This window comes from uncultured Megasphaera sp., from assembly GCF_900539295.1.
GTDB lineage: Bacteria > Bacillota > Negativicutes > Veillonellales > Megasphaeraceae > Megasphaera.
The window spans coordinates 1-115,343 of record NZ_UQBH01000002.1 but is presented as its reverse complement, the minus strand read 5'-3'; the positions used below and the strand labels follow the sequence as shown (position 1 = coordinate 115,343).

Sequence of the window (115,343 nt, the reverse complement as noted above, 5' to 3'; positions counted from 1 at the left end):
GCCTCTAAGTGAGGAGACGTATAGCGGCCGGTCTTAAAGCCCGCTTCCGTAAGGGCCGAAGCGATCATGGCCGTTACCGATCCCTTGCCGTTGGTACCGGTAACATGGACGGTCTTATATTTGTTTTGAGGATTCCCCAGGCGTTCCAAGAGATTTTGGATGCGCCCGAGTCCCAATTGGATGCCAAAGACGTTGGCAGCTTCCAAATATTTTATTGCTTCTTCGTATGTCATGAGAGCCTCTTAGAGTTTTGCCAAATCTTCCATGCGTTTCGTAAGGGCAGCCATTTTTTCCTGATAATCGGCCAGTTTTCCCTTTTCCTTTTCAACGACAGCTGCCGGAGCCTTAGCCAGGAAGCCCTGGTTAGACAGTTTCTTATCCAGGCGTTCGATTTCCTTCCGGAGTTTTTCCTGTTCTTTTTGGACGCGGGCCGTTTCTTTTTCGACGTCGATCAAATCTTTAAGCTGTAAATAGACTTCGACGCCGGGAACGACGGCGACGACGGCATTTTCCGGTTTGGCATCACTGGCCGACAGAATGGCAACTTTATCGGCAAAGGCCAGGGTATGGAAGTAGTCTTCATAATCCTTCAAGGTCTTGGCCAGCTCTTCCGTTGCCGGTGCCAAGATGACCGGAGCCTTCTTGCCCATGGGAACGTTCGATTCGGCCCGGAGGTTGCGGATGCCTTTGATGGCTTCCATGAGGGTGTTCATCATAGCTGCGTCATCGGCAAAATTCCACTTAGCCTGAGCCTTCGGCCAGGGAGCGACGATGATGCTTTCCCCTTCATGAGGCAGGTGCTGCCAGAGGTGTTCCGTAACGAAGGGCATGAAGGGATGGAGCATTTCCAAGGTGTGGGTCAGGACGTAGACCAGGACGTACTGAACGGTGTGCTTGTCGCGGTCGCTGTCAGCCTGGTAGAGGCGCTTCTTGGCCAGTTCGATGTACCAGTCGCAGTAGGAGCTCCAAACGAAGTTATAGACGGCATCGGCAGCGTCGCCGAGTTCAAATTTATCGAGGTCTTCCGTGACTCTGGCCGCCGTTTCATTGAAGGACGACAGAATCCAGCGGTCGGCCAAGGTCAAATCACGGTCTTCGGGAACGAAGGATTCGTCAAAGTCGGTAAGGTTCATGATGACGAACTTCGAGGCGTTCCAAATCTTATTGGCAAAGTTGCGGTTGGCTTCGACTCGTTCCATGTAGAAACGCATGTCGTTGCCCGGCGTATTGCCCGTAACCAAGGTAAAGCGCAGGGCATCAGCGCCGTATTCTTCGCAGACGCCGAGGGGATCGATACCGTTGCCCAGGGACTTACTCATCTTGCGGCCCTGGCTGTCGCGGACGAGGCCGTGGATGAATACGTTTTCAAAAGGAATATCCTTCATGAATTCGCAGGTCATGAACATCATGCGGGCAACCCAGAAGAAGATGATGTCGTAGCCCGTAACCAGGACGCTGGTCGGGAAGAACTGGTCGAGATCGGCCGTCTTGTCAGGCCAGCCCATGGTCGAGAAAGGCCAAAGGGCCGAACTGAACCACGTGTCGAGGACGTCGGGATCGCGGTGGATGTGCGTGCTGTGGCAGTGCGGGCATTCTGTAATGTCTTCGCGGCTGGCCGAAGCCTTGCCGCAGTCGTCGCAGTACCATACAGGAATCTGATGGCCCCACCAGAGCTGACGGCTGATGCACCAGTCATGGACGTCTTCCAGCCAATGATTGTAGGTCTTGACGAAGCGTTCGGGAATGAAACGGGTCTTGCCGTCTTCCACGGCTTTGAGGGCCGCTTCCGTAAGGGGCTTCATCTTGACGAACCACTGCTTGGTGACGAAGGGTTCGACCGTCGTCTTGCAGCGCGAGCAGTGGCCGACGGCATGGGTCAGTTCTTCGATGTGGTCGAGGAGGCCCAGTTCTTCGAGGTCGGCGACGACGGCTTTACGGCAGTCTTCGCGCGTCATGCCGTCGTATTTGGCGCCGGCTTTTTCGTTCATCGTACCGTCGAGGTTCATGATCATGATCGATTCCAGGTTGTGGCGCTGACCCATTTCAAAGTCGTTCGGGTCATGGGCCGGCGTGATCTTAACGGCGCCGGTACCAAAGCCGATATCGACGTAGTCGTCGGCAATGACTTCGACTTCACGGTCGACGAGAGGCACGACGACCTTCTTGCCGATATACTTCTTCATGCGGTCGTCGTTAGGGTTGACGGCAACGGCCGTATCGCCCATGATCGTTTCCGGACGGGTCGTAGCGATCATGATGTAGTCGTCTTCACCGACGACGGGGTATTTTACGAACCACAGATGACCAGCGACGTCGGAGTGGTCGACTTCGATGTCCGACAAAGCCGTATGGCAGTGAGGGCACCAGTTGGTGATGCGCTGGCCCTGATAGATAAGGCCTTTTTCATACAGAGAAATAAAGACTTCCCGGACGGCACGGGCGCAGGTATCATCCATGGTGAAGCGCTTGCGGCTCCAGTCGCAGGATGAGCCGAGACGGCGAATCTGTTTTTCAATGCGGCTGCCGTACTGTTCCTTCCAGGCCCAGACCCGTTTGAGGAATTCTTCGCGGCCGATTTCGTAGCGGTTCTTGCCTTCTTCAGCCAGCTGCTGTTCGACCTTGACCTGGGTGGCAATGCCGGCATGGTCCGTGCCGGGAATCCAGGCGACGTTGTAGCCTTCCATGCGCTTAAAGCGGACCAGGATATCCTGCAGGGTATTGTCCAGGGCATGGCCCATGTGGAGCTGGCCGGTTACGTTCGGCGGCGGCATGACAATGCTGAAGGGTTTCTTGCTCTTATCCGGTTCTTGATGGAAGTAGCCCTTCTTTTCCCAAAAATCGTACCACGTCATTTCCATTTCATTCGGTGCATACGTGCCCAGTTGTTCTTTATTCCATTTCATGCTTATTCCCTCCAAAACAAAAAAGAGCATTCCCTCGCCTAAGGGTTCATTCCTTAGGACGAAAGAATGCTGTATCTTCCGCGGTACCACCTAAATTGCCGCTTTTGCGACCGCTTCATGGCACAGGTAACGTCTGCTTGACGGACAGGCCTTTCCTCCTGTCAGCTCACGGGTGACGCGCCCTACTCTCTTTGAATGCCCTCGCACCGAACCGGCATTTCGCTGACAAAAAGAAGTAAAGCTTCTTCCGCTCATCGCTTTTGTTGTGATAAATATTGTAGCAAGTTTACCTAAGCCTGTCAAGATGCCGCCATCGGTCAGACCTTCAAATCAGCGATGGAATAGAGGGCCCCATAGCCGGCTAAGGATACGGTCGATCCCTCAAGGCGGCATTGGAGTTCGCCGCCCCGCCTCGATGCCTGATAGGCCAGGAGGTCCTTCTTGCCGAGTTTTTCCGCCATGATGGGGATGATGTGGCAGTGACCGGAACCGCAGACAGGGTCTTCCGGAACGGACAGTTTAGGCGCAAAGCTGCGGCTGACGCAGTCGTAGTCCCGGCCCGGAGCCGTAATGTGGCAGAGCATACCGTCGAGGCCTTTTATTTTCTCTAAGTCAGGCTGAAAATTCCTTACGGTATCTTCGTCAGGCAGGACGCAGACCAGGTCCCGAGCCATATAGGCTTCCAAAGGCCTTACGCCAAGGGCGTCGGTCATGGCGTCAGTAACGGCCGTCGGCACCATGTCGTAGGCCGGAAAATCCATGGAAAAGAGGTCTCCTTTACGGGTAACGACCAAGTCACCGCTCAGGGTATGGAAGACGAAGCGGTCGGCCTTTGGTTCGACGAAGTTGGCCAGGACGAAGCTCGTTCCCAAGGTCGCATGGCCGCAGAGGTCGATTTCACCGCCCGGCGTGAACCAGCGAAGGCGATAGGCGTCCCCTTCTTTTACGGTGAAGGCTGTTTCCGACAGGTTGTTTTCCATGGCAATGGCCTGCATCAACTCATCAGGAAGCCAAGCATTTAAGACGCAGACGGCAGCCGGATTGCCTTTGAAAATTTCTTTGGTAAAAGCATCGACGACGTAACATTTCATAAAAATCCCTCCTCGAAAAAAATCGCTTTTCATGCCTTCATGATAGCATACGAAAAAGGGGCATACAATAAGAAAATTGTATGCCCCACGATTATGTCCGATGGGAATCTAAGACGTTTTTAATGATATAAAGGCCCTTTTCTAAGGCCGCCATATCGCCCGGCGCTCCCATGGCAAGCCGGGCGCCATGGACGGGAAGGTCCGTACCGACGGCAAAGTGTTCGGCACCTAAGAGGCGGACGCCGCGGTTACGGCAAAGGCCTTCAAAGGCCTGACCGCTCAGGGACTGGGGAAGGGTCAGCCAGCGGCAGAGACCGGCTTCCCCGCCGGCTAAAGACCAGCCTTTTAAGATGACGTCGGCCAGTTTATTCCGCTCCCTCAGGCTTTGACGGCGAAGATGCAAAAGAGCGCCGCACTTCCCGGACACGATGAGCCTTGATGCCAATTCCATGAGGAAGGCCGACTGGGAGAGGTTCAAGGTATACAGGGCCGACGCCAAGGCATCCTGAAGGCGTTTCGGCGGCACGACGTAGGCCAGCCGCAGGGCCGGCAGAATCGTCTTCGATAAACTGAAGAGATAGACCGTCTGCTCCGGAGCCAAGGCCTTGATCGGCGGCGCCGGATTTTCCGTGAGTAAGGCGGCAATGGCGTCTTCAATGATGAGAAGGTCGTGTCTTTGGGCAAAGGACGCCAGCCCCTTTCGTCCCGCTTCAGACATAGTGTGCGTCGTCGGATTCTGAAAGTCCGGCGTCACGTAAATGCCCTTGATATGATGATTCTTTAAGGCATAGGAAAGGCCGTCTTCACTCATTTCCCCATCCTGCTGCTCAATGGGAACGAGGCGGATGCCCAGGAGCTTGGCGGCACTTTTGAGGCCCGGATATACCAGGGGATCGACGCCGAGTCGCTCGCCGGGTCGAAAAAAAGCCGACAAGATGGCCGTCAAACCATTCTGACCGCCGCTGGCAAATAAGACAGGCCCTGCCGACACGACACCGGCCTGTTGGAGAAGCTGCCGAGCCCCTTCCTGATAAAAGTCGTCAGCTCCATAGGCATATTGGAAAAACCGTTCCCGGCCGGCATCAGCCATCATTTCCGACACCAAAGAGGCTACCGTGTCGCCTGTCAGTCCCTCGGGCATCATGGAGCCCATCTCGATGAGGGTCGTCCGATCCGGTGCGACCGATACGTTCAAACCGGCGTCATAGGCAACGAAGGTGCCCCGGCCAACGACGCTGGTAAGAAACCCACGATTCGAACAGTAACGGAAAGCTTTAGAAACGGTACTGACATTGACATCGAGAAAATCAGCCAGCTCCCGCTGGGGTGGAAGCTTGGTCCCCGGAAGGACGCTGCCGGCTTCAATGGCTTCGATGAGCTGAGCGGCCAAGGCCTTGTAGAGTGGCATAGGCTGCTGTTCCAGATCACGGCGAGACGGCCGCCAGGACATGGGATACGTTTCAAAAGAATTGACCGGCACTACAGGCCCTCCTCTCTTTTCTTGCAAAAAAATTATCCTTATGAAGACAGACGCTTCATAAGGATAATGATACACGACAGTAAGATTTTTGAAAAGCCGCTTATAAGGTACCTACCAAATCGATACCCGGTTTTAAGGTCTTGGCACCGGGCGTCCAGCGAGCCGGGCACACTTCATCGCCGTGTTCACGGACGAACTGGCAGGCCTGTACTTTGCGCAGCAGTTCTTCGGCGTTTCGGCCTACATTGCCGGCATTGACTTCATAAGAAACGATTTGGCCTTCCGGATTGATGATGAAGGTCCCCCGTTCGGCAACGCCGGCATCTTCGATAAGGACTTCGAAATCACGGGCCAGGGCATGGGTCGGGTCAGCCAGCATGGGATAGGTAATGTCTTTGATAAGGGGCGAATGGTCGTGCCAAGCTTTGTGGACAAATTCCGTATCGCAGGAAACAGAATAGATTTCGCAGCCTATCTTTTTGAACTCTTCATAAAAGCTTTCGAGGTCGGCTAATTCTGTCGGGCATACAAAGGTGAAATCAGCGGGATAGAAAAAGAATACGTTCCACTTTCCCAAGATGTCTTCCTTGGTAACGGTAATGAACCCGTTATCATGGTAAGCCTTGGCTGTAAAATCACTGACTTCCTTGTTGATTAATGACATAAGATGAACCTCCTTTTTCGCGAAAACCACAAAATGAAAATTACTATCATTATAGATAAAAGATATCATGAATTGCCAGAAAAATCAAGGCAAACATAAAAACTTTTTGTAATAGTTCGGCTCTTCAAATGACAAAAAAGGACGTGAGCAGCTGTACTCACGTCCATCCGAGGCAGCTGCTTTAAAAGACATCGCCACTATATAAGGAACTTTCTATCGATATGCTGTTTTACTGTCGTCCGTCCCGTTTCAGGAAAAAGGGCAGGGCCACTTCCGGGAACAGGGTATAGCTCAGGACGTCTTCCATGCTGGCATTGGGGAAGCCTTCGTTAGCCAGAGCCTTTTTGGCTTCTTCTAATTCCGGTGCCAAATCGTCGGCCGGACGATGGGTAATGACCGGTTCATCGCCAATGCACATCTTTCTGAATTTTTCGTCGATCGTACCGGGTACCCGGCCGTATTTGCCGCGAACGATGTCGCGGACTTCGTTGGTAACGATCTTATAACGGCCATAGAGGACGTTTAAAGCCGCAGCCGAGCCGGTAATCTGGCTGGTCGGCGTAACCAGGGGCGGATAGCCGAGGTCACGGCGGACGTTCGGCATCTCTGCCAGGACTTCGTCGAAGCGGTCTTCGGCACCCTGGGCTTTGAGCTGATTATAGAGGTTGGTCAGCATGCCGCCGGGAATCTGATATTTGCGGACAGCCGGGTTGATCTGGCTGGGCATGGTCAACTTAAATTCGTCGGCCAGTTCCTTACGGACGTTCTTAAAGTGATCGACAATGGGCCACAGGCGGTCGACGTCGATACCCGTGTCGTAAATACTGTCTTTTAAGGCCATGACCATCGATTCCGTCGCCGGCTGGCTGGTGATTTCCCCAAAGGGCGACAAGGCCGTATCGATGATGTCGACGCCGGCTTCGATAGCCTTCATATAGGTCATTTCACCGAGGCCGCAGGTGCAGTGCGTATGCAGCTCAATAGGCACGGTCAGGTGTTTTTTAAGCATGCGGATGAGGTTGTAAGCGTCATAAGGCGACAAGAGGCCCGACATGTCTTTGATACAGACAGAGTCGACACCCATATCCTGCAGTTCTTTGGCGACCTTGGTAAAGGATTCCATGGTGTGAATCGGACTGATGGTGTAGACCATGGCGCCCTGAACGTGGACCGATTTCGTATCTTTGGCCGCCTTAATAGCCGCTTCCATATTGCGCGGGTCGTTCAGAGCGTCGAAGACGCGGATGATGTCGATGCCGTTATCGACGGCACGGTTGACAAATTCATAGACGACGTCGTCGGCGTAGTGCCGATAGCCCAATATATTTTGACCGCGAAGCAGCATCTGCAGCGGCGTCTTTTTGACGTGCTGCTTAATAGTCCGCAGCCGTTCCCACGGATCTTCATCGAGAAAGCGCATGCACGTATCAAAGGTAGCACCGCCCCAGCATTCGAGGGCATTGTAGCCCACTTCATCTATAGCCTCCAGAACCGGAAGCATCTGGCGAAGGCGCATGCGAGTTGCCGCAATGGACTGATGGCCGTCGCGCAGAACCGTTTCCGTTATTTTTACTCTTGCCATTCTCTTTCCTCCAATATCATATCTATTGCAAAGTGTTTATTGTTAAAATCATACGTACTATTTTATTATATCATAGTAGGACCGGCATGGCTATTCATATCAAGGTCATAACCGATCTGCCCTTGAAAAACCCGGACGTGCCCCAAGGGTACATCCCCTTCCCGCCACGATAAGGACAAGGGGATACTCCAGGCAGCCGTCTTAAAGGTGACATTTCGATAGCCCCGAACACGAGACGTATCGCGGCGATGATAACGAATTTCTGCGGGCTCCCCTTCACTCAGGGTCTTTAAAAAGGCTAGGAGCTTTCTGCCGTAACGGCGGGTATCGACGAGTTCCCCCATGGCCGGCGTATAGGCGCCGGCTATGACCTGGGAAGCATCGTCGAGGTCTTCCGTCGCCTGAAGGCCCGTCCGTATGCACGGTATCCCTTGTTCCAGGAAACGCTGCTTCATGTAAGCCGCCCGCCGCACGCCTTCATGAATGGTAAGGGGCCTGTACTGCCCGGCTTGATACATGGCGGCCAGCTCCGTCCCCTTGAGGACAGCCACAGGATAAATGCGGGCCATATGGGGAGCCAGGTTACAGATGGCTTCTGTCGTCTGCCGCAGGCTGCCCCAGTCTTCACCGGGAAGGCCCGGCATGAGCTGATGGCCGACGGTAAAATCATACTGCCGCAATAAGGCCGTCGCCGTAACGACATCCCCTGCCGTATGGCCCCGCTGGGAGAGCTGCAGGACCCGATCGTCCATGGACTGGACGCCGAGCTCTACACAGGTCAGGCCGTAGTCTTTCAGATTCTTTAAAATATCCTCAGTAATGCAGTCAGGCCGCGTCGAGCAGCGAATCCTTTGAATGACGCCCCTTTGCAGGGCTTCATAAGCCGGTCGGAGCAAGTCTGTTTGCAGGGCCATGGGAATGGCCGTAAAGCTGCCGCCATAAAAGGCCACTTCCCAGTGCCGATCGGTTCCGCCTGATGTCGTATAAGCGGCGATGAGTTTTGCTATGGCTTCGGCTGAGGGCAGGCCGTGGTGACCGGTAATCTGCCACTGATTGCAGAAAACACAGCGATGGGGGCAGCCGATATGAGGGATAAAGATAGGAATGATGGAAGTTTTCATAGTCATAAATAGAATTGCCCTAAACTGCGAAAGAGGAGCCGCCTAGGCAGCTCCTCGTCTACTTGCCTTTTAACCGCATGAGCGCTTCATGCGCCGCGTGTTGTTCGGCATATTTTTTTGATTTTCCCGATCCTTCGCCAAGGACTTTGCCGTTGACCAAGATTTCCATATAGAAGGTCTTATCATGATCCGGCCCTTCTGTCCGGCAGAGGCGGTACTCGATACGCTGAGGACCGTCTTGCTGTACGTACTCTTGGAAAATCGTCTTGTAGTCTTTTTCGTAATGACCGCTGTCGACGAGATCCAAGTAGTCCTTTAATTGGTGAAGGATGAATTTCCGCGCCTCTTCATAAGAGCTGTCGATGTAGATGGCACCGACAACGGCTTCAAAGGCATCGGCCAGTATGCTGGGACGCATGCGGCCGCCGGTTGCGATTTCCCCCTTCCCCAGAAGGAGGTAGTCGCCCATATGAAACTTCATGCATACCGAAGCCAAGGGCGTCTCACTGACGACACTGGCTCTGGCCTTTGACAGCTGCCCTTCGGGCATATGCGGATAGTGGAGAAATAAATATTCCCCTACGACCAAATCTAAGATGGCATCGCCTAAAAACTCAAGGCGTTCATTGTAATAGCCGTGATTGGCCTTATTTTCATTGGCATAGGAAGAATGGGTCAGGGCCTGATCCAAAATAAGAAAATTGTGAAATTCCTGCAGACCCAAGACCTGTATGAACTGTTCTAACTGTTCTTTTCGAGTCGTATCCATCAGGTCAGTCTTCTTCTTTATTCAGCGTATTTTTTGAACAGCAGCGTCGCGTTGTGACCGCCAAATCCAAAGGAGTTGGAAATAGCGACTTTGACGTCGGAATCGACAGCCTGGTTGGGTACATAGTTGATGCCCAGGGCTTTCAATTCTTCTTCCGGTTCAACGAGGTTGATTGTCGGATGGACTTTCCCCGTTTCAATCGTCATGGCGCAGGCAATGGCTTCGACGGCACCGGCAGCACCGAGGAGATGGCCGGTCATGGATTTCGTCGAACTCATGAGCAGATTTTTGGTATGGTCGCCAAAGACGCGGGCAACGGCGACGGATTCGTTAAAGTCATTGAGGTGAGTGGATGTACCGTGAGCATTGACGTAGTCGACATCTTCCGGTTTGAGACCGGCATCTTTGACAGCCAAAGCCATGCACTTGGACTGCTGGAGACCTTCCGGAGCCGGTGCCGTAATGTGGTAGGCGTCGGCATTGCTGCCATAGCCGCCGATTTCACAGTAAATGTGAGCACCGCGCTTTTTAGCGTGTTCCAATTCTTCGAGAACGACGATGCCGGCGCCTTCGCCCATAACAAAGCCGTCACGGTCTTTATCGAAGGGACGAGATGCATGGGCCGGGTCGTCATTACGCGTACTGAGGGCCTTCATAGCCGCAAAACCGGCTACGGCACCGGGAGATACGGCAGCTTCCGTACCGCCGGCCAGGGCTGCATCGAGTTCGCCGCGCTGAATCATGCGGTAAGCGTCACCGATGGAGTTGGTCCCTGTTGCGCAGGCTGTAACGACGCTGGCGCAGTGTCCCTGAAGGCCGAAGAAAATGGATACCTGGCCGGAGGCCATATTGGCAATCATCTTCGGTACGACAAAGGGATTGACCCGGGACGGACCCTTCGAGAAGAGGCCCTTATATAAGTTATGCAGCGTTTCCATACCGCCGATACCGGTCCCGATAATGGTACCGATACGATCGCGGTCTTCGTCGTCTAAGTTGATTTTTGAATCATCTAAGGCCAATTTTGCAGCGGCAACCGAATACTGCGTGGACGGGTCCATGTGACGGGCTTCTTTACGGTCGATGCCGAAATCAGCCGGGTCAAAATCCTTGACTTCGCCGGCAATGCGAGTCGTATATTCCGCTGCGTCAAAATGGGTAATGGGGCCGATGCCGCTTTCGCCGTTGAGCAGGGCTTTCCAAAAAGCATCTTTGCCGATGCCGACAGGAGAAATGACCCCTAACCCTGTAATTACTACGCGTTTTTCCAAAGTTTTCACCTCATTATAAAATGTAACGCATTTATCAATCGGGAATCTCTTCCACTTCCCGCTTAATATTTGCAAATATATCCTTGACCGGCAGGATGTCATGAATTTCCATCATACGTTTGCCGGAAAATACCAGGCCAGTTTCAACGTCCCCTTGCTGGGCCCGCGTCAATGCCCGGATAATACAGTACTTATGACTGCATTTTTTCAGACAGAAATCACACGTTTCCGGCTTCGGTGCCGTACCCAAGAGAATCCGTTCAGAAAACGGCGTACGAATAGCCTGGCCGGGAAGACCGACAGGGCTGTGTACGAGAATAAAATCTTCCGGTTTATTGGCCCGGAGATAGACTTCTTTTAATGCGTCAGCGCCGTTCGATTCGACACTGGCAGCAAAGCGGCTGCCCATCTGGACGCCGTTGGCTCCGAGACGGAGCATTTCTACGATATCGCTTCCATGCAGGACGCCGCCGGCGCCGATGACGGGAATGTCAACAGCGGCTCGTACTTCCGGTACGATGACGCGGCTTGAGCGATTCGTTCCCAAATGCCCGCCTGCTTCTGCACCTTCGACAACGACGGCCGAAGCACCCAGGGATTGGGATATTTTAGCTAGTTTGGCAGAAGACACAATAGGGACAATAGGCGTGCCCGAATCCTTCCCCCAGGCAAACATATCCCGGGAAAAACCTGCGCCTGCCACAACCAGATCGATTCCTTCTTCAATTGCCGTAGTTACCAAGCCCTTGAATTCACGGGCTGCAACCATGACATTTATACCTATAATTCCACGAGGAGATAACTTTCTGGCTAACTTAATTTCATGTCGCAATTCGTCAAAAGGCATGCCAGATGCCGCAATAAGGCCGATACCGCCTTCATTGGCTACTGCTGCCGCCAAACGGGCTGTGGACAAACGGATTGCCATACCACCTTGAATAATTGGCACCTTTGCTACAAGCTTACCTATTCTTAATTCTGGCAGCTTCACTCTGTTTTCCTCCATTCAAGATACCAGGAGGGGAAGACACATATGCCTCCCCCTTCAGGCTCTTATTGCAAACTTATGCTTTCTTTTCCTTTTCAATGTAATCAACTGTATCTTTGACAGTTTTGATTTTTTCAGCAACATCGTCAGGGATTTCGATATTGAATTCTTCTTCGAAAGCCATGATCAGTTCTACGATGTCCAAGGAATCAGCGCCTAAATCATCGATGTAAGCAGCGTCCATTTTGACTTCTTTTTCGTCAACGCCTAACTGTTCAACAACAATGCTCTTTACTTTTTCAAAAGTATTTTCTTCGCTCATGTCCATTCACCCCCTTTCAGTGGAGTATGATTGTTTACATTACCATGCCGCCATCTACATTGAGCGTCTGGCCGGTAATATAACTGGCATCATCCGATGCAAGGAATAACACGGCTTTTGCCACTTCTTCCGGCTGAGCCACGCGGCCCATGGGAATCGTTTTAATCATGGCATCGACAGTGTCCTCGCCGAGGACAGCCGTCATGTCCGTTTCGATGCATCCCGGAGCAATGGCATTGCAGCGGATGTTTCGCGAAGCCAGTTCTTTCGCAACGGATTTGGTAAAGCCAATGAGGCCTGCTTTAGCAGCGGCGTAATTAGCCTGACCGGCGTTGCCTGTTTCACCGACGACAGACGTGATGTTGATAATCGAACCGCTGCGCTGCTTCATCATCAGCCGGGTAACGGCTTTGGTGCAGTGGAACGCGCCGGTAAGATTGGTATCAAGGACAGACTGCCAATCATCTTCCTTCATGATCATGAGCAGGCCGTCACGGGTGATGCCTGCATTGTTGACTAAAATGTCGATGCGTCCCAATTCTTTCTTGACGTCTTTGACCATAGCAGCGACGGCAGCTTCATCAGCTACATCGCACTGGATGGCCAAGGCCTTGCGCCCTTTTTCTTCGATAAGGCGGACCGTTTCTTCAGCAGCGGCGGTATTGCCGGCATAGATAACAGCGACGTCGGCACCGGCCTCAGCTAAGGTCAGGGCTGCCGCACGGCCGATGCCGCGGGAGCCGCCGGTAACGATGGCTGTTTTTCCTGTTAACTGCATTTTATCGAACCTCCTGGAAAAATTCAAGCGTTTTCTGTAAGGAAGGAATATCTTCTACATTTTCGCTGTGGATTTTGCGGTCGATTTTCCGATTAAACCCGCAAAGTGTTTTACCCGGGCCGACTTCTACGAAGTTTTCAGCCCCAAAGTCGAGCATGGTCTTGGTGCAGTCGATCCAAAGGACGGGACTGGCAGCCTGTTTGATGAGAGAGGCCTTAATATCGGCTGCTGCCGTTTCAATCTGGCCGTTGACATTGGCCACGACGGGGATTTTAGCATCGGAAATGGTAATATCGTCGAGGACTTCGGCTAAGCGTTTGGCTGCCGGTTCCATGAGCGTGCTGTGGAAAGGAGCGCTGACGTGGAGGAGAACCGCCCGTTTAGCACCGGCATCCTTCATGCGCGCTGCCGCTTCTTCAACGGCTTTGGTGCTGCCGGCGATGACGATCTGACCGGGGCAGTTGAAATTGACTGCCTGGACGACGCCGCCTTCTTTAGAAATGTCAGCGCAGATGGCCTTGATCTTATCTTCATCTAAGCCGAGAATGGCTGCCATACCGCCTTCTCCAAGGGGAACGGCTTCCTGCATGAACTGACCGCGGAGGCGGACCGTCCGTACGGCATCGGCAAAGGTTAACGAACCGGCGGCAACGAGGGCCGAATATTCACCGAGGCTGTGGCCGGCTGCGATGTCAGGCAGAAGGCCTTCCTGAGCCAGGACGCGGCAGCATGCCGTGCTGGACGTAAGGATAGCCGGCTGCGTATTATAGGTCTTCATCAGTTCTTCATCAGGACCTTCAAAGCAAAGTTTGGTCAGAGAAAAACCCAAGGCGTCGTCAGCTTCTTCAAAGAGCTGTTTTACGACCGGATAGGCATCGTATAAATCTTTGACCATCCCCACTTTTTGGGCACCCTGGCCGGGAAAAACAAAGGCTTTTTTCATCATCAGTCACACCTCTCGAAAAAAATTAATACCACTTCATAACTAAGCCGGCCCAAGTCAATCCGGCACCGAATCCGGCCAGTACGACGATATCGTCGCGCTTCATGCGGCCTTGACGGAGGGCTTCGTCGAGGGCAATGGGAATGGAAGCTCCCGACGTATTGGCGTATTTATCAATGTTTACAAAGACTTTTTCCATAGGCAGGTGGAGCCGTTTGGCTGCCGATTGGATGATGCGGGTATTGGCCTGGTGAGGAACCAAAAGGTCGATGTCTTCATAATTAAGACCGGCCCGTTCCAAGGCTTTTTCCGCCGTCCGTCCCATGACTTTAACGGCAAATTTATAAACTTCCTTGCCGTCCATCTTAACGTAGGTCAGGTGTTTTGCCCGCGCTTCGTCAGTCGGCAAAATAGCGACGCCGCTCGACGGGATGCTCAGGTATTTACCGCCGCTTCCGTCGGCACCCATATCGGCACCGAGGATGCCGTAGCCCTGCGGAACCGGACCGAAGACAGCCGCTCCAGCTCCATCGCCGAAGAGGACGCAGGTATTGCGGTCGGTCATATCAAGGAAACGGCTGAGGATTTCAGCACCGATGACCATGACGTGACGGTACATGCCCGTTTCGATGTACTGTGCCGCCGTAATGGCACCATAGGCAAAGCCCGAGCAGGCTGCATACAAATCAAAGACCGCTGCATTCTTGGCCCCGATATTATCCTGTACGATACAAGCCGTCGACGGGATAGTCATATCCGGCGTCAAGGTGCAGACGATGATCATATCCAGGTCTTCAGCTGACAGGTTGGCCATTTCCAGGGCCTGCTTGGCCGCAATGGTGCACATATCCGACGTATTCAGCCCGTCTTCTGCAAAGTGACGAGTCTTGATGCCCGTACGGCTCTGAATCCATTCGTCCGATGTATCGACATACTTTTCCAACTCGGTATTGGTAACGACTCTATCGGGTACATAATGGCCCGTACCCAGCACGCCGGCGGCGTTAGCTTTCACTATCATACTGTTCTACCTCTTCTTCCTCTATACTTTTGCGAATATGGCCGATGACGTCTTGCTCTGCAATTTCGCCGGCCACGCGGACGGCATTCTTGATGGCCTTAGCCTTCGAACTGCCGTGACAGATGATAAAGCTGCCATTGACACCTAACAGCGGTGCTCCGCCGTATTCGGTAAAGTCCAGTCTTTTCTTGAGCGATTTCAGCGCCGGATAGATGGCCAGGGCCCCTAATTTAGCGATGAACCCGCTCTGTTTGATCGTGTCGCGAACGAGACGGATGATAAACATGGCCATGCCTTCCCCAAATTTCAGGATGACATTGCCGACGAATCCGTCGCAGACGACGACGTCGACCGTTCCTTTCGGTATATCTCTGCCTTCTACGTTACCATAGAAAGTAATTGTTTTCAAATTTTCCAACATGGGATGTGTCTTTTGACACAACTCATTGCCCTTCGACGCTTCTTCACCGATGTTCAAGAGGCCGACAGCCGGCTTTTCGATGCCGAGGATGTATTTGGCATAGTGGCAGCCCATGATGGCGCCTTCGACCAAATGCTTCGGCTTGCTGCTGGCATTGGCCCCGGAATCGAGGAGGACCGTAATCCCCTTCTTCGAAGGAATCGGCGTAGCAATGCAGGGCCTTTCAATTCCTTTGATGCGGCCCAGTTCAAAAAGGGCAGCCGTTACAGCGGCCCCGGTGCTGCCGGCGGCAACGACAGCATCACATGCGCCGTCCTTTACCAAGCGGGCAGCTACGACGATGGATGCGTCTTTCTTGCGGCGAATGGCCTGAGCCGGATGCTCGCCCATTTCGATGACTTCACTGGCATGGACGATGGACAGGCGTTCTGTTTCTTTCGCCCCATACGTCGTCAGTACCTTGCGTATTTTTGTTTCATCACCGACCAGGACGACATCGTAATCATATGCTTTGACGGCTTCAATGGCACCGAGAACAATTTCTTCCGGTGCATAATCGCCGCCCATCGCATCTACTGCTATTTTCATTATACTACCGCTCCATTATTCCAAAGATTCTATAATAAATTTCGCCCGGAACACTTCTTTTCTCATCTTCCGAATCGTAACCCATACGTAGTATTTCTGGTCGCGCTGACGGATGACGTCGGCTTTGGCAATCAGTTTATCGCCTACGGTAACGGGTTGTTTATATTTTACATTGGCAACTGCCGTGATACAGACAGGAAGGTTTAATACGGTCCGTGCCAGGGAGCTGGCCTGAGCATAGAGGCATTGGGAGCGCACGATATGGGCTTCGTCGACCATATCATCCGTAGCCGTCATAATCGAAATGGCATTCTTTCCGATGATGCAGTCTACGAGTTCGCCGACGACAGTCGCATTTCGCAGTTTAGGTTGAGCCGCTTCCGCCTTTTGACGGATGCGGATGCGCATTTCAGGTATCCCCAAGGCCATGCGGTCCAAGCGGATTGTAGCTACACTGACGGAAAGTTCTTCAGCTAATTCTTCATCATTTATAAAAGGATTATCTTCAATTCGCTTCTGTAACAAAGCATGTCGCTTATCTCTTGCTATACGAACCATGTCATTCACCCTTGAAATTATTACCAAGTACTATTAGCACATACAACTAGAGATTATATAATGTTTTGACGATTTTGGCAAGGAAAATAAAAAAGTATGCTTTCATCCCATTCATTCTCGTCGAATTGCCGAAAGCATACTCATCACTCCTTAGTATTTATCGAAATCCATTTCGTTCAATACATCACGCAGTTTTTCTAACTCTTCCTTGGTCATGGTAATCCCCTTGGTCATGGCCTGGTAATCAGGGTCCCACGAACGCAGGTCAAACTTAGGAGCTCGATTGTTCCAGCTGATGTAGGTCAATTCTTTGCGCCAGCCGTCTTTATTTTCAGACAAAGTGCCGCAAATGTCTTCGATGTTGAAATTTAACTGTGCCATTGTATACCTCCCGATAGCGTTTATGATTGCATCATGTCAGGTTACGTCGATAACCCAATTATTTTATATAATAGCAAATATGCAAATTATGTCAATACAGCAGATTCGCCGATAATGTCAAGCTTTTTTCACCCTTATCCGTGGCTTTTCCGCCGCTTGAAGAGACCGCCGTGGGCCTCGCTGATATCGAAGACGGAGACGAAAGCAGCCGGATCAATGGTCGTAATAGCGTCGCGGATCTTGGTGATTTCAAGCCGCGATACGACGCAGTAGAGGATCATCGTTTTTTCCCGCTTGTAAGCGCCTTCCCCATTGATGAGGGTCACGGCACGGCCCATGTCCTGCGTGAGGCACTGGGCGACGGCATCGTGTTTTCCCGTAACGATGAGCATGCCCTTCATTTCGTCGAGACCGGTCGTAACGACGTCGATCATTTTATAAGCGATGAAGTAAGCCACCAGGGAATACATGGCGCTGTCCCAGGAAAAGACGAAGCCCGAGCTGCCTAAGATAAAGAGATTAAAGAACATGATCGTCTCGCCGACAGAAAAGGGCGTCTGACGATCGGCAATGATGGCCAGTACTTCCGTACCGTCGAGGGATCCGCCCCAGCGAATGATGAGGCCGACGCCGAGGCCAATGATGATACCGCCGTAAATCGTCGACAGGAAAGGATCTGACGTAACCGGCGGATAGTGAAGGAAATCACTCCATACGGACAGACAGAGAATGGAAAAAAGCGACGATACGGTAAAAAAAGCACCGATCTTTTTATACCCGAAAATGAAAAAGGGAATATTCAAGACGATGATAAATATACTGAAACTGATGCCCGTCACCTCGGCTGCCATGAGGGCGATGCCGACGACACCGCCGTCAATGACGTGGTTCGGGACCAGGAATACGTCGAGTCCAATCGTGTAGATAAAGGCCCCAAAAGCCAGGCCCAGTGCGCGTAAAAAATATTTCATAGATTACCTCCTTTGGTTGTCTAAATAGCGGCGGCCGATAATCCAGGCGACGAAATCGTCGACCGGTTCCGGCGGATATTGAAGCGATAAGGGGATGAAACGCCGCCATCCCCTGCGGGGCGTACACTGAAAATAGAGATTACGCCCTTCGACAGTCGTAAATTTTTCATCAATGAGTGAAAAGGTAATGGCCCTGCGGCCGTCGGCAATCCACTGCTCCACAGCCGGCTGCAGATGTTTATGGTTCGTCCCGTCACCCATGACGATATGGGAAAAAGGATAGTTTCCATAAAGCTCTTCGATGTAAGAAATGAGGTCCGGCGTCGGAACGATGGCCTTCACGACCAAGCTGCCGTCGTCATTGACGACGGCCGTGCCGGTCTTTTCGGAGCCGGGATCAATAGCAAATATCATCAGGCGCCTCCCTACTTATCGGCTTCGACACGGATGTCGATCTGCAAAGGACCGGCCGTATAGGTATCGGCTTCTGCCACGGCTCGGAGTACGATATTTTCACCGCTGTGGTTCTTGATGCGGTTGATGGTATCAAACATTTCCGCTGCCGTCAAGGCGCCGACATTACCCGTCAGGGGGTCCGGCAGAAGTCCCTTGGCCTGAGCCTGTTGGTTGACATTATGTAAGAAGCGCATGACCTGCAGTTCTGTATTGCCGGACCAGTCATAGGCTTTCAGCCGTTCTTCGTAGACGACGTCGCCGCGATGATAAATCAATTGGTTATCATACATTTCGACGTGGACCAGGGCCGGTTCGCCGAGGATGATGTTGCCGGCAGCAATGATACGCAGGAGTTTCTGCGATTTCCCGGCTTTTTGCAGGGCGTCGACAGTCGCGTTGAATTCTTCCGGCGAAATGTACAGCAAGACTGTATTTTCATCAGAAACGCCGAGATGGCGGCCGATCATGGTATTGGTCTGGCTCATGGCTCGGCTGAGTTCTTCCCGCGTCTGCTCGACAGAAAGACCACCGCGGAGTACGTTGCTGGAGAGGACTTCGCCGACACGGAAGATGACCGTTCCTTCACGGATGTTGGTCATAGTCGCGTTGAGGACCTTGATGCGCTTATCGAGGCCATCGATGGTATCCATCATTTTATTCTTTGTTTCTTCCAGCATGGCCACGTCCTGACGCGCCTTTTCACTGTCGGCCAGGGCCGAGTCACGCTGCTTTTTGGCCTCATCCATGGCGACTTGGATAACAGTCAGCTGACGGGCCTTGTCGTCGCGGGCCAACTGAGCCTGCTGCAGGTCCATTTGGGTAGCACGGATTTCTTCGTTCTTCCCGTCGAGCTGTTCCTGCTGCTGCTTTAAGAGCTCTTCATTGGCTGCAATTAATTGATTCTTATCATCCAGTTCCTTCCCGAGCTCAACGGCCTGCTGCAGGAGCTGGCTGCGCTGTGCTTCGAGCTGAGCTTTCTGCATCTGAAGCTGATGCATGCCGAATAAGGCGATGCGGACATTTTCGGAAAGGATGGACATGACGCCTAAGGTAATGGCCGCGATGCTGATGCCGGTCAGGATAGTGACTAAGATAGACGTGTACTTCGGTCTGAGTCCGAATAATTTAATTTTTTGTTTGCCTACACGAGAGCCGATTTTATCGCCAAGATAGGCAATAATGCCGCCCATAACGGCCAAAACGACCAGCATGATCCATCCGTATTCCATAAGCCACCACCTTTTCTCATCATTTAATTTCATTATATTATAGACTATAAAGGAGCCTTCCTGCAAGCGTGAAGCGTCAGAAAGACTCCAATTATCCCAACGCGGACGACGTATCATCCATCTTTGGTCACAACAGACAATCGGTTTGCCCGTCTCTATTTTATATTCAATCTCAAAAAGGAACTGCCTTAAAGGACAGTCCCTTTTCTCACTTCGATTTCTTATAGACTAAGATGACGCCGGCGATACCGCAGACGATATCCGGTAAAAAGGCGGCGATATAAGGCGGTATCTTACCACCGTTCCCCAGGGCATTGCCAAGAGTCATGATCGAGTAATAAATAAAGATGACGACGACGCTGATGCCAAAGCCGATGGAAGAGCTTCCGCGCTGCTTCTGCATCCCCAAGGGAGCACCGACAACGGCACAGACGAGGCTTGCCAGAGGCAGGGCAAAGCGGTTGTACATTTCGACTTTCATCTTATTGGTGTCGACAGAATTTTGGTCGAGGAGGCTGATCTGCTCCTTCAATTCACGAATGGTCAATTCTTCAGGCTTCTTCTGAGAAGACGCGATTTTATCCGGCTTCTGCGTAACCGGAAGGGCCTGATTTTGGAACTTCATGGACCGCGTCGTCTTTTCGTCGGTCGATACGTCAAAAATCGTCCCTTCGTGCATGATCCATTTCTGACCGTTCCAGTCGGCTCGGTCTGCTTGTTCGACTCGCATGAGCTGGTCATTTTCAAATTCCTGGACGGTAATATCCTTCAATTCCCGCGACTCTGCATCATACTGTCGGGCGTACATCAGGCTGGAAATATCGGAACCGTCGGTATTCTTGATGATGATATGATCCTGAGTCTTGGGCGCCACGTTGTGCTTTATTTCATCATTGATGATGCGGTTGTAGGCATTATTAGCCTTCGGTACGACGTATTCGTTGAAAGCCGTCGCTCCCAGAGAAATACACAAGGCGGCGACGAAGACCGGCATGGCCAGGCGGATGAAATTTTGCCCGCTGGCCCGCATGACAATCAGTTCACTGGAACTGGAAAGGCGGCCAAAAGCCATGAGCGAACCTAAGAGGACCGACATGGGAAAGGTGATGACAATGATAGAGGGTATGGCCAGTACAAAGACGCGAAAGGCCGCCCAAGGAGAGGCCCCGTACTGATTGATGAGATTGGCGATTCGATAGAGGGTACCCGTCCCGATGAAGACGGCTGTAAAGGCACAGACGCCAAACAGAAAGGGGCCGATAAATTCTTTTAATATATACTTGTCTAATATACGCATTCCATACTCCCTGTTACATCCTGAATTCTTCGCCTAAGTAGAATTTCTTGGCGACCGGATCGTTGGCGATGACTTCCGGAGTACCTTCGAGAAGGATTTTCCCATCGCTCAAAATATAGGCTTTATCGACGATGCTGAGCGTTTCCCGAACATTGTGGTCGGTGATGAGAACGCCCATGCCGCGCCGCTTTAAATGGCTGATAATCCCTTGGATATCGTTGACAGCCAAGGGATCGATGCCGGCAAAGGGTTCGTCGAGGAGAATGAAGGACGGATCCGTAACCAGGCAGCGGGCAATTTCGACGCGGCGCCGTTCGCCGCCGGAAAGCTGGATGCCCAGCCGGTCCCGCAGATGGGTAATGGAGAACTCTTCCATCAAGTCCTCCGCTTTTTTACGCTGTTCTTTCTTATTGAGCTTGGTCGTCTCCAATACGGCCAGGAGGTTATCCTCTACGGTCAATTTGCGGAATATCGATGCTTCCTGAGGCAAATAGCCGATACCGTGGGCTGACCGCTTGTGGATGGGCAGCTGGGTAATATCGTTGCCGTCAATGGTGATTTCACCGGCCGTCGGTCGTTCGATACCGACGATCATGTAGAAGGTCGTCGTCTTCCCCGCCCCATTCGGGCCCAAGAGGCCGACGATTTCCCCCTGGTCGACGCGGATGCTGACGCCGTCGACGGCGTTTCGTTCTTTATACGATTTTACGAGATCTTTGGTCTGAATAAACATAGATTCCCCTTACTCATTGGCCCGGTACGATGACGATGGTCGAGCGGCTGCGGGTCTGAACAGAATTATCGGCAAGCTGAATATCGACATTATCCCCATTTAAGGAGTTGCCGTTCTGGGTCGCATGGACGTTCCCCTGAAGGTGGATGACGCCGTCATTTTGGCCCGGCGTCTGTGTATAGACGGCCTGATTGGCATAGGCGACGAGGTTGTCTGCCGGCGATTCGATATGGACGCTGCCCGTGCCGACGGCCTTTATCTGCTTGAACCAGGCATCGATATGGTCGGCCCACATCTGAGAACCCTGGGCTTCGAGATAGCCGTTGCCGGTGACAATGCTGTAATCTTTATCGAGGTAGTATTCGACCTTATCGCCGCGGACTTTTTTATCTTCATAAACGCCGTGGACGTTGCCCGTTGCTACGATATAGTTGCGGTTCGTCGAGTGCATTTTATCCGAATTGAGCTGCATATTCGGCTGCTGAACGGCGACGTTGCCTTCCATATCGGCTTCAGACGTCTTTAAATTGTAGACGCCTTTATTCCCGGTCATCGTCGCCTGGTCGCGGACGATGACGACGTTGCCCGTTGCCGTTGCGACTTGGGTCTTGCCGTTGTATTCGAGCTTGTCTGCCGTAACCGATACGGCAGGATTACCGTTGTTGTCGGCAGCGATGACCCCGACAGACGGAAGTATCAAGGACCCCATGAGGGCGGCAGCTGCTAATTTTCTTCCAAGTAATTCCATCATAATTATTCTCCCCTTGTCACTTGCGCATGGCCGGTCAGCAAGACCTTGGTCAGGCTGCTGTCTGTTTCAAAAGCATCTGCTTTCAGCGTCGTATTGTCATGGCGCTCCATCACGACTTTGCCGCCTTTAATCATACGCGTATCCATATTATAATACACACTGCCTTCGGTCTGCAACGTATCGCCTTTATCGGTTTCGGCCTTTACGGGCTGCTTGATTTCAATGGTCTTCTTTTCACGGTCGACGATGCCCTTTTCAGAGGTAATGGTCATCTGTGTCCCGTCTTCGGCGACGATCAGCGCTTTCGGATTGGTAAAGTACATGATCTGCGTATCCGGATCGATTTGAATCTTATCGGCAGTCAGCCGCCAAACCAGTTTTCCCTCATTCTTTTCTTCCAGTTCCGACCCTTCAAATTCGACGAGTTTATCGGGACTGACCATCGTATCTTCCGACGTATTGGGATTCATGAAGACATAGAGCATGACAGCAAAACCGATGACGGCGATGACGGCAATCAGGGAAATTTTATTCTTTTTCAGCTTTTCGGCTATCATCGATATGCGCCTCCGGTTTCTGTTGTAATGCAATGATTTCTTCCGGCTCCGTACTCCAGCGATGCTGGAACCACAGCCATTCATTCGGATGTTCCTTGATGAAGTTTTCCGTAATGACCGCCATCTTGCGGGTCATGCGGGCAATGTCGGCTTCCTTATCGCCCGTGTCTTCATAATGCATGATTTCCCCGATAGCCAAGTGGGTGCGGTGGTTTTCATCGTGAATGGTAAAGACCGGAATGATGGGCGAATGAAATTTTTGGGCAAACATGGCAGGTCCTTTAGGCGTCGAGCTCATCTTGCCCAAAAAGGGCTGGGGCACGCCGTAAAAGCCGCCGTCCTGGTCGGCCAAAAAGCCGAGGAGCTTCTTGCGCTTCAGGGCGCGGGCAGCGATGATCATCTCATTGCCGCCGCGGGCAAAGACCTCGAGGCCCATGCCTTCCCGGTTTTCATTGAGCAGCCTCGTAACGGCGCTGTTGGCCTGGTTTTTGACAATCGTCGATGCCGGATAGCCGTACATGGCCAAGGCGCCGAGCCATTCCCAGTTGCCCATGTGCGCCGTGAGGACGATGACCCCCTTGTCCTCTTTCATCGCTTCGTCGAGCCGTTCCGGGTGGTCGAGCGTGACGTATTCTCGGATATTGCCGGGATTCAGCCGCGGTGTATAAAGAATTTCCATCAGCGACTGTCCCAGATTGCGAAAGACTTCAGTCATGATGACTTCCGCTTCGGGCCGGCTGCATTCCAGGCCGCGCTGAATTTGGAAAATACCGCGTTCGCGCTGCTTTTTCATAAGTTTCCCTACGAAAGGACCGAGTGTACGGCCCAAAGAAATAATGACCGGATATGGAAGACAACAGAGGAACTTTCCAAATCCGCGAGCAACGTGGTACTGCCATTCCTTCCCCACAGTACAGACTCTCCTTTCTTATTGGCGCAAGTTAAATGCCGAATCCCCCAAATAACGACGCAAAACGTCATCCCAAACATGTTGGCTTTTTAAAATATATTCGGCAAACTCCCTGAGGGCTCCGTGGCCTCCGGGATAGGCAGAAACAAAAGCGGCCGAGTTTCGTGCTTCTTCGCAGGCATCGAGGGGTGCTGCACCAAATCCGGCATTGGCAATGAGTTCGACGTCGTTCAGGTCGTCTCCCATGTAAGCGACTTCATCGAGGGAGAGACCGATTTCACTGCATAATTGCTGCATAGACCGAAGTTTATGCGAGCAGTCCTGCAGTACGTAATCAATGTGTAAATCCTTGGCCCGCTGTTCAACCATGGGCGAACGGCGGCCCGTAACCAGAGCCGTCTTGAGCCCTGCCGCCCGGACCAGGGAAATCCCCATGCCGTCGCGGGCAGAAAAACCTTTCATGGCATCGCCCGACGGGCTGTAGTAGATGATGCCGTCGGTCAGGACGCCGTCGACATCGAGGGCCAGCATTTTAACGTGTGTCAAAAAGCCCATCAGACCACTCCCTGTCGCAGTAAATCCGTAATGTGGACCATGCCGACGACTTTTTGGTCTTCATCGACGACGGGCAGGACCGTAATCGGACGAGGCTGATTCTTTTCCATGATGTGCAGGGCTTCTGTCGCCAGTTTATGATTGACGATGACTCGCGGATTCTTGGTCATCATGGCGTCGACGGGCCACTGCAGGAAATTAGAGCCCGTTTCCAGGCCGCGGCGAACGTCGCCGTCGGTAACGAGGCCGATAAGGATGCCGTCTTCATTGACGACGGAAACGGCGCCGAGGCCCTTCTCCGTCATCAGGAACAACGCGTCCTGAACGCTGCTGTCTTCGGTGACGACCGGGTTGTCGGCTCCTTTATGCATGACATCGTCGACAGTGAGCAGGAGTTTCTTGCCCAAGGCTCCGCCGGGATGGAAGATTCCGAATTGTTCTTTCGTAAAGTGGTGCTGCGTAAGGAGTACCACGGCCAGAGCATCGCCGAGGGCCAAAGAGACGGTCGTGCTCGTCGTCGGAGCCAGTCCTAAGGGGCAGGCTTCCTTTTCAACGGAGGCATCGAGGATGATATCGGCATGTTTGGCCAGGGTCGAATTGTGATTGCCGACGACGGCGATGAGTTTGGCCCCGATTCGCTTCAGGGACGGCAAGGTGTTGAGGATTTCAACAGTTTCGCCGCTGTTTGAAAAGGCGAGAACGATATCGTCGGCCGTAACCATGCCCAAATCACCGTGAATCCCTTCAGCAGGATGGAGGAAAATCGACGGCGTCCCCGTACTCGACAAGGTAGCTGCCACTTTGCGGGCAATGTGGCCCGATTTTCCCATGCCGGTAACGATGACCCGGCCGTTCGACTGCATGATAAGGTTTACGGCATTGACGAAATTCTGATCCAATGTCGGAATTAAATTTTCAATTCCCTGTGCTTCCTGATGAAGCACGTCTCTTGCTTCTTCTAAAATATCCATCATATCGATTCCCCTCACATTTCCGTGCTTACGCTGTTTTTGGCAATGTCGCGAATAGCAGCCATATCGCGGAGGACGCCTTCGACCTGCGATAAGTACAGCATATTCGGTCCGTCGCTGAGGGCTTCGGCCGGGTTATCATGAACTTCCATGAAAACGCCGTCGATGCCGGAACCGGCAGCGGCACGCGCTAAGTTGCCGATGAATTGGCGCTGGCCCGACGACTTGGTGCCGGCACCGCCCGGCAGCTGGACGCTGTGGGTGGCATCGAAGACGACGGGATAGCCAAAGCTTCTCATAATCGGGAAGGAGCGCATGTCGACGACCAGGTTGTGGTAGCCCAGACTGACGCCCCGTTCGGTAAGCATGATATTTTCATTGCCCGAGTGAACGATTTTATCGACGACATTTTTCATGTCTTCCGGAGCCAGGAACTGGCCTTTTTTTACGTTGACGCATTTTCCCGTTGCCGCAGCGGCTTCGACGAGGTCGGTCTGACGGCAGAGGAAAGCCGGAATCTGGATGACATCGAGGACTTCGGCGGCGGCTTCTACCTGGTGGACTTCGTGGACGTCACTGACAACGGGAACTTGAAGTTCCTTCTTAATATCGCCTAAAATGCGCAGCCCTTCTTTGAGTCCCGGCCCGCGGTAAGATGAAAAGGACGAGCGGTTCGCCTTATCAAAGGAGGCCTTAAAGATATAGGGCAGGCCCAGGCGTTCGCAAATTTCTTTCATCGTCTGACCGATTTTGAGGGTTCTTTCCGGATCTTCGATGACACACGGACCGGCCATGACGAACAGGCTGCCATTGCCGCCGACAAGCGTATTGCCAACATGAATTTGTTTCACTGTTTCCATAGTCTTATTCCCCTTTATGAGCAGATTCGACAAAATAACGGCGGATGCGTTCGAGATCATCCGGCGTATCGATGCCAATGAATTGATGGTGCGTTTTTATCACTTTTATCTTATAACCATTTTCGAGAACTCGCAACTGTTCGAGGGACTCGACTTTTTCTGCCGGCGTCGGGTCCATGGCAGCATAGCTTAAGAGAAAGTCCCGGCGGTAGGCATAAATTCCGATATGTTTATAGGGCTGAATCCCGGCATCTTCAAAAGAATGGCGCGGATACGGGATGAGAGACCGTGAAAAATACATGGCTTCATCGCGCCGATTGAGGACGACCTTTACGGCACTCGGTTCATCGTATTCTTCTTCTTGGAGCGGTGCCGCCACGGTCGCCATGGTCAAGGAAGGATCTTCTTCAAAGACCCGGCACAAATCATCGATGACATCCGGCGCAATGAGCGGTTCGTCGCCTTGAACGTTGACGATGACATCGGCATCGGGAAAGTGGCCGACGGCTTCTGCCAGGCGGTCCGTCCCGTTAGCATGATCTTCCCGGGTCATGACGGCATGACCGCCAAAGGAGACGACCCTGTCATAGACCTTAGGATTGTCGACGGCGACGACGACAGCCGTCAGCTTAGAAGCTTTTGAAGCCTGTTCATACACGCGCTGTACCATGGGCTTGCCGGCAATATCACATAAGGGTTTCCCCGGCAGGCGCGTCGAGGCGTAGCGCGAGGGAATGATGCATACAAAATTCATAGTTTATCCTCCAATACAGATTGCAAGACGGCATCTATTTTTTCTTTCCCTTCTACGATGTCAAGGGTAATGGCCAAGACGTATAAGGGAAGGTCGTATTCTTTCACGAGGTCCGCCGGAAGCTTGACGGCATCTTTTTCCGTCGTCACTAAAAAGCACTTCTTTTCAGCGGCAATTTCAGCCATCCGCCGGATATCGGACGGTCCGTAATGATGGTGGTCTTCATAGCGCAGGACGTCGGCTACGGTAAAGCCGGCACTGCGCAGGGTCTCTTCAAAAGAGGCGGGATTGCCGAGAGCCGATACGGCGACGACCGGATGGTCCGAAAAGACGGCCGGCATGGCTTCTTCCGGATGAAGGCCCCGATTCCAATTCAAAAAGGGAACGACGGCGGAAGGCTTGTGGACCGATAAGGCCACCGGCGCCGTCCGGTTATACCGCCGAAGGTCGGCCGTAATAGCGTCTATATCATCCCGGCTTATCTGATCGACTTTGGTAATGACGAACAGGTCTGCCCTATCCAGATGTTCCAAGGGTTCGCGCAGGATGCCCCGCGGCAGAACGTGGCCGTTGCCAAAGGGATTGGTCCCGTCGACGAGGACGATATCGACATCGCGATAGAGCTGCCAGTGCTGGAATCCGTCATCGAGGATGAGAACTTGGGAGTCAAATTTTTCAACAGCCATGCGGCCGCTGACAGCCCGATTCCGGCCGACGAGGACGGGAATGCCCATCAGGCTCCGAGCCATGAGGCTCGCTTCGTCGCCCCCTTCTTCAGCGGAAAGGAGGACCATGCGGCCGTCGGACATAATCGAGGCTCCGCCTTTCTCGCTGTCAGACCGATAGCCCCGATTGAGGAGAGCCACGCGAAGTCCCCTGGCAGCGAGTTCTTTAGCCAGCATACAAGCCATGGGCGTCTTCCCCGTCCCGCCGACGGTGATATTGCCTAAGCTGATGACGACAGCCGGCAGCCGTTCCTGGCGCTCACGGTGATTAGCAAAGGAACGGTATTTCATGACCACAGCCTTTCGATAAATCCAGGCCGCACCGCGGAGAAGGAGCAGTGCCGGCCAGTCCCACCAGTGATGCCGCTGCTTTCCCGTCAAGTAGTGAAAGTATGCGGCTCCGGTCGTTCTCAAGGACATAGACTCACCTCCCGGCCTGAATCGATTCAAGCATTTCCTGCAGTTTATCCAAATTCTTACGGGTTGCCCCCTGATTTTCTTTAACGACGGCAATACAATTTCGCTTCATCGCTTCGGCCCGGTCGGGATTGACCAGGATATCCAAGCAAGTTTCGATGAATTCCTCTTCATTTTTTACCATGACGCAGGCACCGTGCCGGCTGAGGAGTTCAAAGATTTCGACGAAGTTGAACATATTCGGGCCGACAACAATCGGTTTCCCGTGGGCAGCCGGTTCGAGGATGTTGTGGCCGCCGATATGGGCCAGGCTGCCGCCGACGAAGATTAAATCGCCTAAGCTGTACACCCGTCCAAGCTCACCGATGGTATCGAGGACGACGCCGTCATATTCGGCCCGAACAGATTTTCCGGCCATCATGTCGCTGCGCTTAACCATGGTCACGTCATGCTTGATGCCTTCATCGACGATGAGATCGGCCTGATAAATATAGCGCGGTGCAATAATCAATTTGGCATCGGGGAAGTGGTCGCGAATCTTCACAAAGGCTTTGTATACCGAGCTGTTTTCTCCCCGATGGGTACTGCCGGCAATCATGAGAGGACTGCCTTCGTCAAATCCGAGTTCATGAAGGAAGCGCTTCTTTTCCTCTTCCGTTACGATACCGTAGGTCTGGTCATACTTGGTATTGCCCGTGACGATGACCTTGTTGGGATCGGCACCGATGTCGATGATGTACTGGGCATCGATATAGCTTTGCATGCAGAACATGCGAATCGTCGACAAGACGCGGCGCGTAAAGAAGGTGATCAAACGGTAGCGAACGGCACTGCGCTGGCTGATGCGGCCGTTCATCATCATGACCGGAATGTGCTTGTCAGCGGCGATGCGCAGAAAATTCGGCCAGATTTCCGTTTCGACCAAGACGATGGCCCGAGGGTTGATAATAGTCAAGATGCGGTTGGTCAGATAGGGCAGATCCAAGGGGAAATAGAGGATCCCGTCGGCGCCTTTGATGATCTGGTGGGCCATGCGGAATCCCGTCGCCGTAACGACCGATACGATGATGACTTCGTCGGGATGGCTCTTTCGCATTTCACGCACAATGGGGCTGGCCGCTACGATTTCACCGACCGAGGCGGCGTGGACCCAAATGGCGTGGCGATTCGATATTTTTTCTTTTAATTCATCCGGTAAGAATCCGATGCTCTGTTTGATGCGCTGATAGAACCCTTCTTCGTGAATCAGGCGGTAAATCAACATGGGAATGAGGGTTGCCCAGTAAATGAGAAGGATAATATTATACAGCCAGTACATCGGATGGGATTTTAGATTCTTCATCATGATCAATCCTCTGAAGCTTCTTTCTTATCGTTAAATTGAACGGCGTAGAGGTGTGCATACAGGCCTTCTTTGGCCAATAATTCCGCATGGGTCCCCGTTTCGACGATGTGTCCGTGGTCGATGACGACGATGTTGTCAGCGTTGCGGACCGTGCTCAGGCGATGGGCAATGACGACAGCCGTCCGGCCTTCCATGAGCCGGTCCAGGGCAGCCTGAACGATTTTTTCACTTTCCGTATCGAGAGCTGACGTCGCTTCATCGAGGATAAGGATGCGGGGATTTTTAAGAATAGCCCTGGCAATAGCAATGCGCTGACGCTGACCGCCGGACAGGGAGTTGCCCCGATCGCCGACGAGGGCGTCGTAGCCGCCGGGCAGGCGCTGAATAAATTCGTGGGCGTTGGCAGCCTTAGCCGCGGCGACAATTTCTTCTTCCGTCGCGTCGAGGCGGCCATAGAGGATGTTTTCCCGAACCGTCGCATTGAACAGCATCGTTTCCTGGGGAACCAGGCCGATTTGCTGGCGCAGGGACGAAAAGGTGACGTCGCGGACGTCGATGCCGTCGATGCGAAGACTCCCGGAGGTGACGTCATAAAAGCGGGGCAGCAAGTTGGCTACCGTCGATTTTCCGGCGCCGCTGGGGCCGACCAGGGCGACGACTTCGCCCGGACGGACTTCGAGATTAAAATCGGTCAAAGCCGGATGGTTCTCATCGTAGGCAAAGGAAACCTTATCAAAGGTAACTTCCCCTTTGACCTGCGGCAAAACCATGGCCCCTTCTTTTTCCTTGACGTCAGGCACGGTGTCGATCGTTTCAAAGACGCGGTCTGCAGCGGCCAGGGATTTTTGGATATCGCCGTAAATTTCGCTGATGCGGCGAACGGGATTGGCCAGGTTAATGGCATAGATGAGGAAGGCGATCAAGGCGCCGGCCGTCATTTCACCGTTGATGACGCTCATGCCGCCGTACCAGATGATGCCGGTCACGGCGATGGCTGCAAAGAATTGGATGAACGGCGTCAATAAGGACGTCAGCCGGGTCGTATTCATGAGAGCCCAGAAATTGCGGTCGTTTTGCAGCATGAAGCGCCGGATTTCAAAATCTTCGCGGTTAAAGGAACGAATGATGCGGATGCCGGAAATGGCCTCTTCGAGAAGGGACGTGATGTCTGCCATCTTGCCCTGTACGTCGTGACCGGCCTTGCGCAGGCGGGACCCGAAGAAGTTGATCGTAAAGACGACGAGGGGCACGATGACCAAGGTCAGGAGGGTCAGCTTCCAGTAGAGGAAAATCATGGACACTAAGGAGCCGACGAGGATGACCGCTTCCTGGACGAAGGAGATGAGATTGCCGGCAATAGCCGTCTGGAGCGCCGTGACGTCGTTGGTCAGGTTGCTCATGATATTGCCCGTCTTATGCTTGTCAAAATAAGACAGGGACAGGGTCTGTAAATGGCGGTACAGTTTTTCGCGGATATCGTTGACGATTTTCTGGCCGACGAAACTCATGAGGTAGCGTTCGCCGAAATAGAAGAACCCGCGCAGTAAAAACAGGACCAAGATGCCGATGACGATGAGGTTCAGGGTATAAATATCTTTATTGGCCAATACCTTATCGATGACATCCTTTATCAGCCAGGGAACGACGACGTTGCTCGCCCCGGACAGGGCCATACAGATGACGGCAAAAGTGAGCCGCACCTTATAGGGCTTTATGAAAGCTAATAATCTTTTATAACCTTGCCAACTATTGTACTGCTTCATGAATACCTCTTTCTCTTGCAAAAGTTAAGACAGCCTGGGCTGTACGCATTACAGCCCCCGATTCCCCCATCGTGCGGCGCACGGCGGAAAGGTCCTCACAGAGCTCACGGCGGCGCGGCCCGTCGTCCAGCATGGGAAGGACGGCGTCGGCAATGTGATCAGGTGTCACCTCATCCTGCCACAGTTCAGGAATAACCCTGCGGCCCATGATGATGTTGGGCAGGCCGATGCTCTCGATATGCACCAATATCTTTGAAAGCCAATAAGTCAGGCGGTTGACGCGGTACACCAGGAGGGTCGGAAGGCCCATGAGGGCCGTCTCAAGGGTTGCCGTACCCGAGGCCGCGACGGCTGCCGTACTGATATTCATCATATCGTAGACAGCGCCTTCCCCGACGGTAACGGTCACGCCGGAGGCTTCGATGATCTCATCGAGCATGGCCTTGTCTATCGTCGTAGCCCGCGGGATGAGAAACTGCACGTCCCCGTGGCTGCGGGCAATCTGTTTCGCCCCTTCCAGCATGCACGGAAGGAGGCTCTGTACTTCTTGAACGCGGCTTCCCGGCATGAGGAGGACCGTCTTTTTAGCTTCATCGAGGCCAAAGCGGACGAAGGCGTCGTGACGGCTCAGGCTCGGATGGACGCTGTCCAGGAGCGGGTGCCCCGTATAGAGGACATTTGTCCCTATCTCTTCATAGAGCTTGGCTTCAAAGGGAAAGAGGGAAATGGCCAAATCGGTGTATTTTGCAATCGTCTTTCCCCGACTCTTATGCCAGGCCCAAATGGTCGGCAAGATGTAGTAAATGACAGGGATGCCGGCTGCCTTGGCGGCCTTGATGAGGCGCATATTAAAGCCCGGATAGTCGATGCAGACCAAGACGTCGGGCTTTTCCCGACGCATGGTGTCGACCAGAAAATCGCGGAGGCGAAAGAAAAAGGGGATCTTGCGGATGATCTCGCCGATACCGATGACGCCCAGATTGGCGATATCATAGACGATATCGACGCCGGCGTCTTTCATCTTTTCGCCGCCCATGCCGAGCAGCTCGATATCCGGTGCCAGTTGTTTCAAGGCCCGTGCCAGGTTGGCACCGTGGAGATCGCCCGAAGCCTCGCCGGCCGAAAACATAATTTTCATAGGAACTCCCGTCAAAAGTTTTTATCAACAGCACAGATAACGATGCCGTGGCTGTCCGCCAGGCGAAGGACTTCGTCCTGTTCGACAAAGAGGGTGCGGCCGGCTTCCATGGCCAGGACATTGCAGTTGCTTTCAATCATGGATAACACGGTCTGCCGGCCTACAGCCGGCACGTCAAAGCGCGGATCCTGATTGGGCTTTGCCACTTTGACGACGACCGATTTTTCACGGCCGAGAGCCCCGCCGCGGCGAATGCATGCGTCGGTGCCTTCGATGGCTTCGACAGCCATGACGGCCTTATGCTTGACGACAACGGTCTGGCCGATATCCATACCGCCCATAGCCTTAGCTGTTACGAAGCCGAAGCGGATATCGTCTTCTTCCTCTTCCGTCGGTTTTCGGCGCGACAAGACGCCCATGTCCGGCATGAGGTCTTTCAGGTACAGGGTCTGGTCAACGACTTCAAGGCCGTCTTTGGCCAATTCATCGACGATGGCCAGCATGATCGTATCGTCTTTACGGTTATGCAGCTTGGCTAAGAGCTTAATGGCCCTCCAATCAGGAAATTTCAGGCCCTTAAAGAGGATTTCCTTGGTGACCTTGCCGATCATCGTAACCTTCGAGACGTCATTTTTTTTGAGGGTCTTAATGATTTTATCCAACTTAGCAACGTTGATCTCGTAATATGTATCGGCTTCAGCCGCCAATTCCGGTTCAACATCGCTGACGACGGCGATGACGACGACTTCATATCCCAAATGCTTAGCAGCACGCATAAATTCGACAGGAAGCTTACCGATACCGGCCAAGAGTCCAACTTTTTCCATAGCAATCATCCTTATTCATAAAGAGAAATGTTTATCTCTATCATTATACAAAAAAACAGGTCTCTTGTCAGTAAAAAAAGGGCTATCGCAGGTGCGACACCCCTTTTACTCACTGGCTGTTGCCTAGTCTTTGGTTCCCCGGCAAATACCGCGGTCGGCATTGCGGAGAAAACGGAGAAAATGTTCTACTTCTTCGGAACTGTCCAATTCCTGTTCCATTTCAAAAATAGCCTGGCGCAAATTGAGACCCGAACGGTACAAGATGCGGAATGCTTTTTTCAATTCCCGACGGACGTCTTCGGGAACACCGGCCCGCGAGAGGCCGACACTGTTCAGGCCGATGCAGCGCGCCGGCTGACCGTCGGCGATGACGAAGGGCGGAATGTCCTGTACGACCTTAGCCAGGCCGCCGATCATGCTGTTGCGGCCGATTTTGACGAACTGATGGACACCGGCAATACCGCCGATGACGACCCGGTCTTCAACGGTAACGTGACCGGCAAGACCGGCGCAGTTGCTCATGATGACGTGGTTGCCGACGACGCAGTTGTGGGCTACATGGGTACAGGCCTGGAACAGACAGTCGTTGCCGATTCTCGTTTCTTCCCCTTCGCCCGTCGCCGTGCTGACCGTGACGAATTCCCGGAATACCGAGCGGTCGCCGATGATCAGAAAGCTCTTTTCACCGTGATATTTTAAATCCTGCGGTTCCGAACCGATGGAACAGCTCGGGAAAAACCGGCAGTCCTTACCAATCGTCGTCCAACCGTCGATCGTAACGTGGGCCATGATTTCTGTTCCGTCACCAATGGTGACGTGAGGCCCGATAACGGCATACGGTCCGATTTTAACACCGGCGCCGATTTTTGCCTGCGGGTCTATAACAGCCGTCGGATGTATCATGCTCTGGCGCATGTTATTCATTTCCTCGGTCATTAAAGTCACTCCTCGCTTCCCTGCCCAAGGCGGGCAGTCGCTTAAATTCATAAACATCTATCTATACAGTCGCAGGAAGGGCGCTTTATTTCGCCCGGCAAAATCAAGCCATTTCCCGCAATATTCCCCTTTATGCTGATGAATTCACCCATTTTAGGTGTCTTTTCAACATAAAGCTTTCTTTTATCGATTATTTCTTCGGATTCTGTCCCGGCATGAGGGCAAAGAGGTATTCCCCTTCGGCGCAGAGAGTATCGCCGACGTGACACTGAGCCTTGACCTTGCCCATACGGCCCTTTACCTTTTCGATATCAGCCCGCATGACCAACTGGTCGCCGGGGATGACGGGATGGCGGAAGCGGATTTTATCGATTCCCGTAAAGAAGGGAATGAGGCCGCGGTTTTCTTCGGGGTATAAGAGGGCAATGCCGCCGACCTGGGCCATGGCTTCGGCAATGAGGACACCCGGCATAACCGGCTTGCCCGGAAAGTGGCCTTGGAAAAATTGCTCATTAAAGGTCGCATTCTTGATGCCGACGGCATATTTCATCGGTTCCAATTCAATGATCCGGTCAATAAGCAGCATGGGATAGCGATGCGGCAAAATTTCCATAATATCAGTTACTTCCAAAGTCATGAGAATTCCTCCTTAGCTCACTGTAGTTCTTCAAAAATCTGATGTGTCAGCTGGTTATTTAAGTTATGGCTCGATTTGACGGCAATGACATGTCCTTGTATCGGTCTTCCGAGCAGCGACAAATCACCGACGATGTCGAGCACCTTATGGCGGACCAATTCGTCATCGGAGCGCGGAACGGACAGGCACGACGTCTTGTCGTAGACGACGACGTTTTCAATAGTACCCCCCTTGCCAAGGCCGAGTTTCTTCAGCATTTCCAGTTCTTCCGTAAAGGCGATGGTCCGGGCAAAGGAAATCTGCTCAATGTACGAAGCCTTGGTGACAATCTCGTCAAAAAACTGGACGCCCAGCATGGGATGCGGATTGATGGACGTGAAGGTAATGCGGAATCCGTCATAGGGCACGAGGGCGATGAACTTATCCCCGTCCTGGATGAGATGCTGCTTTTGTATGACCAGCGGCCGGCGCGGCGCATCGAGTTCGCGGACTCCTGCTTCTTCAATAAGTTTGACAAAGGTCAGACTGCTGCCATCGGCAACGGGCGGTTCGACGGAATCCATTTCGACGAAGCAGTTGTCTATTTCCATCCCATAAAGGGCCGACAGCAGATGTTCTACCGTAAAGACCTTGGCGCTTCCCTTTTCCAGGGTCGTCGCCCGCATCGTATTGGTTACATTCGTCAGATGGGCTTGTACAGACGGTTTTTCCGGCAAATCGGTCCGAATAAAAACAATACCTGTATCAGCCGGAGCCGGGCGCAGTACCATATGAACTTCATTTGCAGCGTGCAGGCCGATACCGTTGAATGAAACGTCATGAGCCAGTGTCGTTTGTGCGGTCTGTGACATAGGCAGGCCCCTCCTTTCCTGTTACGAGTAAGATAAATAAATTTTTCGTAATTTTTTTTATAATTTTTTTCATGCTTTTTTATTATACCTTATTGAAAGGCCATATGACAAGTAATTGTTCCCCGGCGGCCTTTGCTCCAAACAAAAAGGAGCTGCCTTTAGAGACAACTCCTTTTTGCTTCAATCGTTGTTACTTCAGTAGTTCATAGACAGAGGAGACGACATCGTCCCACGTGCCGATTTGAGTCTGTTCACCGGCAATCGTATCGAAGCCGGCCTGACACTGACGCGCTACGGACGCTGGCGACGTGCCGTTATATGTGTTACGCTGTTTGACGCACGTTTCGATATCCAAGTAATGATGGATATCTTCGGCGAAGAGCGGGCTCATGGCCTGGAGCTCTGACAGCGATAACTGCTGTAATACCTTGCCCTGTTCGATGCAGTAGTGGACGGCCTTTCCGACGACGGCGTGAGCTTCGCGGAAAGGAAGGCCTTTCTTGGCCAAGTAGTCGGCCATGTCGGTAGCATTGGAAAAATCGCTTTCCAGCACTTCCCGCATATGCTCGCCGTTGACGGTCATTTTGTCAATCATGGCGGCATAGATGGTCAGGGCAAATTTCAAATTATCGATGGCATCAAAGACGCCTTCTTTATCTTCCTGCATGTCCTTATCATAGGCCATGGGAATCCCTTTCATCATGGTCAGGACGCCCATGAGGTGGCCGTAAAAACGGCCGGTCTTGCCGCGGACGAGTTCGCAGATATCGGGATTCTTCTTCTGCGGCATGATGGATGAACCCGTGCAGTGAGAGTCATCGAGTTCGATAAACTTAAATTCAGAGCTCGACCAGAGGATGAATTCTTCCGACAACCGGCTGAGGTGCATCATGAGGACGGCAGCAAATTCCAAAAAGGCGATGATGTAGTCCCGGTCGCTGACGGCATCGAGGCTGTTGTCGTAGATTTTGCCAAACTTGAGCACATCGGCTACGAAGGGCTGGTCGAGCGGATAAGTCGTGCCAGCCAGGGCGCCGGCGCCGAGGGGCATCATGTCTGCCATGTCCCAGGCATATTTCAAGTGAATGAAGTCACGGGACAGCATGGAGAAATAGGCCATGAGGTGGTGGCTGAAGAGGATCGGCTGAGCCCGCTGCAAATGAGTATAACCGGGCATGATGACGTCGCTGTACTTTTCGGCAGCCTTGACGAGAGACTCCTGGAGTTTAACCAAGAGGTCGGCAACGGCAGCGATTTCCCGACGGATGTACAAGTGGGTGTCGAGGGCTACCTGGTCGTTGCGGCTGCGGCCCGTATGAAGGCGTTTACCCGCCTCGCCGATGGCATCGGTCAAGCGCTTTTCAATATTCATGTGAATATCTTCGAGCTCAACGGAAAAGTCGAATTTCCCCTCTTCGATCTGCTGGAAAATAGCCTTCAAGCCCTTGACGATGGCATCCTTGTCTTCTTCCGAAATGATGCCTTCTTTAGCCAGCATCGTCGCGTGGGCGATGCTGCCGCAAATATCTTCAGCGTACATGCGGCAGTCGAACTGGATCGACGCATTGAACGCTTCTACACTTTTATCTGTGGCCTTGGTAAACCGGCCGCCCCATAACTTCATATCATTCGCTCCTTACTGTTTGCCCTGTTTTTCCGCATGCTGCTTCATGAGGGCACGCATCTTGAGGGGCAGTCCGAAGAGGTTGATGAACCCTTCAGCATCGGTCTGGTCGTATACGTCGTCTTCGCCAAAGGTGACGAATTCTTCATTGTATAAGGAATACGGCGACGTCGAACCGGCACTGATGATATTGCCCTTGTAGAGTTTCAAAATAACCTGACCGGTAACGGTCTGCTGCGTTTCATCGACGAAAGCCGAAAGGGCTTCGCGAAGCGGCGAGAACCATTTGCCGTCATAGACGAGTTCGGCAAACTTGTTGGCTGCCGTTTCTTTATAATGGAAGGTATCCCGGTCGAGGCAGAGATATTCAAGTTCTCTGTGGGCATACATGAGGATGGCGCCGCCCGGGTTTTCATAAATGCCGCGGCTCTTCATGCCGACCAACCGGTTTTCAACGATATCGACGATGCCGACGCCGTTGCGGGCACCGATTTCATTGAGGACCGTGATCAAGGTAACGGCATCGTGTTTTGCACCATTGACAGCGACGGGAATGCCCTGTTCAAAGTCGATGGTAACGTATTCCGGAGCGTCGGGAGCCTGTTCCGGCGTCTTGGTGACCATGTAGACCATGTCTTTCGGAGCATTGGCCGGATCTTCGAGGTCATCGCCTTCATGGCTCAGATGCCAGATATTCCAGTCCATGCTGTAGGGATAAGGATTTTCTTCTGATTTATAGTCGATGGGAACGTTGTGAGCTTCGGCATAAGCCAATTCGTCTTCACGAGATTTGAGGTCCCACATCCGCCACGGTGCGATAAGGATCATTTCCGGAGCTAAGGCTTTGACCGTCAATTCAAAGCGAACCTGGTCGTTCCCCTTACCCGTAGCGCCGTGGGCGATGGCTTCTGCCCCTTCTTTTTTAGCGACTTCAACGAGTTTCTTAGAAATGAGCGGGCGGGCAAAGGACGTGCCGAGCAGGTATTTTCCTTCATAGACGGCGCCGGCTTTTACCGTCGGCCATACGTATTCTTCCATGAATTCCTTCTTGATATCCATGACGTACACTTTGGAAGCACCGGAAGCATAGGCTTTCTTTTCAATGGCTTCAAAGTCGTCCGGCTGGCCGACATCAGCACAGGCAGCGATGACTTCAGCACCGGGGTAGTTTTCTTTTAACCAGGGAATGATGACCGATGTATCGAGTCCGCCGGAATAGGCAAGGACAATTTTTTTAATCTCTTTTTTCGTATTGCTCATGATATTTTCCTCCTCTATCGAATGAACGACTGCAATAGTTGATAAGTTTATTCTGTCTACGTTTGATAGTATACATCAGGCAGAAAAATTATGCAAGTATTTTGCATAAAAATTTTCCATGTTTTTTAACGGCCGGCCAAAGTTCCATCAGTCCCAAAACTATAGTATAATAGGGATGTTTAATAGGAGGAATTTGATGAAACGAAAATACATCGCCATCTTCATCCTGGCCTTTGTCCTCTGCGCCGGCTGGAATCTGCTCTTTGATGCGCCAAAGACGACCAAGCCGCCTGCGGGTACGACGACCCGGATAAAAGAAACAACCGAGCCTCAGGGAACCTGGCCGGCACCGCTTCAGCCCCTGGAAGCCAGTCTGTATCCCTATTTGCACTTTCATCAGGCCATGGACGCCAAGATTAAGAAAATCCCGGTCTACGTCGCTATCGGAGCCATCTCCAAACCGATGCAGCACGCCGTCGTCGCCACGGAAGACCGCCGCTTCTATTCCCACGGAGCCATCGACCCCATCGGCATCGGCCGGGCCATTTTGACCAATATCCAATCCGGTGAAACCGTCGAAGGCGGCAGTACCCTGAGCCAGCAAGTCGTAAAAAACGTCTTTCTCTCTCAAGATCGGACCTTCGCCCGTAAAGCTCAGGAATTCGTCATGGCCTTCTTATTGGAGCAGAATTACAGTAAAGATGAAATCCTCGAAATCTACCTGAATACGGCCTACTTCGGCGCCAATGCCACGGGCATCGACGATGCGGCCCGGACATATTTTACGACGTCTCCGGAAAAACTGGACCTGGCCCAGTCTTCCATGCTGGCCGGCCTCGTTCAGGCTCCGACCTATTACAATCCCTTACAGAACTATCCGGCTGCCAAAGCTCGGCAAAAAATCGTCCTGACCCTCATGACGGAACAAGGCTATATCAGCCCGGAACAAAGCAATGCCGCTTACAAAAAAGACCTCGGATTACAACGGTAATCTGAGGTCTTTTCATCGCCTTCGGGCTCCTTATTTAATGCGGCTGATCGTATCCTGCGCAAAGGCGCGGGCCTGATCCAAACTTAAATCTTCGCCTTCAACAGGAGCCTGCATGTAATTATCTTTATCCGTCCAAGTCACATAGGTGCCGATGACGCCGCTGCCGGGCCGCAAGAGTTCGACGGCACCGCGCAGGTGTTTAGAGGCCTGGTCGGAATAGGGATCATCATGAAGAGTGGCAAAAACGGCTACGTTGTCGTTTTTGATCTTTTTCAATGCTTCCTGGCCCTTGGGATCGGCCTGGTCTTTATCGCTCCAAAAGCCGACAAAAACGCAGTCATAACCGGAAAAATCTTCGGGCATTTCATCGACGCTGACGCAGGGCGTCCCTTCGGGAAGACCAGATACAACAGCTTGGGCAATCTGTTTGGTGCGGCCAGTCTGCGAAGAATATACTACAATGGCGTTCATCTCAACATCTCCTTTTGACTATTTTAATATTTTTAATATTTGTTGATATTTATTATCGTTTTTTTGTAGTATATCATGAAATAGTTCCCGTTGTCCAATAGTTTTTTTATTAGCAATAAGTTTATTTTTTATAATATTAAGTACAAACTTTAAACAATAAAGTCTTAATTTATTATACCTATTTTATGAAAATAAATTCTCAATAATTAGAGGGTTGTTCAATGACCTTGCCAGGATTCAGGATCCACTTAGGATCTACGGCACTTTTCAGGGTCTTCATCAGATCGAGTTCAGCCGGGTCCGTATATTCTTCCATATACTTGAGTCGTTTCAAACCGATGCCGTGTTCGCCGGACAGGCGGCCGCCTAAATTATATACATAAGTATACGCCGTCGCGCGGAAATCCTTGAGCTGCTGATTCCAATCTTCGTCACTCATGTCGCATTTTAAGATTTGGAAGTGCAGGTTGCCGTCACCGGCATGAGCCAGGCAGAAAATGCGAAAGTCGTATTTTTTGCTTTCTTCGACCAAATGCTGAATGCAGTCGGCAATCTTAGGGACCGGGACGACTAAATCTTCCGACGTGGCGATCTTGGAAAAGGCCCGCGTACTTTCCAGGCAGTTGCGGCGCACCTTCCATACCCGGTCGTCGGCTTCAACGATATCCGTAGCCCCGCATTCTTCACAGACGGCGGCCAATTTTTCCATCTTGTCATCCAATTCATCTTCATTGAAGGTTTCGATGGAAATGATGTCATAACAGCCGTCTTCATAATGAGGCAGCTTCAAGTCGCTGTAATCACTGGCGCTGCGGACGAAATTGTTGTCCATGAATTCGACTGACGTCGGGTTGAGGCCGGCTTTAATGAGTTTCGGAACTAAGGCCGTTGCCTTGGCAAGATCGGTGAAGACGGCCAGGACGTCGAGTTTATACGGCGGCAGGGGGACGAGTTTCAACGTCGCCTTGGTGATGATGCCCAGTGTACCTTCAGAGCCGATGATGAGTTGATCGAGGCAAAAACCGGTAGAACACTTCTGCAGGGTCGCACCGAGGTTTACGATCTTGCCGGTCGGCAGGACGGCTTCAATGGCATAGACCTGATGGCGCGTCGTACCATAGCGGACGGCCTTGTTGCCGCCGGCGTTGGTTGCCAAGTTGCCGCCAATGAGGCAGCTGTCAGAGCTGCAGGGATCACCGGCATAGAGCAGCCCTTTTTCGCGGGCCGCATTTTGGATGTCAATGGTGCGAACGCCGGCTTCGACGATCATATACATGCCGTCTTCATTCAGTTCAAGGATGCGGTTCATCCGTTCCATAAGGAGGACGATGCCTTCATAAGCCGGAACGGCACCGCAGCTGACGCTGGTACCGGCACTGCGCGGCGTAACCGGCACATCGAAGCGGTTGGCAATTTTAAGGACTTCGGAAACTTCTTCCGTATTGGCCGGCAGGACGACGACTTCCGGCGTCTTCCAAAAAGACGGGGCCAGGCTTTCATCGGATTTATACACGTCGAGGACCTCCGGATCGGTCTTGACATATTTATCCCCAACGACGGCTTTTAAGGCCGCCAACACTTCTTCAGTAACCGGATTGTATTTTTTCATCATAAGCTCCCCTTTGTATTCAGCAGAAATGGAACTGGAATTTCACCCAGCGCAACTGCCTTGGAATTTATGACTATTATAGTACAGGCACCCCCTATTTGTCTTGAAAATTTCAAAAAAACATATATCCCTTTATCATTTTATCTATATCTTCTATCTATCTTAAAGAAAAGGCGAAGGTCTCCGAAATTTATATAAAAAAAGAAGCTGTCTTAAATGACAGCTTTCTTTATGATCGGTATGCTTCATCCCACAGCCAAGAGGGCCTTACAGGACGGGAAAGGTCGCCGCCGCGTGGCTCATGACGGTAACGGTATAATCAGCAGGAAGGTTTGCCTGTGCTTCTTTCCAGGCTTCTTCTAAGGAGGCTGCCGGAATGAGGCCGCTCTGGCGGATGATATCAAAATTTTCAGGTCGGGTTACGACATAGACGGCCTGCATGGAGCGGAAAATGCAGTGCGACTTGAAGGCGACAAAGGCAGGAATGGAGAAATCGGCCCGCAGGTCCCGTTCAAAAGCCGTCATATCGCTGCGGAAGAACCAGTCCGTAAAGACGGCCGGTTCTTTGATGTCCGGGCAGTCGAGGGTCAGGATCATCGTGCCGCCGGGCTTTGTCGCAAAGACGGCATTCATAGGCGCCTTCATGCTCTGATAGAGATTCATGTCCTTAGGATAGCCGCCGGCCGAGGCCAAGGTAATATCGGCTTTCGCAGCAATGGGCACGCTGGCAAAGGCCAAGAGGTCATCGCAGCCTTTCTTCCAGGCTTCATACCAATGACCGCCGACAACTTCAGCCAGTTCGCCGTCAGCCGAAAAGACGGTGTTGACCAAAAAGCAAGGGTTCAGCAACTGTGCAGCCTGCTTCATATCGTCGTGAAGCGGATTATCTTCTAAAAGGCTCGTTTCGCAGCGTTCATTGCAGCCGCCGCCAACATCTTCAGTCAAAGCCAGGGCATGGTTGCGCATGATCGTTTCATAACCGGCAATACCGGGCAAAACGGCCTTGCGGCCGCCGCCAAAACCGGCCATGGGGTGGAAAGAAACGGCGCCGGTCACGATGACCTTATCGGCCCGAACGGCTTCGGCATTGAGACAAACTTCATTGCCGTGTGTCGTCGTACCGACGCTTATGAGTTTTTCTTTGTCGCGGCAGTCATGGTTGATGATGGTAAGGCGCTGTACCATCTCTTTGCCGCAGACGAATTCATCTTCTTCCGGCGTATGGGCCCGGTGGGTCCCCTGAGCCGTAATGACCTTAATCTGCGCGTCAGGAACACCGACCCGATTCAATTCATCGACGATGACCGGCAGCATCTGCGCCGTATGGACGGGACGGGTAATGTCGCTGACGATGATGGCCACCGTATCGGAGGGCTGTACGACGTCTGCTAAAGGAAGGCTGCCGATGGGTTGGCGCAGGGCCTGTAAGACAGCGGCTGCCTCGTCGGTTACGGCCGGGATCGGCGTCCCATGTAAATCATATAATACGTGTGTTTCATCGAGAGAAATGAGCTGTTCCCCTTTTCCAAAGGGAAGTGAATATGTTTTCATAAAAAAAGTACCCTTCTATCAAAATAGATTCCAATGTCCCATATACAAGGCGACAAGGGAGCGTATAAACAGACAGACAAACAAAATATACGTCAAAACATAGAGAAAGTTTTCGAAATCTTCCATGTGCTCTGACCGCTCATGGAAATCACGAAAATGATTGAGTAAAAAATGTCCCATTTGAAAGTCCCTTCCTTATATATTTTGATGTGGGAACAACTCATGGACGCGTCGAGCCGATTCCTCATCTTGACGAATGCCTTTCAGCAGGGTGCGTTCTGAATTTTCCATATGTTTTTTAGCTACTTTTCGCGCCATGGCGCTGTTATGATCGGCAATGTTTTCTACCATCTGCCGGTGTTCCTCCCAAGTTGCAGCCAAACGGCCGGGGTAATGCATGGAAATGGAACGAAAGCGCAGCATCTGTTCACGCAAATTGTTCAAAATATCGACTAAGCGCTGATTTCGGCTGGCGTGGTACAAGACGTCGTGGAAACGGATATCGGCATCGACGATCTTATCGAACTGATCATTGTCGATATACTCATTGATTTCGACGAGAATCCGTTCCAAATCTTCCAATTCATCGGGTGTAATTCGTTCGGCAGCAAGACCGGCCGCCAGTTCTTCCAAGGCGCTGCGGATTTCAAAAACCTGAGCGATATCCTTCAAAGAAATATCGGCGACATAGGTTCCGCGCCGCGGCACCATGACGACGAAGCCTTCGAGTTCCAGTTTGCGGATGGCCTCACGAATGGGCGTCCGGCTGACGCCGAGTTCTTCAGCCAACTGAATTTCCATCAGCCGTTCACCGGGCTTCAGGACTCCGTCTTTAATAGCCTGCCGCAAAGCCTCGCTGACGACTTCACGCAGCGGTCTGTAAGCATCTAATTTAATCGGCTCTAAAGCATGCTGCCTTTTGGTCTGCTTTTGCATCGGGTATCATTCACCGTCCCATCATTTCACTACAGTGGTCATATACGTATCGACATCGGTCCAAGTCATCACTTGGCGACGTACTTCTTCTTCCCGTTCCGGCGGAACTAAGGCAAACACCGTCGGTCCGCTGCCGGCCATGAGCGGCGTCAGGCCAAGAGAAGCAAGGCGCTTCCGACACTGAGCCACTTGAGGCACATCGGGCATCACTAATTCTTCAAAGGTATTTCCCATGGCGGCCGTCAAGGAGTCGAAATTCCCCTTTTCGACAGCCTCTTCGACGGCATCGACATCGATGGCAGCCGTCGCTTTTTTACCGTCAAAAAGAGCATAGGCTCGTTTCGTCTCTACGGCGACCCGAGGATGAACCAAAGCCACCGGCCACGCCGGAAGGGGCGTCAATGGGCGAAGCTGTTCGCCGATTCCGGTGCCGCGCATGGTACCGCCGCAAATACAAAAGGGCACATCGGCACCGAGCTTGGCCCCGATGCGGCACAATTCCTGCTGTGATAAAGAGAGATTCCACAGGCGATTCAACCCGCGCAGGACAGCGGCACAATCTGTACTGCCGCCGGCAAGGCCGGCTGCAATGGGAATCTGTTTTTCAATATGGATGGCCACGCCGTGATTGTCCTTTTTATACGGACACAGTGCCTTCCAGGCTCGGTAGGCCAAGTTGGTCTCATCACAAGGCAGCGATGCAGCCGAACAGGTTAACTGAAATTCCTCCGCTTCCTTCAGCGTTACCCTATCACAGAGGCCGATGGATTGGAAGATCGTATCGATATTGTGATAACCATCCTCTCGAACGCCTGTAATGGCCAACGCCAAGTTAATTTTTCCATATCCGGTTTCTACTATTTCAGTCATACTGTCACTCCATGTATAAAATGTGCACTGCCTTATTGATTAAAAATTTTCCTATGTTATAATGAGACAAAAGCAGGGATTTACTGCCTTCACAGCATCCTGTACGAATGCACAGAATCTTCATTATGCTATCATGATTATACCGTTTTTTCCTTTGCTTTACAATTCTTCATTCGAACTGGGGGAAAAATTATGAAAAACTTATTACCGGCTCAGAACTTATTACCAGCCCAGACCCTTTGGGAATTAGCGGTTCCTTACATTGCCTCCTTTGTCGGAAGCCTGGTCGTCGTCATCGGGATGAACGCCTTCTTCATTCCCTTCCACTTATTGAGCAGCGGCATCAGCGGCGCAGCCATCATGGTTTATTTCGCCACAGGCCTTCCCGTCGGGACCGGGATCTTCATCCTCAACATCCCGATCATGATTGCCTGCTATAAATTCATGGGACGGCGGTACACCTTACTAAGCATCGTCGGCACCATCATGCTTTCGGTGTTGGCTGACGCCACGGCCTTCCTATCGACGTGGAAGATCATGGATGATCCCATGCTCTCATCCATTACCGGCGGCATCCTGTCGGGTATCGGCTTTGGCATCATCTATAAATACAACGGCAACAGCGGCGGCCTCGACGTCATCGGCGCCATCGTCAAGAAATACTATTCCCTGGAAATGGGCACGGTCACGATGATCCTCAACTTAGTAATCCTGTCGGCAGCGGCTTACATGTTCTCCCTGGAACGGGCAGTCCTGACCTTCGTCGCCATTTATATCGCCGCCTTCATTACCAATAAGGTCGTCCTCGGCCTCAAACAGAGAAAGAGCGTCCTCATCATCTCCAACCGTTCGACGCCTATCGCCCAGGTTCTCATGCGCTACATCGGCCATGGCGCCACCTATATCCACGGCCAGGGGGCCTACACCATGCAGGACAAGCGAGTCATCTACGCCGTCATCAAACTGACGGAAGTGGCAAAAGTCAAAGAAATCGTCAACAAACTCGATCCTCAAGCCTTCATGATCATCAGCGACGCCTCGGAAGTCGTCGGCCGGGGTTTCACATCATCGCCGGTCAAATATCATCAATATCCGGGCGATGCTCTCTCCATGCCCCATACCCAAAAGAATATGCCTCCGGAATATTAATTTCGAGACATCAAAACGCAGCTCCCATTCGGGGCTGCGTTTTTTTCGTTCTAAACAGCCCTAAAAGCCTCTCAGCAAAAGTTTACAGCCCCTTAACCACCCCAACATTGCCCCCCTGTATCAGGCGGCAGGCAGCCTGATACACACAAGTCATCAAAGCCGTACCTGGAGAAAGAGGGCTCCTGAATTGCTTCGCCCTTTCAAAGCCTCCTCGAAACACGAAAATCTTGGGAATATGCCTGCAGGCTTTCGCCCGACACCGTCTCCCCTTTACGGTGTCGATTCCTCTCCATCTCGGAAGAGTCCCGTAATTCCCCTTGCCGCTGCCCAAGACTCGTACGTTTTTTTACAGAAACAAAGCCCTATAAGTTACGCCGAGCATAACTTATAGGGCTTTGTACTTATCAGAATTCCTATCACTTAGATCCGAATTTCATTCGTATCGCGATAGATGAGCCATTCAGCAATGTTGTTTGCATGGTCAGCCATTCGTTCGATGTACTTGATAACCAGGACCAAATCGATGTAGTCCTTGGAGTTTTCCGGATGTTTGGTCATTTCAGCCGACAAATCAACCATGAGATTGTTGAAAGCCTGGTCGACGATATCGTCTTTGTCGCGCATGAATTCGGCCTGTGACGACGTGCCCCGTTCTTTATAGAAGTCGATGACGTCACTGACCATAGAGGACATGACACCGTACATTTCCTTTACGCCTGCCGGCAAGGGTACGTCATGGTTAGTCTGTTTCAAGTGGATGACGTAGTGGCTGATATCAGCGCAATGATCGGCAATACGTTCTAAGTCGGAGAGGATTTTCAGCGTCGCCATCAAGCTCCGATAATCAGCCGCCACGGGACCTTGCATCAAACTAATCGTCAAGTCTTTTTTCATGCACGATTTGACCAGTTCATCGATGGCATCGTCGCCATCGAAGATACGCTGAGCCAATTCGACATCTTTGCGTTCCAAGGCCTTCCATGTGCTTTCTACGGCCTGTTCTACTTTCATGCCCAAGCCGATCATATCCTGCTTCAGCTCGGCCAATTCTTTTTCATAAATTTCCAGCATTAGTCCCTTTCCTCCTCTTAGCCGAAACGGCCGGTAATATATTCTTCAGTCTTGGGATTCGACGGATTGGTGAACATATCCAGTGTATTATCGTACTCAATAAGTTCCCCTAAGAGGAAGAATGCCGTTTTATCCGAAATACGACGGGCTTGCTGCATGCTGTGGGTAACGATGACAATGGTATATTTTTCTTTTAATTCCAAGGCCAAATCTTCGATTTTCTGCGTCGAAATCGGGTCCAGAGCCGACGTCGGTTCGTCCATGAGAATGACCGACGGATCTGCCGCCAAAGTACGGGCGATGCACAGACGCTGCTGCTGACCGCCGGACAGACCGAGAGCACTCTTACTGAGGCGATCCTTCATTTCATCCCAGCAGGCAGCCTGGCGCAGGCTTCGTTCAACGATTTCGTCGAGTTTCTTCTTATCGTTGATACCCTGGACGCGGGGACCGTAGGCAATGTTTTCATAAACGCTCTTCGGGAACGGCGTCGGCTGCTGGAAAACCATGCCGACACGGTAGCGAAGGGCCAAGGGATCGACTTCTTTGAAGATATCCTGTCCTTCAAAGCGGATGTCGCCGGTGACACGGCAGCCTTCAACCCAGTCATTCATACGATTCAAGGTCTTGAGGAAGGTCGATTTCCCGCAGCCCGAGGGGCCGATGAGAGCCGTGATTTCATTTTTGCGAATTTTCATGTTGATGTCTTTCAATGCCTGGTACTCATCGTAAAAGAGGTCCATGTTGCTGACATCGAAGGTGTATTCTGCTGCACCGGCTGCACTGTGTGCGCCGTCCTGTACAGCGTCAGCAGCCCGTTTCTTTTCAATGTCGGCTGCCGCAAAACCCGTCAGGGTTGTAGTAATTTCTGCCATTAGTTATTTCCTCCCATTTTCTTATCGATTCGATAGCTTAAATAGCGTGCCAGTAAGCTGAAGACCAAGACCATGATCATCAGGATTGCCGAAGATGCCGCTGCCTGTTGAGCTGCATCAGGATGAAGGGCTTCCGTACGCAGAGCCCAGATGTGCAGGGCCAAGGTTTCGCCGGGACGGAAGGGGTTAAGGGGACTCGACTTGGTCGTAATATCCCAGTTGCTCCAGTCGATATCCGTCGACATACCGGCGGTGAACATCAAGGCAGCTGCTTCACCAAAGCCGCGGCCGGCAGCCATGATGAGGCCGGTCATGATGCGCGGGAAGCAAGCCGGCAAGAGAACGTGCCAAATGGTCTGCCAATGGGAGGCGCCGAGTCCCAAACTGCCGTTGCGGTAGCTCGGCGGCAAGTTGCGAAGGGCATCTTCTGTAACCGACGTAACCAGGGGCAAGGTCAGGATGGATACGGCCAAAGCACCGGCCATGAGGTTCCACTGGGAACCGGTCATGACGATGAAGACCAAGTAGCCGAACAAGCCGACAACGATAGACGGCAGGGATGCCAAGGTTTCAACAGCCATGCGGACCCAATGGGTAATGCGGCCTTTTTTCGCGTATTCAGCAAGGAAAATCCCGGCAGGAATACCGATAATCGCACTGGCAACCAAGGCTAATACGACTAAATAAATCGTATTAAAGAACATGTTTCCTAAGCCGGCACCGGTAAAGGATAAGAGTTGCGGTGTCATGCCGCTTACGCCGCTGACGACGACGTAAAGAACGAAGGCAATCAGCAATACGACAGCAAAGGCTGCGCCGCACGTAAAAAGTGCGGTCATCATTTTATCTTTACTTTTTTTGTTTTCAATACTTGTCATATTAACTCCGTCCTCCTTTTAATTCGGAAGCGGCATTGATCTGGTGGATAATAAAAATGAACAGGAACGACAGCAAGAACAAGAGCAAAGCCATCGTCCACAGTGCGGCATTGTATTCGCCGCCTTCCATTGCGCCCCCCATATCCGCTGAGATAGCCGTCGTAAGCGTGCTGGCCGGCAGGAACAAGGACGTCGGGAAGACTTTCATCTGACCGATAACCATGGCAACGGCCAGGGCTTCGCCCAAAGCACGGGCCAGGCCCAAGATAATGCCGGTGAAAATACCGCTTTTAGCAGCTGGTAAAACGACGTGAGCAATCGTTTCCCAACGAGTCGCGCCGAGGCCGTAAGAAGCTTCGCGCCACGATTTGGGAACGGCTGCCATAGCATCGGCGGACATCGTCGTAATCGTCGGGAAAATCATGACGGCCAAGACGATACCTGCAGCTAATACGGAAAAGCCGAACGGCATGGGAAACAGCTGACGCAGTGCCGGAATGAGGACTGTCATGCCGACAAAGCCGTAAACAACAGAGGGGATGCCCGTAAATAATTCGATAGCCGGCTGAATCAGGCGGCGCCGCTGGGGCGTCGCGATTTCAGTCATATAGATTGACGAGGCCAGGCTGAAGGGCAAGGAAATAAGTAACGCCAGCAGACACGTAACCAGTGAACCTGCCAAGAACATAGCAGCCCCAACTTGACCGCCGCCTTCGGCCGTGTCACTAGGTTTCCATTGACCGGAAAAGAGAAATTCCGTCACGCTGTGGCCGAAAGTGAAAAACGTATCTGTACCTTTAACAAAGAGAAAAGCGCCAATGAGAAGCGGCACCAGTGCCATACCGATGCCGCAAATGGTGATGAACGTTTTGGCTGCTTTCTCGTTACGATGGGCTCTCTGGACCACCGTTTCGATTGCATTCATACCCGTTCCTCCAATAATTAATGAACTTCTTTCGTCTGCATCTTCGAGCTTACACCGTAGCCGAGTTCTTCGATACGTTTACCGTATTCGTCACCCATGATGTATTCGATGAAGGCTTTAACAGCAGCTTTCGGTTCTTTGCTCGTGTAGATATGTTCGTAGCCCCATACGCTGTATTTACCGTTGTAAGTATTTTCCAAAGTAGGTTCTACGCCATCGATGGAAACGACGCCGACGGAATCATTGTTCAGCAAGTACGGCAAAGCGACATAGCCGATAGCACCGGGGTTCTGAGAAACGCTCTGAATCAGAATGCCGGAGTTATCCGTTTCAAGGGATTTGTTGTCGGCTTCTTCAGCACCGTTGATAGCATATTTCTGGAAGAGTGCACGTGTACCGGAGGTCTTCGGACGCGTTACCAAAACGATCGGCATGTCCTGACCGCCAACGTCTTTCCAGTTCGTAACTTTAGCCGTGAAGATGTCCTGCAGCTGCTGACGCGTCAAGTTTTTAACGCCTACATCTTTGTTGATGATCGTAGCAACGGTCATAACAGCAACTTTATGGTCTTCGAGTTTGTCGGCTTTTTCTTTATCGAGTTTCGTTTCAGCCGGTACGTCGGAGTTACCCATATCAACAGAACCATCAGAAACCTGTTTCAGACCCGTACCGGAACCGCCGGCATTGAGGGTAATGGTAACATCTTTGTTCGCTGCCTTGAATTTTTCAGCTGCGTCTTTAACTAAAGGCAGCAAGGCCGAAGAACCAGAGCCAGTAATACTTCCGGAAACGCTCGCTTGTTTTGACGAATCACTGCTCTGCTGCTGACTTCCACAACCAGCAACGCCAATAGCCATAGTAGCTGCCAAAGCGATGAGAACTAATTTTTTCAACTTCATAACAAAATCCTCTCCTTTAAATAAAAGAATCTGAAAGATGTTCCTGATTCTGAATACAGTCTTATCCTATCAACAGGATGTAAGGTTTGGATGTATGCAATGTAAAATATTGTAAAAAAATCACCACTACCTGCCAGACCTGATCAGGCCTGGAAAGTAATGGTGATTTCTGTTCCTTCATTTTCTTTACTTTTCAATGCAATCGTGCCGTGATGCTGTTCGACAATGTGTTTGACGATAGCAAGGCCGAGGCCGGTGCCCTTGATTTTCTGGGAACGGCTGGAGTCGGCACGGTAAAAGCGTTCGAAAACGCGTTTCTGCTTGTCTTCCGGAATGCCGATACCCGTATCGCGGACGACCAAAAAGGCTCGGTGTCCTTCATGACGGACATCGACGTAGACATGACCGCCGGGACGGTTGTACTTTACGGCATTGTCGAGGAGGTTCATGATGAGCTCCCGACACAGGCCGCGGTCGGCAAGGACCGTCGTATCATCCATCGTACAGTGGATGGTAACCTTCTTTTCCATCAGGACCGGTTCCATGAATTCTACAATTTCCTGGATGAGGTCACGAAGATTTACGTCTTCCATATTAAGCTGACGTTTCCCGTCTTCGATGCGGGCCAGGTGCATGATTTCTTCGATCATCTGCAGGAGGCGCAGGGCTTCTTTACGAATGAGGGTCCCAAAATGGACGATATCATCTTTATTATTACAGATACCTGTCGATAAGACTTCGGCAAAACCACTGATCGACGTGAGGGGCGTCTTTAACTCATGGGATACGTTCGACGTAAATTCCCGCCGCAGCTGTTCCCGCCGTTCCTGTTCCGTCACGTCATCGACGATAAACAGCATCCCATAAAAATCTTCATCTTTATAGACCGGCTGTATGGTCATCAGATAGAGGCGGTCCGCCCGAGTCAGTTTTTCTTCACAGACCCTTTCTAAGTGCTGCAAATGACTCCACGGCGCATCGGGAACGAGTTCTTTCAGACTGCGCTGCAGCAGGGCCTGGGTATTATCAGCTCCCAGAAAATGAGCCGCCCTGAGATTGAGACCGACGATGCCGTAAGTCTTATCGGTCAGGATAACGCCTTCTTGAAGGTTTTCCATGATGAGGCGCATCATATTGCGCTGCTGCTCCAAACTTCGCAGGTTGTCGGTAATGGTCTGACTTTGAAAGAAAATCTTATCGACCAAGGGCTGCAGCTCATGATCGACAGGCGGCGGCTCGGTCATCTTGACATTGACGTCATTGATTTGCCGAATGAAGAGCGCCGTCTGGCGCAGAGGGCTGAGGAGACTCGCCGTCAGAATCCGCGACGCTCTAACGCAGGCCAGGGCCGACAGACCCAAGAGGAGCAGCGTCCAGGGAAGGAGGTTCAGGAAATGGGCGTAAAAGGTATCCCGTTCCAGACTGACCCTCAAAATAGTCCCGTCAGGCAATCGCTTGGCATAGTAATACAGGGCTTTGGAAACGGTTTGTGAATCGCGGACAGCCATGCCTTCCCCATTGGCAATAGCCGCTCTTACTTCAGGACGTTCTAAATGATTTTCCATAACGCCCTTATCATAATCTGATTCAAAGAGGACGACGCCGTACGTACTGATCCAAGTGATACGCAGGCCGTCATTATTATGAAAGCCCATTTTCTGCAAGTACAGCGTCGTATCATTACCTTCTTCAATCGTCGTCTCGACGACGTTCATCGTCATTTCTAATTCCTGCTGAATCTGGCGTTGTGTAGAGTTCCAAAAAAACCAAGTCGATATAAGCAGCGTGACGGCCATACAGGCCAGCCCCATGACCAGCAGGCTGACATAGACCTTACGCTTCATAGGCCGCCTCCGATGACATAGCCTACGCCGCGGACGGTATGGATGATCTTGCCGCCGTCACCGAGCTTCTGACGCAGACTCTTGATATGCATATCGATGGTCCGGCTTTCACCTTCATAGGTAAAGCCCCAAACGGCTTCCATGATCTGTTCACGCTTGAGGACGATGTCCGTATTGACTAATAAGTAGCGCAGGAGTTCAAATTCCTTGACCGTCAGATGACAGGGCTTGCCGTCGACGGAGACAGTGTGCTTTTCTTGGTCCAAGGTCACCAAACCGTAGGTGTAAACATTGGTTTCCGTACTCTGCCGCGTCGACCGGCGCAGGACGGCGCGGATACGTGAAATGAGTTCGACGATTCCAAAAGGTTTGCAGACGTAATCATCGGCACCGCTGTCAAGGCCCTTAACGATATCGTATTCGCTGGTCTTGGCCGTCAGCATGATGACCGGCAGCGACTTGTACTGCGGTGATTTATGCAGCTTGTCGAGAATATCGTTGCCGCTTTCACCGGGCATCATGATATCCAGCAAGAGGAGCGCAGGCATCCTATTTTCTAAGGCCGGCCAAAACTCCCGACTGTCAGCAAAGGTCTCTACTTCGAAATCCTGACTGCGCAGGGCATAACCGACGAGCTCACGGATATTTTCATCATCTTCCACACAGTAAATCAAAGGCATAGGAACACATTCCTTTCATAAATACTATAAGGCTATTTTATATTTATTATAACCTAATCGCGAGAAAATCGGCTGTAAAATTACCGTAAAACTACAAATAAAGGGACTGCCTTCATCGGACAGTCCCCCTCTATAGCTTTTTACTTCAATATCTTACAAGTCAAAGTCCTTAGCCTGCACCTTAACTTGCCACTCTTTTTCGACCTGCTTGTAGGTAATGATGGCGATAAAAGAGTGAAGGTCGCGGACCCACGTATAATTGCGGGTTGCAATATCATTGTTATCGAGATTCTGAGCCAAGGAGAAGATGACCGTATCCCGCGGGGTCAAGACATATCCGACGGAAAACCCTTTCTGCCGCGGTTTGTCCAGTGTATCGAAACGATACGGCGTATAGCCGCTGACATTGTGCTTCTTATACCAGAAACTGGTCCACAGGTGGTCGTTGATGCCCTGGTTGAGGATGACCCCCGAATAAGGATCGCGGCGCTGGGCATCGTTGGTCGAGTACCAGTCCTTGCGATAGCCTGCAAAGAACCTGAGGTTTGCCTTTGACCACAGCGGAATGGGCACATGGGTGATTTCCGTCCGGAACCCCTTATGAGTGCCGGTCTTGACGCCGTCTTCGGCCCAGCGGCCCCAGCTGGCTCTGGAGTCGATGTATATTCCCGTCGAGCCGAGGTTGATGCGAGGTGCAAAGTACTCGAGTTCCGGCCACTTCGTAGCCCAGATGTTGTCATCATTATCGGTACTTTCTTCTTTGCTGTAACCGAAGCGGAAGGTCCCGTACTTGGTATTCTTTTGAATCCGGGCTGCCGGTTTGAATCCAATCTTGCTGCCTAAGGAATAGCTGGCATAGAAGCTCAGATCACCCGATTCATTGAGGGGTATATCGGCATAGCCTCTGACGCCGAAACCGTCGTCGCTGTTATAGGTCGGACGGGGCAGCAGGGTAAACAAGTAAGGTCTTGAATTCCGCTTGCCGTCGAGGCGGCCTTCGTAGTGGCCGTAGGTAAACAAGCGAACGTGTTTAAACCACAAGGCCGTATTTTCAGCAGTAAACTTTTCACCCGGATAGATGCGGATATCGTCACCGGTAATATAGTAGTCCGGCGTTTCCGCTACTGCGTGAGGCGTCGTAATGAGGCCGTGCTTTACATAGCCGATATTGTCGTACATTTCGGCATCGGTGCCGCGGATATAGGTCATGGGCCCGATAAAGCCTTCGATCTTATCCATGTTCATGCTGCTGTTTTTACTGTTGTAGGTAACGTCGCGGCCCGTCAAGGCATTGGTCTCGTTGACATAGACAACGGGGCCTGTCGTATGATAGATGCCGGTATTGGTGTTTCCTTCGACATAGTTGGCATGGACTTCATCCATCCCCTGTTGAATATCGACGTTGCCCCGGCTCTTTACATAGCCGTCGGAATTGCGGACCAACAGAGAATCAGCGGTCATATGGGTAGGCTGCTGAGGCAGGACGACATCCTGTGCAGCCGAGGCCTGATCCAAGTCGATGGGGATGACCGTCTTTTCCGTTACGGGAACGGTCATGGTCTTATCCGTATAAAGTTGATCCGTACCGGCTGCCCTGATGGAAAGGGTCAGCGGGAGCAAGGCAGCGACCATTGCCGCTGTCCATGTTTTATTCATTCGCGTCACCTGCTGTATTCGATTGAATCTTGACGACCGTTTCCGTTTCGTCATCGTGACCGGTATTTTCCAAATCGACAGGCGTTACCGTCCCGGCTTTCAGGCCGGCCTGCAAATCGCCTTCGCTGCTCTGACTTTCCTGTTCCGCATCACCGGTATCGTCAGCGACATCGCTGTCACTGACGGGATTAAAAGATGGAACAGTTACGCCGCTGGCAGCCATATCGGCCGTTTCCATGTCGTCCATGACGCCATTTTCTTTAAAGCCGACGACTTCCGTATTTTCCTTCGTTTCGGCGTACATCGTCGTTCCTGCCGGGATATCGACTTCGTTACCGTGAACGAAGAGGCCGCCGACTAAGCCGACAGGGCCTAAAATGACGGCCCCGGCTGCGGAAGCACCGACGGCACCGGCCGTCCGTTTGTATTGATCCTTGGTCCGATCGCCTACGGTCAAGGTAACGGGGGAACCGTCAGCGGCGCGGACGTGGTCATACTGGATTTCGATTTTACCGTCTTTACCAAAGCGTCCTGATTTACGCGCCTTGGTAACAGTCCCGTTTACTTCCATGCCGCGGGGAATGGCAATGACGTCGCCGACGAGGACGTCATCGGCAATAGTAAAGCGAACGACGTCGCCCTCCTGAATCGTCTTCGAGTTCAGTTCGTCGAGGTTGGTCATGGTGACCAGGGTATTGGCCGGAATGATGACCCGCTGAGACACATACTTGGTTTTGCCCAAGAGGGACCGGCGAAGGGCCATGACGCGCCCTTCTAAGGAGCCGCTCATAACCTTGCCGTCAATATCCTGTTCCATCGCTTCGACACGGACTAAAATCGGTTCATCCGTAATCTGGCCGGAATACTGCCACTGCAAGAGGTTTACCGCCGTCAAGAGGGATAAATCGGAACCGGAATTGCCATATACATCTTTATATAACGAATTAGTCTTATCCTGTAAACTGCCGGAAACGGTAGACTGCCCGTTGAGCAGTTTATCAACCGCTGCAATTCGTTCGTTCAAGGAGCCCGTCTGAGTCGTCCCGTAAATCGTCGTTTCCACTTTATCGGCCTTTTCCAAAACCGTGTAATCTGCTGCACCGACCGTCATAGTACCGAAGAGGGCCATGACTGCTAAGATGCAGGAAGCCTTTTTATTCCACATAGGCGTACCTCCATATCGAAATTTACATCTATATACGAACGGCATCGTTCTCTGTTTTATGGATACTATCCTTATTATATAAGACTGATGTATAAAATGCAATAAAAGGCTTTTTCTCTATGGCCCGGCCTTCATAATTTTAATCAATAATCCTTATCAATTAAAATTATTTACAAATTATTCTTGCTTTCACCCTGTCCCTTTGTTATAATAATTCCGTAACAAATAAGTTCTATTCGTTACGATTGCATAAATCAAAAAAATACACGAATCAATATCAGGAGGAATGAATGATGAAAAAATTTGTATGCGGCATCTGCGGTTTTGTTTATGAAGGTACGGAAGCTCCGGAAAAGTGTCCTCAGTGCGGCGCTCCGAAAGAAAAATTCACGGAACTCGTCGCCGGCGTTAAAGAATATGCTGATGAACATCGCGTAGGCGTTGCTGAAGGCGTTGACGAACGCATTATCGAAGGCCTCCACCTCAACTTCACCGGTGAATGCACCGAAGTCGGCATGTACCTCGCTATGAGCCGCGTCGCTGACCGCGAAGGTTATCCGGAAGTTGCTGAAGCTTACAAACGCATCGCCTTTGAAGAAGCTGAACACGCAGCTAAGTTTGCTGAACTCCTCGGCGAAGTCGTTACGCCGGATACCAAGAAAAACCTCGAAATGCGCGCTGCTGCTGAACAGGGTGCCTGCGCTGGTAAAAAAGAATTGGCTACTCTTGCTAAACAGCTCAACCTCGACGCTATCCACGATACGGTCCATGAAATGGCTAAAGACGAAGCTCGCCACGGCCGCGTATTCGATGGCCTCCTGGCTCGTTATTTCGCAAAATAATCCCTTTGACCGGATTCTAAAAGGAACTGTCGCTATGCGGCAGTTCCTTTTTTATCGCCCTCTCAAAAAAATGAGGAAAACCTGCTCATCCCCTGCCAAAAAGGCGCTGTCTCCATAAGACAGCGCCTTTTTTACGATAGGATACAATTTACAAGCTGACCGAGCGAATCAGCTACTCTTTACTGCAGTAAGGGCGCTTGTTTTTCATATATCGCTTACGCCACCAGATGATGCCGTAAATGAAAGCGACGATAGCGACCAAAATGATGAGGCGGCCCCAATGCTCCTGAATGCGAAGCAAATCATGGCCGAGCCAGACTTCAACTAGAACAGCGGGAAACTTCCCCAGCACGTTGGCAATAAAGTGATCCCGGTAAGAGATATGGCTGAGAGCACTGAAAGCCGTAACGACGACGTTTGGCGCATAAGGAATAGCCCTCCCCATCATAACCGTCTTGATACAGCTGTATGAATCGAGTTTCTCGAGCATCTTACTCCGCGAAATAACCTTCTGAGCCTGTTTGCGGAGCAGGGTCCTCGTCAGACGAAAACTGATTTCAATCCCGATAACTTCGCCGACCCAGGAAATGAGAATCCCCGGAACCAGGCCGAAGATAATGCCGTTTACCGTCAGGAAGGGAATGGACGGCAGTCCGATGGCATTGACGAAGGCGATCAGGAAGATGCTGAGTCCGACGGCATAAAACCCGAAAGAAGCAATATAGTCGGCTAAGCCATCCAAATCACCGCTGGCAGTCAACCGATACATGGTCGAGTAAAAATCAGGCGCCATGAGCTGAATCGATAACAACATTAAAATGACTAATAAGCCCCCACCGATATGAAGGAGCCAGCCTAAATATTTATCATTCATAGAAATGCGATCCTCACGTAATAATCAAATTTTCATTACCCTTCATTATACCATATCATCAGGGTCTCTGTCTGCTATGAGCTCCATTTTTTCAGCCTCTCCCAAGTGGTGGCTCATGACGATGAAATCATCCAATTTCTGGCGTGCCATTCCGCTGTCGATGAGACGGGCCGCTTTGCGGACACCGGAGGCAAAATCGGGAGCCCGGCCGCCGATATAAAGGCCGGCACCGGCATTTAAGAGCACCGCCGTCCGGGCACCGCCCTTTTCCCCGTCAAAAACACGCCGCGTAATGAGGGCATTGGTTTTCGGAAGGCCGCCGGCCAGTTCCTGCCGCGAAGCGACGGGCAGAGTAAAGTCTTCGGGCCGCACTTCATAGGTTGAAAAAGAGCCCGGTGTAAATTCACAAATCGTCGTCGGCGCCGCAGCCGAAATTTCATCGCTGCCGTCCTTTCCGTAGACGACCATGCCGTGACGGACGCCGAGGGCTGCTAAGACATGGGCCATGGGTTTGACCAAATGGGCTTCGCTGACGCCGAGGATTTCGTAGGCGGCATGAGCCGGATTGGTCAGCGGGCGGAGGACGTCAAAGACCGTGCCGATTCCCATCTGTTCACGGACGACATCGATGCGCTTCATCATATAGTAATAGTAACGCGTATAGAAATAACACAGGCCCAGGCGCTTCAGCATCGTAAGGCAGCTTTCAGGGCTGAGGAATATATTAGCCCCCAAAGCCTCGAGGAGATCCGCCGACCCGCTGCGCGACGTCTTAGCCCGATTGCCGTGCTTTGCCACGCAGACACCACCGGCAGCGATGACGAAAGCGGCCGTCGTTGAAATGTTGAAGGTTTTCATACGACCGCCGCCAGTGCCGACGATGTCGAATACATCGTCCCGGCAAGGTACATTCATGCTGTATTCCCGCATCGTCCGCGCCAGAGCGATGACTTCCCGTTCAGAGGCTCCCTTCGTCGTCAACGCTGCGAGGAATGCTGCCAGCTGAATGTCTGACATGGCACCCTCCATGATCTGTTCCATCACAAAAGAAGTTTCCCTATCGCTAAGGTCCTGTCCCCTAGTGATAGCAGCTAATAAACTCGTCAACATGGGCCTCACCTCCGGCAAAAGAAACACGGAATTGTTCTATTCGCATTTATTATACCATATTATTTCATTTTTTTGTTTTTTCTCGGCAGGAAATGCCGCAAAATCGCCGTAAATGATTAGCCTTTCAAAGATTCGATGCACAATTTCAATTCTTTTTCATCATAAAAGACCTTTTCTAAGCAGAGCCCCTGGGCCGGTGCCGTCGCCCCCAGCTTCGTCCGGTCGCCGCCTGCAAGGATTTCGCCGAGGCGTTCCGGCGTCATGCGGTGAAGGCCGATATCGACGAGACCGCCGGCAATGTTGCGCACCATGTGGTACAGAAAACCGTCGCCGACGACGTCGATATCGAGGAGATGCCCTCTTTCATTCAAGTTGATGGCATATAAGGTCTTCACGGGATTCATAGGCGTCGTATTCTGGCCCTCAAAGGCCGAAAAATCATGGGTCCCCAAGAGGACGGCTGCCCCCTCTTCCATGGCCTTGCGGTCAAGGGGCTTGCGGATAAACCAAGCATAGCGAAGGGCAAAGGGATCATGCATCCGGTTGTTGTCGATGGTATACCGATAATGTTTACCTACGTTGTCATGACGGACGCTGAAGTGCTCCGCCATTTCCCGAGCCGACAAGACGGCAATTTCCGGCGGTAAATATCCTTTCATGGCATAGGGAATCTTCTCCGTCGGAATCGAGCCTTCGCCATAGAAGTTGACGACTTGGCCTCGGGCGTGGACGCCGGCATCGGTACGGGCGGCACCGTAAATCGTAATCGGCGCCCGAAAAATGGCCGACAAGCCCTCCTCGATGCAGGCCTGAATCGAAGCCGCATTGGTCTGACGCTGAAAACCGTGAAAGTCTGTGCCGTCATAGGCGACGACGAGACAAATATTTTTCTTCGCCATCAGAGCCACCGCATAGCCGCCAAGACGGCCGTCACGATGAGGACCGCCGCCATAGCGATGACGTCTCGATAAGTGCAGGCCAATTCATTCATCCGCGTCCGCCCTTCGCCGCCGCGGTAGCAGCGGGCTTCCATAGCTGTCGCCAAGTCGTCGGCCCTGCGGAAGGCGCTGACAAAAAGGGGCACCAAGAGAGGGATCATGCTCTTGCCGCGCTGGATGAGGCTGCCGCTGGTAAAGTTCGCCCCTCTCGCCGTCTGGGCCTTCATGATGCGGTCCGTTTCTTCCAATAAGGTCGGAATAAAGCGCAGGGCAATGGTCATCATCATGGCCAGCTCATGAGCGGGAACGCCGATGCGCTTAAAGGGGTTCAAGAGATGCTCAATGCCGTCGGTCAAGACGATAGGCGACGTCGTATACGTCAAGAGGGACGAAAAGACGATGAGGAAGACTAAGCGGGCCGTCATCAAAGCCCCTTGATACAACCCTTCTTTGGTAATGTGCAGCACGCTGTACTGCCAAAGGACTTCACCGGGCGTGGCAAAGACGTGGACGGCCATGGTAAAGAGAATGATGACCCACAAGGGCTTCAGGGATTTAAAAATAAAGCGGACCGGCAGCCGGGAAATGGCAAAATTCAAGGCTACGAAGGCCGTGACGATGCCGTAAGACTCCAGGGAATTGGCCAAAAAGATGGCGACGATGAAAATCATAACGGCGATGATCTTAACCCGCGGGTCGAGGCGGTGCAAGAAAGACGTCCCCGGGAAATACTGGCCCAGCGTAATATCAGTGAGCATGGCCCTTCCCTCCTTTCAGGCAGTTATAAACAGCCTCAGCACCTTGTTCCACCGTTCTCACCCGGTCGTCGAGATCAAGGCCTCGTCCCTTCAGATATTGAAGGACACCGGTTACCGGCGGGACATCCACACCGGCTTGGCGAAGTTCATCGCGATGATCGGCAAAAATAGATAGGGGCTCGCCGTCGAGGACGATGCGGCCCTGAGACAGGACCAGGAGGCGATCGGCCATTTGCGAAATATCTTCCATGTTATGGGAAACTAAGATGACCGTAACGCCCTTCTCCCTATGCCAGCGCTGGATTTCAGCAAAGATTTCCCGCCGGCCCACGGGATCGAGACCGGCTGACGGTTCATCGAGAATGAGGTACGACGGATGGATGGCAATGACGCCGGCAATGGCGACGCGGCGCATCTGGCCGCCGCTCAGGCGAAAGGGCGAGCGGTTGGCATAGGTGTCGTAATCAAGGCCGACAAAGTCCATAGCTTCTTTGACCCGATCCTCAACTTCGATTTCACTGAGTCCGAAATTACGGGGCCCAAAGGCGATGTCGCGGGCAATCGTTTCTTCAAAGAGTTGGTATTCGGGATACTGGAAGACCATGCCGACTCTATGGCGAACCGCCATGGCTTCCTTCGTGTTCTTCCCGATATCCGTCCCATCGACCGTAACCGATCCGCTCATAGGCTTTATGAGGCCGTTTAAGATCTGGACCAGGGTCGACTTGCCCGATCCCGTATGGCCGATGATGCCGATAAATTCGCCTTCATGAATCTCCACATTGGTATCACTGAGGGCGGTCTTTTCAAAAGGCGTCCCCAGGCCATAGGTATGAGTCACGTTCGTTAACTTAATTGACATAATGCGTCTCCCAATTCCTTTTCCGTAATAATCGAGTCCGGCAGGTCTGCCCCTTTTTGGCGCAGCCGGTCGGCAATCTCGGCGGCAACGGGCACGTCAAGGCCCATGTCTTTCAGCTCCCTGACCTTAGAAAAGACGTCGCGCGGCACGCCGTCCATCTTGACTTCGGCCTTGTCGATGACGACGACCCGATCCGCTTGGACAGCCTCTTCCATAAAGTGCGTAATGATGATGACCGTAATGCCCTCGTCGTGGAGTTGATGAAGGGTATCCATGACTTCCTTCCTCCCTACGGGGTCGAGCATGGCCGTCGGTTCGTCGAGGACGATGCAGTCACAGTGCATGGCTAAGATGCCGGCAATGGCAATGCGCTGCTTTTGGCCGCCGCTCAAGAGATGCGGGCCGTGCTTGGCATAAATCGTCATGTTGACCCGTTTTAAGGCCTCACTGACCCGGGCCTTGATTTCATCGGAGGGGATGCCGAGATTTTCCGGCCCGAAGGCCACGTCTTCTTCCACGACGGCGGCGACGATTTGATTGTCCGGATTTTGGAAAACCATGCCGACGTGTTGGCGTATCTTCCAGATATTATCCGCTTCATCGGTCCGCATCCCGCAGATTTCACACGTGCCTGACGTCGGCGTGAGCAGGACGTTAAAGTGCTTGGCCAAGGTCGACTTGCCGGAACCGTTGGTACCGATAATCGCTACGAATTCCCCCTTCTCAACGGTCAGCGAAACGTCCTTTAAGGCATAGACCACCTTGCCGTCTTCATCTTCATAGGTATGGCACAAGCGGTCCGTCTTTATCATAGGTATTGTCATACTACGTCTCCTCAAGTAAGAAAAAGTCTATATTCTTAAACATTATACAAGCAATAGCAGACCCTGTCCATAGATGCATATAAAAAGGCCGGTGCATCCTGACTTCGTCAATCATGCACGGGCCTTTAAGGGCTCTTCGCCTCTTTCTTTTAAAGGACACGACCTGTCATCTGTTTTTCATCGCGCCCGTTCCGGGCCATAGGCATTATCGCCATCGGTCCCCTTCACCGTCGCCAGCCCCAGATAGGACACAGCCATAATCGACTGAGCCGCTAAGGCTGCCGTGTCAAAACCGAGAACGGGGAAAGCATAACTTGCCAGATAGCAGATAAAGGGAACGGCAAACAAAGCTCCCGGTTTATTGAGGTCATGAAAGCGCCGTGCCCCCAAGGACAGGTGAGCCCAAACGGTAGGAATTGTCAGGGCTATGAATAGAATACCGAATATAATAGCATAATCGAGGTGTCCGATGAGGATCGATTCGACGATCTTGCTGTACAGGATGAGGGTAAACATGAATTGGGCCACCATTAAAATCAAGGTTCGCACTAAAAAGGGACGGCGCTGAATGCGGCCGGTAAAGCGAAAATATTTAGCCTTCAGATCGGCAAAATCGCGAAAGCTGACCAGGCTGTTTTCACTGCCCGGGCCGACAGGCATGGCCAGGCCGCGGTGAATGCTGGCCGACTGGCGGGAACGTTTCTTTAATTGGATCTTTTTATTTTTTTGAGCCACCAAAACTACCTCCTATAGGGAATTTCTTCTTATTATCGTACTATATTAAGGGGCATGATTCAATTCATTTCTCCTAAAATATGGTATAATAAAAAAAATTACCTTCAAGGAGGCATTCATGGAATCTACTGTTTTCACCAATCTAAAGGGTTCAGAAGGAGCCCTGACCTTCAATTTTTTCTGCGAATCCCTGATCACGTCGCTCCACACGCTGACGCACATCATGGAAGACGAAGGACTCACCGTCCCGGATAATGTCGCCGATGTCGCCGACGCCCTCAGTGAAATGGGCGGTCACCTCATGGAAGATTACCAGCAGGGCGAGCTCGATTTGAACCGCTTCAAAAACGAAATCCTCGACTTCTACGAATTGAACTTTGCCGTCAACGACGCCCTGGCCTCGGTCATCATGAGTCATGACGACCTGCAGTATTATTACTATATTTACATGCAGGGTCTCTACATCTTCTTCCCGAACATGATGGAAGCCTTTAACGCCGACATCGATGACGAAGCCATCGGACCTTTCTTGGACCAATTGATTGTCGAATTCGAACAGCTCTCGAGCAGCGGATCCTAACCTTCTAATGTAAGCAAAAAAATACTGCCTCTCACGAGACTTTATCGGTCAAGATAAAGTTCCGACGAGAGGCAGTTTTTTATTAAAAGAGGATAAAGAAATAGATAAAGGAAATGGCGGCCACTACGAATCGATAGTAAGCAAAGGAGGCCAAGGTCGACTTATTCATGAACTTGAGGAACCACAGGACGGACACATAAGCTACGATAAAGGCCGTAATAAAGCCGATGACAATCATAACCAAATCGTTGCTGCTGAGGTCGCTGAGGCTCTTTAAGAGGTCGTAGAAGCAGGCAACGATCATGACCGGTACGGCGATGATGAAGGAAAAGTCAGCTGCTGCCTTTCGGCTAAGGCCTAAGAACAGGCCGCCGGCGATGGTCGAACCGGACCGGGAAAAGCCGGGCCATAAGGCCAGGATCTGAAAGATCCCCGTTAAAAAGGACTGGGCAATGGTCATCTTTTCGACATCATGGCAGACCGTCTTCGTACCGTGCTTTTCAGCCAATAACATAAACACCCCGCCGATGATGAGGCCGATGATAACCGTCCCCGGCGAAAAGAGATAGGTCTTAATAGCGTGATGAGCAAAATAGCCGATGCCCATGACCGGTACGATGCCGGCTGCGATATGGGCCAGGGTAAGCCCCGTATCGTTGCGGAACCAGTTCTTCGGCTGCAGGAGGTTCCAGCAGCGGTACTGATGGAGCATCCGCGTAAACTTTTCTTTGTAAATAATGACGACAGACAGGATGGCACCTAACTGGATGAAAATTTCAAATACGCTGGCCCGAGGACCGGTAAATCCCAACATGTCACCGACAAGGATCATATGGCCCGTCGAAGATACCGGCAAGTATTCCGTGAAGCCTTCGACAATCCCCAAGATGATGGCAATAATAGAATCACTCATGTTTTTATCTCCTTTTCGCTCAAATCTCCATATACAGAGCCTTGCAATACTAAAAAGTATACCACACTGGCCGACAAAAAAAAAGGCTCTCCACAGGGCAAACGGCCTTTGTGGACAGCCTTCATTTTAAACGGGATTTATGAAAAAACGATTGCGAAAAGGTAACTATTTTTTAAATTACAGGGTAAGCTTACTCATCAAGAGAAATGACATGATTCGGATTGTCGATGACAAACTTGGCATACTTCGGGTCACCATTGTGTTCAAAATACAAGGTATTCCCTTCCAGACTGCCGCGCCAGCTTACGATGATGGGGCATTCGCGGCTCAACTTCTTCAGCATTGCAACAGGATCGAGATTCAAGATGGGCGCAAACATGAATTCAACGTTATCAATCATAACAACACGGGCATTGAGACGATGAATCGCTGCAGAAACAAGGGTAATGGCTTTGTCCGGACGGTCAGCACGGGGAATTTCCAAAAATTCGTCATCAAAGAGTTCACGGGCTTCACAAATTTTCCAACCGTCTTGATACGTCAGTTCACGAATGAGCTGGCTCTTACCCGAACCGGGACTGCCAATGATAATCAATAGTTTTTCCTCGTCCTGGGCAATGTACTTCCATCGTTTTAAAACATCTGCATCTGTAACCATGAAAATCACCTTCGTTTTCTTAAGATATTTAATTTATTTATTTTATTATACCCAACTTTCGTCATATAAGTAAAGCATTTTTAGTATTTTCTTTACACATATGCCAAAACGGTACGCATATCTACTTCAAGCCGTACCGCTCCATAGGATCCTGAATGTTCTTAATCGGCGTCGAAGTCAGGATGACATCGTCGACGTAAGGTTCATTGTGACGCATGACGATGACCAGGGACACGCCTTTCTGATAAGGGCTGTCATAATAATAGGCATCGACGGATTTTTCTTTATCCGGGCCCCATTCGACGCGGTCCGGACGGCCGTATAAGGCCAGAATCGTCGACACGTGATAGCCCAGCGTCGCGCCGCGGCCGGTATAGCCGTTATTAGTCAGGAGGAATACTTTCTGAACCATATTGCGCCGGTCAACTTCAACGCCATAGTCGCCGTAGAGCCAGAAATTGCTGTTGTTGCGCTTTACCAACTTGTTCCACATATTGTACTTGTTGGCTTCAAAGGGCTGATTGAGGCCAAAACCCATGAGGGTAAAGTCCTTCTCCGTCAATTTAGCCGGATCCTTTGTCGGTTCACTGGAAACATACGGCGGCCGGACAGGCATGAGGGCTACCCTTTCCACCCGTCGGTTGCCGATAGCAAAGACGTACATGGCATCTTTTTTCGGGCTTTCATAGGTGACGTAGTAGACGTTGGCATCGGTATCGCGCAGGACTGAATTGGGAATGCCGAATTGGCGCAGCAGCACTTCAATAGGATACTTCAGGCGCATATCGCGGCCGATGAGGATATTGGTCCCCGTCGATAAAAAGATGGATTCGACACCGGGCCGGACGCTCTTTCGCGTGTCGCCGCTGGAGCGCAGGCTGTCGGCCAGCTTGTTGCGAACGACAAACCGCAGTTTGAGGTCCTTGCCGGCATACTGCATCGACGTGTAGTGCATGCTGCTCGAGTACTTACTGGGATTGCCGAAAATCCGCTTCACTTTCATCGGGCTGTCGCCGCTGCGGATACTGCCAATGTAAAAGTCACTGGCTTCTAAGGGGGCAATCTTTAACGTATCCAACGTATCGAAGATGCGCTGGTCATCTTCGGTAAGGGCGTGGACACTGGCCGGGGCAGCGTTGTGATAGCCCGTTTTCTTACCGTCTTTAGCGTCGTCTTTTTTAGGATTATCGGCCGTATCGGATTTATCGTTTCCATTGGCCACAGCAGACGGAGCGGACTTATCGAATGCTGCCTTTTTTTTGGGAGCATCGGCTTTAGCCGTTTTTTTCGCTTCAGCGGCCTTCGACGGCTTTTCAGGCGAAACCGTTTTATCGGTATCGTCGGCACTGTCGAGAAGCAGTTCTTCTCCCACAGCAGCCGCCAGGGAAACCGGTTCGTCTTTTAGGGAATTCCCCCCATTTTCAGTGGGCACAGCGCCTGCTGCCGAGCTCCAAGCCAGGCAAGCAGAGAAGACCAATGCAGCTAGTGCTGTACGTTTCATAGCGTTCCTCCTTTATAGTCTGTGATAAAAAAGGGCTGTCATACGACAGCCCTTTTCTTGCCATTGACATTGGCAAAGGGTTCAAAAATTATTTATGCTGTTCCGGACGGCTCAACGGGAAGAGGAGTACGTCGCGGATAGACGGGCTGTTGGTCAGGAACATGACCAAGCGGTCGATGCCGATGCCGAGGCCCCCTGTCGGAGGCAGGCCATATTCCAGAGCGCGGCAGTAGTCTTCATCCATCTGATGGGCTTCGTCATCACCGTGTTCGCGTTCCTTCATCTGTTCGATAAAGCGATTGCGCTGGTCGATGGGGTCGTTCAATTCCGAGAAGCCGTTGGCTAATTCGCGGCCATAGATAAAGGCTTCAAAGCGGTAAGTCAGAAGAGGATTTTCCTGATCCTGCTTGGTAAGCGGCGAAATTTCCAGGGGATGGCCGGTAATGATCGTCGGCTGGATGAGGTTTTCTTCGACGAAGGCTTCAAAGAAAGCATTGATAATCTTGCCGACACCGTCATACTGGCCGTATTCGACGTGGTGTTCATCGGCGAGTTTGCGGGCCGTTTCGACATCGGTGACGTTTTCAAAATCAGCACCGCTGAACTTCTTGACGGCTTCGATCATGGTCATGCGGTCCCAAGGCGGCGTCAAGTCGATTTCTTTATCGATATAGGTCAATTTCATCGTGCCGTAGAGCATGTCGGCCAATTTAGAGACCATATCTTCCGTAATGTTGATGACATCTTCCAAATCGCCGTAAGCCTGGTACAATTCGACCGTCGTAAATTCCGGATTATGGCGGGTATCGATACCTTCATTACGGAAGCAGCGGTTCATTTCAAAAACCCGTTCCAAGCCGCCGACGAGAAGGCGTTTGAGGTGGAGTTCCGGTGCAATGCGCAGGAAGATATCCATATCGAGGGCATTGTGATGAGTTTTGAACGGACGGGCAGCTGCACCGCCGGCAATGGTATGGAGCATAGGCGTTTCAACTTCCAGGAAGTTGCGGTCATCGAGGTATTTGCGGATGCCCTTGATGATCTTCGAACGCTTGACGAAGGTATCCGTAACTTCTGGATTGACGATGAGGTCGAGGTAGCGCTGGCGATAGCGCGTTTCCTTATCCGTAAGGCCGTGGAATTTTTCCGGCAGCGGACGGAGCGACTTGGAGAGGAGCTGCCACGATTCGACGCGGATCGTCGTTTCGCCGGTATGGGTAACGAATACCGTTCCGCCGACGCCGACGATATCGCCGAGGTCGAGGAGTTTAAACAAGTTGTACGATTCTTCTCCAAGGACGTCTTTACGGAAGTAGAGCTGGATTTCACCGCTCAAATCTCGAAGGACGCAGAAAGCCGTCTTGCCGTGGCGGCGAATGGCCATCAAGCGGCCGGCGACACTGACGACGGTTTCATTTTTTTCTAACTCTTCTGCCTGGTCCTTCACGTCCTGGGCATGGTGATCCCAATTATATTTCTGACCGAAGGGATAGACGCCGGCATCGATGAATTCCTGCATCTTTTCGCGGCGAACCTGCATCTGGTCATTTAACTTTTCTTCTTCCATCATGGGCATTTCTTTTTCTTTCGTATCCGACATGAATATTCCTCCTACAGTTTATTTTGCATCAGGCGGCAAGATCCGGTACTGGAGTTCACCAGCCGGAGCTTTTACGGTAACGACTGCCGGATTGGAAGGATTGATGTTCTGACCGAGAATCGCTTTTCCTACAGGGGATTCGTTAGAAATCCGATTGTTGAAGGGATCGGCTTCAGCCGTACCGACGACGGTATAGTCGAAGCGGTCGCCTGTTTCGACGTCTTCCAAAATGACGTGGGAGCCGATGCGTACCTTAGCAGCGCCGTCTTCCGTTTCCTTGATGATCTTTGCCGTCCGGATTTTTCCTTCCAATTCGGCAATACGGCCTTCAATGAAAGCCTGTTCATTTTTAGCATCATCGTATTCCGAGTTTTCACTCAAGTCACCGAGGGCGATGGCTTCTTTAATACGTTGGGAGACATTAATACGGCGAACCGATTTCAGTTCGTTTAATTCATCTTTTAATTTCTGCAACCCTTCTTGGGTAATCAGCGTTTCATTGGTCATAATATTCCTGTTCCTCCTGCGATATAATCGCGTGTCACTGTTATAGCTTAATTTATACCGTATCTTTAATTATATTCACATCTGTCTTTTATGTCAACAAAACCGCCTTTTCGCTGTCAGCGCAGCTTGTCCATCATATCTTCGACGACGAGGCGAAATTCTTCGGCCGACCGGGTCCGGTTAATCCGCTCCCGAAGGGCTGCCGCCCCATGGAGCCCGTGGGTATACCATGCCGCATGGGTACGCATTTCCCGAATGCCGATATATTCGCCCTTATAGGCCAGGAGCGACTCGAAATGCTCCAGCATTTGGACATATTTCTCTTTAGCCGTCGGCGGCGGCAGGACTTCTCCCGTTTCGAGGTAATGGCGGATCTGGGGGAAGATCCAGGGATTGCCTTGGGCGCCGCGGCCGACCATGACGGCCTGACAGCCCGTTTCCTTCATCATGGCGGCTGCCGATGGTCCGTCAACGACGTCGCCGTTGCCAATGACCGGAATCGATACGACATCGACGACGGCCTTGATTTTCTGCCAGTCGGCCTTGCCGCTGTAAAATTGATCCCGCGTCCGGCCGTGGACGGCTACGGCAGCGGCTCCGGCAGCTTCAGCTCGTTTCGCCAGTTCCGGCGCCGCAAAGGACGCATCATCCCAGCCGGTACGCATCTTGACGGTAACGGGTATGGACACGGCCTGTACGACGGCCTTGATGATTTTTTCTGCCAGAGGCAAGTCTTTCATCAAAGCCGATCCGTCGCCGTTTTTGACGACCTTCTTCACGGGGCAGCCCATGTTGATATCGACGATATCGGCACCGGCCTCTTCGACGACGGCCGCAGCCTGAGCCATGACCTCCGGGTCGGATCCGAAAATCTGCATCGACAGCGGGTGTTCTCCTTCTTCAATGTGGAGCAATTCCGCCGTATGCTGATTACTGTAGCGAATGCCTTGAGAGCTTACCATTTCAGCGCAGACTAAAGCTGCGCCATAGCGGTGAGCAATGACCCGGTACGGCGCATCACAGACTCCGGCCATGGGGGCCAGAATAATCGGAGCATCGAGAACCACCTTGCCGATAGCAAAGGGTTTAATTGTTTCGGTCATAAATGATTTTCAGCCCTTCCAAGGTCAGCATCGGTTCGACGACGTCGATGGCATCCGTCGCCGGAGCCACGATGACGGCAAGACCGCCGGTGGCGACGACTTTAGCCTTGCAGCCCAGTTCTTTCCGCATTCTGGTAACAATGCCGTCGACCTGACCGACAAAGCCGTAGAAGACGCCGGCCTGCATGCTTTCAACGGTGTTGCGGCAAATGACCTTCTCAGCCTGAACGACTTCAATGCGCGGCAGTTTGGCTGTCCGCTGTACGAGGGCATCCGTAGAAATGCCGATACCCGGACAGATGGCCCCGCCGAGGTAGGTTCCCTTCTTATCGACGGCACAAAAAGTCGTCGCCGTCCCAAAGTCGATGATGATGACCGGGCCGCCGAATTTTTCATAAGCGGCGACGGCATTGACGATGCGGTCGGCACCGACTTCACGAGGATTGTCATATTTGATATCCATGCCGGTTTTAACGCCCGGGCCGATGACCAGCGGCGTCAAGCCGAAGTAGCGCTGGCACATCCGTTCCAAGGTCGGCATGACCGGCGGTACGACAGAGGAAATGATGATGGCATCGATTTCTTCTGAATTGACGCCGTTCAAATAAAAGAGATGGCGAATAAGGACGCCGTATTCATCGGTCGTGCGAAGCCGATCCGTCGATACGCGCCAATGGTCCACGAGTTCCTGACCTTTAAAAATCCCGAGGACGATATTCGTATTCCCTACATCAATGACTAATAGCATAACTTTATCTCCTGCTTAATCTAAGTTGATAATACGCCTATTATAATAACAGAGTTTGCCCGTCTTGAATAGTCTTTCCCCACAATTAGACGGAACGGACATGGACATCGCCGGCCATCACTTTTTCCATCCCCGTCTCAGTTTCGACGATGAGGTTGCCGTCGTCATCGATGTCCGAGGCCGTCCCGGTAAAGGTGCGGCCGACGGAACTTACGGCGACCTTTTGGCCGAGCATGCAGGAAAGGGTGCGCCACTCTGCCAAAATCGGAGCAAAGCCTTCCCGACAGACCGTATGATAGAGCCGTTCCAATTCCATCAGAATGGTCTTTAAAAGGTCCTGCCGCCGGACGCTGACGCCTTCCCTGGCAAAACTGGTAACGATATCCTTTAATTCTTCAGGCAGATCACCGGCCGTAATACCGGTATTGACGCCGATTCCCATGATAATGTAGTTGACCTTTTCAGCCGACCCGTTCAATTCCGTCAAGATGCCGACCATCTTGCGGCCATGGATTAAAATATCATTGGGCCACTTGATGCCGCAGTCAGAAAGGCCGTGAAAACGCAGGGACCGGGCCAGGGCAACGGCTGCCAGCAAGGTCATTTTAGAGACTTCCATGGGTGGAATGGCCGGCCTCAGGATGATGGAAAACCACAGCCCTTTAGCAAAAGGAGAGTGAAACGAACGGCTCAAGCGGCCGCGGCCGCCGGTCTGTTCCTCGGCGATGACCACCGTCCCTTCCGGGGCTCCGTCGTCGGCCAGGGCCTTGGCGAGGTTATTCGTCGAATCGACCCGTTCCCGGTAGACGAGGTTTCGTCCGAATTCCATCGTAGAGAGACTCTTTTCAATCTCCTTCGCCGACAAGAGATCCGGTGCTTCACGCAGACAATAGCCCTTTTTCGTATACGATTCAATGACATATCCCCTCTGCTTCAAGGCTCGTATATGCTTCCACACCGCCGTCCGCGAAACACCCAGCTGTTCAGAAATCTGCTGGCCCGACACGAATTCATTCTGGTGTTTTCGTAAAAAATTGAAAATATCTTCCCGCATATTCACTCGTCCCTCCTGCTGCCGCTTTTCTCATCAATGCCCAACGGGTATCCTATGGCGGCGGTAACATTCGCATCATATATGTACAAATTGTAACATACCCCATTGGCCTGTCAAGGCATCACGCAAAAAGACTGCCGCATGAGGATAAAGCTCATACGGCAGTCTCTAAACGGCCTTGAACTAAGCCATGATAAACTTATTTATTCGTATCTTTGTCAGACTTTTCATCGTCCGAATCGATTACGCCATCCGTCAGACCGCCTTTGGGAACGGGGTTGCCCCAGGGACTGATCTGGACTTCAGTCTGTTCCTGCTGAGGAGCTTCCGATTCCGACTTTTCGCCTTCTGCTTCAGAAACCGTTTCTTCAGCAACAGGTTCTGCGTCAACGGCCTTCGTTTCGACCGATTCCGCCGGCTGGTCTTCCACCACAGCATCTGCATCAGCAGCATCCGCTGCTTTTTCTTCAGGAGCTTCCAGGGTTCCGTATTTGACCAAGTTGTCGACTTGCTGACGGTTGATCGTTTCGACTTCCATCAAGGCGTCGGCCATCTTATTCAGCGTATCGAGGTGTTCGTGCAGCATGTGGAGGACATCGGCATAGGCTTCCGACACGGTATCGTGCATTTCCTTATCAATCAGTTCGGCAACGCTTTCGCCGTAGTTGCGTTCGTGGCCGAGACTCTTGCCGAGGAACACCTGATCCTGCTGTTCACCAAAGACCATGGGGCCCAATTTCGGGCTCATGCCCAGGCGGGTGATCATCTGGCGGGCAATGCGGGTAACGCTCTGAAGGTCTCCCGATGCACCGCTGCTGATTTCGTTGAAGACGATTTCTTCAGCAGCCCGGCCGCCGAGGGCGACGCGGATCTGAGCCAGATAGTAGGACTTCGTTTCATAGGACCGGTCTTCTTCCGGCAGCATCATGGTATAACCGCCGGCACGGCCGCGGGGGATGATGGTAACCTTGTGTACCGGATCGGCATCAGGCAGGAGGTAGGCAATGAGGGCATGGCCCGATTCATGGACAGCGGTCAGGCGTTTTTCCTTGTCGCTGATGACATGGCTGCGGCGTTCCGGCCCAAAGCTTACCTTTTCACTGGCTTCTTCCAGTTCCGGCATATTGATGATTTTTTTATTCGCTCTGGCAGCGAGAAGGGCTGCTTCATTGAGCAGGTTGCCGAGGTCGGCACCGGTAAAGCCCGGCGTCTTCTTGGCGATAATGTCGAGGTCGACGTCCTTGCCTAAAGGCTTGCCCTTGGCATGGACTTCAAGGATAGCCCGGCGGCCGCGCAAATCAGGACGGTCGACGGTAATCTGCCGGTCAAAACGGCCGGGACGAAGCAAAGCCGGGTCGAGGATGTCCGGACGGTTGGTGGCAGCAATGGTGATAATCCCTTCATTGGAACCGAAACCATCCATTTCGACCAACAGCTGGTTCAGCGTCTGTTCCCGTTCGTCATGACCGCCGCCGAGGCCGGCACCACGCTGGCGGCCGACGGCATCGATTTCGTCGATGAAAACGATACAGGGGGCATTTTTCTTGGCCTGGGTAAACAAATCACGGACACGGGAGGCACCGACACCGACGAACATTTCGACGAAGTCGGAACCGCTGATGCTGAAGAAAGGCACGCCGGCTTCACCGGCTACGGCACGAGCTAAGAGGGTTTTCCCGGTGCCCGGAGGGCCAAAGAGAAGGACCCCTTTCGGAATCTTGGCACCGATGGCGTTATACTTGCTGGGATTCCGCAGGAATTCGACGATTTCAGCCAATTCTTCCTTGGCTTCATCTTCGCCGGCAACGTCTTTAAAGGTGACCTTGATTTTACCTTCACCGTGCATTTTAGCATGGCTCTTGCCGAAGTTCATGACCCGGCCGCCGCCTCCCTGGGTCTGCTGCATGATGAAGAACCATACGGCGATGAGTACCAGGATCGGCAGGACTGCCGTCAGCATATTCATCCACCACGACGGTTGTTCAGGCGGCTTTGCAATAACATTGACATCAGCATCTCGCAGGGCCGGTAAGAGCGCTGCATCCGTCGGGGCATACGACGTAAAGGACGTTCCGTCTTTCAGTTGGCCGACGATGGCGTGATCGGCGGTAATCTGGACGGCATCGACTTTTTTCTGCTGGACCTGACTCATGAAATTCGTGTAAGAAATTTCCGATTTATCAGTCTTGTTGCTCGTAAGGGCATCTATAATCGATACGGCGACGATGATGATGAGTAAGTATAAACTTACATTCCGCACAAATTTACTCAAAATACTGCTCCTTTCACCTAATTTATGATAATTTTTCCTTTATTCTAACCAACACAATTTTATATTACCACACTTCTTCAAAAGCAACAACTTATTTTATACAAAAGAGGTAGACTTCCTTACTTGGAGTATACTTCCTCTTTCAAGACGCCGATATAGGGCAGATTGCGGTAGCAGCTGTTGTAGTCGAGGCCGTAGCCGACGACGAAGGCATCGGGAATTTCAAATCCGTTGTAGTCGACAGGCACTTCGACCTGGCGCCGAGCGGGTTTACTCAAGAGAGTGGCCAGTTTTACCGAGCGGGCGCCCCGTTCTTTCAGCATCGGAACGAGGTGGCTTAAGGTAATGCCCGTATCGATGATATCTTCGACGATGAGGACGTCCTTTCCTTCGACGTCGTTGTCGAGGTCCTTGCGGATTTCGATGTCCCCCGACGATTCCGTCGAAGCGCCGTAACTGGAACAGCTCATGAAGTCGAAGTAGACCGGGCCGTCAATGGCGCGGGCCAAATCGGTGAAGAAAGTGACGGCCCCTTTCAGGATGCCGCACAGGAGGATGGTCTTTCCGGCATAGTCCTCAGTGATCTGAGCGCCTAATTCACGGACGCGGGCTGCGATTTGTTCTTCTGTAAGTAAAATTTCTTTGATATCCTGATGCATCTTGATTCCTCCGAAAAAAGTAAATTACCGTCTCCCCTTTTGGCGGGGAACGGCCGGACCTACACAGATGGAGGTCCGCGTCGTATAAACACAGGCTTTGCCGCACTGAAACTGTTTGCCCGTTTCCTTGGCGGCTAAAGCCCGTATGATTTCAACGTAATGAAAGGGCAAATCCTGTACAGCCCCTGTCGCTTCCTGCCACAACCGGCGGATCAGCCGGCGCTGCAGGGCTAAAGGCTGGGATAATAATTTTTTCCTGTCTATGGCCGGAATGCCCCGGTCAGAACAGGCGACAGTCCGGTACGTCCGTTCTGTACAGTCATTCAAAAAAGCTTCATCCGCCCGGACCGCATCGGACAGGCGGTTGAGATCGGCTGTAATAGCCGGGTTATACTTCTGTAAATAAGGCAGCAGCTCTAAGCGGATGCCGTTGCGTCGGTAGCGGGTGCTGTCATTCGTTTCATCGTGACAAAAGACAATCCCCTGCTCCCTGGCATAAGCAGCAAGGTCCGACTTGGTAAGGCCTAACAGGGGACGAATGATATCGCCTCTTCGCGGTGCCATACCGCACAGGCCCGGAAGGCCGCTGCCGCGAAGGAGATGGAGAAGGACCGTTTCGGCTTGATCGTCCCCGTGATGGGCCACGGCAATGCGCGAAGCGCCGCAGGCCTTTTCCATCCGCTGCAAAATCCGATAGCGTTCCCGACGACCGACGGCCTCTTCTGACAATTTTTCGCGGCGGGACAGGGCCGGTACATCGACGTACTGCCAAGAAAAGCCGCATTTTCGCTTCAGGGCTTCACGCCGCACGAAGTCGACTTCGTCATCAGCTGCCGCCCGGATGCCGTGGTGAACGTAGCAGGCCGTCAGCCGCAGGTCATATAACGGGGCCAGGCGGCTCAAGACGTCGAGGAGAACCATGGAATCAGGCCCTCCGGAACAGGCGACGACAAGGGAACTTCCGGGCTGCCACAAGTCATGGTGCCGATTGTAGTCAGCAACTTGTTCGACAAGGGTCATAACCGGCCTTCCTTAGAATTCCAGGCCGCATCATGAAAGGAATGGCGAAAGAAGATGCCTTCCATGATATCCCTTTCGCTGGCCATGACGGCGGGAATTTCATAATGCTTTAAGAACGACTTGGCAATGATCAATCCGGCTAAGATAATTTCACTGCGCTTCGGCTGAAGGCCCGGCACATGGCGCCGTTCTTCCGGTGTCATGACCCGCAGCACCTCAATGTGACGACACAGGGATTCATAAGACACGACATGGCCTTCGACCTTTTTGGCGTCGTAGACGTCTAATTTTAAATCCATAGCCGCCAGCGTCGTCAAGGTGCCGCCGACGCCGATGAGGATTTCCGGCTTCTCGCTCATGGGGATGGGAAGCCACATCTTACAGCAGCGGTTTTCGAGATGAAGGACGTCATCCTCGCTGAGGACGGCTTTTTTCGTAAACCGAACGGCACCCATGGCATAACTGTGGGACCAGCATAAGATTCCCCTTTTCCCGACGGCGACTTCACTGCTGCCGCCGCCGATATCGAGGATGGCTGCCGTCTTATCGGGATCGATAAATTTAGTCGCTCCCGTAAAACAGAGGGACGCTTCTTCAAGGCCCGAAATAGCCCGGCAATGCCAGCCGAAGCGGGCCCGCACTTCTGCCAAAAAGGCCTGTCCGTCAACGGCTTCACGAACGGCACTGGTAGCCACGGCACAGACCGGCACGCCGGACAGCTGTTCCTTCCAGCCATCCATGGCTGCAAAGGAGGCCTCCATCCCGTCCGCAGACAGGTGGCGCGTTTCGTCAATGCCCTTCCCGAGCTGGGTCGTCGCCAATTCTTTCGGCGAAAAAGTCCACTTGCCGGGAACCTCCTGCCAGCCCGTCATGAGGCGCAGGGAATTGGAGCCAATGTCGATAACGGCATATTTCTGATACTCCATAACGTCTCCTTTCAAATCAAAAAGAGGCCGTCGCACGATACGTGCGGCGCCTCTTTTTTGCACTCCGCTATTCAATACTTATCAATCAGCATGGCGAGCGCCGCGGCCGCCGCGTTTTGATTCTGTATTGCGCTTCAAATCCATCAGGCGTTCATCGCTTTCCTTCAGGAATTTGCTGAGCCGGTCTTCAAACGACAGCGAACCTGACGAGCGGCGTGAATCAAAGCCGTTATGCTGGCGGAATTCGTGTTTCTGCCGCATATCGCGTTTCGGACGGAACTCTTTCTTTTCCGGAGCCGACTGGGTCTGTTTAATAGACAAGGCGATTTTCCCCTTATCGTCGACAGACAACACTTTGACGCTGACCTTATCGCGAACTTTCAAAAAATCATTTACATCTTTGACATACTCATTAGCGACTTCAGAAATATGTACAAGACCTACTTTCTTATCCGGAAGTTCTACGAATGCGCCAAATTTTGTGATTCCCGTAACGGTACCTTCCATCACACTGCCTACTTCAATTGTCATGCTGTTTCAATTTCCTCCTTGTGATATTCAGCATAGCTGATAAACGTATATGGTCATTATACTCATAATCGCCCAAAAATTCAATTGCCAAAATAGAAGAATCGACAAACTTTTACGGCTTGTAGGGGATTTCGTCGGGCTTTGCCAATCCAAATTGTTCCCGCGCTTCTCGCGAAATTTCATCGGGATCATTCAGCTTATCGTACTGCGCTTTGAGCCGGGTATTTTCATCCCGCAAAAGTTGTTCCTGCTGCAGGGTCCGATTCATGTCTTCCCGAATTTCCCATACCCTATAGAGCCGGACACCGATGAGATAGAAACCGATAATAATGATGGCTATGAGAAACAGATTGTACCAGCTCATCTGCCGAAACCGGCTGAGCAGACCGGTGCGGCGCTTCCGACGAGGCCTGCGGCGCTTCTTCCGGCGCACAGGCGGCCGATACTGCTTGGTCTCCACCCAATCACCCTTTCTGAAAAATGATAGTCTAAGAAAAAAGCTTATTCTATAGTATACATTGGTTTTGGTACAAGATAAAGTTTTTTTGTGAAATTCCTTTTAAAATGATAGCAGGTTATATATAATAAAATCACGTATCTTGTATCTTAATCCGAGGGGGAACTATTATGTCATACGAAAAAATCACACCGGAAATCATAGAAAAATTAAAGGCCGTCGTCGGCGCGAAAAACGTCGTTACCGATGCCGATGCCATGCAGCCCTATTCCCATGACGAAGTGACCGACCCGGCCTACCACCGGATGCCGGAAGCCGTCGTCTTTGCGGAAACAGCAGAGCAAGTCAGCGCCGTGTTGAAACTGGCCAATGCCTTCCGCTTCCCCGTCGTCCCGCGCGGCGCCGGCACCGGCCTTGCCTGCGGAGCCGTTCCGGAATACGGCGGCATCGTCTTATCCTTAGAAAAGATGAATAAAATCCTCGAAATCAACACCGACGGTCTTTATGCCGTCGTCGAACCGGGCGTGCGCACGTCGGATCTCCAAGACGCCGCCGAAGAAAAGGACCTCTTCTACGCCGGCGACCCCTGCAGCGGTGACTCGTGCTTCATCGGCGGCAACATCGCCACCAATGCCGGCGGCAACCGAGCCGTCAAATACGGCACGACACGCCACCAGGTATACAGCGTCGAAGTCGTAAACCCGAAGGGACGCATCGTCAATCTCGGCGCCCGCCTGCAAAAACAGTCGACGGGCTACTCCTTAGATCAGCTCATCATCGGCTCGGAAGGCACCTTGGGCATCATCACCAAGGCGACCTTGAAACTGGTACCGAAACCGAAATATGCCCTCGATCTGCTGGCTATTTTCGACGACCGCCAAAAGGCCATGGGCGTCGTCACCAAACTCATCAAGGCCGGCATCACGCCGACCTGCGTCGAATTCATGGACAACATCACCATTAAATCCGTCGAAAAATATCTCAACGAAACCCTCCAAGGCAGTGACAACGGCAACTACATCATCGTCGAAGTCGAAGGGACCAACGAAGACGACCTCGACGACAAGGCCGTCGTCCTCGACGAAATCTGCACCGAAAACGGGGCTTCATCGGTTCTCGTCGCCGATCACAACAAGATTTGGCAGGCCCGCAAAGCCTTTGCCGAAGCCGTTCGTGCCGAAAGCCTCATCGTCTGCAAAGAAGACGTCGTCGTTCCCGTCGACCAGGAAGCCCTCCTCCTCGACGAAATCCTGCGCCTTGCCAAAAAATATAACCTCATTACCCGCATCGCCAGCCATGCCGGCGACGGCAACATCCATTTGAACATCTTAAAAGGCGACGATGAAACCTACGAAGCATGGGATGAGCGGGTCAAGGCCAACCAACAGGAACTGTACGCCTTCATCTACGCCCATGGCGGCCGCCTGTCCGGCGAACACGGCATTGGCTATAAGCGAAAAGCACTGATGAAAGAATTCACCGATCCCGGTGAACTGGAAATGATGATGGACATAAAAAGGGCTCTCGATCCGAACAACATCTTAAACCCCGGGAAGATCTTCGACATCGACGAAAAAGACTGAGACCCGGCCGCGACTTGCAAAAATCACGGCTACCGTGTATAATACAAAACAGAACTAAATAAAACGTATATCTTCAGGGCAGGGTGAAATTCCCGATCGGCGGTACAGTCCGCGAACGCATCAGCGTAGGAGCCATTGGCTCGTGATTTGGTGAAACTCCAAAACCGACAGTATAGTCTGGATGGAAGAAGATGTGGCGTGCTGCTTCGGCAGCCTGCCTTACATTGCACAAAAGAGCCCTGAGCCGTTATCGGCGCAGGGCTTTAGTTATAAGGAGGTCTTTATTTTGACGACAGAAAAACGAAAATTCAACACCATTGAAGAAGCTATCGAAGAACTGCAAGCCGGCCATATCGTCATCGTCACCGACGACCCGGACCGTGAAAATGAAGGGGACTTCATCTGTGCAGCCCAATACTGCACGACAGAAAACATGAATTTCATGGCCAGCCACGGCAAGGGCCTCATATGCATGCCCATGAGCATCGAATATGCCCATAAATTAGGATTGCCCCCGATGGTCAGTGAAAATACAGACAACCATGAAACGGCTTTTACGGTCTCCATCGATCACGTCGATACGACGACGGGCATCTCGGCTGTCGAACGTGCCCTTACGGCCCGCAAATGCGCCGAAGAATCGGCTCGTCCCGAAGATTTCCGCCGTCCGGGCCACAACTTCCCCCTCATCGCCAAAAGAGGCGGCGTCCTGACCCGCAACGGCCATACGGAAGCGACTGTCGACCTCCTGCGCCTGGCCGGCCTTAAACAAGTCGGATTGTGCTGCGAAATCATGGCCGACGATGGCACGATGATGCGCACGCCGTCCCTCTGGGAAATTGCCGATAAGTACAACTTAAAATTCATCACCATCCACGACTTGCAGAACTACTGCCGTCGTCATGACAAACACGTCATCCGCGAAGCCGTCGCTAAGATGCCGACCAAGTACGGCGAATTCAAAATCTACGGCTACATCAACGACCTCACGGGCGAACACCACGTAGCCCTCATCAAAGGCGATATCGGCGACGGCAAGAACCTCTTATGCCGCGTCCACTCCGAATGCCTGACCGGCGACGTCTTCGGCTCGTGCCGCTGCGACTGCGGCGAACAGCTGGCCGCTGCCCTCAGCCAGATCAATGCCGAAGGCCGGGGCATCCTGCTCTACATGCGCCAAGAAGGCCGCGGCATCGGTCTCATCAATAAACTGAAAGCCTATGTCCTCCAGGAACAAGGCTACGATACGGTCGAAGCCAACGAAAAACTCGGCTTTGCGCCGGACCTTCGCGAATACTGGATCGGCGCTCAAATGCTCCAGGATATGGGTGCTAAGGAAATCCGACTGTTGACCAATAATCCGGAAAAGATTTACGGACTCGAAGGCTTTGGCGTCGAAATCGTCGAACGCGTTCCCATCGAAATGGAACCGCAGAAATTCGATGAATTCTATTTAGAAACGAAGAAGAATAAGATGGGCCACATTCTGCCTCATCTCCACTAATCCTTAGATATAAAAAGGCAGGGATTGCTGATACCGGGCAATCCCTGCCTTTTTCCATTCCGCCTCGTTTCCCGAAGGAGGATTTTTTATAGCAATGAAAACTGATTCTTATGGTAGTCGATGAGGCCGTCCTTCTTCATCTTGCTCAATTCTGCCGACAAGGCACTGCGGTCGACGGACAGAAAATCTGCCATCTGCTGACGGTTAAAGGGCAGGACAAAGGTCGAATTCCCCCTGTCCCGAGCCAAGTTCGACAAGTAGAGCATGATTTTCTGCCGCGTCGAGCGCTGGGTCAAATAGCGCATCTTTTCTGTAAGGAGCCGATTCTTCTCGGCCATGAGGCCTAAGAGATTCCCCGTAAACTGAGCCTCCGCCGGCGTCAGCATATGGCCTCCGTGGAGAACGCCGGCTACATAAATTTGAATGATGACCGCATCGGAAGAAGCCACGACGTCAACCGTCGCCGGTTCTTCCGGAAGACAGGCAAAGGCTTCTCCGAAAAAAAAGCCTTCCGGTATCTGTGATAAAATATTCCGGTTGCCCCAATAATCTTCTTGGATGATATGGACCGAGCCTTCGAGGACCAAGCCGATATAGGCGATCGGATCACCGGAATAAAAGAGAAATTCTCCTTTTTTATAGTTTTTCTGACGGACTTTTAAGTCCTGCAAGAGCGGCAGGACATCGCCTTTGGCGACGCCGCGGAAAAGAGGAGATTTTTCGATAAGGGAAAGATATTGTTCCATTAGCAGCACCTCCTGCTGAATGTAGTTGGAAAAACAACGGCAATATCCGTAAAACTACGATATACTAACATCATCAACGAAACTGCCGATGGAGGAAATAACTATGATACGTAAAATTATACAAATTGATCAAGAAAAATGCAATGGTTGCCGTGCCTGTGCTGAAGCCTGTCATGAAGGAGCCATCGCCATGATAGGCGGCAAAGCTCGACTCATGCGCGACGATTACTGTGACGGATTAGGGGATTGCCTCCCCCACTGCCCGACCGGCGCCATTACCTTCGTCGAACGAGAAGCTGCCGACTACGATGAAGAAGCCGTCAAAAAACACATGGCTGCCCAAGGACGCGAATACAAAGGCCGCTGCCCCGGAAGCCAATCTCATGTCGTAACACCGACAGCCCAGGAGAATGCCGTACAGGGAAGCAGTTCTCAGCTCCGTCAATGGCCGGTCCAGCTCAAACTCGTTCCGCCCCATGCGCCTTACTTCAACGGCGCCCGCCTGTTGATTGCTGCCGACTGTACAGCCTACGCCTACGCCCGCTTCCACGACGATTTCATCAAGGGCCATATCACCCTCATCGGCTGTCCCAAGCTCGATGACATCGATTATTCCGAAAAACTGACGGAAATCATCCGTCAGAATACCCTTCAAGACGTCACCGTCGTCCGCATGGAAGTCCCCTGCTGCCGAGGCCTGGAATTGGCCGTAAAAAAAGCGCTGGATCAGAGCGGTAAATCCCTTGACCTTCAGGTCAAAGTCATCAGTCCCGACGGAAGAATAACGGCCTGACCTGCACCCCTATAACAAAAAAAGATGCTGCCGCAAGTGCGACAGCATCTTTTTTTTAAACGTTCCATTCTTCTTTCAAGGTTGATAAGCACATGAACGTCTGCGAGGAAGCAACCGTTGGAATCTCATTCAATACCTGCATGAGGAAATGTTCCAAATCATCCGGTGTCTTAACGAGCACTTTTAATAAGTAATCGAAGGCGCCGACGACATGATGGCATTCCAAAACTTCAGAATACTGAACGATTTTCGCACGGAAATCTTCGTCATCGCCCGACCGTTCCAGGTTGACCATAATGAAGGCGGTCACGTTGTATCCCGTCTTGCGGCGGTTTATCTTCGCACCGTAGCCTTCAATGATGCCGTTGTGTTCCATCTTACGAATTCGTTCGGCAACGGCGGGAATGGACAAGCCGACAACTTTACTTATTTCTGTTGCCGATGCTTTTCCATTTCGTTTCAAAATCATTAAAATCTTGTCATCAATATGATCCATCTGCCAATACTACCCTCCATAGCTTTAAAATCTATTATACCTATATTATCTTACAAAGATCGCAAAAAGTAAATAGACTTAAAGTTATTAATTATTTATTCACTATACTTTTTACTTCTATGGAAGTCTTTTTATTCTGAAATATGAAAATCAGCATTTAGATCAGAGAAATGGTCTCGGAATCCGGGTGTCATATAAATGGCATTATCCGTTCCGGTAATTTCACAGTCCACACCTTCCATACTGTGGACCAAGTCAAGGCCTTTCTGGGGCCCCAAGACGAAGACGATCGTCGTCAGCATATCGCTGAGCATGCCGGCATGGGGAACGGAACCGTCGATGACGATGGAATCGCTCATGACGCCGGACCGGGCCGGATAGCCTGTACGGGGATCAAAGATGTGATGATAGCGGACGCCGTCTTGGATGAAGTAGCGTTCATAATCGCCGGACGTGGACAAGGCTTGGTTTTCAATGGCGACGATACCCAAAAAGTCCTGGTTATTATCAGACCGGGGATGCTTGATGCCGATGTTCCACGGCTTCCCCTTAGTCGTCTTGCCGACGGCATACATCGAACTGGCACCGAGGTTGATGAGACCGCTTTCAATGTGATGCTTGTCATAAATCTTGCGGATTTCATCGACGGCATAGCCCTTGGCGACACCGCCGAGGTCGATGGCCATCCCCGGTTTTGCCAGCATGACGCTGTGGTCTTCCGGCCGCAGGAGGATATCCTTATAATTGACCTTCATCAAGGCATGGGAAACTTCTTCCGGCGACGGCACATGCTGGTCGGCATTGCCGATATGCCATAAGTTGGTCATGACACCAATGGTGATATCCCATTCGCCCTGGCTCTTCGCCGAATAGTCCTTAGCGTATTCAATCATTTCATAAATGGCAGGATCGACCTGAACATAGTCCTTACCGGCCGCAGCATTGATGCGGCTGACGTCGCTGTCTTCGTTTTGACCGGCCAGTTTATCTAAGACGGCCAAGCGTTCAAAGCCTTCGTCGACGGCCTCTTTCGCTTCCTTCCCGGTCGCCCGGAGAGAGACCGATGTATCCATGGCGACGCCGCTCCTATCAAAAGAAGACTCCGGATGCAGAGTGCATCCGGAGCTGCTCATTACGATGAGGAACGCCATGGTGAGAAGAACCCATACATACCGTTTCTTACCCATCTGTTAACCTACTTTTTCTTCTTTCTTGAAAGAACCTTTAATCATTTCGTTGATAGCGCCTGTCGGACACTTGGTCATGCAGGTAGCGTTATCGCAGTTGTGGCAGACAGCCTGATTGACGACAGCCAGATGGTCGACGATCTTGATGGCGCCTTCTTCCTGATGAGAGCAGTTACGCATGCAGGAACCGCAGCCGATACACATAGCTTTGCAGTTCTTCATGGCAGCAGCACCAAAATCTTTGGAGCTGCAGCTGATGGCAACTTTGGCACTGATCGGAAGCAATTCGATGACGTGGTTCGGGCAGATAGAAGCACATTTACCGCAGCCTGTGCAGAGACGTTTGTCGATGACCGGCAATCCGTCTTCACCCATGTGCATAGCACCGAAGGGGCAGGAACGCGTGCAGTTACCGAAGCCTAAACAGCCGAATTTACAGAATTTCGGGCCCTGCTGAACGATCTTAGCAGCCGCACAGTCATGAACACCCTGGTATTCATAAGCGAGTTTAGCAATGCCATTGCCGCCGCGGCATTTGACATGAGCAAACTTCGGTTCCGTAGCTTCCGCAATTTTACCCGTCAATTTAGCGACGATTTCAGCAACTTCTGCCTTACCGGGAACGCAGAGGTTCGGGGCCACGTTGGGGTCGAGGACGACAGCTTCTGCATATTTTGCACAGCCGGCGAAACCGCAGGCACCGCACTGGCCCTGAGGCAGTGCTTCTTTTACTTCGCCGATGAGCGGATTTTCTTCCATAGCAAACTTCTTGTCAGCACTTGCAAGGATAAAGCCGAATACAAGGCCGATACAAACCATGACGACGACGGCCATGATTGCAATAAATGAGTAATCCATAATCAGTTTTCAACTCCTTTGCCTTAAATCATGCCGGAGAAGCCAAGGAAAGCCAAGGACATCATGCCAGCCAGGACAAAGGCGATTGGTGTCCCCTTCATAGCATGAGGAATATCGGCAAAATCCATTTTTTCACGGCAGCTTGCCATCAGGATAAGGGCAATAGCGAAGCCAATGCCGGCACCGACAGCGAAGATGATATTTTCGAGGAAATTATAGCCACTGGTAACACTGATGACCGGGACGGACAGAACGATACAGTTCGTCGCAATCAGCATGAGGTAAATACCCCACATGTTATACAGTGTCGGAGATTGTTTCTTGATGATGATTTCCAAGAGCTGTACGAAACTTGCAATCAAGATAACGAAGGAAATCGTCCGCAAGAAGGTCAGGTTGAGCGGAACGAGGACCCAGTTGTATAAACTCCAAGCTAAGATGGTACTCAAGGTGATGACGGCCGTAACAGCGAAACCCATACCGACCGAAGCGTTCAGGTTTTTTGAAACGCCGAAGAAGATACACAAGCCGAGGAACTTGGTCAATACGAAGTTGTTAATCAAGACAGCCCCGATAAACAGCGTAAAGTATTCCATTATCCTTCACTCCCTTTCAGTTGTCTCTGTCTTTCAACACGTTCATTCCAAATCTTGAAACCAGCCATGATGAAACCGATCAGCATGAAAGCTCCGGGCGGCAGTGCCATGATGAGAGCCGGCTGGTAAGACGGACCGAATACTTCGAGACCAAAGAAGGTGCCGTTGCCGATGACTTCACGGATGCAGGAGATGATAAACATAGCGATGGTGAAGCCCATGCCCATGCCCATGCCATCGAGGAAGGAAACGACGACGCCGTTTTTCGATGCGACCGATTCAGCACGAGCCAGGATGATAGCAAATACGACGACCAAGTCGAGGTATACGCCGAGGGCTTTGTACAGATCAGGAGCATAAGCCTGTAAGAACAACTGAACACAAGTTACAATCGTAGCGATACACGTAATGTAAACCGGAATACGTACTTTTTTGTTGATCAATTTGTGGATGATCGAAACGACGACGTTGTTGGCGGTGATAACGAACCATACCGTAAAGCCCATTGTCAAACCGTTGACGATGCTCGTCGTTACGGCAAGACCGGGGCACAGGCTCAAGGCCAAGACGAAGTACGGGTTTTCTTCAATAATGCCTCTAGTAAAGATTTTCCAAAGATTCATTATTATTTACCCCCCATCTGTGCTGCTTTTTCAACAGCCTCTTTAACGCCCAAGGTGAAGGCACGGGAAGAAATCGTTGCACCAGTCAGTGCCTGGATCTTATCTTTTGCGCTTCTGTCCTTTGTGACTTCAAGACCGGCGATTTTCTTACCTTTAAACTGGTCTTTAAACGGAGATTTTGCACCTTTATCGCCAAGGCCCGGCGTTTCATTGGCTTCAAGAACGGTGTAGTCCATAACCGTACCGTCCATGGATACAGCCGTCAGCAGCTTAATCGGGCCGCCGTAGCCTTTCGGAGCCGTCGGGATGATGTAAGCGACTTTCTGGCCGCCTTTTTCAGCAATAAACGTATCTTCTTCGCCCTGTACAGGGACGAATTTGTCAGCATCGGGAACGAGGGTCTTCATGGATTCCTGTTTCATCTGTTCTGCTTTTGCCGTAGCAATCGGGCCGGTGATGAAGAAAACGACACCGATAATGCAACCGGAAACAAGGCAGGTGAGGATAAGGTTCATTGCGACCTTAAAGATCCCGCTTTCGTTTTTGTCTGCCATTTTATTTAGCCCCCTTTGTCTTTACCGCACCAAAGACAGTCGGTTTAACCAAACGGTCGATGAGCGGAGTCAAGGTATTCATGAGCAAGATGGAGTAGCAAACCCCTTCAGGATAACCGCCGAGTACACGGATCAAAACCGTAATCAGGCCGCAGCCTAATGCGAAGATGACCTGGCCTTTAACGGTAATCGGAGCCGTTACCATATCCGTTGCCATGAAGAAAGCGCCAATGATAAGACCGCCTGCCATCATTTGGAAAAGCGCAACGTTTGCACTGCCGTATACAGCGCCGGTGAGAATACCGACCGTTGCGATCATGACGACCGGAACCTGCCAGTTAACATAGCCTTTGTAAATCAGCCATAAGCCGCCGAGGATGAGGAGAACCGTAGATGTTTCGCCGAGGGAACCATTACGGAATCCGAAGAACATGCTCTGGTAGATGCTGCCCCAGTCATTCGTGCCGAAGAGCTGGAACAGGGCATCGGAACCGCCATGTTTGAAGATGTTCAAAGGAGTAGCGCCTGCAACGCCGTCGATGACCGTACCGTTGAGCTGGGTCCAGGTGGTCATAGCGACCGGCCAGGAAACCATCAAGCCTGCACGACCGACGTGAGCCGGGTTGAAGATGTTGTAGCCGAGGCCGCCCATAGCTTGTTTACAGACGACGATAGCCAGGAAAGAACCGACGATGCTCATCCACCAAGGAAGGCTCGGAGGACAGGTCATAGCCAACAGAAGGCCTGTGATGACAGCAGAGCCGTCGGTAATGGTGATGCGTTTGTGCATCGCTTTTTCCCATAAGAATTCAAAGATAACAGCCGAGACAATTGCGACGATGATATTGACGAGAGCATTGACACCGAAATAGTAAACGCCGAACGCAGCAGCCGGTACGAGAGCGGCAACTACATTCCACATGATCTTAGGAATGGTTTCGTTACAGCGAACATGCGGTGAAGATGCTACGGTAAGTTTAATTTCCTGCATGTCTTTAGCATCCTTTCCATTTGTTTGTCCTTTAGCTTCTGGACTCATGATATCCCTTCTTCCAATTAGTTATTGGCTTTCTGTGCTTCTGCTTTCGCCTGCGCTTCGCGCTGGATAGCTTTGCACTGACCTTTTGCGTTGCGGATATACTGGACAATATTGCGTTTAGCCGGGCAAGTATAAACACAGCTGCCGCATTCGACACAGTTCATGACACCGTATTCCATGCATTTATCCCAAGCCTGGCAGGACGAGAAGATGCTGAGCTGACTCGGAACGAGCCCCATGGGACATGCTTCTACGCAGCGGCCGCAGCGGATACAGGGAGATTCTTCACCGGCCTGGCATTTTTCCGGAGACAGGGCCAGGATACCGGAAGCACCTTTAGTTACAGGTACGTCGAGCTGATACTGGGCAAGACCCATCATCGGGCCACCGGCAATCAGGCGATCCGGTTTTTCCGTAAAGCCGCCACAGTAGTCGATAACTTCCTGGAAGGTCGTGCCAATACGAAGACGGAGGTTTTTCGGTTCTTTGATGCAGTCACCGGTAACGGTCGTGAGACGTTCGATGAAGGGAATACCCTGACAAACAGCATCGGTAATGGCGATAACCGTACCGACGTTACTGACGACACAGCCAACGTTCATCGGGAGTCCGCCCGGTTCTACCTGACGGCCCGTGCAGGCTTCGATCATCATTTTTTCAGCACCCTGAGGATACTTGGTCTTGCAGGTGACAACCGTAACTTCGGGAATATCTTTGAAAGCTTCGGTCAGGTTCTGGATGGCTTCCGGTTTGTTGTCTTCGATCCCGATGAAAGCAGTTTTAATTCCGAGCACTTTCATGCAGATCTGGACGCCCGTTACGAGTTTATCCGTCGTTTCCTTTTCTACCATCGCACGGTAGTCACAGGTCAGATACGGTTCGCATTCGGCACCATTGACGATGAAGGTGTCAACCGGTTTGTTCGGAGCCAGTTTGACATGAGCCGGGAAAGTAGCACCGCCGCAGCCGACGACGCCAGCTTTTTTGATGAGTTCCAGGATTTCCTTGCTGTCGAGCTGTTTCCAGTCGTGCTCTTCGGGAAGTCCTTCTACCCATTCATCCTTACCATCTGCTTCGATGACGACAGCCATGCACTGAACCATCATGTTGTGCGGCATCGGCGCAACTTTGATGACTTTGCCGGACGTAGATGCATGAATGTCGGCATGCAAGAATGCGTCACTGGTCCCGATAAGCTGTCCCTTTTTGACCATATCGCCAACTTTGACGGTCGGTGTACAAGGGGCACCAAAGTGCTGGCTCATGGGAATGACGACTTGAGCCGGTACTGCCGGGGTTTCTATGGCTTTATCTTTTGCATAGATCTTGCCATCATCAGGATGGACCCCACCTCGTTTAAAGGTATTCAACATCAAAAATCACCTCATTATTATATAATGAAAAATAATAAAAACATGAATCATGCTTCCAATCGCTTACATTATATCATTATGTAGCGTATTATTCAATGTGAAAATCGGAGCAAAGTTTCACATTTAACTTATTTTTATAATATGCAATGCGAAGGAAAAAGAAGTCAAAAGCCGTCCAAATTTAAAAAGATATTTTGGTTTACATTTCTTCATACGACACCTATTTTGTATAGTATAAACGGCCATTTTACGGGATTTTCAAGGAAGCGGAATAACAAATAAATAGTTTACAAACCCTTTTCAAGACCTCTGATTTTATCATATTTTAAAGGCATATAACATTTCGCCATATGTTACACCAGGCACATATGGCGTGTATATTATATTCATAAACAACATGATACCTCGCATTCACTGTATCTTTATACCTTGCATCCCGAAATTAGAATGACCGCGAAGAATTTATACGATATTTGCAAGATTCATGAAAATGCACGAAATGTAAAAAAAGACGCCCTCCAAGAGAGCGTCCTTTTATAGCTTCGATTTACTTCTATTATTTTTTCAGATCCAGAGCGGCTTTGATAAGGCCGTTGAACAAGGGGTGAGCCTTGGTCGGGCGAGATTTGAATTCCGGATGGAACTGGCAGCCGACGAACCAGGGATGATCCTTGATTTCGACGATTTCTACCAAGCGGTCGTCCGGTGACGTACCGGACAAGATCAGGCCGGCATTGACCATTTCCGTACGGTACTTGTTATTGAATTCCCAGCGATGGCGATGGCGTTCATAAATGAGGTTGGCATCGTATACAGCCTGGGCTTTCGTGCCGTCTACCAATTTGCAGGGATAGAGGCCGAGACGCATGGTTCCGCCTTTTTCCGAGATATCGACTTGGTCCGGCATGAGGTCGATGACCGGGAATTCAGCGTCTTCACAGAATTCCGATGACGTAGCACCTTCAAGGCCGACGACGTGGCGGGCAAATTCCATGACGGCACACTGCATTCCCAAGCAGAGGCCGAGGTACGGAACCTTGTTCTCACGGGCGTACTGGACAGCGCGGATTTTGCCTTCGATGCCGCGGTTGCCGAAGCCGCCGGGAACGACGATGCCGTCAATGCCCTTGAATACGTCTTCCATCGTCAGCTTGGGATCTTCCAAAGTTTCCGAATCGATCCAGTGGATATTGACTTTGGCTTTATTGGCGATACCGGCATGATTCAAGGCTTCGGCAACGCTGAGGTAGGCGTCGTGGAGGGCGACGTACTTACCGACTAACGCGATTTCCAAGGTCTTTTCCGTGTTGTAAATGGATTCGACCATCTTCTTCCAATCTTCCATGTCGCAGGGACGGTTAGGAAGGTCGAGTTTTTCCAAAACGATGCGGTCCATGCCTTCTTCTGACAAGAGGAGCGGCACTTCATAGATGCTGTTCAAGGTCTTGTTTTCGATAACGGCATCTTTGTCGATATCGCAGAACAGGGCCAGCTTATCTTTCATTTCATCCGACAAAGCCCGTTCTGTACGGCAGACGATGATATCCGGCTGGATACCGATGCTGCGCAGTTCTTTTACGCTGTGCTGAGTCGGCTTGGTTTTCAATTCACCGGCAGCGCCGATATAAGGAACAAGGGTGACGTGGATGTACAAGACGTCGTTGCGGCCGACTTCCTTCTTGATCTGGCGAATGGCTTCCAAGAAAGGCAGGCTTTCAATATCGCCGACAGTACCGCCGATTTCTGTAATGACGATATCGGCATTGTCGTCGTCACCGACGCGATAGACGCGGTTTTTGATTTCATTCGTAATGTGCGGAATAACCTGTACCGTATGGCCCAAGTAATCGCCGCGCCGTTCTTTCTGAAGGACCGACCAATAGATTTTGCCGGTCGTGACATTGGAATTCTTACCGAGATTGATATCGATGAAGCGTTCATAGTGGCCGAGGTCGAGGTCTGTTTCCGTGCCGTCGTCAGTGACGAAGACTTCACCGTGCTGATAAGGGCTCATCGTGCCCGGGTCAATATTGATATAAGGGTCAAACTTCTGGATCGTAACCTTGTAGCCGCGGTTCTTCAGCAAACGGCCCAATGAAGCCGCTGTAATGCCTTTCCCTAACGAAGAAACGACGCCGCCTGTTACAAAGATATATTTAGCCATATTTCCTCCCTGTCGAGCTTCTGCCCACTGCGAATCAAAATCAATTCAATAACTTATCATTTTATTATATTACATTTTTTCAGGAGCAGAAACCCCTAAAATAGCCAAGCTGTTGGCAATGGTAATGCGTACAGCCGTAACCAAGGCCAGCCGCGCTTTTTCCAAATCCTTATCTTCCTGGATGATGCGGCAGTGATTATAGAATGCATGGAACAAGCTGGCCAGTTCGTGAACGAAATGAGCGATGCGGTGCGGAGCCCGTTCACGAGCCGCATTCTGGATTTCTTCCGGGAATGCAGCCATCTTCTTAATCAAAGCCAATTCATAGTCATTGGTCAAGGTATCCCATTTGACATCGGACCAATCGCTGTTAAGCTCGACGCCGGCTTCTTTGGCCTGGCGATAGATGCTGTAAATCCGAGCGTGAGCGTATTGGATATAGTAAACGGGGTTTTCATTGCTGTGCGATTTGGCCAAATCCAAATCGAAATCGAGCTGCGTATCAAGGGACCGCATGATGAAGAAGTAACGAGCTGCATCGGTACCGACTTCTTCGATCAGTTCATTCAAGGTAATGGCCTGACCGGTCCGCTTACTCATCTTGACGGGCTTGCCGTCCCGGAAGAGGCTGACCATCTGCAGCAAGAGGACTTCCAGCTGATCCGTGTCGAACCCCAAGGCAGCCATAGCGGCCTTTACGCGGGCGACGTAGCCATGATGATCGGCGCCCCAAATATTGATCATGGTCTTAAAGCCCCGTTCATACTTATTCTTATGATAGGCGATGTCGGCAGCTAAATAGGTCGGAACGCCGTTGTCACGAATGACGACGCGGTCCTTGTCATCGCCGTAATCAGTCGACTTCAGCCACAGGGCACCGTCTTTTTCATAAATCTTCCCCCGGCCCTTCAGGACGTCACAAGCAGCCTCAATGGCATCTGGATGAAGAGTCCGTTCGCTGAACCAGTTATCGTAAGAAACGTTAAAATGCGCTAAATCTCGTTTCAGAGCCTTCAGTTTTTCAACATAGGCCCGGTCTTTAAACAAGTCAAGCCGTTCTTCTTCCGGCATGTCGAGGTATTTATCGCCGTCCTGGTCGATAATGGCCTGAGCCGTTTCGATGATGTCGTGGCCGTGGTAGCCGTTTTCCGGAATTTCCGACGGCCGGCCCAATAATTCCAGGTAGCGGGCATTGACCGATGCGGCCAAATTATTCATCTGGTTGCCGGCATCATTGATGTAGTATTCAGCCTGAACGTTATAGCCGGCTGCCCGCAGGAGGTTGACCAAGGTGCTGCCGTAAGCGGCGCCGCGGCCGTGGCCGACATGAAGCGGTCCCGTCGGATTGGCACTGACATATTCGACTTGGACCGAATCCTCCTCACGCAAAGGAGCATGGCCGTAAGCATCGCCGGCGGCCAGGATCTGTTTAAGCGTATCGTAAATGACGTCGTTCTTCAAAAAGAAGTTTATGAAGCCGGCACCGGCGATTTCAGCCCGTTCGAGCCAGGGATAATCCATTTCATCGACGATGGCCTGGGCAATGAGTTTCGGTGCCTTATGGGCGACGCGGGCCGACTGCATGGCGATATTGCTGGCAAAGTCGCCGAATTCTTTCTGCGGCGGCACTTCCAAGGCAACACTCGGATAGTCGCCGGCTGGAAGCGTCCCTGCATCAATGGCCTTATTTAAGGCTTCCGTAATCCCCTGCTTCAATAAATCCTTCATTTCCATTACGCTTTATCCTCCTGCACAGTTATGGTTAATTGAGTATACATGGAACTGATATCCTCAATATGGACGTCATAGCCCAGGTAAATCGTACCGATACCGTCCTGAAGATCGGTACGGCATTCATAGGTTTTCATCTTCACATCAAAGGTACCAACCGGTGTTTCATACTGGGAATGGGTCGTTTTCCCCTTATGAAATTCCTGACGCTGGCGAAGTTTCCCCAGACGCAACAATAAGACGGACCCTCCGGGTAAGACCTTAATGACCGTCGTAACGCCTTTCATTTCCGTCAGTTCGCTCTCTTCATAGACGATGTACTGGGTATCGTCTTTGATATAATACTTACCTTCGGAAACGAGCTCTATTTTCAGCTCTTGCCCTTCCGGGTCGCGTTGGATACTCTGTACACTTACTAAGACAGGTTTCAATGTATTCCACCTTTCCTATCACCAATCCAATGTTACTATTATATATCAAGTGCCGGGAAAAAGAAACACTTTTTTTCACTTCATTTCAATAAGAGTCGGCCAATATTTTTTAGGCATAAAATTGCGGCGAAGGGCCTCATTTTTCCGCGACGGGATGGCAATCGTGCGGTAATAGGTCTGCCAGACCCGTTCAACAGCTAATTCATCGGCCGATAATTCCGGAGCCGCCTGTACGTCGGGAATGGTAACCATGACCGGCGTCTTTCGATCATAGTAAACGCCAAAACCTCTGCCCGTATCGTGGAGAACCCAGCGCTCACCGGGAAAACGGCGGACAAAGTGCGGCGCCATGACCGGTATGACGCAGCACGTCGGCTTCAGCCGGCAGTAGAGCATACCGTCGGACAGTTCTTGAAAGCGGGCCAGCCCCAAGAGTTTATGGCGTTCGTTTCCCGTTTTCCGGGCCCATTGACGAACCTTCCAAATCGGTTCTTCACCGAGATGGCAGAGAAAATCCTTTTTATACCGAAAAGCCGTCCGTAAATAGGTCAACAGCGAAAGGCCCCGATCTTTCTGCTCGGCCAAAAAGGCATAGTAGAAATAATGACAGGCCTTGGGACCACATTGCAGCAAAAGGCCGTCAAGGATGCGCCGGGCCTTGCCGTCGTCCGTCGGAACGAAGCGTGACTCAGAAAAAAGCGATGCCTCATCGGTTTCCAAACAGATATCCTCGATCTGCGCCACGCCGTCATGCCAGCCGTCAAAGACAGCCGACAGGTATCCGAAAAAACTTCCATCGTATATATATATCATCGCAGTGCCTCTAAAATAAACTCATGGGCTCATAGGCAGACGGCTGCGTCTGTCCTGATAAAAGCATCCGCCGGACATAGGCCGGATCTGTCGAAAGGCCGTAATATTTTCCCTTGCAGGTAATAAAATAGCGGGCCCGTTTTAACACGACGCCTAAGCGTTTCAGACTGTCGTACGACAGGAAGGCCTGGCGGCGGGCAGCGCAGATGCGGCGCGCCGAAGTGACGCCAATACCGGGTACGCGAAGCAAATCGTGGTAAGAAGCCCGATTGACTTCAAGGGGGAAAACTTCCGGATGGCGCAGGGCCCAGCAGGCTTTCGGATCGAGGTCCAAATCGAAGTTCGGTGCCTCATCGGTCAAAATTTCTTCGACGTTAAACTGGTAAAACCGCAGCAGCCAGTCGGCCTGATACAGGCGATGTTCGCGAAGGAGCGGCGGTTTTACAATCGCCGGCAGATTTGAACCGGTAACGGCCGGCACATAGGCCGAATAATAGACGCGCTTCATCTCTACCTTGTCATACAGGGCCTGGCTGAGACGCAGGATCGTCCGGTCGCTGTCCGGCGTCGCCCCGACGATGAGCTGCGTCGTCTGTCCGGCCGGAACAAATGACGGCACCTTCTTGTACCGTTTCTTTTCATCGCGCCACTGGTCGATGCCTTCCCGGATATGCCCCATGGGAACGAGGATGTTCTCTTTGGTCTTCTGCGGAGCCAAGAGCTTCAGGCTCGATGACGACGGCAGTTCGATGTTGACGCTCAGGCGGTCGACGTAGCGGCCGAGCTCACGAATGAGGGCCGCACTCGTTCCGGGAATGCCTTTCATATGGATGTAGCCGTTAAACTTCTTATCGTCCCTCAAGATCCGGGCCGTTCGTATCAAGAGCTCCGTCGTATAGTCCGGTGAGCGATAGACACCGGAACTGAGGAAGAGTCCTTCGATATAGTTGCGCCGGTAAAAGGCAAGGGTCACATCGGCGATTTCCTCCGGCGTCAAGATAGCCCTTTTGGCTTCACGGCTCGTCCCATTGACACAGTAGGCACAGTCGTAGATGCAGTAGTTGGTCATGAGTATCTTCAAGAGGGATACACACCGCCCGTCGGCAGACCAGGTATGGCAAATGCCGCATGCCGCTGCATTCCCGATACCGCCGGCTTTATTGGCCCGATGGCTGCCGCTCGATGAGCAGGATACATCATACTTAGCCGCATCACTCAAAATATGCAGTTTCGCTTCAATCCGATCCCAATCCACCGTTACACCTCCCCCGTCAGGGACTCATCCTTTATATTTTTAAAAGAAACTGCCCGATGAAAGCATGGCTTCCTCAGGCAGTCCCTGTCCATTATAAATTCAAACCTTCACGCAGTTTTTCAAATATCTTCTGTTCGTCTTCCGTCAAATCACGGCCCAAGTCGATGTGCAGTTCTTCGCCGTTGCTGCGGGCCTTGTCCTGTTCGTGCTTGTCGCCGCTTTTGGCACTGTCGTCACGAATGATCATCGTACCACCTCCTATCATATTTTCTTTATTATACCACATCGAAGGGGCGTCCTAAAAGGAAAATGCTCCCATTTTCGAAAAAATGTTCGCCTATATGAAGAAAAAAAACTACTGCCACAGAAAGGCAGACTCTTGAGTCAGAATCAACTCAAGAATCGCCCTTCCATAGTGCAGCAGCCAGGTTTTCAGTCCTCTCGGCCCTTAGAGCAAAGTCTTGGGATCGGGATACTGTTCAATGCTTTCTGCCATTTTATCGGCTAATTCATCCATCAGGCATTCCTGATCGTCATGAAGAGACGATTTCAAATCCATCGTCGGTTCAAGGAGTTCGCAGCATTTAAATTCGTTTTCAACGTAATCTGCCATAGTCTTATACGCAGCCGAAGCCCAGCTGTGGCAGGCGACGATTCCGATGGTGCGCTTCTGGAACATGAGGGTCTTCAAGTCGTGGAGGAAGCTTTCCATGGGCAGGAAGAGATTTAAATTGTACGTCGGTGCAGCCAGGAGAAGGTGGCTGTATTCCCAAGCCTTCGCCGTTACGAAAGAAGCGTGGACTTTGGCAACGTCGTACATGCGGATATCGCGAACGCCGCGGCGGCTCAATTTATTGGCCAAGACGCAGGCAGCCCGTTCCGTATTGCCGTAAATGGAAGAGAAAGCGATGACGACGCCCTTCTTTTCCGGTACGTGCTGTGCCCAGTGCAGGTGTTTGTCCACGATGTACTTAATCGTTTCCGGCGTACGGAAGACGAAACCGTGGAGGGGGCAAATAACATCGATAGGCAGCTTGGATGCTTTTTTAAGGACGTTCATGACCTGAGGGCCATATTTTCCGACGATATTGACATAGTAGCGACGAGCTTCATCGAGGTAGTTTTCTTCAAAATCAGCCTGGTCGGCGAAGACGTTGCCGACGGTACCGAAGTGACCAAAGGCATCGGCACTGAACAGGACATGATCCGTTACTTCATAAGTCATGATGACTTCCGGCCAGTGAACCATCGGGGCTTTGATAAACTGCAGAGTGTGTTTCCCCAATTCCAGCTTATCCCCTTCGTTGACGACCATGTAGCGTTCCGGCATGGGATGGCGGAAAAACTGTTCAAAGAGCTTAAAGGTCGACGGCTGGCCGATGATTTTGGCTTCCGGATATTTTTCCAGAAGGGCCAGGGCCGAACTTGCGTGATCCGGTTCCATATGCTGAAGGACGAAGTAGTCCAGTTTACGGCCTTTGAGCAAGTATTCTACATCTTCAAGAAATTCGTCACGGCAAGACTTATCCATGGCATCGATGAGGCACGTCTTTTCATCATCGATGAAATAGGTGTTGTACGAAATCCCTTCCGGGAGGGGGAAGATCCGTTCAAATAATTCCGTCCGGAAGTCGTTGCATCCCATCCAATAGATACCGTTTTTAATTTCTTCTACACAATGCATATATGTATAACCTCCTTAAATAGTACCAGCACAGTTATGCTGTAATGTCAATTATCACGTTTCTATCATAACATCTTTTAGATAAATAGGAAATAGTATAAATGAAAAAACCTACCAAAAGATATCTATTATTTATTATTTTTATCTGTTTCCTGGCTGTCCCCGCTGTCAGAAGACGTTTCGCGATCTCCGGACTGACGGCTCTTTGAAGCATTAGAACGAGATTCACCGTCCGATTCTTTTTCATCACTATCCGCTGAGGCACGGCTCTTTCTTTCTGATTCAGATGCATCGCTGCGCTGCCGTTCCGGCGCTGCATTCCGAGTCACTGCCGGCACGGAATCGCTGATCGACTCGGCTTCCGATACGACGCTGTTGATGAGCTGTTCCAAGACTTCGCGGTCAGCCTGAGACAGATCGGCATTGCCGCTGATCATATCCCGGGCCTGCTGGGCCAGGCTCTGAGCCTGTGAACGGGCCGAACTGCCGCTGACAGCTCCGTCGCGGTACTGCCGCTTCAAGCTGCGCAGTTCGTTTGAAATCTCACTGGCTTTACTGCGAATACGAGCCGCTGCCAATTCCCCGCTGCGCTGTTTCCTGGCATCTGCTTCCTGCATTTTCCGATCTTCTTCACGATTTTCCAGGAGTTCTTCCTGCTGCTGCTCAGCGACTTTATCAAGGGAGGCCGTCGTGACGTGGGTGCCGACATAGTATTCATAGCCCATATACCCTAAGATGACGATAGGAATACAGAGCAGCATCATTTCCAACCGGCGCATCTGAGCTGCCCGCTTCCAACTGATGACGCTTTTGCGGCGATGTTCCATAATGAGGACGACGAGTAAGATCAGTCCGATTAAGAACAAGGCCATATAGATGAAGAGTTTATGCCAAACCGTGGCCTGCAGACTTATGGTCGTCGGCTGCGAATCAGATAGCTGCCACAGGTAGGTGCTGGCCTGATCATCGGCCTTATTGCTGTTGCTTTCGACCTGCGTACCGGACGGGAAGGATACCATGTATTCCAAATCGACGCCGTTTTCCGGCATAGGCGCACCCAAACGAAGATTCTGAATACTGTTGGCATCGAAATTATAATTGATATAATACGTCGAGGCAAACAGACCGTCATGGGTCTTATGGACGATGTGGTCGACAGAGCTTCGGCTAGCTCCGTCATTGGTAATGGTCTTCATAGCCCGAAAACCTTCGCCGTTGTCATTACTATAATCCATAATGGTATAACTGCGTTTTTGGAACTCATCGGCATCGGCTTTCAGGCTTTGCTGTCCTTCTGCAGTATCCGACACTTTCAAAACGTCCTGCGTTTCACTGCCATCGTCATGAATAATCGTCTGCGCCCGAAACCCCGATAAGAGGAAGAACGCAGCCAATAACATGACGGTCATAGCAAGTTTGGCAAATTTCGAATACCCTTTCATAAATTCCTCCCTTTCTGTCATTCTTCTTTTGGCGGCACCATCCCGGAATCGACAAGATGGGGCTTATCAAACAGGGATTGGCCGGCCTTATCGGCGCGGGCCTTATCCATGGCAGCTGCATTACTGAGCTCTTCTAAGGGAACGCCATTGACAAAAATCCCTTCGATCACACCTTCGCCCCGCTTGATACGGATGCTGGCGATGATACTGTCATCGGTGCGAAGACTATAAATACCGTCAGCCAGTTCCGGAGACAGGCGATAGCGGTCAAAGCCTACCTGAAACTGGACGCTGCCGTCTTTATAGGAAACAGCCGTCGCCCGCATATAATCCGTGCCGGAGTCGGGCTTTGACGCCGACGCTCCTTCGACTTTCATAATACCTGACGCGTCGCGTGAGATAGCCACATAAATCTGCTGCCCCTTTTCAGGCGGCGTTTCGTCACGCCAAGTCGTCGTATCTTCCGGGAATACGACGCGGACATAGTCGGTCCCGAAGGTAGAGATTTCTAACCGCGGCACAGCGCGCCACTGATAGGGAATCCCGTCGACAGAAATATTATGCCAGCGCCAGCCGATATAGGCCAGGGCGGCAAACTGGATAAAGACGACTAAACCGAAGGCCAGCCAGCGATAACGGCCTTCCGGTGAAAAAGAAAGATGTATGCCCTGCAAAGGTGGTGAAAATTTCATTCCGACTTGCCTCCTTGATGGGACCACGGCGACTGGGTAAAGTGTTTTTTGCGTTTCGGTTCCGGTTTCATATGACTCCACGGCGATTCAGTGACGGCCGGAGACTTTTCTTTCGTCTTTTCCTGAGGAACGGCCATCTGCTGCGGTACGGCTTCTGTTCTTTCACGAACGACTTGGCGCGGAGGCAGATCGTCTCGATCCGTACTTTCAGTCGGGACCGACAAGTTAAATACCAACGGGGGCGCCGTCTTATTTTCGGTCGCCGCCGGCATCGTTTCGGCCGTATCCGTGTCCCCGCCAAGACCCAACTCGGAAGGCGACGGGATGCGGATATCCTTCATCCATTCTTCCACCGTTTCATCCCGTTCCGGTTCGTCGGGAGCATACCACACGGGGAGCTCTTCTTCTGGGGCCGGTTCCTCCTCAAGAACGGCTTCATCATTGCGGATACGAGCCGCCGAATGGCGAAGTCGTGCCCGACGCGAAGCCCGCTGAGCCGCCGAGGTTTTATCTTTCTGAGTCCGTTTGAATTGGAAGATAATCAAGGCCAAAATGATGATGGCCAGAATCGGCGCCAACGGTGAAAAATGCGTGCCAAAGACGAAGGACAGGACTAAGCTGATAAAGGTGACGACACCAAACTGCATGTGCGCCTTGTGGTCCGGCTTAAAGCCCTGAGCCGTTTCATAGACAGCGATGACGACGATGTACAGCGATGAAAGGATCAAAGGAATGGACGAATAAAGGGCCGACCGGACGAGGAGCGTTTCAAAGGCCAGGATAACCGGAATTGCCAGGTACAGCACCGGTCCCCACAGCCGTTTTTTCACGGTTTTAGCCATAAGTCCTGCCATGATGACGAAGAGCAGGACCGTTACCAAATCGGTCGTCCAATGGAAATCCTGAACCTGAGCCACACCATCCCAGGAAAAAGGCAAGCAGGAAACGAGGAGCGAACCGACGGCTGCAAAACGGCCAAACCAGCGGAAAGGCACGCCCCACGACTGGTGAATATCGATGGAGTAGCCGACCAGCATAATGGTAACAGCCAAACTGCCGGAGAGCAGGAAGGAAATGTATTCCGTCGTCCTGGCTGCCAGGCCAAAGGCAATGAAGACGGTAATCGTCATGACCCACGAAAAGACAGACAGACGCCGTTCATCGCGAAGATTAATTAAGGTATTATAGAAAGGCACGGCCAACAGCAGGAGCAGCCACAGCAGGGCAGTCCCGCCAAAGGTGTTGATAGGACCGCCGGCAGCCGTCCAATAGAGGATCGACACGTCGTAGACGATAAGGGCCGCAACGGAGCACAAAAGGTAGACGACAGGCAGGCACAAGATGGCACAAGCTACGACATAAGCCGGCACATCCCAGCCGATATAAAAGGTCTGTTCAGCCATGGCCATGACGACAAACACACCCAGACAATGGATGAGGGCAATGCCGTCAGCAGCCACTGACCCCTGGCGCTTCTGAAACATGGCCAGTCCTACGCCGGCCTGAGTCACCAGCAACAGCACGCTGGCCAAGGCCATGCGGGCCGGAACCGATACATAGTACCATAATTGGGAAAGGCCCCAGATGACGGCCATAACAACGGCTGCAAAGCCCAGGGCCGATAAAAACGCATATAAAGGCAGGGGCGCCAAAAGAGAAGTCCTTTGTTCATCCCTGCCGTAAGATTTTCGTATTTTTTCACGGGCTTCTTCCGTAATCCAGCCTTTAGAAACCCAGTCAGTGACCTTGTGGTCCAACCATTCATTGGTATTCCGTCTCATACTTGCCTCCCAGGCGCCATCCCGGAACGAGGCACTCCGGGACCCTTCGTAATGTGATATTTCAGGCAGTCCTAAAAAAGCACACCTGTCTATTCAGTATATCACAAAATGACTCTTTTCCCTATGGCATCCGCCAAATTTTTACATATTCCCAAAAGAATAAATTGCCCGTAACCGTCACGAGTGAAACGATTGACCCCTTTCACGTAGGGCACGAAAAAAGGGCCTCCGGGAAAATCCCAAGAAGACCCTTTAGCCAGCCTGCGGCAGGACAAGGCCATTAAGGCATTGCGTCACCGTTTATTTTACGATTAATACGGGGCAGACCGAATGAGTGACGACATAACTGCTGACAGAACCCATGAACAAGCCTTTCAGCGGTCCGAGGCCGCGGCTGCCCATGACGATCAGGTCGGCATTAAATTTTTTGGCTACCGACAGGACGGCAGGACCTGGCGAGCCGACTTCAAAGACGCTCTTGACTTCGATGTTCTGAGGAATGGCCTTGGCAAACTCATCGAGAATGCCTTTACCTTCTTCTTCCATATCGAGTGCAACCTGTTCGGTTACATAGCCGCTGGCGTTGGGAATCTGATCGAAATTAGAAATAACCGATACAATGTTGGCAACATAGACCAGCGTAATCATAGCGCCCAAGGATGATGCAATGACGACGGCATGTTCCAAAGCCCGTTTCGAATTGACCGAACCGTCGGTCGGAACGATGATGTTATTATATTGCTTCATATGAATCCCTCCTTATAATGCCTTGTCGTTAAGTATATATTCGTCACCCCCTTAGCAGATTCCTGCCTGGCAAAAAAATTATTTAGAAAAAAAGAGCCTTATTTTTAAAAGCACAAATTGATCTCAGCCTAAATGACATTAAAAAATGTAAAAATAGAGTATAAACTTTCATTTTCTTATGATATAATGTTAATTATAGCATACTTAAATTTACTTTTTTGTAATGATTAAGAAAGGTGGTTTTTATGACACACGAACTCGTAAGTGCGACCTTACCCGTATGGAGCATTATTCCCTTTGCCGGGATGCTCCTATCCATCGCCATCGTCCCCCTCGTCCGACCGGAGTGGTGGGAAAAACACATGCTCGGCGTGGCTTTTGCCTGGTCTTTATTATTCCTTATTCCCTTTGCAGTTGCTTATGGCATCGGTGAGTCATGGTTCCGCCTTTTGGAATCGGTACTCCTCGACTACATTCCCTTTATCGTGCTTCTCCTGGGGCTATTTGTCGTAGCCGGCGGCATCGCCGTCCGGGGCACCCTGGCCGGAACGACGAAGGTCAACTGTCTCCTCTTGTTCATCGGTACGGCACTCGCCAGCTGGATCGGCACGACCGGTGCCGCCATGCTGCTCATCCGGCCGATGATCCGAGCCAACGCCTGGCGTAAGAATAAAGTACACCTCATGGTCTTCTTTATCTTCCTCGTTGCCAACATGGGCGGCTGCCTGACGCCGCTTGGCGATCCACCCCTGTTCATGGGCTTCCAGCGCGGTGTTCCCTTCACCTGGACCTTCCACCTCCTGCCAATTCTGCTCTTGAACTTGGTCATCATGTTCGCCATCTTCGCCTTAATGGACAAACATTTTTATAATAAAGAAATAAAAGAAGGCCGCTCTCCTCATGACGCTTTGGCCGCCGGCAGCAAAGAGCCGATCAGCCTCGAAGGAGCTCATAACCTGATTTTCATCGCCATGATCATCATCGGTGTTTTGGCCAACGGTCTCCTGCCGGAAATGCACCCCTTCTTTGCCAACGGTGCCGGCATCCACATTTACGATGAAATCGTCTTCCCCTATGCAACCCTGGCTGAAATCATCATCATCTTAGCGGCAGCCTTCCTTTCGATCAAAACGACGAAAAAATCGACGCGAGACCTCAACGAATTTACGTATGCTCCCATTATCGAAGTTGCCAAACTCTTTATCGGCATCTTCGTCACCATGATCCCTGCCCTGATTCTGCTTAAAGCCCACGGGGCTGAATTGGGCATGAACAATCCCTGGCAGATGTTCTGGGCTACCGGCGCCCTGTCGTCCTTCCTCGACAACACGCCGACCTACTTGGTATTCCTGCAGACAGCCGGAGCGCTTGGCGCAACGGAAGGCATTACGACTTCCGTCGGTACAGTCTCTCAAATCATGTTGGAAGCTATCTCGGCCGGTGCCGTCTTCATGGGCGCCAACACCTACATCGGCAATGCCCCGAACTTCATGGTTAAGTCCATTGCTGAAGAAAATAAGATCAAAATGCCGAGCTTCTTCGGATACATGGGCTGGTCTATCGCCATCCTCATCCCGGTATTCATCATCAATACCTTCGTTTTCTTCTTATAAGAAAAAAGGTTATAAAAAAGCAGGACTGTTCGCAGTCCTGCTTTTTTACGTCTGACCAAAAAAATTTCTCATCCATAAAGCATAAGGGTAAAACAAAAGGCGCCGCACGATGTGCGACGCCTTCTTTGGTGATCCATCCGAGATTCGAACTCGGGACACCCTGATTAAAAGTCAGGTGCTCTACCAGCTGAGCTAATGAATCATGGCTGGCAGGGGTAGCTGGATTCGAACCAGCGCATAGCGGAGTCAAAGTCCGGTGCCTTACCACTTGGCTATACCCCTATGGGGCGAGTATAGGGATTCGAACCCTAGCATAACGGAGCCACAATCCGCCGTGTTAACCACTTCACCATACCCGCCATATAAGATTATCTGCCGTAACGACGCCGAATCAGCGTCGTCAACGTAGATAATCTTACCATGACTCAATTACAAAGTCAAGTATTTTTTACATTTAATCACAAAAGAATCGCGACCTAAAAAGCATAGCTGCAAAATACGCGTAATCAGCGGTCAGCTTTTCCGTACAGCAGATCCTTTACGAAGTTCGGCAGGACGAAGGCGCTCTGCTGAATTCCTTCATTATAGTAGCGCGTCGGGAAGGTCCGCTTGCGATTGGGCGTCCACTGCAGGGGATCGTATTTTTTCGATCCCATCGTAAAGCAGTGCATCCCCGACGGATAGAGCGGGATGAAAGCTGTGTACAACCGGGCGATGGGGAAGATATCCGAAACGCAGTCAAACACGTCTTTCACCAGCTTTCCGTGCATGAAGGGCGATTCCGTCTGCTGGACAAAAATGCCGTCATCTTTCAGTGCCTTAAAGGTATCCTTGTAAAAATCATAGGTGAAAAGGCCTTCCCCGGGTCCGACCGGATCGGAGCAGTCGACGATGATGACGTCGTAATAGTTTTCAGCCTGGCGCATAAAGGCGATGCCGTCGCCAACCGTTACGGTCAGTTTGGGATTTTCTTCCAACATAGCCTTTGAAATCTCCGGAAAATATTTTTTAGACAGTTCGATGACCTTGCCGTCGATATCAACCATGTCCACCGATTCGACTTCAGGATGACGAACGGCTTCCCGCGCCGAGCCGCCGTCACCGCCACCGATGATGAGAACCCGTTTGGGATCAGGATGCAGGAACAGGGGGATATGGACGATGCTTTCATGGTACATGAATTCATCCTTGATCGACGTTTGAAATACACCGTCTAATACCAGCATGCGGCCGAATTCTTTCGAATCGGCAACGATGATATCCTGAAAATCAGAATGGCCGCGATAGAGAATATCCGAGGCTTCCGTCGTCAGGTCTAAGTAAGGGGACTGATGTTCCGTTATAAATTTTTTCATAGTATACTCCTTAGTAATAGCCTGTTTTTATCATATTCCGATAGTGACTTCATTTTAGCATATTTAGCATCGTTTGTCGCAGCGCATTTCATGATTTCTAAAATGATATCGATTTCTTCTTAATAAGAAAAATCCTTTGTGTCACCCCCTTACAGAATAAAGGGATTATGGTACAATATAAAGTAGACTTTTTACATATAGTCTTTATTATAAATAAAATTTTTTAAAGAAAGAGTCGGTTTATAAACCGATAGGGTGACAAAACATGAAGAATCTCTTACACATCGGCATTGACATCGGTTCGACGACAGTAAAAATCGCTGTTCTCAACCATGCCAAACAATGCCTGCACGCATGCTATGTCCGCCACTATACGGATATACGCCAGAAAGTTTGGGATTTACTCCAAAACGCCTATGAAATCTTTGGCGACCGTGAGATCACCATGGCCATCACCGGTTCCGGCGGTATTGCCCTGGCCGACTATTTGCACATCCCCTTCCTGCAGGAAGTCATTGCCGGCACGAAAGCCGTCCGGACGTACTACCCGCAGTCCGATGTCATCATCGAGCTGGGCGGTGAAGATGCAAAGATCACCTACCTCACCGGCGGCAATGAACACCGCATGAACGGCAACTGCGCCGGCGGAACGGGTGCTTTCATCGATCAGATGGCAACCCTCCTCGACACGGAAGCCAGCGGCCTGAATGAACTGGCTAAAAAGTCAGATACGATCTACCCCATTGCCGCCCGCTGCGGCGTCTTTGCCAAGACCGATATCCAAGCACTCTTAAACGAAGGGGCCAGCAAGGAAAACGTCGCTGCCTCGGTCTTTCAGTCCATCGTATTCCAGACTATAACGGGACTTGCCTGCGGCCGTCCTATCAAGGGCACGGTCTGCTTCCTCGGTGGCCCGCTGACGTATTTATCGCAGCTGCGCGAACAATTCGCCAAGACCCTTCACTTGACGCCGGACAAGGTCATTGCCCCGGAAAACGCTCAAGTATATGTCGCTATCGGCGCTGCCCTTGGCAGCATGAACACCAAGCCCGTGTCCTTCATGAATCTCATGGGACAGCTTAAGAACGTCGACGAATCGACGCTGGCTAAATCAGACCGGGTAGCCCCCCTCTTTAACAGCCAGGCCGAACTTGACGAATTCCAAGAACGCCACAGCCGACATACCGTGCCGCACGGAGATCTCGAAAGCTACAGCGGTCCCTGCTATCTCGGCATTGATGCCGGCTCGACGACCATTAAAGCCGTCGTCTTGAGCGAAGACATGAAGATTCTCTATTCTCACTATCAGAATAATGAAGGAAGTCCCCTGACAGCCGCTAAGAAAATCGTAGCCGCCGTCTATTCCCGCCTGCCCAAGGGTGCCTTCATTGCCAAATCGGGCATCACCGGCTACGGCGAAGCCCTCCTCAAAGAAGCCCTGCACCTGGATCTTGGCGAAGTCGAAACGATTGCCCACTATCAGGCAGCCTCGCATTTTTGCCCGGATGTCGACTTTCTCCTCGACATCGGCGGTCAGGACATGAAGTGCAGCCGCATCAAAGACGGCCACATCGAGGACATCCTGCTCAACGAAGCCTGCTCGTCGGGCTGCGGCTCCTTCCTCGATACCTTTGCCAAATCGTTGAAAATGTCCATTCAGGAATTTTCTAAGGCAGCACTCCTGGCCAAGAGTCCCATCGACCTCGGTTCCCGCTGCACAGTATTCATGAATTCCAAAGTCAAACAGGCGCAGAAAGAAGGTGCTACCTTAGCCGATATCTCTGCCGGCCTGTCTTACTCGGTCATTAAAAATGCCCTTTATAAAGTTATCAAAGTCAAAGACCCTGCAAAACTTGGCCAGCACATCGTCGTCCAAGGCGGTACATTTTACAACGACGCCGTCCTCCGGGCTTTTGAAAAGCTCTTGGGCCGGCAGGTCATCCGCCCTTCGATTTCAGGCCTCATGGGTGCCTTCGGCATGGGCATCATCTGCCGTACAGCCTATCATCAGGACCACGCCGTATCGACCATCGTCGACGAAAAGTCCTTGCAGGACCTGAGCATCACCACGTCGATCCGTCACTGCGGCCTCTGCACCAACAACTGCTTGCTGACGGTCAACACCTTTAACGACGGCCGGTCCTTCATTACGGGCAACCGCTGCGAACGCGGAGCTGCCGGCTCGACGACGGCCCGCAAGAAACCTTTGCCGAATATGTATAAGATAAAATACAATCTTCTTTTCGGCTATAAACCCCTTGTCGACGCGCCGCGCGGCACGATTGGCATCCCGCGGGTCCTCAATATGTATGAAGACTATCCTTTCTGGTTTACCTTCTTCACCAAGCTCGGTTATTCCGTTGTCCTGTCCGATCCTTCTTCGAAAGGGCTCTTTGAAAAAGCCATGGATACGATTCCGTCCGATTCGGCCTGCTATCCGGCCAAACTCGTCCACGGCCATATCGAAAACCTCCTTCAAAAAGGGGTCGACCGCATCTTCTATCCGTGCATCCAAAACGGCCCGCAAGAAGGCAGCAAGGACAATACCTTCAACTGCCCCATGGTCATGAGCTATCCGGAAGTCATCCGCAACAATATGGGTGAACGACTGGCTGAAACCAATACGCCCTATCTCTGCCCCTTCCTGCCCCTCCACGACAAGAAGCGGATTGCTAAGCGCCTCATTGAAGAATTGAAGGCTTGGAATCTGCCGGACCGCGAAATCAAGCAGGCCGCCATGGCAGCCTGGGAAGAAGAAGAGGCTTACAAACAGAAGGTCTACAACCTGACCCAAAAGATTTTAGACGACCTCAAGAAAACAGGACAGCGGGCTATCGTCCTCTGCGGCCGCCCGTATCACGTCGACCCGGAAATCAACCACGGCATCCCGGAATTGATCAACAGTCTGGGCCTGGCCGTTCTTACGGAAGACGGCGTCGCATCCTTGTCGACCTTTGACGGCAATCTCCGCGTCGTCGACCAGTGGTCGTATCACTCCCGCCTTTACCGGGCAGCCCAGTACGTCACTCAGCATCCGAACCTCGAACTGGTAGAGCTCAATTCCTTCGGCTGCGGCCTCGACGCCATCGTCGCCGATCAGGTACAGGATATCCTGGCCCACGGCCACAAGATTCACACCCTGCTCAAGATCGACGAAGGGTCGAACCTCGGCGCCATCCGCATCCGACTGCGCTCCCTGCTGTTCGTCATGAATCATCGTCCGAAAGAGGATTACACCCTCGAACCCTATTCTTACGAAAAGACGATTTTCACCAAAGAAGACGCCAAAAAGAACGTCATCCTGGCTCCGTCCATGACGCCGATCCATTTTCCCATGCTCATGTCGGCCTTCGAACACGAAGGCTATCACGTCGAGCTCTTGCCCCATCAGAACCAGGAAGCCATCGACACGGGCCTGGCCTATATCCACAACGACGCCTGCTACCCGGCTATCATGAGTCTGGGCCAAATCCTCACGGCCTTGAAGTCAGGAAAGTACGATCTGGACCATACGACGGTCATGATTTCCCAGACCGGCGGCTGCTGCCGGGCCACGAATTACATCGGCATGATCCGCAAGGCCTTGAACGACGCTAATATGTCGCAAGTTGCCATTCTGTCCCTCAACATGAAGGGCATGAACAAGCAGCCCGGATTCCAGCCGGGACTCGGCTTCTGGCACCGCCTCATCATGGGCATGATTTACGGCGACGCCCTGCAGCAGGTCTTATACCGCACACGGCCTTATGAAAAGGTCAAAGGTACGGCCGAAGCCCTGTTCCATAAGTGGCAGAAAAAATGCACTCAGCAGCTCAAAAAAGCTGACTTTAAATCCTTTAAGCGCAACCTTCGCGACCTCATCGACGAATTCGATCACATCGAAATGAGCGAAGAAAAGAAACCGCGCATCGGCCTGGTCGGTGAAATCTACGTCAAGTTCCACCCCATCGCCAACAACCACATCGTCCGCATGATTGAAGAAGAAGGCGGTGAAATCATCGTCTCCGGTTTGGCCGACTTCTTCCTCTACGGTCTGCTCGACGACCAGTTCCGCCACAAGTACCTCTCGGGCAGCTGGAAAGACGCCTTATTCAGCAAAACCGGCGTCCGCCTCCTCGAATGGTACCGCAAGCCTTACGAACAGGCTGTCGCTAAGAGCCGCCACTTCGATCCCATTACGTCGATTTACGACATTGCCGACGAAGCCAAGAAATTCTTGTCCCTCGGCCATGAAGCCGGTGAAGGCTGGTTCCTCACAGGGGATATGATCGACCTCATCCATCGCGGAGCCAAGAACATCGTCTGCCTCCAGCCCTGGGCCTGCCTGCCCAATCACGTCACGGGCAAGGGCATGATCAAGACCTTGAAAGCGGCCTTCCCTGAAACGAATATCGTCGCCATCGACTACGACCCCAGTGCCAGCTCGGTCAATCAGACGAACCGTCTGAAATTAATGCTGACCACGACTTTTGAAGGCATCCGGGAAACAGTCCAGGAAGACACCAAACCGGTTCTTCCCTTCATGAGCGGCGTCCGCATCAACAGTTCCCTTGAAAAATAAATAAAGCCATCACAAAGAACGCCCTTCCATGATATACAACATCATGGAAGGGCGTTTCGTTGTCTTTCAGAATATATCCCTCAAACCTTCTTATGCTTCATGGCCTGATAGAGTTTTTCAGCCGTAATGGGAAGGTCGCGGACCCATACGCCTGTCGCATTGTACACAGCATGGGCAATGGCCGGCGACGGCGAATCGATGACCAGTTCACCGATAGATTTAGCACCGAAGGGACCGTTCGGTTCATAACTCGGTTCAAATTCAACGTTGACCGGTCCGACATCGAGGCGCGTCGGCAGGCGGTACTGCATAAAAGAGTTGTTCTGCAGACGGCCGGTCGGCGAATACTGAACGTTTTCAGTGAGGGCCATGCCGATAGCCTGGACGATGCCCCCTTCAGCCTGAACGCGGGCCAAACTGGGGTTGATGACCGTACCGCAGTCGATGACGGCGTCGTATTTCAAAAGGGTGATATGTCCCGTTTCGGGATCGACATCAATCGTCGCAGCCCCAGCCATATAGGGCGGCGGACTGGTCGGCGAATAGCACGATTCCGTCGCCTCGAGGGCAATGCCATTCATGAACATGGCTCCGTTTCCGAGATCGCGAACGGTAATCGATTTACCGGACTCCAGACTGGTAATGGCCCTGCCGTCAAATTCCAGGTCGTCCAAATCCGTATCGGACAGCCCCAATTTAATGGCAGCCAATTCTTTCATCCGCCGAATCAAGCTTTCACAGGTCTTGACGACGGCATTGCCCGTCAGATACGTCGTAGACGAGGCATAAGAGCCGCTGTCATAAGGGGACGTATCGGTATCGACGCCGTCAGTGACGATGTCGTCGACAGAACACATGAGGCATTCGGCAGCAATCTGCGCTAAGATCGTATCGCAGCCGGTCCCCATGTCGGTAGCACCGATATGGAGCGTATAGAAACCGTCATCATTGACTTTTATCGTAACTGAGGCCACGTCGACGTTAGAAACGCTGGAACCCTGCATGGCAATGGCCAGCCCCACCGATTGAATATGACCGTTAGGCAGTACTTTTCGCGGCGAGGCATCGTCCCAGCCAGACATGGAAACGACGCGTTCCAGACACTTGTCGAGGGTGCAGCTGAGAGCTGTTTCATTAAAATAGGCCGGCAGGACCTGATTTTGGCGGACCATATTCTTAAACCGCAGTTCCACCGGACTCATATGAAGGGCTTCAGCCAATTCGTTGACCGCCGTTTCTAAGGCAAAGAGCCCCTGTGTAGCCCCATAGCCGCGGTAGGCTCCGGCCGCAATAGTATTGGTATAGACACAGGTATAGCTGAATTGAAAGGCCTCAGCAGCGTTATACAGAGGAATCGACTTGTGTCCCGACAAGGTAACCGTCGTCGGCGTATGTTCGCCATAAGCGCCGGCATTCCATAAAGAATCGAGGCGAATGCCGCGGATATGGCCGTCTTTCGACGCGCCGAGGACGACGCGAATCTGCGATTCATGGCGCGGCGTCGATACGGTCAGCGATTCTTCCCGGCTGTAAACCATATAGGCAGGCTTACCCGTCAGCCAAGCGATGAAGGCCGGGTAAACTTCCATGACGACGGTCTGTTTCGAACCAAAGCCGCCGCCAATACGCGGTTTAATGACCCGTATCTTGGATTTCGGGATTTCCAGAGCATGAGAAACGACGCGGCGCACATGGAAGGGAACCTGGGTCGAGCTGACGATGGTCAGCCGCCCGAAGGCATCTTTATAAGCATAAGCCCGGAAGGTTTCCATAGCTGCCTGCTGGTTCTGACGAGTATGATAGGTTCGGTCGATGACGACGTCTGACGAAGCCAGAACGGCCTCAATATCACCGTGGCTGTCGCAGGCCTTGGCGACGAGGTTGCGCTTGTTGTCACCGCCTACGTCGACTAAGGGCTTCCAATCATCTTCCGGATGGACGACGATATCGTTGTCCAAGGCCTTCGTAAAATCGAGGAGCGGTTCCTGGACTTCATATTCGACGCGAATCGCACGCAGCGCCTTGTCTACAGCCGCTTGATTCGTTCCTGCTACGAGGGCCACGGCGTCACCGACAAAACGGATCTGTTTATCCAAAATAAGGCGGTCGTAAGGGCTCGGTTCCGGGTAAGTCTGACCGGCAATGGTAAATCGCGAATGAGGCACGTCGTCAGCCGTTGCGATACAGACGATCCCCGGTATTTTTTCAGCAGCGCTCTTGTTAACATTTTTGACGATGGCCCTGGCATGGGGGCTTCGAAGGACTTTGACGATGAGGCAGTCCTTAGGCATGATATCTTCCGTATAGACAGGCTGGCCGGTAATCAACGCCTGAGAGTCCTTTTTGGCCACGACCTTATTGATTGCTTTAAATTCCATCACGACCGGACCTCCTTCCCCTTGGCCTTGAAATATTCCTTAATGGCCCTCATGTGGCTCATATAGCCCGTACAGCGGCATAGATTGCCGGATAAAAATTCCTTGATTTCGTTTTCCGTCGGCGAATCGAAGCGACGGACCATGGCCAGAACGTTCATGACGAAACCGGGATTACAGAAACCGCACTGATCGGCACCTTGACGGCCCATATAGAAGGCAAATTCTTTGGCTTCTTCCTGGAGTCCTTCAAGGGTTGTAACCTGACAGCCGTCGATACGGACAGCTAGTACGGCACAGGACAGGACGGGAATTTCATCGACCCAAACCGTACACAGGCCGCAGTTCGTCGTTTCACAGCCGCATTTTACACTATAACAGCCCTGGCTGCGGAGAAAATCGTAAAGCATCGTCCCCGGTTCGATATCAGCCGAGCCTTTTTTTCCATTGAGCCAATACGTAATAAGCATCAGACATCATCTCCCATCGTTTGGGCCAGCAGGCGCCGACATAAGACGGCAGCCATAGCGTGGCGATATTCTGAAGAGCCGCGCAGGTTAGTTTCATAGGTCACCATGTCGGCTAATTGCTGTCCGGCCTGTTCATAGCCCAGGGACTTCACCGTATCTGCGGAAAGGCTCATGACCTCGGCTCTTGCAGGACGAGCCCCGATAGCACAACGCACTTCCTCTCCGGCCACATGGACAGCAGCCGCGATGATGGGAAAATCCGTCGCATTAAGGCGAAGGGATGCATAGGCCGTAGAGCCGCTCTTTTTCGGAACGATGACATGGGTTACGATATCCTTGCCGGGTCCCTTCTTTCCAAAATCAGCCAAGCTGATGCGGCCGCCCTTATACAAGTCAACTTCCGCATCCAGAGCCAACAGCAGTGTCCAAATATCGGAGAACCCGAACCGGCCGCTGACGCTGCCGCCGATAGTCGCTAAATTACGGAACTGGGTCCCGACGATATGGCACACCGCTTCTTTGACAGCCCCTTTTGTATAGGACAGGAGTCCCTCATGGCTGCCAAAAGCGCCGAGGGTCACCATGGCCCCGATTTTAAAGGAATCATCCAGCTCTTCGATCACATCGAGTCCAAGACCTGACAGATCGATGGCCTGAGCAATGCGCCGCTGAGGCGACAAGCGGAGCCAACAGCAGCCGCCAAGGACGACGGCCCCTCGGCCTTGATTTAATTCCCACGCTTCCTCGAGGGATGCCGCCTTCGTATATTGAACAATATTCATAAAAAGACCTCCTTACTAAGGTAGAAAACTGGGCAGCCCTTACAGGCGAAACAGTTTCTCTGTATTGGCTTTTGCCCGGATTTTCAAATCTTCGACGGAAACATTCATATACTCAGCCAGGGTGCTGGCAACATAGGTAATATTATTGGGGACGTTAGTCCGCGGCAAGTTAAATCCGCGCGGCGTCAAATAAGGAGCATCGGTCTCTAGGAGTACCCGATTCAAGGGAAGGACAGACACGGCCTCGCGAAGGGGTGCTGCCCTCCGTTCATCACAGATCCAGCCGGTGATGCCGATATAAAACCCCATGTCGAGCATGCGCTCCAGTGTTTTCTTATCGCCGGTATAGCAGTGGACGACCGACTTCGGGCAGACCTTTTCATGGCCTTTAAAACAGGCTAAAAAGTCGTCTCCGGCATCGCGTTCATGAAGAAACATGGGTTTATCCAGTTCTTCCGCCATGGCAATCAGTTTTTTAAAGAAGTAGATTTGATTTTCTTTTTTAGAATACATGCGGTCATAGTCAAGACCCGTTTCACCGACGGCAACGACCTTCGGATTCGTCGTAACGATGCGCCGTATTTCTTCCAAATCCTTCTCTGTCGCAGCGTCGGCGACATGAGGATGAATGCCGGCCGTACCAAAGACAGCATGTTTGCGGACAAAGGCATCGACCAGCTTGTTTTCCCGATCTTCAGAGCCTGTCAGGATGCAGCAAATGCCATCGGCTTCGGCATCGGCAATAATCTTCTCCGGATTGGGAAAAGAACGGGTAAATAGGTTAAGCCCAATATCGTAATAGGTTATATCCATTCCAATACACCTCGTAATAAGTTATCACCTTTATTGTACCAAAAAAGGGACGCCTTGCGTAGCCTGTCAGACCGTCTCATGCTAAGAGCTTTTGGTAAAAGACTATTAAAATTACGCTGAAAAACGACGCGATAATAAAAACAGGGCCTGTGAACAGGTTCGTCACAAGGCCCTCTTTCCGTCACGCCACGGTATCAAACGGAAGTCTGCAAGGTTTCCGTTATCGTACTATGGATAAGTTTTGCATATGCTTTTGTCCCTTCCGTATTGGGGTGAATGCCGTCATCGGTCAACCAATCGGGATGCTTCTGGATCAAATTATACCAATCAATAACCGTAACATTGGAATGTTCAGCTTGGATTTTCTTTAAATAAGCATTGTTGCTTTCCTGCCACCCCGTACTGGGGCAATATACATTGACCCAAAAAATTTGGCGTTTCGGGCCAAGGTATGACAACAGCGCTTCCGTTTGCGCTTCATACTGACCATCGAGGGGACCATTGGTTCCTAAGGCGATTAAAACCACATTCCCCAGCCGATTCTCTGCCTCCATGGCTTCAGCAACCTCCACGCCGGCGCCGACATATCGCGATACCTTGGCATCGATATAGCAGTCAGGAAGTGTCTTTTTCAGCTCCATCGCCGAGCCTAACATGACCGAATCACCAATGCAGGCAATGCCGTTTAAATCAATCGCTTTCTCCAAAACGACAGGTACAGATTGGCTTGTCTGCTGTTCGTTCAAGGCCTTTGAGTTTTTCTCTAACCTGGCTTTCAGTTCACCGGAATCAGCCGCCTTATACGCTGCCGATTCATAAATCCCCTTGCAGCCATATCCCATCATGGTAAATCCCGGCAAGGACAGCAGAAATACGAAAAAGATATAAATGACCGACCGTCGAGGTATGATGGGCAGTTTCGGCAATGCAGAGATACATCCCACCAAAATATCCGACCATACCGCCAGCAGAACGATGACAGCTATTTCAATAATCGGCATGGCATAAGGCAGCTCCATGCCAAAAAAATTCGTATTCATATTCCACTTCATGTACTGGAATAAAAAAATGACAGGATACTGCCAAAGAAAGATACCGTAACTCTTCTTGCCGATCCAGCGAAATACCGGCAAATCAAGAACCTGGCCAATTCGTAACTCCCTGTCAACGGTGATGGACAGCATCAGGCAAAACAGCAGGGTCATGAGCAGCATGCCTCCCTGGTAGGTGAAAGGATCTTGCCCATTCATTAAAAGATAGGCAGCCACAGTGATTCCCAAGAGAAGCAAGAACAGGACACATTTAATCGGCTTTAACCAATCTTGTCGGAACTGGCTAAAGGTAAAATTATCATGATACAGCCCCATGGCAGCCCCTAAAATCAAGGCATAGATGCGGGTATCCGTTCCATAGTAAAGACGGGTGACGTCCATACCGGGCTGATACATGAAGGGCATGAGAAGGGATGCGGCCAGTCCCAAAAATGCCGTGACGACGATGGCAATTCGTTTTCCGTACACTTGGGAAATACCGACGAAGAAAATAAAATATAGGGGCCATACCACATAGTACTGCAGCTCAATGGCTAAAAACCATAGATGCGTAAAGGGTGACTGATTGGTAAGGCGGGTAAAATAATCTGCATTTTGTGCAATTTGCCACCAGTTGTTGTAGCCGAGCAGGATAGATACGATTTCCGTGCGGATGGCTGAAATAACCTTAGGGGCAAAGAAAGAAGGCTCTTTGTCAAATATTGGGGTGCCAACTAAATCATCCACCGCGAATGGACGTG

Annotated in this window: 109 protein-coding genes, 3 tRNA genes and 1 riboswitch (1 of these 113 running past the window's edge); of the genes, 9 read left to right on the top strand and 103 right to left on the bottom strand. The window is 51.6% G+C overall.

Features of this window, described 5'->3' with window-relative positions; all coding sequences use genetic code 11:
- The 39 genes from QZQ46_RS01260 to QZQ46_RS01070 form a co-directional block, all read right to left on the bottom strand.
- A protein-coding gene (locus tag QZQ46_RS01260) for a folylpolyglutamate synthase/dihydrofolate synthase family protein (protein WP_296826146.1) crosses the window boundary here: on the bottom strand, positions 1 to 233 show its 5' portion. It extends 1,072 nt beyond the left edge of the window; 233 of the gene's 1,305 nt are visible here — the first part of the coding sequence; the start codon lies at positions 231 to 233; its stop codon lies off the left edge, out of view.
- A 9-nt stretch (positions 234 to 242) separates the two neighbouring features.
- Positions 243 to 2,903 (bottom strand): valine--tRNA ligase, encoded by a 2,661-nt coding sequence (locus QZQ46_RS01255; protein ID WP_296826145.1) that lies wholly within the window; start codon positions 2,901 to 2,903, stop codon positions 243 to 245.
- Positions 2,904 to 3,220: 317 nt separating this feature from the next.
- On the bottom strand, positions 3,221 to 3,994 hold the full coding sequence (locus tag QZQ46_RS01250) for a PhzF family phenazine biosynthesis protein (RefSeq protein WP_296826144.1): 774 nt from the start codon (positions 3,992 to 3,994) through the stop codon (positions 3,221 to 3,223).
- A gap of 91 nt (positions 3,995 to 4,085) precedes the next feature.
- The gene (locus QZQ46_RS01245) at positions 4,086 to 5,474 is read right to left on the bottom strand and encodes a PLP-dependent aminotransferase family protein (protein ID WP_296826143.1); all 1,389 of its coding nucleotides are present in this window, start codon (positions 5,472 to 5,474) and stop codon (positions 4,086 to 4,088) included.
- Positions 5,475 to 5,574: 100 nt separating this feature from the next.
- Complete coding sequence (ahpC, locus tag QZQ46_RS01240) at positions 5,575 to 6,138, bottom strand: alkyl hydroperoxide reductase subunit C (RefSeq protein ID WP_296826142.1); 564 nt, start codon at positions 6,136 to 6,138, stop codon at positions 5,575 to 5,577.
- A gap of 229 nt (positions 6,139 to 6,367) precedes the next feature.
- Entirely contained in the window at positions 6,368 to 7,720 is a 1,353-nt protein-coding gene (locus tag QZQ46_RS01235; protein ID WP_296826141.1) for a pyruvate carboxylase subunit B, read from the bottom strand.
- Positions 7,721 to 7,785: 65 nt separating this feature from the next.
- The gene (locus tag QZQ46_RS01230; protein WP_296826140.1) at positions 7,786 to 8,847 is read right to left on the bottom strand and encodes an elongator complex protein 3; all 1,062 of its coding nucleotides are present in this window, start codon (positions 8,845 to 8,847) and stop codon (positions 7,786 to 7,788) included.
- Positions 8,848 to 8,899: 52 nt separating this feature from the next.
- Positions 8,900 to 9,610, bottom strand: coding sequence for a ribonuclease III (rnc, locus tag QZQ46_RS01225; RefSeq protein WP_296826139.1), 711 nt, complete (start codon positions 9,608 to 9,610; stop codon positions 8,900 to 8,902).
- Between the two features lie 17 nt (positions 9,611 to 9,627).
- The gene (fabF, locus tag QZQ46_RS01220; RefSeq protein ID WP_296826138.1) at positions 9,628 to 10,881 is read right to left on the bottom strand and encodes a beta-ketoacyl-ACP synthase II; all 1,254 of its coding nucleotides are present in this window, start codon (positions 10,879 to 10,881) and stop codon (positions 9,628 to 9,630) included.
- 34 nt (positions 10,882 to 10,915) lie between these two features.
- Positions 10,916 to 11,872, bottom strand: coding sequence for a nitronate monooxygenase family protein (locus tag QZQ46_RS01215; RefSeq protein ID WP_296826137.1), 957 nt, complete (start codon positions 11,870 to 11,872; stop codon positions 10,916 to 10,918).
- Positions 11,873 to 11,945: 73 nt separating this feature from the next.
- Positions 11,946 to 12,191 (bottom strand): acyl carrier protein, encoded by a 246-nt coding sequence (locus QZQ46_RS01210; protein WP_044504498.1) that lies wholly within the window; start codon positions 12,189 to 12,191, stop codon positions 11,946 to 11,948.
- 34 nt (positions 12,192 to 12,225) lie between these two features.
- Positions 12,226 to 12,969, bottom strand: a complete 744-nt coding sequence (fabG, locus tag QZQ46_RS01205) for a 3-oxoacyl-[acyl-carrier-protein] reductase (protein ID WP_296826136.1) — start codon at positions 12,967 to 12,969, stop codon at positions 12,226 to 12,228.
- Position 12,970: 1 nt separating this feature from the next.
- A complete protein-coding gene (gene fabD / locus QZQ46_RS01200; protein ID WP_296826168.1) occupies positions 12,971 to 13,912 on the bottom strand; it encodes an ACP S-malonyltransferase in 942 nt (313 codons plus the stop codon).
- Between the two features lie 25 nt (positions 13,913 to 13,937).
- On the bottom strand, positions 13,938 to 14,933 hold the full coding sequence (locus tag QZQ46_RS01195; RefSeq protein WP_296826135.1) for a beta-ketoacyl-ACP synthase III: 996 nt from the start codon (positions 14,931 to 14,933) through the stop codon (positions 13,938 to 13,940).
- Positions 14,917 to 15,942: a phosphate acyltransferase PlsX gene (gene plsX, locus QZQ46_RS01190; protein WP_296826134.1), complete on the bottom strand. Its 1,026-nt coding sequence runs from the start codon at positions 15,940 to 15,942 to the stop codon at positions 14,917 to 14,919. The genes QZQ46_RS01195 and plsX overlap by 17 nt, the downstream gene beginning before the upstream one ends.
- Before the next feature lie 15 nt (positions 15,943 to 15,957).
- On the bottom strand, positions 15,958 to 16,500 hold the full coding sequence (gene fapR / locus QZQ46_RS01185; protein ID WP_044504508.1) for a transcription factor FapR: 543 nt from the start codon (positions 16,498 to 16,500) through the stop codon (positions 15,958 to 15,960).
- Positions 16,501 to 16,650: 150 nt separating this feature from the next.
- Complete coding sequence (locus QZQ46_RS01180; RefSeq protein ID WP_014015045.1) at positions 16,651 to 16,881, bottom strand: YdbC family protein; 231 nt, start codon at positions 16,879 to 16,881, stop codon at positions 16,651 to 16,653.
- Positions 16,882 to 17,015: 134 nt separating this feature from the next.
- Positions 17,016 to 17,852: a YitT family protein gene (locus QZQ46_RS01175; RefSeq protein ID WP_296826133.1), complete on the bottom strand. Its 837-nt coding sequence runs from the start codon at positions 17,850 to 17,852 to the stop codon at positions 17,016 to 17,018.
- A gap of 3 nt (positions 17,853 to 17,855) precedes the next feature.
- Positions 17,856 to 18,266: a hypothetical protein gene (locus QZQ46_RS01170; protein WP_296826132.1), complete on the bottom strand. Its 411-nt coding sequence runs from the start codon at positions 18,264 to 18,266 to the stop codon at positions 17,856 to 17,858.
- Positions 18,267 to 18,277: 11 nt separating this feature from the next.
- Positions 18,278 to 19,537, bottom strand: a complete 1,260-nt coding sequence (locus tag QZQ46_RS01165; RefSeq protein WP_296826131.1) for a DUF3084 domain-containing protein — start codon at positions 19,535 to 19,537, stop codon at positions 18,278 to 18,280.
- A 208-nt stretch (positions 19,538 to 19,745) separates the two neighbouring features.
- The gene (gene lptG / locus QZQ46_RS01160; RefSeq protein WP_296826130.1) at positions 19,746 to 20,834 is read right to left on the bottom strand and encodes an LPS export ABC transporter permease LptG; all 1,089 of its coding nucleotides are present in this window, start codon (positions 20,832 to 20,834) and stop codon (positions 19,746 to 19,748) included.
- A 13-nt stretch (positions 20,835 to 20,847) separates the two neighbouring features.
- Complete coding sequence (lptB, locus tag QZQ46_RS01155; protein ID WP_296826129.1) at positions 20,848 to 21,567, bottom strand: LPS export ABC transporter ATP-binding protein; 720 nt, start codon at positions 21,565 to 21,567, stop codon at positions 20,848 to 20,850.
- A 13-nt stretch (positions 21,568 to 21,580) separates the two neighbouring features.
- Positions 21,581 to 22,318 (bottom strand): LptA/OstA family protein, encoded by a 738-nt coding sequence (locus QZQ46_RS01150; RefSeq protein ID WP_296826128.1) that lies wholly within the window; start codon positions 22,316 to 22,318, stop codon positions 21,581 to 21,583.
- A 2-nt stretch (positions 22,319 to 22,320) separates the two neighbouring features.
- Positions 22,321 to 22,875, bottom strand: a complete 555-nt coding sequence (gene lptC, locus QZQ46_RS01145) for an LPS export ABC transporter periplasmic protein LptC (RefSeq protein WP_296826127.1) — start codon at positions 22,873 to 22,875, stop codon at positions 22,321 to 22,323.
- A complete protein-coding gene (locus tag QZQ46_RS01140) occupies positions 22,847 to 23,785 on the bottom strand; it encodes a lysophospholipid acyltransferase family protein (RefSeq protein ID WP_296826126.1) in 939 nt (312 codons plus the stop codon). The genes lptC and QZQ46_RS01140 overlap by 29 nt, the downstream gene beginning before the upstream one ends.
- An 18-nt stretch (positions 23,786 to 23,803) precedes the next feature.
- A complete protein-coding gene (locus QZQ46_RS01135) occupies positions 23,804 to 24,340 on the bottom strand; it encodes an HAD family hydrolase (protein WP_296826125.1) in 537 nt (178 codons plus the stop codon).
- Entirely contained in the window at positions 24,340 to 25,311 is a 972-nt protein-coding gene (locus tag QZQ46_RS01130) for an SIS domain-containing protein (protein ID WP_296826167.1), read from the bottom strand. The genes QZQ46_RS01135 and QZQ46_RS01130 overlap by 1 nt, the downstream gene beginning before the upstream one ends.
- 14 nt (positions 25,312 to 25,325) lie before the next feature.
- Complete coding sequence (kdsA, locus tag QZQ46_RS01125) at positions 25,326 to 26,171, bottom strand: 3-deoxy-8-phosphooctulonate synthase (protein ID WP_296826124.1); 846 nt, start codon at positions 26,169 to 26,171, stop codon at positions 25,326 to 25,328.
- 4 nt (positions 26,172 to 26,175) lie between these two features.
- On the bottom strand, positions 26,176 to 26,925 hold the full coding sequence (gene kdsB / locus QZQ46_RS01120) for a 3-deoxy-manno-octulosonate cytidylyltransferase (RefSeq protein WP_296826123.1): 750 nt from the start codon (positions 26,923 to 26,925) through the stop codon (positions 26,176 to 26,178).
- Entirely contained in the window at positions 26,922 to 28,070 is a 1,149-nt protein-coding gene (gene lpxK, locus QZQ46_RS01115) for a tetraacyldisaccharide 4'-kinase (RefSeq protein WP_296826122.1), read from the bottom strand. Before lpxK ends, kdsB begins: the two co-directional genes overlap by 4 nt.
- A 4-nt stretch (positions 28,071 to 28,074) precedes the next feature.
- Positions 28,075 to 29,409: a 3-deoxy-D-manno-octulosonic acid transferase gene (locus tag QZQ46_RS01110; protein ID WP_296826166.1), complete on the bottom strand. Its 1,335-nt coding sequence runs from the start codon at positions 29,407 to 29,409 to the stop codon at positions 28,075 to 28,077.
- A gap of 5 nt (positions 29,410 to 29,414) precedes the next feature.
- Positions 29,415 to 31,175 (bottom strand): lipid A export permease/ATP-binding protein MsbA, encoded by a 1,761-nt coding sequence (gene msbA, locus QZQ46_RS01105; protein ID WP_296826121.1) that lies wholly within the window; start codon positions 31,173 to 31,175, stop codon positions 29,415 to 29,417.
- Positions 31,159 to 32,313: a lipid-A-disaccharide synthase gene (gene lpxB / locus QZQ46_RS01100; RefSeq protein ID WP_296826120.1), complete on the bottom strand. Its 1,155-nt coding sequence runs from the start codon at positions 32,311 to 32,313 to the stop codon at positions 31,159 to 31,161. Before lpxB ends, msbA begins: the two co-directional genes overlap by 17 nt.
- Before the next feature lie 11 nt (positions 32,314 to 32,324).
- On the bottom strand, positions 32,325 to 33,140 hold the full coding sequence (locus QZQ46_RS01095) for an LpxI family protein (RefSeq protein WP_296826119.1): 816 nt from the start codon (positions 33,138 to 33,140) through the stop codon (positions 32,325 to 32,327).
- 123 nt (positions 33,141 to 33,263) lie between these two features.
- Positions 33,264 to 34,076, bottom strand: coding sequence for an acyl-ACP--UDP-N-acetylglucosamine O-acyltransferase (gene lpxA, locus QZQ46_RS01090; protein ID WP_296826118.1), 813 nt, complete (start codon positions 34,074 to 34,076; stop codon positions 33,264 to 33,266).
- 190 nt (positions 34,077 to 34,266) lie between these two features.
- Entirely contained in the window at positions 34,267 to 34,713 is a 447-nt protein-coding gene (gene fabZ / locus QZQ46_RS01085) for a 3-hydroxyacyl-ACP dehydratase FabZ (protein WP_296826117.1), read from the bottom strand.
- A 17-nt stretch (positions 34,714 to 34,730) separates the two neighbouring features.
- A complete protein-coding gene (lpxC, locus tag QZQ46_RS01080) occupies positions 34,731 to 35,564 on the bottom strand; it encodes a UDP-3-O-acyl-N-acetylglucosamine deacetylase (RefSeq protein WP_296826116.1) in 834 nt (277 codons plus the stop codon).
- 190 nt (positions 35,565 to 35,754) lie between these two features.
- Positions 35,755 to 37,188 carry an argininosuccinate lyase gene (gene argH / locus QZQ46_RS01075; RefSeq protein ID WP_296826115.1) on the bottom strand — a complete coding sequence of 478 codons (1,434 nt, stop codon included), beginning with the start codon at positions 37,186 to 37,188 and terminating at the stop codon, positions 35,755 to 35,757.
- A 12-nt stretch (positions 37,189 to 37,200) separates the two neighbouring features.
- Positions 37,201 to 38,448, bottom strand: coding sequence for an argininosuccinate synthase (locus tag QZQ46_RS01070; RefSeq protein WP_296826114.1), 1,248 nt, complete (start codon positions 38,446 to 38,448; stop codon positions 37,201 to 37,203).
- Positions 38,449 to 38,644: 196 nt separating this feature from the next.
- On the opposite strand from QZQ46_RS01070, the gene QZQ46_RS01065 reads away from it, so the two are divergent.
- Entirely contained in the window at positions 38,645 to 39,439 is a 795-nt protein-coding gene (locus QZQ46_RS01065) for a transglycosylase domain-containing protein (RefSeq protein ID WP_296826113.1), read from the top strand.
- Positions 39,440 to 39,469: 30 nt separating this feature from the next.
- On the opposite strand, the gene QZQ46_RS01060 is transcribed toward QZQ46_RS01065, so the two are convergent.
- From QZQ46_RS01060 to ispE, 5 genes are all read right to left on the bottom strand, one after another.
- Complete coding sequence (locus QZQ46_RS01060) at positions 39,470 to 39,910, bottom strand: flavodoxin family protein (protein ID WP_296826112.1); 441 nt, start codon at positions 39,908 to 39,910, stop codon at positions 39,470 to 39,472.
- Between the two features lie 199 nt (positions 39,911 to 40,109).
- Complete coding sequence (locus QZQ46_RS01055; RefSeq protein ID WP_296826165.1) at positions 40,110 to 41,519, bottom strand: FAD-binding oxidoreductase; 1,410 nt, start codon at positions 41,517 to 41,519, stop codon at positions 40,110 to 40,112.
- A gap of 267 nt (positions 41,520 to 41,786) precedes the next feature.
- Positions 41,787 to 43,070, bottom strand: a complete 1,284-nt coding sequence (gene larA / locus QZQ46_RS01050; RefSeq protein ID WP_296826111.1) for a nickel-dependent lactate racemase — start codon at positions 43,068 to 43,070, stop codon at positions 41,787 to 41,789.
- A 195-nt stretch (positions 43,071 to 43,265) separates the two neighbouring features.
- Entirely contained in the window at positions 43,266 to 44,006 is a 741-nt protein-coding gene (locus QZQ46_RS01045) for a GntR family transcriptional regulator (protein ID WP_296826110.1), read from the bottom strand.
- Between the two features lie 21 nt (positions 44,007 to 44,027).
- Positions 44,028 to 44,876 (bottom strand): 4-(cytidine 5'-diphospho)-2-C-methyl-D-erythritol kinase, encoded by an 849-nt coding sequence (gene ispE / locus QZQ46_RS01040; RefSeq protein ID WP_296826109.1) that lies wholly within the window; start codon positions 44,874 to 44,876, stop codon positions 44,028 to 44,030.
- Positions 44,877 to 45,068: 192 nt separating this feature from the next.
- Between ispE and QZQ46_RS01035 the strand changes: the two genes are divergently transcribed.
- Positions 45,069 to 46,025 (top strand): YitT family protein, encoded by a 957-nt coding sequence (locus tag QZQ46_RS01035; RefSeq protein ID WP_296826108.1) that lies wholly within the window; start codon positions 45,069 to 45,071, stop codon positions 46,023 to 46,025.
- Between the two features lie 420 nt (positions 46,026 to 46,445).
- Here QZQ46_RS01035 and phoU read toward each other — a convergent pair whose 3' ends face one another.
- The 9 genes from phoU to QZQ46_RS00990 form a co-directional block, all read right to left on the bottom strand.
- Positions 46,446 to 47,096 (bottom strand): phosphate signaling complex protein PhoU, encoded by a 651-nt coding sequence (gene phoU, locus QZQ46_RS01030; protein ID WP_296826107.1) that lies wholly within the window; start codon positions 47,094 to 47,096, stop codon positions 46,446 to 46,448.
- Positions 47,097 to 47,113: 17 nt separating this feature from the next.
- The gene (gene pstB / locus QZQ46_RS01025; protein ID WP_296826106.1) at positions 47,114 to 47,971 is read right to left on the bottom strand and encodes a phosphate ABC transporter ATP-binding protein PstB; all 858 of its coding nucleotides are present in this window, start codon (positions 47,969 to 47,971) and stop codon (positions 47,114 to 47,116) included.
- Positions 47,971 to 48,849, bottom strand: a complete 879-nt coding sequence (gene pstA, locus QZQ46_RS01020; RefSeq protein WP_296826105.1) for a phosphate ABC transporter permease PstA — start codon at positions 48,847 to 48,849, stop codon at positions 47,971 to 47,973. The genes pstB and pstA overlap by 1 nt, the downstream gene beginning before the upstream one ends.
- 1 nt (position 48,850) lies before the next feature.
- Positions 48,851 to 49,774: a phosphate ABC transporter permease subunit PstC gene (pstC, locus tag QZQ46_RS01015; RefSeq protein ID WP_296826104.1), complete on the bottom strand. Its 924-nt coding sequence runs from the start codon at positions 49,772 to 49,774 to the stop codon at positions 48,851 to 48,853.
- Between the two features lie 17 nt (positions 49,775 to 49,791).
- Positions 49,792 to 50,673: a phosphate ABC transporter substrate-binding protein gene (locus QZQ46_RS01010; RefSeq protein WP_296826103.1), complete on the bottom strand. Its 882-nt coding sequence runs from the start codon at positions 50,671 to 50,673 to the stop codon at positions 49,792 to 49,794.
- 143 nt (positions 50,674 to 50,816) lie between these two features.
- Positions 50,817 to 52,517 carry a cell wall metabolism sensor histidine kinase WalK gene (locus QZQ46_RS01005; protein WP_296826102.1) on the bottom strand — a complete coding sequence of 567 codons (1,701 nt, stop codon included), beginning with the start codon at positions 52,515 to 52,517 and terminating at the stop codon, positions 50,817 to 50,819.
- Positions 52,514 to 53,197, bottom strand: a complete 684-nt coding sequence (locus QZQ46_RS01000; RefSeq protein WP_296826101.1) for a response regulator transcription factor — start codon at positions 53,195 to 53,197, stop codon at positions 52,514 to 52,516. Before QZQ46_RS01000 ends, QZQ46_RS01005 begins: the two co-directional genes overlap by 4 nt.
- Positions 53,198 to 53,350: 153 nt before the next feature.
- Positions 53,351 to 54,853 (bottom strand): hypothetical protein, encoded by a 1,503-nt coding sequence (locus tag QZQ46_RS00995; protein ID WP_296826100.1) that lies wholly within the window; start codon positions 54,851 to 54,853, stop codon positions 53,351 to 53,353.
- Positions 54,846 to 56,018 (bottom strand): hypothetical protein, encoded by a 1,173-nt coding sequence (locus QZQ46_RS00990; protein WP_296826099.1) that lies wholly within the window; start codon positions 56,016 to 56,018, stop codon positions 54,846 to 54,848. Before QZQ46_RS00990 ends, QZQ46_RS00995 begins: the two co-directional genes overlap by 8 nt.
- A gap of 293 nt (positions 56,019 to 56,311) precedes the next feature.
- Here QZQ46_RS00990 and QZQ46_RS00985 point away from each other — a divergent pair, with 293 nt between their 5' ends.
- On the top strand, positions 56,312 to 56,860 hold the full coding sequence (locus tag QZQ46_RS00985) for an NADH peroxidase (RefSeq protein WP_296826098.1): 549 nt from the start codon (positions 56,312 to 56,314) through the stop codon (positions 56,858 to 56,860).
- A 172-nt stretch (positions 56,861 to 57,032) separates the two neighbouring features.
- Here the strand turns inward: QZQ46_RS00985 and QZQ46_RS00980 are convergent, their stop codons facing one another.
- The 7 genes from QZQ46_RS00980 to QZQ46_RS00950 all read right to left on the bottom strand — a co-directional run bounded on the left by QZQ46_RS00980 (position 57,033) and on the right by QZQ46_RS00950 (position 62,961).
- A complete protein-coding gene (locus QZQ46_RS00980; RefSeq protein WP_296826097.1) occupies positions 57,033 to 57,734 on the bottom strand; it encodes a TVP38/TMEM64 family protein in 702 nt (233 codons plus the stop codon).
- Positions 57,735 to 57,779: 45 nt separating this feature from the next.
- Entirely contained in the window at positions 57,780 to 58,844 is a 1,065-nt protein-coding gene (gene trpD / locus QZQ46_RS00975) for an anthranilate phosphoribosyltransferase (protein WP_296826096.1), read from the bottom strand.
- Positions 58,845 to 58,960: 116 nt separating this feature from the next.
- The gene (gene truA / locus QZQ46_RS00970) at positions 58,961 to 59,743 is read right to left on the bottom strand and encodes a tRNA pseudouridine(38-40) synthase TruA (protein WP_296826095.1); all 783 of its coding nucleotides are present in this window, start codon (positions 59,741 to 59,743) and stop codon (positions 58,961 to 58,963) included.
- Complete coding sequence (locus QZQ46_RS00965; RefSeq protein WP_296826094.1) at positions 59,743 to 60,540, bottom strand: energy-coupling factor transporter transmembrane protein EcfT; 798 nt, start codon at positions 60,538 to 60,540, stop codon at positions 59,743 to 59,745. The genes truA and QZQ46_RS00965 overlap by 1 nt, the downstream gene beginning before the upstream one ends.
- The gene (locus tag QZQ46_RS00960) at positions 60,530 to 61,402 is read right to left on the bottom strand and encodes an energy-coupling factor transporter ATPase (protein WP_296826093.1); all 873 of its coding nucleotides are present in this window, start codon (positions 61,400 to 61,402) and stop codon (positions 60,530 to 60,532) included. The genes QZQ46_RS00965 and QZQ46_RS00960 overlap by 11 nt, the downstream gene beginning before the upstream one ends.
- Positions 61,387 to 62,226 (bottom strand): energy-coupling factor transporter ATPase, encoded by an 840-nt coding sequence (locus QZQ46_RS00955; RefSeq protein ID WP_296826092.1) that lies wholly within the window; start codon positions 62,224 to 62,226, stop codon positions 61,387 to 61,389. The genes QZQ46_RS00960 and QZQ46_RS00955 overlap by 16 nt, the downstream gene beginning before the upstream one ends.
- A gap of 177 nt (positions 62,227 to 62,403) precedes the next feature.
- A complete protein-coding gene (locus QZQ46_RS00950) occupies positions 62,404 to 62,961 on the bottom strand; it encodes a DUF805 domain-containing protein (RefSeq protein ID WP_296826091.1) in 558 nt (185 codons plus the stop codon).
- 118 nt (positions 62,962 to 63,079) lie between these two features.
- Here QZQ46_RS00950 and QZQ46_RS00945 point away from each other — a divergent pair, with 118 nt between their 5' ends.
- The gene (locus QZQ46_RS00945) at positions 63,080 to 63,541 is read left to right on the top strand and encodes a hypothetical protein (RefSeq protein WP_296826090.1); all 462 of its coding nucleotides are present in this window, start codon (positions 63,080 to 63,082) and stop codon (positions 63,539 to 63,541) included.
- A gap of 82 nt (positions 63,542 to 63,623) precedes the next feature.
- Here the strand turns inward: QZQ46_RS00945 and QZQ46_RS00940 are convergent, their stop codons facing one another.
- The 14 genes from QZQ46_RS00940 to QZQ46_RS00875 form a co-directional block, all read right to left on the bottom strand.
- Positions 63,624 to 64,454, bottom strand: coding sequence for an undecaprenyl-diphosphate phosphatase (locus tag QZQ46_RS00940; protein WP_296826089.1), 831 nt, complete (start codon positions 64,452 to 64,454; stop codon positions 63,624 to 63,626).
- A 190-nt stretch (positions 64,455 to 64,644) separates the two neighbouring features.
- A complete protein-coding gene (brxF, locus tag QZQ46_RS00935; protein WP_296826088.1) occupies positions 64,645 to 65,112 on the bottom strand; it encodes a BREX-3 system P-loop-containing protein BrxF in 468 nt (155 codons plus the stop codon).
- Positions 65,113 to 65,233: 121 nt separating this feature from the next.
- Positions 65,234 to 66,613 (bottom strand): hypothetical protein, encoded by a 1,380-nt coding sequence (locus QZQ46_RS00930; protein ID WP_296826087.1) that lies wholly within the window; start codon positions 66,611 to 66,613, stop codon positions 65,234 to 65,236.
- 88 nt (positions 66,614 to 66,701) lie between these two features.
- Positions 66,702 to 68,213 (bottom strand): lysine--tRNA ligase, encoded by a 1,512-nt coding sequence (gene lysS, locus QZQ46_RS00925; RefSeq protein ID WP_296826086.1) that lies wholly within the window; start codon positions 68,211 to 68,213, stop codon positions 66,702 to 66,704.
- 18 nt (positions 68,214 to 68,231) lie between these two features.
- Positions 68,232 to 68,720 carry a transcription elongation factor GreA gene (gene greA, locus QZQ46_RS00920; protein ID WP_296826085.1) on the bottom strand — a complete coding sequence of 163 codons (489 nt, stop codon included), beginning with the start codon at positions 68,718 to 68,720 and terminating at the stop codon, positions 68,232 to 68,234.
- Between the two features lie 116 nt (positions 68,721 to 68,836).
- Positions 68,837 to 69,823, bottom strand: coding sequence for a tRNA dihydrouridine synthase DusB (gene dusB, locus QZQ46_RS00915; RefSeq protein ID WP_296826084.1), 987 nt, complete (start codon positions 69,821 to 69,823; stop codon positions 68,837 to 68,839).
- Positions 69,807 to 70,571, bottom strand: coding sequence for a type III pantothenate kinase (locus QZQ46_RS00910; RefSeq protein ID WP_296826083.1), 765 nt, complete (start codon positions 70,569 to 70,571; stop codon positions 69,807 to 69,809). Before QZQ46_RS00910 ends, dusB begins: the two co-directional genes overlap by 17 nt.
- 85 nt (positions 70,572 to 70,656) lie before the next feature.
- A complete protein-coding gene (locus QZQ46_RS00905; protein ID WP_296826164.1) occupies positions 70,657 to 71,625 on the bottom strand; it encodes a biotin--[acetyl-CoA-carboxylase] ligase in 969 nt (322 codons plus the stop codon).
- A gap of 199 nt (positions 71,626 to 71,824) precedes the next feature.
- Positions 71,825 to 73,897 (bottom strand): ATP-dependent zinc metalloprotease FtsH, encoded by a 2,073-nt coding sequence (gene ftsH, locus QZQ46_RS00900; RefSeq protein ID WP_296826082.1) that lies wholly within the window; start codon positions 73,895 to 73,897, stop codon positions 71,825 to 71,827.
- 119 nt (positions 73,898 to 74,016) lie between these two features.
- Positions 74,017 to 74,556, bottom strand: a complete 540-nt coding sequence (gene hpt, locus QZQ46_RS00895) for a hypoxanthine phosphoribosyltransferase (protein WP_296826081.1) — start codon at positions 74,554 to 74,556, stop codon at positions 74,017 to 74,019.
- Positions 74,557 to 74,580: 24 nt separating this feature from the next.
- Positions 74,581 to 75,576: a tRNA lysidine(34) synthetase TilS gene (tilS, locus tag QZQ46_RS00890; protein ID WP_296826080.1), complete on the bottom strand. Its 996-nt coding sequence runs from the start codon at positions 75,574 to 75,576 to the stop codon at positions 74,581 to 74,583.
- A complete protein-coding gene (locus tag QZQ46_RS00885; protein WP_296826079.1) occupies positions 75,573 to 76,502 on the bottom strand; it encodes a Ppx/GppA family phosphatase in 930 nt (309 codons plus the stop codon). Before QZQ46_RS00885 ends, tilS begins: the two co-directional genes overlap by 4 nt.
- Positions 76,503 to 76,583: 81 nt before the next feature.
- Positions 76,584 to 77,033, bottom strand: a complete 450-nt coding sequence (locus QZQ46_RS00880) for a S1 domain-containing RNA-binding protein (protein ID WP_296826078.1) — start codon at positions 77,031 to 77,033, stop codon at positions 76,584 to 76,586.
- 112 nt (positions 77,034 to 77,145) lie between these two features.
- The gene (locus tag QZQ46_RS00875; protein WP_296826077.1) at positions 77,146 to 77,493 is read right to left on the bottom strand and encodes a septum formation initiator family protein; all 348 of its coding nucleotides are present in this window, start codon (positions 77,491 to 77,493) and stop codon (positions 77,146 to 77,148) included.
- Between the two features lie 167 nt (positions 77,494 to 77,660).
- On the opposite strand from QZQ46_RS00875, the gene QZQ46_RS00870 reads away from it, so the two are divergent.
- Complete coding sequence (locus QZQ46_RS00870) at positions 77,661 to 79,073, top strand: FAD-binding oxidoreductase (RefSeq protein WP_296826076.1); 1,413 nt, start codon at positions 77,661 to 77,663, stop codon at positions 79,071 to 79,073.
- 65 nt (positions 79,074 to 79,138) lie between these two features.
- A riboswitch (FMN riboswitch) is annotated at positions 79,139 to 79,270 on the top strand.
- Between the two features lie 89 nt (positions 79,271 to 79,359).
- On the top strand, positions 79,360 to 80,577 hold the full coding sequence (locus tag QZQ46_RS00865; protein WP_296826075.1) for a bifunctional 3,4-dihydroxy-2-butanone-4-phosphate synthase/GTP cyclohydrolase II: 1,218 nt from the start codon (positions 79,360 to 79,362) through the stop codon (positions 80,575 to 80,577).
- Positions 80,578 to 80,663: 86 nt separating this feature from the next.
- On the opposite strand, the gene QZQ46_RS00860 is transcribed toward QZQ46_RS00865, so the two are convergent.
- Complete coding sequence (locus tag QZQ46_RS00860) at positions 80,664 to 81,323, bottom strand: Crp/Fnr family transcriptional regulator (protein ID WP_296826074.1); 660 nt, start codon at positions 81,321 to 81,323, stop codon at positions 80,664 to 80,666.
- Between the two features lie 103 nt (positions 81,324 to 81,426).
- Between QZQ46_RS00860 and QZQ46_RS00855 the strand changes: the two genes are divergently transcribed.
- A complete protein-coding gene (locus QZQ46_RS00855; protein ID WP_296826073.1) occupies positions 81,427 to 82,116 on the top strand; it encodes an ATP-binding protein in 690 nt (229 codons plus the stop codon).
- A 55-nt stretch (positions 82,117 to 82,171) separates the two neighbouring features.
- Here QZQ46_RS00855 and QZQ46_RS00850 read toward each other — a convergent pair whose 3' ends face one another.
- The 19 genes from QZQ46_RS00850 to QZQ46_RS00760 form a co-directional block, all read right to left on the bottom strand.
- Positions 82,172 to 82,612, bottom strand: coding sequence for an Lrp/AsnC family transcriptional regulator (locus QZQ46_RS00850; RefSeq protein WP_044504607.1), 441 nt, complete (start codon positions 82,610 to 82,612; stop codon positions 82,172 to 82,174).
- Between the two features lie 131 nt (positions 82,613 to 82,743).
- Entirely contained in the window at positions 82,744 to 83,685 is a 942-nt protein-coding gene (locus tag QZQ46_RS00845; RefSeq protein ID WP_296826163.1) for an FAD:protein FMN transferase, read from the bottom strand.
- A gap of 117 nt (positions 83,686 to 83,802) precedes the next feature.
- Complete coding sequence (gene rnfB / locus QZQ46_RS00840) at positions 83,803 to 84,657, bottom strand: RnfABCDGE type electron transport complex subunit B (protein WP_296826072.1); 855 nt, start codon at positions 84,655 to 84,657, stop codon at positions 83,803 to 83,805.
- Positions 84,658 to 84,680: 23 nt separating this feature from the next.
- A complete protein-coding gene (locus tag QZQ46_RS00835) occupies positions 84,681 to 85,253 on the bottom strand; it encodes an electron transport complex protein RnfA (protein WP_154254092.1) in 573 nt (190 codons plus the stop codon).
- A complete protein-coding gene (gene rsxE, locus QZQ46_RS00830) occupies positions 85,253 to 85,876 on the bottom strand; it encodes an electron transport complex subunit RsxE (RefSeq protein ID WP_044504616.1) in 624 nt (207 codons plus the stop codon). Before rsxE ends, QZQ46_RS00835 begins: the two co-directional genes overlap by 1 nt.
- 2 nt (positions 85,877 to 85,878) lie before the next feature.
- Entirely contained in the window at positions 85,879 to 86,430 is a 552-nt protein-coding gene (locus QZQ46_RS00825; RefSeq protein WP_296826071.1) for an RnfABCDGE type electron transport complex subunit G, read from the bottom strand.
- Position 86,431: 1 nt separating this feature from the next.
- Complete coding sequence (locus QZQ46_RS00820) at positions 86,432 to 87,469, bottom strand: RnfABCDGE type electron transport complex subunit D (RefSeq protein WP_296826070.1); 1,038 nt, start codon at positions 87,467 to 87,469, stop codon at positions 86,432 to 86,434.
- Between the two features lie 17 nt (positions 87,470 to 87,486).
- Positions 87,487 to 88,842 (bottom strand): electron transport complex subunit RsxC, encoded by a 1,356-nt coding sequence (gene rsxC / locus QZQ46_RS00815; RefSeq protein ID WP_296826069.1) that lies wholly within the window; start codon positions 88,840 to 88,842, stop codon positions 87,487 to 87,489.
- 556 nt (positions 88,843 to 89,398) lie between these two features.
- Complete coding sequence (locus QZQ46_RS00810) at positions 89,399 to 91,006, bottom strand: CTP synthase (RefSeq protein WP_296826068.1); 1,608 nt, start codon at positions 91,004 to 91,006, stop codon at positions 89,399 to 89,401.
- Between the two features lie 69 nt (positions 91,007 to 91,075).
- On the bottom strand, positions 91,076 to 92,740 hold the full coding sequence (gene argS / locus QZQ46_RS00805) for an arginine--tRNA ligase (protein ID WP_296826067.1): 1,665 nt from the start codon (positions 92,738 to 92,740) through the stop codon (positions 91,076 to 91,078).
- Positions 92,740 to 93,168, bottom strand: coding sequence for a DUF1934 domain-containing protein (locus QZQ46_RS00800; protein ID WP_296826066.1), 429 nt, complete (start codon positions 93,166 to 93,168; stop codon positions 92,740 to 92,742). The genes argS and QZQ46_RS00800 overlap by 1 nt, the downstream gene beginning before the upstream one ends.
- A 75-nt stretch (positions 93,169 to 93,243) precedes the next feature.
- A complete protein-coding gene (locus QZQ46_RS00795; protein ID WP_296826065.1) occupies positions 93,244 to 93,981 on the bottom strand; it encodes a TIGR03915 family putative DNA repair protein in 738 nt (245 codons plus the stop codon).
- Positions 93,982 to 93,991: 10 nt separating this feature from the next.
- Positions 93,992 to 95,236, bottom strand: a complete 1,245-nt coding sequence (locus QZQ46_RS00790; RefSeq protein ID WP_296826064.1) for a putative DNA modification/repair radical SAM protein — start codon at positions 95,234 to 95,236, stop codon at positions 93,992 to 93,994.
- Positions 95,237 to 95,327: 91 nt separating this feature from the next.
- Positions 95,328 to 95,483, bottom strand: a complete 156-nt coding sequence (locus QZQ46_RS00785) for a hypothetical protein (RefSeq protein WP_176698824.1) — start codon at positions 95,481 to 95,483, stop codon at positions 95,328 to 95,330.
- A 201-nt stretch (positions 95,484 to 95,684) separates the two neighbouring features.
- The gene (locus QZQ46_RS00780; protein ID WP_296826063.1) at positions 95,685 to 96,920 is read right to left on the bottom strand and encodes an FprA family A-type flavoprotein; all 1,236 of its coding nucleotides are present in this window, start codon (positions 96,918 to 96,920) and stop codon (positions 95,685 to 95,687) included.
- Positions 96,921 to 97,048: 128 nt separating this feature from the next.
- Positions 97,049 to 98,362 carry a hypothetical protein gene (locus QZQ46_RS00775; protein WP_296826062.1) on the bottom strand — a complete coding sequence of 438 codons (1,314 nt, stop codon included), beginning with the start codon at positions 98,360 to 98,362 and terminating at the stop codon, positions 97,049 to 97,051.
- 17 nt (positions 98,363 to 98,379) lie between these two features.
- The gene (locus QZQ46_RS00770; protein WP_296826061.1) at positions 98,380 to 99,054 is read right to left on the bottom strand and encodes a hypothetical protein; all 675 of its coding nucleotides are present in this window, start codon (positions 99,052 to 99,054) and stop codon (positions 98,380 to 98,382) included.
- Positions 99,051 to 100,835 carry a DUF2157 domain-containing protein gene (locus QZQ46_RS00765; RefSeq protein WP_296826060.1) on the bottom strand — a complete coding sequence of 595 codons (1,785 nt, stop codon included), beginning with the start codon at positions 100,833 to 100,835 and terminating at the stop codon, positions 99,051 to 99,053. Before QZQ46_RS00765 ends, QZQ46_RS00770 begins: the two co-directional genes overlap by 4 nt.
- 300 nt (positions 100,836 to 101,135) lie before the next feature.
- Positions 101,136 to 101,582 carry a universal stress protein gene (locus tag QZQ46_RS00760; protein WP_296826059.1) on the bottom strand — a complete coding sequence of 149 codons (447 nt, stop codon included), beginning with the start codon at positions 101,580 to 101,582 and terminating at the stop codon, positions 101,136 to 101,138.
- 245 nt (positions 101,583 to 101,827) lie between these two features.
- On the opposite strand from QZQ46_RS00760, the gene QZQ46_RS00755 reads away from it, so the two are divergent.
- Positions 101,828 to 103,195 (top strand): sodium:proton antiporter, encoded by a 1,368-nt coding sequence (locus QZQ46_RS00755; protein WP_296826058.1) that lies wholly within the window; start codon positions 101,828 to 101,830, stop codon positions 103,193 to 103,195.
- Positions 103,196 to 103,321: 126 nt separating this feature from the next.
- Here QZQ46_RS00755 and QZQ46_RS00750 read toward each other — a convergent pair.
- From QZQ46_RS00750 to speE, 4 genes are all read right to left on the bottom strand, one after another.
- Positions 103,322 to 103,397: transfer RNA gene (locus QZQ46_RS00750), tRNA-Lys, on the bottom strand.
- Between the two features lie 5 nt (positions 103,398 to 103,402).
- Positions 103,403 to 103,477: transfer RNA gene (locus QZQ46_RS00745), tRNA-Gln, on the bottom strand.
- Between the two features lies 1 nt (position 103,478).
- Positions 103,479 to 103,554 (bottom strand) — tRNA-His (locus QZQ46_RS00740).
- A 147-nt stretch (positions 103,555 to 103,701) separates the two neighbouring features.
- Complete coding sequence (gene speE, locus QZQ46_RS00735) at positions 103,702 to 104,550, bottom strand: polyamine aminopropyltransferase (RefSeq protein WP_296826057.1); 849 nt, start codon at positions 104,548 to 104,550, stop codon at positions 103,702 to 103,704.
- A 265-nt stretch (positions 104,551 to 104,815) separates the two neighbouring features.
- On the opposite strand from speE, the gene QZQ46_RS00730 reads away from it, so the two are divergent.
- Positions 104,816 to 109,111, top strand: a complete 4,296-nt coding sequence (locus QZQ46_RS00730; RefSeq protein ID WP_296826056.1) for a 2-hydroxyacyl-CoA dehydratase — start codon at positions 104,816 to 104,818, stop codon at positions 109,109 to 109,111.
- Positions 109,112 to 109,191: 80 nt separating this feature from the next.
- Here the strand turns inward: QZQ46_RS00730 and QZQ46_RS00725 are convergent, their stop codons facing one another.
- From QZQ46_RS00725 to QZQ46_RS00705, 5 genes are all read right to left on the bottom strand, one after another.
- Complete coding sequence (locus tag QZQ46_RS00725) at positions 109,192 to 111,489, bottom strand: xanthine dehydrogenase family protein molybdopterin-binding subunit (RefSeq protein WP_296826055.1); 2,298 nt, start codon at positions 111,487 to 111,489, stop codon at positions 109,192 to 109,194.
- Positions 111,489 to 111,956, bottom strand: coding sequence for a (2Fe-2S)-binding protein (locus QZQ46_RS00720; protein WP_296826054.1), 468 nt, complete (start codon positions 111,954 to 111,956; stop codon positions 111,489 to 111,491). Before QZQ46_RS00720 ends, QZQ46_RS00725 begins: the two co-directional genes overlap by 1 nt.
- Positions 111,956 to 112,738: a xanthine dehydrogenase family protein subunit M gene (locus QZQ46_RS00715; protein ID WP_296826053.1), complete on the bottom strand. Its 783-nt coding sequence runs from the start codon at positions 112,736 to 112,738 to the stop codon at positions 111,956 to 111,958. Before QZQ46_RS00715 ends, QZQ46_RS00720 begins: the two co-directional genes overlap by 1 nt.
- Before the next feature lie 39 nt (positions 112,739 to 112,777).
- Positions 112,778 to 113,551: a TatD family hydrolase gene (locus QZQ46_RS00710; RefSeq protein WP_296826052.1), complete on the bottom strand. Its 774-nt coding sequence runs from the start codon at positions 113,549 to 113,551 to the stop codon at positions 112,778 to 112,780.
- Positions 113,552 to 113,745: 194 nt separating this feature from the next.
- Positions 113,746 to 115,343: acyltransferase family protein (locus tag QZQ46_RS00705; protein WP_296826051.1), on the bottom strand; the 1,598-nt coding region annotated here is incomplete at its 5' end.

Excerpts from the sequence above, each read along its gene's own strand:
- QZQ46_RS00930 (WP_296826087.1), bottom strand. The coding sequence starts at position 66,613 with ATGAAACGTACAGCACTAGCTGCATTGGTCTTCTCTGCTTGCCTGGCT.
- QZQ46_RS00880 (WP_296826078.1), bottom strand. The coding sequence starts at position 77,033 with ATGACAATTGAAGTAGGCAGTGTGATGGAAGGTACCGTTACGGGAATC.
- truA (WP_296826095.1), bottom strand. The coding sequence starts at position 59,743 with ATGGCGAAGAAAAATATTTGTCTCGTCGTCGCCTATGACGGCACAGAC.
- QZQ46_RS01135 (WP_296826125.1), bottom strand. The coding sequence starts at position 24,340 with ATGGGCTTTTTGACACACGTTAAAATGCTGGCCCTCGATGTCGACGGC.
- QZQ46_RS00765 (WP_296826060.1), bottom strand. The coding sequence starts at position 100,835 with ATGAGACGGAATACCAATGAATGGTTGGACCACAAGGTCACTGACTGG.
- argS (WP_296826067.1), bottom strand. The coding sequence starts at position 92,740 with ATGGAAATGAAGGATTTATTGAAGCAGGGGATTACGGAAGCCTTAAAT.
- QZQ46_RS00990 (WP_296826099.1), bottom strand. The coding sequence starts at position 56,018 with ATGTGGAATAAAAAGGCTTCCTGCATCTTAGCAGTCATGGCCCTCTTC.
- QZQ46_RS00710 (WP_296826052.1), bottom strand. The coding sequence starts at position 113,551 with ATGGATATAACCTATTACGATATTGGGCTTAACCTATTTACCCGTTCT.
- QZQ46_RS01110 (WP_296826166.1), bottom strand. The coding sequence starts at position 29,409 with ATGAAGAATCTAAAATCCCATCCGATGTACTGGCTGTATAATATTATC.
- QZQ46_RS00760 (WP_296826059.1), bottom strand. The coding sequence starts at position 101,582 with ATGAAGCAATATAATAACATCATCGTTCCGACCGACGGTTCGGTCAAT.
- QZQ46_RS01180 (WP_014015045.1), bottom strand. The coding sequence starts at position 16,881 with ATGGCACAGTTAAATTTCAACATCGAAGACATTTGCGGCACTTTGTCT.
- fabZ (WP_296826117.1), bottom strand. The coding sequence starts at position 34,713 with ATGACTTTGGAAGTAACTGATATTATGGAAATTTTGCCGCATCGCTAT.
- QZQ46_RS00985 (WP_296826098.1), top strand. The coding sequence starts at position 56,312 with ATGAAAAAATTTGTATGCGGCATCTGCGGTTTTGTTTATGAAGGTACG.
- QZQ46_RS01000 (WP_296826101.1), bottom strand. The coding sequence starts at position 53,197 with ATGCCTTTGATTTACTGTGTGGAAGATGATGAAAATATCCGTGAGCTC.
- QZQ46_RS01150 (WP_296826128.1), bottom strand. The coding sequence starts at position 22,318 with ATGATGGAATTACTTGGAAGAAAATTAGCAGCTGCCGCCCTCATGGGG.
- ispE (WP_296826109.1), bottom strand. The coding sequence starts at position 44,876 with ATGACTGAAATAGTAGAAACCGGATATGGAAAAATTAACTTGGCGTTG.
- QZQ46_RS00885 (WP_296826079.1), bottom strand. The coding sequence starts at position 76,502 with ATGGAGTATCAGAAATATGCCGTTATCGACATTGGCTCCAATTCCCTG.
- ahpC (WP_296826142.1), bottom strand. The coding sequence starts at position 6,138 with ATGTCATTAATCAACAAGGAAGTCAGTGATTTTACAGCCAAGGCTTAC.
- QZQ46_RS01070 (WP_296826114.1), bottom strand. The coding sequence starts at position 38,448 with ATGAGCAATACGAAAAAAGAGATTAAAAAAATTGTCCTTGCCTATTCC.
- pstC (WP_296826104.1), bottom strand. The coding sequence starts at position 49,774 with ATGAATGCAATCGAAACGGTGGTCCAGAGAGCCCATCGTAACGAGAAA.
- QZQ46_RS01045 (WP_296826110.1), bottom strand. The coding sequence starts at position 44,006 with ATGCAAAAGCAGACCAAAAGGCAGCATGCTTTAGAGCCGATTAAATTA.
- QZQ46_RS00905 (WP_296826164.1), bottom strand. The coding sequence starts at position 71,625 with ATGCGGGAAGATATTTTCAATTTTTTACGAAAACACCAGAATGAATTC.
- QZQ46_RS00945 (WP_296826090.1), top strand. The coding sequence starts at position 63,080 with ATGGAATCTACTGTTTTCACCAATCTAAAGGGTTCAGAAGGAGCCCTG.
- QZQ46_RS00775 (WP_296826062.1), bottom strand. The coding sequence starts at position 98,362 with ATGAAAGGGTATTCGAAATTTGCCAAACTTGCTATGACCGTCATGTTA.
- QZQ46_RS01255 (WP_296826145.1), bottom strand. The coding sequence starts at position 2,903 with ATGAAATGGAATAAAGAACAACTGGGCACGTATGCACCGAATGAAATG.
- dusB (WP_296826084.1), bottom strand. The coding sequence starts at position 69,823 with ATGACCGAAACAATTAAACCCTTTGCTATCGGCAAGGTGGTTCTCGAT.
- kdsA (WP_296826124.1), bottom strand. The coding sequence starts at position 26,171 with ATGGAAACAGTGAAACAAATTCATGTTGGCAATACGCTTGTCGGCGGC.
- QZQ46_RS01130 (WP_296826167.1), bottom strand. The coding sequence starts at position 25,311 with ATGGATATTTTAGAAGAAGCAAGAGACGTGCTTCATCAGGAAGCACAG.
- QZQ46_RS01210 (WP_044504498.1), bottom strand. The coding sequence starts at position 12,191 with ATGAGCGAAGAAAATACTTTTGAAAAAGTAAAGAGCATTGTTGTTGAA.
- trpD (WP_296826096.1), bottom strand. The coding sequence starts at position 58,844 with ATGTTGACGAGTTTATTAGCTGCTATCACTAGGGGACAGGACCTTAGC.
- lpxK (WP_296826122.1), bottom strand. The coding sequence starts at position 28,070 with ATGTCCTTGAGAACGACCGGAGCCGCATACTTTCACTACTTGACGGGA.
- rsxE (WP_044504616.1), bottom strand. The coding sequence starts at position 85,876 with ATGAATCTTTGGAAAATCTTTACTAGAGGCATTATTGAAGAAAACCCG.
- QZQ46_RS00835 (WP_154254092.1), bottom strand. The coding sequence starts at position 85,253 with ATGGAATACTTTACGCTGTTTATCGGGGCTGTCTTGATTAACAACTTC.
- lptB (WP_296826129.1), bottom strand. The coding sequence starts at position 21,567 with ATGTTTATTCAGACCAAAGATCTCGTAAAATCGTATAAAGAACGAAAC.
- QZQ46_RS00820 (WP_296826070.1), bottom strand. The coding sequence starts at position 87,469 with ATGAGTCCAGAAGCTAAAGGACAAACAAATGGAAAGGATGCTAAAGAC.
- plsX (WP_296826134.1), bottom strand. The coding sequence starts at position 15,942 with ATGAAAATAGCAGTAGATGCGATGGGCGGCGATTATGCACCGGAAGAA.
- lpxB (WP_296826120.1), bottom strand. The coding sequence starts at position 32,313 with ATGAAAATTATGTTTTCGGCCGGCGAGGCTTCGGGCGATCTCCACGGT.
- lysS (WP_296826086.1), bottom strand. The coding sequence starts at position 68,213 with ATGTCGGATACGAAAGAAAAAGAAATGCCCATGATGGAAGAAGAAAAG.
- QZQ46_RS01175 (WP_296826133.1), bottom strand. The coding sequence starts at position 17,852 with ATGAAATATTTTTTACGCGCACTGGGCCTGGCTTTTGGGGCCTTTATC.
- QZQ46_RS01170 (WP_296826132.1), bottom strand. The coding sequence starts at position 18,266 with ATGATATTTGCTATTGATCCCGGCTCCGAAAAGACCGGCACGGCCGTC.
- QZQ46_RS00810 (WP_296826068.1), bottom strand. The coding sequence starts at position 91,006 with ATGGCTAAATATATCTTTGTAACAGGCGGCGTCGTTTCTTCGTTAGGG.
- lptG (WP_296826130.1), bottom strand. The coding sequence starts at position 20,834 with ATGCGTATATTAGACAAGTATATATTAAAAGAATTTATCGGCCCCTTT.
- hpt (WP_296826081.1), bottom strand. The coding sequence starts at position 74,556 with ATGCATCAGGATATCAAAGAAATTTTACTTACAGAAGAACAAATCGCA.
- QZQ46_RS01165 (WP_296826131.1), bottom strand. The coding sequence starts at position 19,537 with ATGGAATACGGATGGATCATGCTGGTCGTTTTGGCCGTTATGGGCGGC.
- QZQ46_RS00785 (WP_176698824.1), bottom strand. The coding sequence starts at position 95,483 with ATGATCATTCGTGACGACAGTGCCAAAAGCGGCGACAAGCACGAACAG.
- QZQ46_RS00725 (WP_296826055.1), bottom strand. The coding sequence starts at position 111,489 with ATGGAATTTAAAGCAATCAATAAGGTCGTGGCCAAAAAGGACTCTCAG.
- fapR (WP_044504508.1), bottom strand. The coding sequence starts at position 16,500 with ATGGTTCGTATAGCAAGAGATAAGCGACATGCTTTGTTACAGAAGCGA.
- QZQ46_RS01230 (WP_296826140.1), bottom strand. The coding sequence starts at position 8,847 with ATGACTATGAAAACTTCCATCATTCCTATCTTTATCCCTCATATCGGC.
- QZQ46_RS00980 (WP_296826097.1), bottom strand. The coding sequence starts at position 57,734 with ATGAATGATAAATATTTAGGCTGGCTCCTTCATATCGGTGGGGGCTTA.
- QZQ46_RS01055 (WP_296826165.1), bottom strand. The coding sequence starts at position 41,519 with ATGAAAAAATACAATCCGGTTACTGAAGAAGTGTTGGCGGCCTTAAAA.
- msbA (WP_296826121.1), bottom strand. The coding sequence starts at position 31,175 with ATGAAGCAGTACAATAGTTGGCAAGGTTATAAAAGATTATTAGCTTTC.
- lptC (WP_296826127.1), bottom strand. The coding sequence starts at position 22,875 with ATGATAGCCGAAAAGCTGAAAAAGAATAAAATTTCCCTGATTGCCGTC.
- QZQ46_RS01235 (WP_296826141.1), bottom strand. The coding sequence starts at position 7,720 with ATGGCAAGAGTAAAAATAACGGAAACGGTTCTGCGCGACGGCCATCAG.
- pstA (WP_296826105.1), bottom strand. The coding sequence starts at position 48,849 with ATGACAAGTATTGAAAACAAAAAAAGTAAAGATAAAATGATGACCGCA.
- QZQ46_RS00755 (WP_296826058.1), top strand. The coding sequence starts at position 101,828 with ATGACACACGAACTCGTAAGTGCGACCTTACCCGTATGGAGCATTATT.
- QZQ46_RS01035 (WP_296826108.1), top strand. The coding sequence starts at position 45,069 with ATGAAAAACTTATTACCGGCTCAGAACTTATTACCAGCCCAGACCCTT.
- QZQ46_RS01250 (WP_296826144.1), bottom strand. The coding sequence starts at position 3,994 with ATGAAATGTTACGTCGTCGATGCTTTTACCAAAGAAATTTTCAAAGGC.
- QZQ46_RS00860 (WP_296826074.1), bottom strand. The coding sequence starts at position 81,323 with ATGGAACAATATCTTTCCCTTATCGAAAAATCTCCTCTTTTCCGCGGC.
- kdsB (WP_296826123.1), bottom strand. The coding sequence starts at position 26,925 with ATGAATTTTGTATGCATCATTCCCTCGCGCTACGCCTCGACGCGCCTG.
- brxF (WP_296826088.1), bottom strand. The coding sequence starts at position 65,112 with ATGGTTACAGATGCAGATGTTTTAAAACGATGGAAGTACATTGCCCAG.
- phoU (WP_296826107.1), bottom strand. The coding sequence starts at position 47,096 with ATGCTGGAAATTTATGAAAAAGAATTGGCCGAGCTGAAGCAGGATATG.
- QZQ46_RS00855 (WP_296826073.1), top strand. The coding sequence starts at position 81,427 with ATGATACGTAAAATTATACAAATTGATCAAGAAAAATGCAATGGTTGC.
- rsxC (WP_296826069.1), bottom strand. The coding sequence starts at position 88,842 with ATGTTGAATACCTTTAAACGAGGTGGGGTCCATCCTGATGATGGCAAG.
- QZQ46_RS00960 (WP_296826093.1), bottom strand. The coding sequence starts at position 61,402 with ATGTCAATTAAGTTAACGAACGTGACTCATACCTATGGCCTGGGGACG.
- QZQ46_RS00795 (WP_296826065.1), bottom strand. The coding sequence starts at position 93,981 with ATGATATATATATACGATGGAAGTTTTTTCGGATACCTGTCGGCTGTC.
- argH (WP_296826115.1), bottom strand. The coding sequence starts at position 37,188 with ATGAAGTTATGGGGCGGCCGGTTTACCAAGGCCACAGATAAAAGTGTA.
- QZQ46_RS00955 (WP_296826092.1), bottom strand. The coding sequence starts at position 62,226 with ATGACAATACCTATGATAAAGACGGACCGCTTGTGCCATACCTATGAA.
- QZQ46_RS01005 (WP_296826102.1), bottom strand. The coding sequence starts at position 52,517 with ATGAAGCGTAAGGTCTATGTCAGCCTGCTGGTCATGGGGCTGGCCTGT.
- larA (WP_296826111.1), bottom strand. The coding sequence starts at position 43,070 with ATGAAAACATATTCACTTCCCTTTGGAAAAGGGGAACAGCTCATTTCT.
- speE (WP_296826057.1), bottom strand. The coding sequence starts at position 104,550 with ATGAAAAAATTTATAACGGAACATCAGTCCCCTTACTTAGACCTGACG.
- QZQ46_RS00770 (WP_296826061.1), bottom strand. The coding sequence starts at position 99,054 with ATGAAATTTTCACCACCTTTGCAGGGCATACATCTTTCTTTTTCACCG.
- QZQ46_RS00730 (WP_296826056.1), top strand. The coding sequence starts at position 104,816 with ATGAAGAATCTCTTACACATCGGCATTGACATCGGTTCGACGACAGTA.
- QZQ46_RS01195 (WP_296826135.1), bottom strand. The coding sequence starts at position 14,933 with ATGATAGTGAAAGCTAACGCCGCCGGCGTGCTGGGTACGGGCCATTAT.
- QZQ46_RS00940 (WP_296826089.1), bottom strand. The coding sequence starts at position 64,454 with ATGAGTGATTCTATTATTGCCATCATCTTGGGGATTGTCGAAGGCTTC.
- QZQ46_RS01065 (WP_296826113.1), top strand. The coding sequence starts at position 38,645 with ATGAAACGAAAATACATCGCCATCTTCATCCTGGCCTTTGTCCTCTGC.
- QZQ46_RS00715 (WP_296826053.1), bottom strand. The coding sequence starts at position 112,738 with ATGAATATTGTTCAATATACGAAGGCGGCATCCCTCGAGGAAGCGTGG.
- rnfB (WP_296826072.1), bottom strand. The coding sequence starts at position 84,657 with ATGGATTACTCATTTATTGCAATCATGGCCGTCGTCGTCATGGTTTGT.
- QZQ46_RS00850 (WP_044504607.1), bottom strand. The coding sequence starts at position 82,612 with ATGGATCATATTGATGACAAGATTTTAATGATTTTGAAACGAAATGGA.
- lpxC (WP_296826116.1), bottom strand. The coding sequence starts at position 35,564 with ATGTCACAGACCGCACAAACGACACTGGCTCATGACGTTTCATTCAAC.
- fabG (WP_296826136.1), bottom strand. The coding sequence starts at position 12,969 with ATGCAGTTAACAGGAAAAACAGCCATCGTTACCGGCGGCTCCCGCGGC.
- QZQ46_RS00780 (WP_296826063.1), bottom strand. The coding sequence starts at position 96,920 with ATGCATTGTGTAGAAGAAATTAAAAACGGTATCTATTGGATGGGATGC.
- QZQ46_RS00720 (WP_296826054.1), bottom strand. The coding sequence starts at position 111,956 with ATGCTTATTACGTATTGGCTCAATGGAAAAAAAGGCTCGGCTGATATC.
- rnc (WP_296826139.1), bottom strand. The coding sequence starts at position 9,610 with ATGGATACGACTCGAAAAGAACAGTTAGAACAGTTCATACAGGTCTTG.
- QZQ46_RS00965 (WP_296826094.1), bottom strand. The coding sequence starts at position 60,540 with ATGCTCACTGATATTACGCTGGGCCAGTATTTCCCGGGGACGTCTTTC.
- QZQ46_RS00825 (WP_296826071.1), bottom strand. The coding sequence starts at position 86,430 with ATGGCAGACAAAAACGAAAGCGGGATCTTTAAGGTCGCAATGAACCTT.
- pstB (WP_296826106.1), bottom strand. The coding sequence starts at position 47,971 with ATGGCAGAAATTACTACAACCCTGACGGGTTTTGCGGCAGCCGACATT.
- QZQ46_RS01010 (WP_296826103.1), bottom strand. The coding sequence starts at position 50,673 with ATGAAGTTGAAAAAATTAGTTCTCATCGCTTTGGCAGCTACTATGGCT.
- tilS (WP_296826080.1), bottom strand. The coding sequence starts at position 75,576 with ATGACCCTTGTCGAACAAGTTGCTGACTACAATCGGCACCATGACTTG.
- QZQ46_RS01060 (WP_296826112.1), bottom strand. The coding sequence starts at position 39,910 with ATGAACGCCATTGTAGTATATTCTTCGCAGACTGGCCGCACCAAACAG.
- fabD (WP_296826168.1), bottom strand. The coding sequence starts at position 13,912 with ATGAAAAAAGCCTTTGTTTTTCCCGGCCAGGGTGCCCAAAAAGTGGGG.
- lpxA (WP_296826118.1), bottom strand. The coding sequence starts at position 34,076 with ATGACCGAGGAAATGAATAACATGCGCCAGAGCATGATACATCCGACG.
- QZQ46_RS01095 (WP_296826119.1), bottom strand. The coding sequence starts at position 33,140 with ATGGAAAAAGTTGGACTCTTGGCCGGTATCGGTAAGCTTCCTGTCGAA.
- QZQ46_RS00845 (WP_296826163.1), bottom strand. The coding sequence starts at position 83,685 with ATGGATACATCGGTCTCTCTCCGGGCGACCGGGAAGGAAGCGAAAGAG.
- greA (WP_296826085.1), bottom strand. The coding sequence starts at position 68,720 with ATGACCAATGAAACGCTGATTACCCAAGAAGGGTTGCAGAAATTAAAA.
- QZQ46_RS00870 (WP_296826076.1), top strand. The coding sequence starts at position 77,661 with ATGTCATACGAAAAAATCACACCGGAAATCATAGAAAAATTAAAGGCC.
- QZQ46_RS00910 (WP_296826083.1), bottom strand. The coding sequence starts at position 70,571 with ATGCTATTAGTCATTGATGTAGGGAATACGAATATCGTCCTCGGGATT.
- QZQ46_RS00995 (WP_296826100.1), bottom strand. The coding sequence starts at position 54,853 with ATGAATAAAACATGGACAGCGGCAATGGTCGCTGCCTTGCTCCCGCTG.